118 protein-coding genes, 1 other RNA gene, 2 pseudogenes, 2 riboswitches and 1 other annotated feature (2 of these 124 running past the window's edge) are annotated in these 115,343 nt (G+C 37.0%); of the genes and pseudogenes, 31 read left to right on the top strand and 90 right to left on the bottom strand.

Annotated features, from left to right (window positions below):
• The 4 genes in view from AC4G3O_RS07735 to AC4G3O_RS07720 are tightly spaced (at most 22 nt apart) and all read right to left on the bottom strand, a layout consistent with a single transcriptional unit that may run on beyond the window.
• Positions 1–155: the beginning of an ABC transporter permease subunit gene (locus AC4G3O_RS07735; RefSeq protein WP_066101245.1), read on the bottom strand. 613 nt of this gene lie to the left of the window's left edge; the window shows 155 of its 768 coding nt (coding positions 1–155); its start codon is at positions 153–155; the stop codon falls past the left edge of the window.
• Between the two features lie 15 nt (positions 156–170).
• The gene (locus AC4G3O_RS07730) at positions 171–1,145 is read right to left on the bottom strand and encodes an aliphatic sulfonate ABC transporter substrate-binding protein (protein WP_491136029.1); all 975 of its coding nucleotides are present in this window, start codon (positions 1,143–1,145) and stop codon (positions 171–173) included.
• Between the two features lie 22 nt (positions 1,146–1,167).
• Positions 1,168–1,977, bottom strand: coding sequence for a VOC family protein (locus AC4G3O_RS07725; RefSeq protein ID WP_491136028.1), 810 nt, complete (start codon positions 1,975–1,977; stop codon positions 1,168–1,170).
• A gap of 11 nt (positions 1,978–1,988) precedes the next feature.
• Positions 1,989–3,167, bottom strand: coding sequence for a M20 metallopeptidase family protein (locus AC4G3O_RS07720; protein WP_066101254.1), 1,179 nt, complete (start codon positions 3,165–3,167; stop codon positions 1,989–1,991).
• Between the two features lie 240 nt (positions 3,168–3,407).
• Here AC4G3O_RS07720 and AC4G3O_RS07715 point away from each other — a divergent pair, with 240 nt between their 5' ends.
• A complete protein-coding gene (locus AC4G3O_RS07715; RefSeq protein WP_491136027.1) occupies positions 3,408–4,676 on the top strand; it encodes a hypothetical protein in 1,269 nt (422 codons plus the stop codon).
• Between the two features lie 220 nt (positions 4,677–4,896).
• Here the strand turns inward: AC4G3O_RS07715 and AC4G3O_RS07710 are convergent, their stop codons facing one another.
• Positions 4,897–5,412: a CueP family metal-binding protein gene (locus AC4G3O_RS07710; protein ID WP_148629480.1), complete on the bottom strand. Its 516-nt coding sequence runs from the start codon at positions 5,410–5,412 to the stop codon at positions 4,897–4,899.
• A 553-nt stretch (positions 5,413–5,965) separates the two neighbouring features.
• Between AC4G3O_RS07710 and AC4G3O_RS07705 the strand changes: the two genes are divergently transcribed.
• A complete protein-coding gene (locus AC4G3O_RS07705) occupies positions 5,966–6,541 on the top strand; it encodes a hypothetical protein (RefSeq protein WP_139891399.1) in 576 nt (191 codons plus the stop codon).
• A 141-nt stretch (positions 6,542–6,682) separates the two neighbouring features.
• Here the strand turns inward: AC4G3O_RS07705 and AC4G3O_RS07700 are convergent, their stop codons facing one another.
• The 3 genes from AC4G3O_RS07700 to AC4G3O_RS07690 all read right to left on the bottom strand — a co-directional run bounded on the left by AC4G3O_RS07700 (position 6,683) and on the right by AC4G3O_RS07690 (position 9,664).
• A complete protein-coding gene (locus AC4G3O_RS07700; protein ID WP_066101268.1) occupies positions 6,683–8,332 on the bottom strand; it encodes a catalase in 1,650 nt (549 codons plus the stop codon).
• Between the two features lie 559 nt (positions 8,333–8,891).
• A complete protein-coding gene (locus tag AC4G3O_RS07695; protein WP_066101271.1) occupies positions 8,892–9,431 on the bottom strand; it encodes a PadR family transcriptional regulator in 540 nt (179 codons plus the stop codon).
• Positions 9,432–9,472: 41 nt separating this feature from the next.
• Positions 9,473–9,664, bottom strand: a complete 192-nt coding sequence (locus AC4G3O_RS07690; RefSeq protein WP_066101273.1) for a hypothetical protein — start codon at positions 9,662–9,664, stop codon at positions 9,473–9,475.
• Positions 9,665–9,756: 92 nt separating this feature from the next.
• Here AC4G3O_RS07690 and AC4G3O_RS07685 point away from each other — a divergent pair, with 92 nt between their 5' ends.
• The gene (locus AC4G3O_RS07685) at positions 9,757–11,298 is read left to right on the top strand and encodes a multicopper oxidase family protein (protein ID WP_140461173.1); all 1,542 of its coding nucleotides are present in this window, start codon (positions 9,757–9,759) and stop codon (positions 11,296–11,298) included.
• 93 nt (positions 11,299–11,391) lie between these two features.
• Here the strand turns inward: AC4G3O_RS07685 and sdaAA are convergent, their stop codons facing one another.
• The 6 genes from sdaAA to AC4G3O_RS07655 form a co-directional block, all read right to left on the bottom strand.
• On the bottom strand, positions 11,392–12,297 hold the full coding sequence (gene sdaAA / locus AC4G3O_RS07680; RefSeq protein ID WP_066101277.1) for an L-serine ammonia-lyase, iron-sulfur-dependent, subunit alpha: 906 nt from the start codon (positions 12,295–12,297) through the stop codon (positions 11,392–11,394).
• Positions 12,298–12,330: 33 nt separating this feature from the next.
• A complete protein-coding gene (gene sdaAB, locus AC4G3O_RS07675) occupies positions 12,331–12,990 on the bottom strand; it encodes an L-serine ammonia-lyase, iron-sulfur-dependent subunit beta (RefSeq protein WP_066101280.1) in 660 nt (219 codons plus the stop codon).
• Between the two features lie 143 nt (positions 12,991–13,133).
• Entirely contained in the window at positions 13,134–13,805 is a 672-nt protein-coding gene (locus AC4G3O_RS07670; RefSeq protein ID WP_066101283.1) for a helix-turn-helix transcriptional regulator, read from the bottom strand.
• Positions 13,806–14,112: 307 nt separating this feature from the next.
• Positions 14,113–15,096 (bottom strand): ring-cleaving dioxygenase, encoded by a 984-nt coding sequence (locus AC4G3O_RS07665; protein ID WP_140461655.1) that lies wholly within the window; start codon positions 15,094–15,096, stop codon positions 14,113–14,115.
• Between the two features lie 135 nt (positions 15,097–15,231).
• Positions 15,232–15,759 carry a YceI family protein gene (locus AC4G3O_RS07660; RefSeq protein ID WP_066101287.1) on the bottom strand — a complete coding sequence of 176 codons (528 nt, stop codon included), beginning with the start codon at positions 15,757–15,759 and terminating at the stop codon, positions 15,232–15,234.
• Between the two features lie 268 nt (positions 15,760–16,027).
• Positions 16,028–16,261, bottom strand: a complete 234-nt coding sequence (locus tag AC4G3O_RS07655; RefSeq protein ID WP_066101290.1) for a DUF3953 domain-containing protein — start codon at positions 16,259–16,261, stop codon at positions 16,028–16,030.
• Positions 16,262–17,411: 1,150 nt separating this feature from the next.
• Between AC4G3O_RS07655 and AC4G3O_RS07650 the strand changes: the two genes are divergently transcribed.
• Positions 17,412–18,803, top strand: coding sequence for a DHA2 family efflux MFS transporter permease subunit (locus AC4G3O_RS07650; RefSeq protein ID WP_139891403.1), 1,392 nt, complete (start codon positions 17,412–17,414; stop codon positions 18,801–18,803).
• A gap of 140 nt (positions 18,804–18,943) precedes the next feature.
• Here AC4G3O_RS07650 and AC4G3O_RS07645 read toward each other — a convergent pair whose 3' ends face one another.
• The gene (locus tag AC4G3O_RS07645) at positions 18,944–19,360 is read right to left on the bottom strand and encodes a GNAT family N-acetyltransferase (protein ID WP_491136026.1); all 417 of its coding nucleotides are present in this window, start codon (positions 19,358–19,360) and stop codon (positions 18,944–18,946) included.
• Between the two features lie 191 nt (positions 19,361–19,551).
• A complete protein-coding gene (locus tag AC4G3O_RS07640; RefSeq protein WP_491136025.1) occupies positions 19,552–19,941 on the bottom strand; it encodes a PepSY domain-containing protein in 390 nt (129 codons plus the stop codon).
• A 319-nt stretch (positions 19,942–20,260) separates the two neighbouring features.
• On the opposite strand from AC4G3O_RS07640, the gene AC4G3O_RS07635 reads away from it, so the two are divergent.
• Together AC4G3O_RS07635 and AC4G3O_RS07630 are read left to right on the top strand one after the other, a co-directional pair.
• A complete protein-coding gene (locus AC4G3O_RS07635) occupies positions 20,261–20,935 on the top strand; it encodes a response regulator transcription factor (RefSeq protein WP_139891405.1) in 675 nt (224 codons plus the stop codon).
• Positions 20,932–22,293: a sensor histidine kinase gene (locus AC4G3O_RS07630; RefSeq protein WP_491136024.1), complete on the top strand. Its 1,362-nt coding sequence runs from the start codon at positions 20,932–20,934 to the stop codon at positions 22,291–22,293. The genes AC4G3O_RS07635 and AC4G3O_RS07630 overlap by 4 nt, the downstream gene beginning before the upstream one ends.
• A 100-nt stretch (positions 22,294–22,393) precedes the next feature.
• Here the strand turns inward: AC4G3O_RS07630 and AC4G3O_RS07625 are convergent.
• Positions 22,394–22,965 (bottom strand): annotated as a pseudogene (locus AC4G3O_RS07625) (YdhK family protein).
• A 365-nt stretch (positions 22,966–23,330) separates the two neighbouring features.
• On the opposite strand from AC4G3O_RS07625, the gene AC4G3O_RS07620 reads away from it, so the two are divergent.
• Positions 23,331–23,684, top strand: coding sequence for a hypothetical protein (locus tag AC4G3O_RS07620; RefSeq protein WP_066101300.1), 354 nt, complete (start codon positions 23,331–23,333; stop codon positions 23,682–23,684).
• Positions 23,685–23,726: 42 nt separating this feature from the next.
• Here AC4G3O_RS07620 and AC4G3O_RS07615 read toward each other — a convergent pair whose 3' ends face one another.
• The 6 genes from AC4G3O_RS07615 to AC4G3O_RS07590 all read right to left on the bottom strand — a co-directional run bounded on the left by AC4G3O_RS07615 (position 23,727) and on the right by AC4G3O_RS07590 (position 30,291).
• Positions 23,727–24,119: a hypothetical protein gene (locus tag AC4G3O_RS07615; protein ID WP_491136023.1), complete on the bottom strand. Its 393-nt coding sequence runs from the start codon at positions 24,117–24,119 to the stop codon at positions 23,727–23,729.
• 193 nt (positions 24,120–24,312) lie between these two features.
• Positions 24,313–25,440, bottom strand: coding sequence for a carboxynorspermidine decarboxylase (nspC, locus tag AC4G3O_RS07610; RefSeq protein WP_066101306.1), 1,128 nt, complete (start codon positions 25,438–25,440; stop codon positions 24,313–24,315).
• Position 25,441: 1 nt separating this feature from the next.
• On the bottom strand, positions 25,442–26,641 hold the full coding sequence (locus AC4G3O_RS07605; RefSeq protein WP_066101309.1) for a saccharopine dehydrogenase family protein: 1,200 nt from the start codon (positions 26,639–26,641) through the stop codon (positions 25,442–25,444).
• 73 nt (positions 26,642–26,714) lie between these two features.
• On the bottom strand, positions 26,715–27,575 hold the full coding sequence (gene speE / locus AC4G3O_RS07600; RefSeq protein WP_066101312.1) for a polyamine aminopropyltransferase: 861 nt from the start codon (positions 27,573–27,575) through the stop codon (positions 26,715–26,717).
• Between the two features lie 4 nt (positions 27,576–27,579).
• Positions 27,580–29,052, bottom strand: a complete 1,473-nt coding sequence (locus AC4G3O_RS07595) for an aminotransferase class I/II-fold pyridoxal phosphate-dependent enzyme (RefSeq protein ID WP_066101315.1) — start codon at positions 29,050–29,052, stop codon at positions 27,580–27,582.
• 762 nt (positions 29,053–29,814) lie between these two features.
• Complete coding sequence (locus AC4G3O_RS07590) at positions 29,815–30,291, bottom strand: hypothetical protein (RefSeq protein WP_066101318.1); 477 nt, start codon at positions 30,289–30,291, stop codon at positions 29,815–29,817.
• Between the two features lie 319 nt (positions 30,292–30,610).
• On the opposite strand from AC4G3O_RS07590, the gene AC4G3O_RS07585 reads away from it, so the two are divergent.
• Together AC4G3O_RS07585 and AC4G3O_RS07580 are read left to right on the top strand one after the other, a co-directional pair.
• The gene (locus tag AC4G3O_RS07585) at positions 30,611–31,810 is read left to right on the top strand and encodes a dicarboxylate/amino acid:cation symporter (protein WP_140461166.1); all 1,200 of its coding nucleotides are present in this window, start codon (positions 30,611–30,613) and stop codon (positions 31,808–31,810) included.
• A gap of 442 nt (positions 31,811–32,252) precedes the next feature.
• On the top strand, positions 32,253–33,875 hold the full coding sequence (locus AC4G3O_RS07580) for an SH3 domain-containing protein (RefSeq protein ID WP_066101322.1): 1,623 nt from the start codon (positions 32,253–32,255) through the stop codon (positions 33,873–33,875).
• Between the two features lie 234 nt (positions 33,876–34,109).
• On the opposite strand, the gene AC4G3O_RS07575 is transcribed toward AC4G3O_RS07580, so the two are convergent.
• The 5 genes from AC4G3O_RS07575 to AC4G3O_RS07555 form a co-directional block, all read right to left on the bottom strand.
• On the bottom strand, positions 34,110–34,484 hold the full coding sequence (locus AC4G3O_RS07575; protein ID WP_491136022.1) for a hypothetical protein: 375 nt from the start codon (positions 34,482–34,484) through the stop codon (positions 34,110–34,112).
• Positions 34,485–34,715: 231 nt separating this feature from the next.
• A non-coding RNA gene (gene ssrS, locus AC4G3O_RS07570) (6S RNA) lies at positions 34,716–34,912 on the bottom strand.
• Positions 34,913–35,041: 129 nt separating this feature from the next.
• A complete protein-coding gene (locus tag AC4G3O_RS07565; protein WP_491136021.1) occupies positions 35,042–35,929 on the bottom strand; it encodes a TIGR01777 family oxidoreductase in 888 nt (295 codons plus the stop codon).
• Between the two features lie 83 nt (positions 35,930–36,012).
• Positions 36,013–36,873 carry an ATP-grasp domain-containing protein gene (locus AC4G3O_RS07560; RefSeq protein ID WP_491136020.1) on the bottom strand — a complete coding sequence of 287 codons (861 nt, stop codon included), beginning with the start codon at positions 36,871–36,873 and terminating at the stop codon, positions 36,013–36,015.
• A 1-nt stretch (position 36,874) separates the two neighbouring features.
• On the bottom strand, positions 36,875–37,768 hold the full coding sequence (locus AC4G3O_RS07555; RefSeq protein ID WP_066101330.1) for an ATP-grasp domain-containing protein: 894 nt from the start codon (positions 37,766–37,768) through the stop codon (positions 36,875–36,877).
• Positions 37,769–37,939: 171 nt separating this feature from the next.
• On the opposite strand from AC4G3O_RS07555, the gene AC4G3O_RS07550 reads away from it, so the two are divergent.
• Positions 37,940–38,704, top strand: coding sequence for a YqcI/YcgG family protein (locus AC4G3O_RS07550; protein WP_491136019.1), 765 nt, complete (start codon positions 37,940–37,942; stop codon positions 38,702–38,704).
• A 63-nt stretch (positions 38,705–38,767) separates the two neighbouring features.
• On the opposite strand, the pseudogene AC4G3O_RS07545 reads toward AC4G3O_RS07550, so the two are convergent.
• From AC4G3O_RS07545 to AC4G3O_RS07535, 3 genes and pseudogenes are all read right to left on the bottom strand, one after another.
• Positions 38,768–38,950: pseudogene (locus AC4G3O_RS07545) on the bottom strand (KGG domain-containing protein); the annotation flags it as partial.
• 553 nt (positions 38,951–39,503) lie between these two features.
• Positions 39,504–40,178 carry an SOS response-associated peptidase gene (locus AC4G3O_RS07540; RefSeq protein WP_066101340.1) on the bottom strand — a complete coding sequence of 225 codons (675 nt, stop codon included), beginning with the start codon at positions 40,176–40,178 and terminating at the stop codon, positions 39,504–39,506.
• Between the two features lie 74 nt (positions 40,179–40,252).
• Complete coding sequence (locus tag AC4G3O_RS07535; RefSeq protein WP_225983664.1) at positions 40,253–40,732, bottom strand: spore coat protein; 480 nt, start codon at positions 40,730–40,732, stop codon at positions 40,253–40,255.
• A gap of 227 nt (positions 40,733–40,959) precedes the next feature.
• Between AC4G3O_RS07535 and AC4G3O_RS07530 the strand changes: the two genes are divergently transcribed.
• Complete coding sequence (locus AC4G3O_RS07530) at positions 40,960–41,175, top strand: hypothetical protein (RefSeq protein ID WP_491136018.1); 216 nt, start codon at positions 40,960–40,962, stop codon at positions 41,173–41,175.
• A 29-nt stretch (positions 41,176–41,204) separates the two neighbouring features.
• Here AC4G3O_RS07530 and AC4G3O_RS07525 read toward each other — a convergent pair whose 3' ends face one another.
• Complete coding sequence (locus tag AC4G3O_RS07525; RefSeq protein WP_077247956.1) at positions 41,205–41,765, bottom strand: phosphatidylglycerophosphatase A family protein; 561 nt, start codon at positions 41,763–41,765, stop codon at positions 41,205–41,207.
• Positions 41,766–41,900: 135 nt separating this feature from the next.
• On the opposite strand from AC4G3O_RS07525, the gene AC4G3O_RS07520 reads away from it, so the two are divergent.
• The 3 genes from AC4G3O_RS07520 (at position 41,901) to AC4G3O_RS07510 (ending at position 43,657) form a co-directional block, all read left to right on the top strand.
• On the top strand, positions 41,901–42,632 hold the full coding sequence (locus AC4G3O_RS07520; RefSeq protein ID WP_139891416.1) for an alpha/beta hydrolase: 732 nt from the start codon (positions 41,901–41,903) through the stop codon (positions 42,630–42,632).
• 78 nt (positions 42,633–42,710) lie between these two features.
• Complete coding sequence (locus AC4G3O_RS07515) at positions 42,711–43,226, top strand: 2'-5' RNA ligase family protein (protein ID WP_066101354.1); 516 nt, start codon at positions 42,711–42,713, stop codon at positions 43,224–43,226.
• Between the two features lie 5 nt (positions 43,227–43,231).
• On the top strand, positions 43,232–43,657 hold the full coding sequence (locus tag AC4G3O_RS07510; protein ID WP_066101357.1) for a GNAT family N-acetyltransferase: 426 nt from the start codon (positions 43,232–43,234) through the stop codon (positions 43,655–43,657).
• Between the two features lie 110 nt (positions 43,658–43,767).
• On the opposite strand, the gene AC4G3O_RS07505 is transcribed toward AC4G3O_RS07510, so the two are convergent.
• Entirely contained in the window at positions 43,768–44,055 is a 288-nt protein-coding gene (locus AC4G3O_RS07505) for a hypothetical protein (protein ID WP_066101360.1), read from the bottom strand.
• Between the two features lie 155 nt (positions 44,056–44,210).
• On the opposite strand from AC4G3O_RS07505, the gene AC4G3O_RS07500 reads away from it, so the two are divergent.
• Complete coding sequence (locus tag AC4G3O_RS07500) at positions 44,211–46,523, top strand: UvrD-helicase domain-containing protein (protein WP_148630894.1); 2,313 nt, start codon at positions 44,211–44,213, stop codon at positions 46,521–46,523.
• A 68-nt stretch (positions 46,524–46,591) separates the two neighbouring features.
• On the opposite strand, the gene spoVIF is transcribed toward AC4G3O_RS07500, so the two are convergent.
• Together spoVIF and AC4G3O_RS07490 are read right to left on the bottom strand one after the other, a co-directional pair.
• Positions 46,592–46,849: a sporulation-specific transcription regulator SpoVIF gene (spoVIF, locus tag AC4G3O_RS07495; RefSeq protein WP_066101365.1), complete on the bottom strand. Its 258-nt coding sequence runs from the start codon at positions 46,847–46,849 to the stop codon at positions 46,592–46,594.
• A gap of 188 nt (positions 46,850–47,037) precedes the next feature.
• Positions 47,038–47,196 (bottom strand): YjcZ family sporulation protein, encoded by a 159-nt coding sequence (locus tag AC4G3O_RS07490; RefSeq protein WP_066101369.1) that lies wholly within the window; start codon positions 47,194–47,196, stop codon positions 47,038–47,040.
• A gap of 170 nt (positions 47,197–47,366) precedes the next feature.
• Here AC4G3O_RS07490 and AC4G3O_RS07485 point away from each other — a divergent pair, with 170 nt between their 5' ends.
• Positions 47,367–48,053: a GNAT family N-acetyltransferase gene (locus tag AC4G3O_RS07485; RefSeq protein ID WP_148630892.1), complete on the top strand. Its 687-nt coding sequence runs from the start codon at positions 47,367–47,369 to the stop codon at positions 48,051–48,053.
• Positions 48,054–48,463: 410 nt separating this feature from the next.
• Here AC4G3O_RS07485 and AC4G3O_RS07480 read toward each other — a convergent pair whose 3' ends face one another.
• The 13 genes from AC4G3O_RS07480 to mgtE form a co-directional block, all read right to left on the bottom strand.
• The gene (locus AC4G3O_RS07480; RefSeq protein ID WP_491136017.1) at positions 48,464–52,216 is read right to left on the bottom strand and encodes an AAA domain-containing protein; all 3,753 of its coding nucleotides are present in this window, start codon (positions 52,214–52,216) and stop codon (positions 48,464–48,466) included.
• 305 nt (positions 52,217–52,521) lie between these two features.
• A complete protein-coding gene (gene spoVAE, locus AC4G3O_RS07475) occupies positions 52,522–52,878 on the bottom strand; it encodes a stage V sporulation protein AE (protein ID WP_066101378.1) in 357 nt (118 codons plus the stop codon).
• A gap of 22 nt (positions 52,879–52,900) precedes the next feature.
• Positions 52,901–53,917, bottom strand: a complete 1,017-nt coding sequence (spoVAD, locus tag AC4G3O_RS07470) for a stage V sporulation protein AD (RefSeq protein WP_066101379.1) — start codon at positions 53,915–53,917, stop codon at positions 52,901–52,903.
• A gap of 1 nt (position 53,918) precedes the next feature.
• Complete coding sequence (gene spoVAC, locus AC4G3O_RS07465; protein ID WP_066101382.1) at positions 53,919–54,398, bottom strand: stage V sporulation protein AC; 480 nt, start codon at positions 54,396–54,398, stop codon at positions 53,919–53,921.
• Positions 54,399–54,410: 12 nt separating this feature from the next.
• Positions 54,411–54,881 carry a hypothetical protein gene (locus tag AC4G3O_RS07460; RefSeq protein ID WP_066101385.1) on the bottom strand — a complete coding sequence of 157 codons (471 nt, stop codon included), beginning with the start codon at positions 54,879–54,881 and terminating at the stop codon, positions 54,411–54,413.
• 364 nt (positions 54,882–55,245) lie between these two features.
• Entirely contained in the window at positions 55,246–55,824 is a 579-nt protein-coding gene (locus AC4G3O_RS07455) for a hypothetical protein (RefSeq protein WP_066101388.1), read from the bottom strand.
• Positions 55,825–56,017: 193 nt separating this feature from the next.
• The gene (gene nikC / locus AC4G3O_RS07450; protein ID WP_066102359.1) at positions 56,018–56,875 is read right to left on the bottom strand and encodes a nickel transporter permease; all 858 of its coding nucleotides are present in this window, start codon (positions 56,873–56,875) and stop codon (positions 56,018–56,020) included.
• Positions 56,876–56,932: 57 nt separating this feature from the next.
• The gene (locus AC4G3O_RS07445) at positions 56,933–57,940 is read right to left on the bottom strand and encodes an ABC transporter permease (protein ID WP_066101395.1); all 1,008 of its coding nucleotides are present in this window, start codon (positions 57,938–57,940) and stop codon (positions 56,933–56,935) included.
• 75 nt (positions 57,941–58,015) lie between these two features.
• Positions 58,016–59,614: an ABC transporter substrate-binding protein gene (locus tag AC4G3O_RS07440; protein WP_490558869.1), complete on the bottom strand. Its 1,599-nt coding sequence runs from the start codon at positions 59,612–59,614 to the stop codon at positions 58,016–58,018.
• Between the two features lie 13 nt (positions 59,615–59,627).
• Positions 59,628–60,623, bottom strand: a complete 996-nt coding sequence (locus tag AC4G3O_RS07435) for an ABC transporter ATP-binding protein (RefSeq protein WP_490558868.1) — start codon at positions 60,621–60,623, stop codon at positions 59,628–59,630.
• Complete coding sequence (locus AC4G3O_RS07430) at positions 60,601–61,620, bottom strand: ABC transporter ATP-binding protein (RefSeq protein WP_373925457.1); 1,020 nt, start codon at positions 61,618–61,620, stop codon at positions 60,601–60,603. The genes AC4G3O_RS07435 and AC4G3O_RS07430 overlap by 23 nt, the downstream gene beginning before the upstream one ends.
• A gap of 287 nt (positions 61,621–61,907) precedes the next feature.
• The gene (gene fabI, locus AC4G3O_RS07425; RefSeq protein ID WP_066101403.1) at positions 61,908–62,687 is read right to left on the bottom strand and encodes an enoyl-ACP reductase FabI; all 780 of its coding nucleotides are present in this window, start codon (positions 62,685–62,687) and stop codon (positions 61,908–61,910) included.
• A gap of 108 nt (positions 62,688–62,795) precedes the next feature.
• On the bottom strand, positions 62,796–64,157 hold the full coding sequence (gene mgtE / locus AC4G3O_RS07420) for a magnesium transporter (RefSeq protein WP_066101407.1): 1,362 nt from the start codon (positions 64,155–64,157) through the stop codon (positions 62,796–62,798).
• Between the two features lie 132 nt (positions 64,158–64,289).
• Between mgtE and prpE the strand changes: the two genes are divergently transcribed.
• Complete coding sequence (gene prpE / locus AC4G3O_RS07415) at positions 64,290–65,036, top strand: bis(5'-nucleosyl)-tetraphosphatase PrpE (RefSeq protein WP_066101410.1); 747 nt, start codon at positions 64,290–64,292, stop codon at positions 65,034–65,036.
• 90 nt (positions 65,037–65,126) lie between these two features.
• Here prpE and AC4G3O_RS07410 read toward each other — a convergent pair whose 3' ends face one another.
• The 4 genes from AC4G3O_RS07410 to yjbM form a co-directional block, all read right to left on the bottom strand.
• Positions 65,127–65,450 carry a hypothetical protein gene (locus AC4G3O_RS07410; RefSeq protein WP_491090311.1) on the bottom strand — a complete coding sequence of 108 codons (324 nt, stop codon included), beginning with the start codon at positions 65,448–65,450 and terminating at the stop codon, positions 65,127–65,129.
• 98 nt (positions 65,451–65,548) lie between these two features.
• Positions 65,549–66,436: an RluA family pseudouridine synthase gene (locus AC4G3O_RS07405; RefSeq protein WP_066101416.1), complete on the bottom strand. Its 888-nt coding sequence runs from the start codon at positions 66,434–66,436 to the stop codon at positions 65,549–65,551.
• 120 nt (positions 66,437–66,556) lie between these two features.
• The gene (locus AC4G3O_RS07400) at positions 66,557–67,351 is read right to left on the bottom strand and encodes an NAD kinase (protein ID WP_066102367.1); all 795 of its coding nucleotides are present in this window, start codon (positions 67,349–67,351) and stop codon (positions 66,557–66,559) included.
• A 22-nt stretch (positions 67,352–67,373) separates the two neighbouring features.
• Positions 67,374–67,997, bottom strand: a complete 624-nt coding sequence (gene yjbM, locus AC4G3O_RS07395; protein ID WP_139891424.1) for a GTP diphosphokinase — start codon at positions 67,995–67,997, stop codon at positions 67,374–67,376.
• 269 nt (positions 67,998–68,266) lie between these two features.
• On the opposite strand from yjbM, the gene AC4G3O_RS07390 reads away from it, so the two are divergent.
• The 5 genes from AC4G3O_RS07390 (at position 68,267) to AC4G3O_RS07370 (ending at position 71,517) form a co-directional block, all read left to right on the top strand.
• Positions 68,267–68,863 carry a CYTH domain-containing protein gene (locus tag AC4G3O_RS07390; RefSeq protein WP_140461160.1) on the top strand — a complete coding sequence of 199 codons (597 nt, stop codon included), beginning with the start codon at positions 68,267–68,269 and terminating at the stop codon, positions 68,861–68,863.
• A 5-nt stretch (positions 68,864–68,868) separates the two neighbouring features.
• Positions 68,869–69,540, top strand: a complete 672-nt coding sequence (locus tag AC4G3O_RS07385) for a lytic transglycosylase domain-containing protein (RefSeq protein WP_066101424.1) — start codon at positions 68,869–68,871, stop codon at positions 69,538–69,540.
• A gap of 216 nt (positions 69,541–69,756) precedes the next feature.
• Entirely contained in the window at positions 69,757–70,161 is a 405-nt protein-coding gene (locus AC4G3O_RS07380) for a globin domain-containing protein (protein ID WP_139891425.1), read from the top strand.
• The gene (locus AC4G3O_RS07375; protein ID WP_066101430.1) at positions 70,154–71,035 is read left to right on the top strand and encodes a ClpXP adapter SpxH family protein; all 882 of its coding nucleotides are present in this window, start codon (positions 70,154–70,156) and stop codon (positions 71,033–71,035) included. The genes AC4G3O_RS07380 and AC4G3O_RS07375 overlap by 8 nt, the downstream gene beginning before the upstream one ends.
• A 299-nt stretch (positions 71,036–71,334) precedes the next feature.
• The gene (locus AC4G3O_RS07370) at positions 71,335–71,517 is read left to right on the top strand and encodes a hypothetical protein (RefSeq protein WP_490558863.1); all 183 of its coding nucleotides are present in this window, start codon (positions 71,335–71,337) and stop codon (positions 71,515–71,517) included.
• A 105-nt stretch (positions 71,518–71,622) separates the two neighbouring features.
• Here the strand turns inward: AC4G3O_RS07370 and AC4G3O_RS07365 are convergent, their stop codons facing one another.
• From AC4G3O_RS07365 to AC4G3O_RS07335, 7 genes are all read right to left on the bottom strand, one after another.
• Positions 71,623–72,105, bottom strand: coding sequence for a GyrI-like domain-containing protein (locus tag AC4G3O_RS07365; RefSeq protein WP_066101433.1), 483 nt, complete (start codon positions 72,103–72,105; stop codon positions 71,623–71,625).
• A 146-nt stretch (positions 72,106–72,251) separates the two neighbouring features.
• On the bottom strand, positions 72,252–74,063 hold the full coding sequence (gene pepF, locus AC4G3O_RS07360) for an oligoendopeptidase F (protein WP_066101435.1): 1,812 nt from the start codon (positions 74,061–74,063) through the stop codon (positions 72,252–72,254).
• Positions 74,064–74,113: 50 nt separating this feature from the next.
• The gene (locus AC4G3O_RS07355) at positions 74,114–75,259 is read right to left on the bottom strand and encodes a competence protein CoiA (protein WP_066101438.1); all 1,146 of its coding nucleotides are present in this window, start codon (positions 75,257–75,259) and stop codon (positions 74,114–74,116) included.
• A 122-nt stretch (positions 75,260–75,381) separates the two neighbouring features.
• The gene (gene cls, locus AC4G3O_RS07350) at positions 75,382–76,899 is read right to left on the bottom strand and encodes a cardiolipin synthase (protein WP_066101441.1); all 1,518 of its coding nucleotides are present in this window, start codon (positions 76,897–76,899) and stop codon (positions 75,382–75,384) included.
• 193 nt (positions 76,900–77,092) lie between these two features.
• The gene (gene mecA, locus AC4G3O_RS07345) at positions 77,093–77,752 is read right to left on the bottom strand and encodes an adaptor protein MecA (protein WP_491136016.1); all 660 of its coding nucleotides are present in this window, start codon (positions 77,750–77,752) and stop codon (positions 77,093–77,095) included.
• A gap of 259 nt (positions 77,753–78,011) precedes the next feature.
• A complete protein-coding gene (gene spxA, locus AC4G3O_RS07340) occupies positions 78,012–78,407 on the bottom strand; it encodes a transcriptional regulator SpxA (protein ID WP_066101447.1) in 396 nt (131 codons plus the stop codon).
• 355 nt (positions 78,408–78,762) lie between these two features.
• The gene (locus AC4G3O_RS07335; protein WP_066101450.1) at positions 78,763–79,344 is read right to left on the bottom strand and encodes an acetyltransferase; all 582 of its coding nucleotides are present in this window, start codon (positions 79,342–79,344) and stop codon (positions 78,763–78,765) included.
• Positions 79,345–79,637: 293 nt separating this feature from the next.
• On the opposite strand from AC4G3O_RS07335, the gene AC4G3O_RS07330 reads away from it, so the two are divergent.
• Positions 79,638–79,826, top strand: coding sequence for a hypothetical protein (locus AC4G3O_RS07330; RefSeq protein ID WP_066101454.1), 189 nt, complete (start codon positions 79,638–79,640; stop codon positions 79,824–79,826).
• 253 nt (positions 79,827–80,079) lie between these two features.
• Here AC4G3O_RS07330 and AC4G3O_RS07325 read toward each other — a convergent pair whose 3' ends face one another.
• From AC4G3O_RS07325 to AC4G3O_RS07300, 6 genes are all read right to left on the bottom strand, one after another.
• Entirely contained in the window at positions 80,080–81,267 is a 1,188-nt protein-coding gene (locus tag AC4G3O_RS07325; protein ID WP_375138407.1) for a putative glycoside hydrolase, read from the bottom strand.
• Positions 81,268–81,450: 183 nt separating this feature from the next.
• Positions 81,451–82,398 (bottom strand): ABC transporter ATP-binding protein, encoded by a 948-nt coding sequence (locus AC4G3O_RS07320; RefSeq protein ID WP_066101457.1) that lies wholly within the window; start codon positions 82,396–82,398, stop codon positions 81,451–81,453.
• Between the two features lies 1 nt (position 82,399).
• Positions 82,400–83,470: an ABC transporter ATP-binding protein gene (locus AC4G3O_RS07315; protein ID WP_066101460.1), complete on the bottom strand. Its 1,071-nt coding sequence runs from the start codon at positions 83,468–83,470 to the stop codon at positions 82,400–82,402.
• 18 nt (positions 83,471–83,488) lie between these two features.
• A complete protein-coding gene (gene opp3C, locus AC4G3O_RS07310; RefSeq protein WP_066101462.1) occupies positions 83,489–84,517 on the bottom strand; it encodes an oligopeptide ABC transporter permease in 1,029 nt (342 codons plus the stop codon).
• Positions 84,517–85,446 (bottom strand): oligopeptide ABC transporter permease, encoded by a 930-nt coding sequence (opp3b, locus tag AC4G3O_RS07305; protein ID WP_066101463.1) that lies wholly within the window; start codon positions 85,444–85,446, stop codon positions 84,517–84,519. The genes opp3C and opp3b overlap by 1 nt, the downstream gene beginning before the upstream one ends.
• Positions 85,447–85,571: 125 nt before the next feature.
• Positions 85,572–87,227 (bottom strand): peptide ABC transporter substrate-binding protein, encoded by a 1,656-nt coding sequence (locus AC4G3O_RS07300; RefSeq protein ID WP_066101466.1) that lies wholly within the window; start codon positions 87,225–87,227, stop codon positions 85,572–85,574.
• A gap of 359 nt (positions 87,228–87,586) precedes the next feature.
• Between AC4G3O_RS07300 and AC4G3O_RS07295 the strand changes: the two genes are divergently transcribed.
• Positions 87,587–87,967: a DUF3899 domain-containing protein gene (locus AC4G3O_RS07295; RefSeq protein WP_077247957.1), complete on the top strand. Its 381-nt coding sequence runs from the start codon at positions 87,587–87,589 to the stop codon at positions 87,965–87,967.
• 47 nt (positions 87,968–88,014) lie between these two features.
• Positions 88,015–88,253: a binding site (T-box leader), on the top strand.
• Positions 88,254–88,299: 46 nt separating this feature from the next.
• Positions 88,300–89,289 (top strand): tryptophan--tRNA ligase, encoded by a 990-nt coding sequence (trpS, locus tag AC4G3O_RS07290; protein ID WP_066101468.1) that lies wholly within the window; start codon positions 88,300–88,302, stop codon positions 89,287–89,289.
• 468 nt (positions 89,290–89,757) lie between these two features.
• On the opposite strand, the gene AC4G3O_RS07285 is transcribed toward trpS, so the two are convergent.
• From AC4G3O_RS07285 to AC4G3O_RS07270, 4 genes are all read right to left on the bottom strand, one after another.
• The gene (locus AC4G3O_RS07285; protein WP_066101471.1) at positions 89,758–90,519 is read right to left on the bottom strand and encodes a YjbA family protein; all 762 of its coding nucleotides are present in this window, start codon (positions 90,517–90,519) and stop codon (positions 89,758–89,760) included.
• A gap of 105 nt (positions 90,520–90,624) precedes the next feature.
• Positions 90,625–91,395 (bottom strand): DUF2268 domain-containing putative Zn-dependent protease, encoded by a 771-nt coding sequence (locus AC4G3O_RS07280; RefSeq protein ID WP_491136015.1) that lies wholly within the window; start codon positions 91,393–91,395, stop codon positions 90,625–90,627.
• 121 nt (positions 91,396–91,516) lie between these two features.
• Complete coding sequence (gene fabF / locus AC4G3O_RS07275; protein WP_139891431.1) at positions 91,517–92,758, bottom strand: beta-ketoacyl-ACP synthase II; 1,242 nt, start codon at positions 92,756–92,758, stop codon at positions 91,517–91,519.
• Positions 92,759–92,791: 33 nt separating this feature from the next.
• Complete coding sequence (locus AC4G3O_RS07270) at positions 92,792–93,727, bottom strand: beta-ketoacyl-ACP synthase III (protein ID WP_066101479.1); 936 nt, start codon at positions 93,725–93,727, stop codon at positions 92,792–92,794.
• Positions 93,728–93,912: 185 nt separating this feature from the next.
• Here AC4G3O_RS07270 and AC4G3O_RS07265 point away from each other — a divergent pair, with 185 nt between their 5' ends.
• Positions 93,913–94,158, top strand: a complete 246-nt coding sequence (locus tag AC4G3O_RS07265; RefSeq protein ID WP_139063793.1) for a hypothetical protein — start codon at positions 93,913–93,915, stop codon at positions 94,156–94,158.
• 7 nt (positions 94,159–94,165) lie between these two features.
• On the opposite strand, the gene AC4G3O_RS07260 is transcribed toward AC4G3O_RS07265, so the two are convergent.
• The 3 genes from AC4G3O_RS07260 to AC4G3O_RS07250 all read right to left on the bottom strand — a co-directional run bounded on the left by AC4G3O_RS07260 (position 94,166) and on the right by AC4G3O_RS07250 (position 95,965).
• On the bottom strand, positions 94,166–94,354 hold the full coding sequence (locus tag AC4G3O_RS07260; protein ID WP_066101485.1) for a ComZ family protein: 189 nt from the start codon (positions 94,352–94,354) through the stop codon (positions 94,166–94,168).
• A 76-nt stretch (positions 94,355–94,430) separates the two neighbouring features.
• Complete coding sequence (locus AC4G3O_RS07255) at positions 94,431–95,183, bottom strand: hypothetical protein (protein WP_491136014.1); 753 nt, start codon at positions 95,181–95,183, stop codon at positions 94,431–94,433.
• A gap of 59 nt (positions 95,184–95,242) precedes the next feature.
• Positions 95,243–95,965, bottom strand: a complete 723-nt coding sequence (locus tag AC4G3O_RS07250; RefSeq protein ID WP_077247958.1) for an alpha/beta fold hydrolase — start codon at positions 95,963–95,965, stop codon at positions 95,243–95,245.
• Positions 95,966–96,229: 264 nt separating this feature from the next.
• Here AC4G3O_RS07250 and AC4G3O_RS07245 point away from each other — a divergent pair, with 264 nt between their 5' ends.
• Positions 96,230–96,421 carry a YjzD family protein gene (locus AC4G3O_RS07245; protein ID WP_066101490.1) on the top strand — a complete coding sequence of 64 codons (192 nt, stop codon included), beginning with the start codon at positions 96,230–96,232 and terminating at the stop codon, positions 96,419–96,421.
• Positions 96,422–96,446: 25 nt separating this feature from the next.
• On the opposite strand, the gene AC4G3O_RS07240 is transcribed toward AC4G3O_RS07245, so the two are convergent.
• From AC4G3O_RS07240 to AC4G3O_RS07210, 7 genes are all read right to left on the bottom strand, one after another.
• Positions 96,447–96,632, bottom strand: coding sequence for a YjzC family protein (locus AC4G3O_RS07240; RefSeq protein WP_066101493.1), 186 nt, complete (start codon positions 96,630–96,632; stop codon positions 96,447–96,449).
• Between the two features lie 46 nt (positions 96,633–96,678).
• Positions 96,679–97,641 (bottom strand): ornithine carbamoyltransferase, encoded by a 963-nt coding sequence (gene argF, locus AC4G3O_RS07235; protein WP_140461155.1) that lies wholly within the window; start codon positions 97,639–97,641, stop codon positions 96,679–96,681.
• Between the two features lie 57 nt (positions 97,642–97,698).
• On the bottom strand, positions 97,699–98,862 hold the full coding sequence (gene argD / locus AC4G3O_RS07230; protein ID WP_066101497.1) for an acetylornithine transaminase: 1,164 nt from the start codon (positions 98,860–98,862) through the stop codon (positions 97,699–97,701).
• Complete coding sequence (gene argB / locus AC4G3O_RS07225) at positions 98,862–99,632, bottom strand: acetylglutamate kinase (protein ID WP_491136013.1); 771 nt, start codon at positions 99,630–99,632, stop codon at positions 98,862–98,864. The genes argD and argB overlap by 1 nt, the downstream gene beginning before the upstream one ends.
• A 14-nt stretch (positions 99,633–99,646) precedes the next feature.
• A complete protein-coding gene (gene argJ, locus AC4G3O_RS07220; protein WP_066101503.1) occupies positions 99,647–100,873 on the bottom strand; it encodes a bifunctional ornithine acetyltransferase/N-acetylglutamate synthase in 1,227 nt (408 codons plus the stop codon).
• 25 nt (positions 100,874–100,898) lie between these two features.
• The gene (gene argC / locus AC4G3O_RS07215) at positions 100,899–101,936 is read right to left on the bottom strand and encodes an N-acetyl-gamma-glutamyl-phosphate reductase (RefSeq protein ID WP_491136012.1); all 1,038 of its coding nucleotides are present in this window, start codon (positions 101,934–101,936) and stop codon (positions 100,899–100,901) included.
• Positions 101,937–102,471: 535 nt separating this feature from the next.
• Positions 102,472–102,678, bottom strand: a complete 207-nt coding sequence (locus AC4G3O_RS07210) for a twin-arginine translocase TatA/TatE family subunit (RefSeq protein WP_066101510.1) — start codon at positions 102,676–102,678, stop codon at positions 102,472–102,474.
• A 238-nt stretch (positions 102,679–102,916) separates the two neighbouring features.
• Here AC4G3O_RS07210 and AC4G3O_RS07205 point away from each other — a divergent pair, with 238 nt between their 5' ends.
• Positions 102,917–103,567 (top strand): MOSC domain-containing protein, encoded by a 651-nt coding sequence (locus AC4G3O_RS07205; RefSeq protein WP_491136011.1) that lies wholly within the window; start codon positions 102,917–102,919, stop codon positions 103,565–103,567.
• A 117-nt stretch (positions 103,568–103,684) separates the two neighbouring features.
• Here AC4G3O_RS07205 and AC4G3O_RS07200 read toward each other — a convergent pair whose 3' ends face one another.
• The 4 genes from AC4G3O_RS07200 to AC4G3O_RS07185 all read right to left on the bottom strand — a co-directional run bounded on the left by AC4G3O_RS07200 (position 103,685) and on the right by AC4G3O_RS07185 (position 106,260).
• Entirely contained in the window at positions 103,685–104,155 is a 471-nt protein-coding gene (locus tag AC4G3O_RS07200) for a GNAT family N-acetyltransferase (RefSeq protein WP_254654683.1), read from the bottom strand.
• Positions 104,156–104,338: 183 nt separating this feature from the next.
• Positions 104,339–104,473 (bottom strand): hypothetical protein, encoded by a 135-nt coding sequence (locus AC4G3O_RS07195; RefSeq protein ID WP_257468970.1) that lies wholly within the window; start codon positions 104,471–104,473, stop codon positions 104,339–104,341.
• Positions 104,474–104,695: 222 nt separating this feature from the next.
• Positions 104,696–104,798, bottom strand: a riboswitch (TPP riboswitch).
• Positions 104,799–104,863: 65 nt separating this feature from the next.
• Positions 104,864–104,965, bottom strand: a riboswitch (TPP riboswitch).
• 150 nt (positions 104,966–105,115) lie between these two features.
• On the bottom strand, positions 105,116–105,424 hold the full coding sequence (locus AC4G3O_RS07190; protein WP_066101520.1) for a metal-sulfur cluster assembly factor: 309 nt from the start codon (positions 105,422–105,424) through the stop codon (positions 105,116–105,118).
• Positions 105,425–105,495: 71 nt separating this feature from the next.
• On the bottom strand, positions 105,496–106,260 hold the full coding sequence (locus tag AC4G3O_RS07185; protein WP_491136010.1) for a prolyl oligopeptidase family serine peptidase: 765 nt from the start codon (positions 106,258–106,260) through the stop codon (positions 105,496–105,498).
• Between the two features lie 130 nt (positions 106,261–106,390).
• Between AC4G3O_RS07185 and AC4G3O_RS07180 the strand changes: the two genes are divergently transcribed.
• The 3 genes from AC4G3O_RS07180 to AC4G3O_RS07170 all read left to right on the top strand — a co-directional run bounded on the left by AC4G3O_RS07180 (position 106,391) and on the right by AC4G3O_RS07170 (position 107,622).
• Entirely contained in the window at positions 106,391–107,209 is an 819-nt protein-coding gene (locus tag AC4G3O_RS07180) for a Cof-type HAD-IIB family hydrolase (protein WP_066101526.1), read from the top strand.
• 77 nt (positions 107,210–107,286) lie between these two features.
• Positions 107,287–107,427, top strand: coding sequence for a competence protein (locus tag AC4G3O_RS07175; protein ID WP_066101530.1), 141 nt, complete (start codon positions 107,287–107,289; stop codon positions 107,425–107,427).
• Positions 107,428–107,622 (top strand): DUF3813 domain-containing protein, encoded by a 195-nt coding sequence (locus tag AC4G3O_RS07170; protein ID WP_066101532.1) that lies wholly within the window; start codon positions 107,428–107,430, stop codon positions 107,620–107,622.
• Between the two features lie 42 nt (positions 107,623–107,664).
• Here the strand turns inward: AC4G3O_RS07170 and AC4G3O_RS07165 are convergent, their stop codons facing one another.
• The 7 genes from AC4G3O_RS07165 to AC4G3O_RS07135 all read right to left on the bottom strand — a co-directional run.
• Positions 107,665–108,810 (bottom strand): glycosyltransferase family 4 protein, encoded by a 1,146-nt coding sequence (locus AC4G3O_RS07165; RefSeq protein ID WP_139891440.1) that lies wholly within the window; start codon positions 108,808–108,810, stop codon positions 107,665–107,667.
• 27 nt (positions 108,811–108,837) lie between these two features.
• Positions 108,838–110,001, bottom strand: coding sequence for an NAD(P)-dependent oxidoreductase (locus AC4G3O_RS07160; RefSeq protein ID WP_066101538.1), 1,164 nt, complete (start codon positions 109,999–110,001; stop codon positions 108,838–108,840).
• A complete protein-coding gene (locus AC4G3O_RS07155) occupies positions 109,998–111,434 on the bottom strand; it encodes an O-antigen ligase family protein (RefSeq protein WP_066101539.1) in 1,437 nt (478 codons plus the stop codon). Before AC4G3O_RS07155 ends, AC4G3O_RS07160 begins: the two co-directional genes overlap by 4 nt.
• A gap of 45 nt (positions 111,435–111,479) precedes the next feature.
• Positions 111,480–113,141 carry a right-handed parallel beta-helix repeat-containing protein gene (locus tag AC4G3O_RS07150; protein ID WP_140461152.1) on the bottom strand — a complete coding sequence of 554 codons (1,662 nt, stop codon included), beginning with the start codon at positions 113,139–113,141 and terminating at the stop codon, positions 111,480–111,482.
• Between the two features lie 59 nt (positions 113,142–113,200).
• Positions 113,201–113,845: a CatB-related O-acetyltransferase gene (locus tag AC4G3O_RS07145; protein ID WP_066101544.1), complete on the bottom strand. Its 645-nt coding sequence runs from the start codon at positions 113,843–113,845 to the stop codon at positions 113,201–113,203.
• Between the two features lie 66 nt (positions 113,846–113,911).
• Positions 113,912–114,829, bottom strand: a complete 918-nt coding sequence (locus AC4G3O_RS07140) for a glycosyltransferase family 2 protein (protein ID WP_066101547.1) — start codon at positions 114,827–114,829, stop codon at positions 113,912–113,914.
• 13 nt (positions 114,830–114,842) lie between these two features.
• Positions 114,843–115,343, bottom strand: partial view of a WecB/TagA/CpsF family glycosyltransferase gene (locus AC4G3O_RS07135; RefSeq protein ID WP_140461151.1) — the 3' portion only. It continues 258 nt past the right edge of the window; the window shows 501 of its 759 coding nt (coding positions 259–759); the start codon falls outside the window, past its right edge; it ends in the stop codon at positions 114,843–114,845.

The following is a 115,343-nucleotide window of genomic DNA, read 5'->3' as shown; positions in this document are numbered from 1 at the left end:
CTCGCGAGTAACTCCCAACCACTAATTAATACACTGATAGGGGCAGGAAAAAGGGAAGCATTAACAATTTCTAATCTGGCGACGACTTCCCAGACAATCAGGATGATAACTGGAATAATCCAGGGCTCAATATTCCTAACTATTTTATGATTCATTGTCTTCATTCCTTTTTAGTTGATTGGCATATCTTTAGAAACATCGAGTTCTTTCGGTATCAAACCAATTTCAAAATATTTATCAGCTTGTTTTTGCTGTGTATCCACAATCTCCTGAGTTAATTTCGTTGCTCCGAATGTTCGACGATCCAACTGCTTTTTCACGATCTTTTCGTCAATCCCCAATGCCTTGGACATAATCTTGACTACTTCATCTTTATTTTCATTTGCCCATTGGTCTGATTTATCTGTAGTTTCTAAAATAAGATCAACTAAATCTGAATGCTCTTTCGCAAAGTCTGGCGTTGCATAGTAGAACGTACGATTGGGATATTGATAATCCACGTTTTCTGTAAATGTGATCGTATCTAATTCAACTTCAGCAGCAGCAAAGAATGGGTCATAGGATGCCAAAGCATCCACTTTTTTCGTTTCAAAAATGGATCTTCCCTGCGCAGCATCCTCCGGATATACCCACTCCACATCATCAACCGACAGACCGGCCTTTTCAATTGCCAGTACCGCTAAATAATGATGATTACCACCTTTTAAAACCCCTATCTTTTTTCCTTTTAACTTGTCAATCGAAGTAATCCCTGATTCCTTTAAAACCATCAATCCAACACCTTCAGGATTTGGTGCATCTGCCCCTACATATACAAGTGGTTTACCGGAGGCTTGAGCAAAGATTCCGGATCCGTCAGCAGCGTGTCCATAGTCAATGGCACCGGCATATAATCCTTCTAACAATGTTCCGCCATGTGTAAATATTTCCCATTTCACTTTGTACCCTTTTTCTTTCAAGGTATCTTCCAGATAGCCAGATTCTTTTAAAATATGTAGTGTATTCCCTTTTTGATAGCCAATCGTAATCTCTTTATCTCCATTTTTTGAAGCGTTACTTGAACTTTCTTTTCCGCATCCAGTGATGAATAATACACCAACCAGTAATAGAATTCCGATTAAGTAGTTTGATGTACGCTTTTTCATAGGTCCCCACCCTTATCTTCATTTATTTTGAAAATCTATAGATTGCTTTTGAAATTTGGACCTCTTCATCCTGTCCGGCACCGCTAAATTGGACTAAAAATGGCTTTTCTCCTCTTTTATTTAAAATGTCGGATACACGGCCTTCTCCATTCGGGCTAAATAAAACAATATCTCCACCCATTACATGCAGCCTTTTTCCAGTAGCATTCAATGAAGAATCGATAAAGGTTTCTCCTTCCTGCAAATCTAAATATTCAGCCCATTTTTTCGCTGTTTCATCATGCTTTTGAACAGCAAATCCTACGTATGATAAATGAATGTCACCTTTTTCATGCTTTGCGATGACAGATCGATCTTTTAAATCCTGTTTGCGTTCTTCGTCTTTTTGATCCCATTCAATAAAGAATGGTAAATCTAGTTTTGCTCCCTGTTTCCCTGCGTATAATAGCTTCCAGCTGACCACACTTCCATCGGGTCTTTTTCGACTCATCGGGTGCGGCCCATATACATCCATTCCATGTTGACGAAACCTCTCCGCAACACTTTCTAAATCATTGGAACGCAGCGCGATCCTTGATAATCCTTCTACGAATTGATCGTTCTTCAATGTTTCCCTTAAGCTATATTTCATACCGGAGGAAGATACTACTGCCTCTTTGTCATAAACACCGATCAATTCTATGTAACTTAAATCAAAATAACTAAGAGAATTATATGTACCTAAACTCTCATGCTTACCGCCTTCAACAGCGTGTAAGCCAACATCGCGAAACTGCTCTATTGCCTCTACTGGGCTATTAACAAAGTGAACAAGATGGTCAAATTGAAACATAAATCTTCCCCCTAGTCTGTTACTAAATAATGATTAGCTAATTGTAGAAAAATACGGCTTAACTGCAGCAATGCCTTTTCATCAAAATCAAATCGCGGATGATGGTGAGGGAACTGTGTTTCTGCCTGTTCATTATGTGCTCCAACATGGAAGTATGCCCCTGGTCTCTCTTCCAGATAATAAGCAAAATCCTCAGCTCCAAGGACGATGTCTTTTTCAACAAAGGCATCCAAAGAAATCGTTTCTTTTACTAATTTTTCAATTAATAAGGCTTCCTCTTTATGATTGACCAGGACTGGATATCCGTGGATATACTCTAATGAATACTCAATTCTATCAGCAACCTTCATCCCATCCAGAATGGCACGAATTTCGAACTCGATTTGTTGACGAACATTCGAGTTCATAGCGCGAACAGTTCCTTCCAAAACGGCCGAATCTGCAATAATATTAAAGGCATTTCCAGCATGGAAGCTTCCAACCGTTACAACAGCCGGTTCAACTGGATCAACACGGCGGCTGACTATCTCCTGCAGATTAGTAACCAACCTGCTCCCAATTGCTACAGTATCAATGGTTTGATGCGGTCTTGCACCATGCCCTCCTACCCCCTGCAAGGTGATTTTAAATGCGTCAACAGATGCCATGACAGGACCCGGTCTTGTTGCTATCTTCCCCACAGGCAAATCAGTCGCAAGATGCCCACTAAAGATGAAATCCACACCATCCAAAGCACCCTCTTCTATCATAAATTTTGCACCGCCTGGTGGCTTCTCCTCCGCATGTTGAAATAATAAAACTACTTTCCCCTTTAATTGATTGCGATGATTGTTTAATACTTTCGCTACCGCAAGTAAAGCCGATGTATGTCCATCGTGACCGCAAGCGTGCATGACTCCGTCAACACTTGATTTATACTCAACGTTCTTTTCATCATGGATTGGTAAAGCATCAAAATCAGCTCGGAAAGCAATGGTTTTTCCCGGATGATTGCCCTCAATAACACCGATCACTCCATTTCCTCCAACCTGCTCCTTCACGTTGATCCCAAAGCTTCGCAGCTTATCTGCAATGAATTTAGCAGTGTTGGACTCTTGAAATGACAATTCCGGATTTTGATGTAAATATCTCCTCCAGGAAACCATTTCCTCAAAATCTTTACTTAATTGGTCATAAAATCGTTCTGTCATTTGAACACCTCAAATACTGCTTAAATTTTTTAAATCCGAGCTATCAAATTAATGATTAAGAATAATCTTACAATTTATCCAAACATTACGTCAATAGTCAATTCCAACTAATTAGCTATGTTTTGTATGAATTACTGTTATTACTAATAATCGAAGAATTAATAATTTATAACCTAAAGCTCACTCTTCTGTATAATTAAGGTAATATGCGTTCTGATTATAAAGGGGTAGGTGCAAAATATGAATATAAAAATAAACGAATTAATTGATTCTACCAGAGCTAAATTTGGTTTGGATAATTATTATTTGAAACGACATTCATTATCTCGCAAGTTAAATATCTTAAATGAGACGGTATATTTTCTTGAAATGGAGTGGTTTCCTAATCATGTGGAGGAACAAGAGGAAGAAGAACTTAACCCTGAGGGCACAGCAGTTATTAAATTAGATATTAATAGCCTAAGATATGAGAGAGTAATTTTTGTAGGTGACATTTCTTATGCAAACGGCTTTAGATTTACTGAAGTTAATAGAGACACCGTTGTAAACTGGATTGAACAAGAAACTGGTTTGTCATATGGGAAGCACTTTAAATTGCATAAAGAAGAAAATGGGGAATTTAACTTTGAAGCATGCTTTGAAGATATATATTTTTCTCCCTCGGGTCATATTAAAGTGATTGTAGATCATAATGGTAACCTCACCCTCTACTCTAAACACGGTCTATTTCCACCCAATGAAATGATAAAGAAAGAAGTATACACACTATCTCTTGAATCAATAGAACACCTTGCATGGAAACAATTAAAGTTACTCAATTTCCCATCCTTTGAATCGGAACAACTCATCCCCGTTTATGGCGTGGAGGAAATTTATGTTACAAATGAACAGAAATCTGTAATCCCATTAGATTTCAACAAAGATATGAGACCCTTAGAAATAAATAAACCCATATATTGGGATGAACCCAACCTCAAACCATTTGAAAGACAGGAACTTAAATTGAGTTGGGATGTAACAATCGAGCAAGCAATATCCAATGAGCAGAGCCCGGATTCATTCCCAATTAGTAAAGCTGAGGAAGAAAAATGTATAGTAGGGGTCACTGAATTTTTGCGCCAGGTATACTCAAATGAAACAGGAAATTGGACACTGAAAACTCTACACCGTGATCAAGGATACATCCACGCAATATTACGATTAAATCAAGAAGACACTAAATGTGTTTTTCATAGAAAGCTTATGATTATTTTTGATGCGAAGAGTTTGCAAGCTATTAATTACATGGATAATCAGCCTTTTATTGATCAATTTGGTCATTTTTCTTGCTCAGAAGAAGTTTTGGTCAATAAAAACGAAGCTTATCAAAAAATTAAAGATCATTTTGAGCTGACACCTCGTTATGTCTTTGATTCTCAGCAAAATAAATATATATTATGCGGACTATTAGATTGTCATTATGGAGTACGCGCCTCGAGCGGGGATATTATCTCGTTAAATGATTTGTAAGCACAGTAACCAAATAGATAAATCATTGATATAAAAAATCCGCCCATCGTTTAAATTGGCGGATTTTACTTTTGCTTATGGGGTGGAATCTTTGTAGATTTTTTTTGAATTTTTGTTGTAATTCCCAATTTATTTCCTTTAGTTCACTCTCTACTTTTATATTTGTATAGATAAAAAAATCAGCGGATAGTTAATCTCAAACATATTTCTGAATAGACACCTATATTAATTGCATTGTAGTAATGCAGGTATTGTCGTCCTTAAAGGTAGAAATCGTCGTTTCAGATGTTTTTTCTCCATAGTTAATTCTTACCTGATATGTTTTCTCCCGTGGTAACCATATATCTATAAACCCATTTTCCAAGGAAGTCATGGTTTCATCAACAATGACCTTGCCATCTTCATCTTGAATATATACATTGAAATCCTTATTAACCAGTTCCCCCTGGCAGCCTGTTAAACTGTGGATTTCACATGGATGAGTCTCTTTAACATAGGGTGCAATGGAAACAAAAAACTCTTCCGCAGGAAGATCATAAGACTTCTCCTTATCATCCTTCACAATTAACTTATGTGATGTAATGGACGCAGAGACATTATCAAAACTCCCCGTACTATAATCTTGAACCATTTCCCTTATATCCTGTCCTTCTTCTTTACTTTCCTCTTCCGAATTACATCCCATCAACAAAAAAATGGACCATAAACTGATCATGATAAATAAAGCTTTTTTCATCTTTTCAACTCCTGTACACTAATTCTATACAGGAATATTTTAACATACTAATAGATTTATATTTCTGTAATTGTTAACATTTATAGTCATTTAAAAAATGAAAGAGCCCTCACAAGGTTTTGCAAGCCAGCGTATACCAACAATTCTTTTACAATTTTATAATGCTATCTATTTTAGTTAAATATTTTCCATAATATTGATTGATTTTCGTAGATTCTCTTTATCTTTGATTTCTCAGATGTCATAATATTACATATATTAACAAATGAGAATACAAATCTTAGCAATCTTGCTCTGCTAGACTGTACTCCTTGAGGATCTTACATAAGTTTGCCAATCAATTTAAAATACAATACTACATCACTAAAAAAGTCATTCCTTCCTATCCCATGAAATGACGTTTATTTCGGTTAGATTTTAGCTTTTTAAAGATGAGCTAGAGATAAACACCTCAGTAGTTTTAATTTGTTGCCAAACACATGTTCAATATTTTCTATGATTAGCACGCTGGAAAAAGGGATAAACGAACAAATTACAAAGGAGTGGAAGGCTAATGAAAAGAGCGATGATTAAAACTGGGCAAGGAAATTCTGTTAGTGGAAAACTGGCTGAAGAGATCAGTTATGAAGATCTAGTAAGCTATGGGAAAAGAGCTAAGCAAACATATTTTCATTTTGAGGAAGTACCCGATTTTCCCTTTCCAGGATTATCACCTACCCTGTATCCAATCTGGGAAGAAGGTGAAGGAGACGGTTGTTTAGTACTCTATGCTGATTATAATTTCCTTCCGCAAGCTGCCCTCTATTTAAGCGTCAATATTGATTATTTAATGGAGGAAATGGAAAAAGTGGCAGAACAAGCTAATAATGATGCTGGTCACCAAATGTTTGAAATCGCTTATGCTGCAGAAGAAGATTATGATTATATGATTTCAACAGGGGTGGCTATAGATCCCGAAGAGGCCAGTAATCTCAATGATTATCTAGAATTTATCAGCCTCACTTATATTTATCCTCTATTTGTATCTTCTTTGCGTTTTGCTGCATTAAGACATCAGGAAGACTTGAAGCAATTGATTGAAGATATGAACGAAATCATGTATGAAGATTCTGAAAACCAAAGTTCCTAATTATCATATTGGGAAGGCGATTTAATAAAGGGAATTCTCTCTTTCTATCATTTATCTCTAACTACTTCTATTGCTTCAATAACAAATCGTCATTAAAAAACTGCCAGTCAAATTGACTGGCAGTTCCTTTTAGTTCATCTATTAATATGGATCAGCCTCATGGCTTTTCTTCACAGCATCTTTTGTTGCTTCCATTGCTGCTGCCGTACCTTGACCGAATCTGGATTTACCTGCTTCACGGCCTGGTACTGCAGATTCTTCCTTCATTTCTGCTAATTCTTTCATTTTCATTTCAATGCCTTCTCTTACACGGCGTCCATATTCTTCATCTGCTTGAGTGAAGTATTCCACCATGGCATCTTGAATACGTTTATCACAAATTGCAAGAGCATTGGATAGGTTGTTAATTAACTCATCACGTTCCCAATCCTCAAAACTGCGATATGTTTCACCTGCTTGACCAAAGTTGTTAGGACGGTCAATTGGTTCACTCATGACTGCAGCATTGTATGTTGGACGGTGTTGCGGACGTTCTTCTTTACTTGCTTCCTGGAATCCGCCAACCATAGATGGCTCATAGTTAATATGCGGATTATCTCCGGATTCTTTTGGATCGCGAACATCCATTTGGCCGCGATGCTGATTAGTGCGAACTGGCACTTTTGGTGCATTCACTGGCAATTTAAGATAGTTCGGTCCTACACGATAACGTTGTGTATCAGAGTAGGAGAATGTACGTCCTTGCAGCATTTTATCGTCTGAGAAATCCATACCATCTACAAGAACTCCAGTACCAAAGGCAGCTTGTTCAATTTCAGCATGATAATCGACCGGATTACGATCTAATACCATTTTACCAACTGGCAACCATGGGAATTTGTCCTCTGGCCATAGTTTAGTATCATCAAGAGGATCAAAATCAAGTTCAGGATGATAATCATCCTCCATAATTTGTACATATAACTCCCATTCAGGGTATTCTCCACGTTCAATCGCTTCATATAAATCCTGTGTTGCATGGGCAGTTGTTTTAGCCTGGATAGAATCTGCATCCTCTTGAGTCAAGTTACGAATTCCTTGTTTTGGCTCCCAGTGATATTTAACCAACACTGCTTCGCCTTTATCATTTACCCATTTATACGTGTTTACACCAGATCCCTGCATGTGGCGGTATGTTGCTGGAATACCCCATGGAGAGAATAGGAATGTAATCATATGTGTTGCTTCAGGTGTGCGGGAAACAAAATCAAACATCCTTCTAGGATCTGCCACGTTTGAAGCTGGATCTACTTTAAATGCATGAATCATATCAGGGAATTTCATTGCATCACGGATAAAGAAAATTTTAAGGTTGTTCCCAACCAAATCCCAGTTACCGTCTTCTGTATACATTTTAACAGCAAATCCACGTGGATCACGTGCTGTTTCAGATGAATCTTTTGCACCTGCCACTGTAGAGAAACGAACCATTAATGGGGTACGTTTTCCAGCACCGGAAAATACTTTTGCACGAGTATATTTTTCTACTGGCTCATCGCCAACTTTTCCATATGTTTCGAAATATCCAAATGCTCCTGCACCACGAGCATGAACGACACGCTCAGGTACTTCCTCACGGTCAAAGTGGGAAATCTTTTCAATAAAGTGATAGTTCTCAAGTGTTGCCGGTCCACGATTTCCAACTGTGCGGATATTTTGGTTATCCGTTACTGGATGGCCCTGACGAGTTGTCAAAGTCTCGCGTTTCATTTCTTCTTTCTTTGAACCATTATGATCTTTGTTCTCTGCCATACTGAAAACCTCCTCTTTTAATAGCTCTCCTTATAACCCCCTGTATGATGAATATACAGTATTAAGGAGTACCATCTTTGGAATTAATTTCAATCTATAATAATTATAAACAACTTCTATTATTACTATAAATTACAGGTTAAAAAGATTGCAAATGATATGGTATTTCTAAGTTTTAAACCTCTTTTTTCAAAAAAAACACATGAAATTTATCCTATATTTCTACCAGAATTTTAAATAACAGCAGTTATCTAATGTTGTATGGTGAATGATAATTCTGTGAAGTAGATAAAAGAACCATAAATATATGTACCTTTATAAATGAGAAAATCTTTGTGTCCAATTCTAGTAGAAATAAAATATAGGAGTTTATTGGTGAGAAGCTGACCAATCTATATTTCATTTTTATAGAACACCTCTCCTTCTAGATAGGTATCGCCAACACTTTATTAGGCAGCATATAAAAGGCACCACAATTGTTAGTAGACTCTAACATTTGTGGTGCCTTAAAATCTCCAAATCTTTTGTAATTTTTCAAAAAAATATAGTTCCTGTTAATTTATATTTTCCTCTGTTTGATCTGTTTGATTAACTCTTCCAACCAGTAAATAGTATGATCTACTCTAGCAGTCACATACTCCCCTATAAACTCTACAAGGTTCTTGTTTTCCTCGTCTACTTCAACCTTTTTTTCAAAATCTTTAATATGCATCCATTGAGCACGGATATGCTCTGATTTCTTGTTAAGAATAGTTAGAACCCGATCACGATCGACATACCTGATATTAGCAATACCTACTACCATATCACTGATATCCTCGGCATTTTCCAACAGTTTGTATATTTTCTTAGGAAGCTCTTCACGTCCCTTATCCGTAATCGCAAAAACTTGTTTATCTGGACGATGTTCCTCTTTTATAACTTCAACTTGTTCAACCAATCCCTGTTTAGCCAACGATTCAAAGTGATAGTACAGTTTGCTTTCTGTTAATCCACCTAATTGATCCAATGGAATTGGCTCTGAAAGCTGCTTTTTTAATTTATAAGGATAATTATTATCCTCCATTAGTTTGCTTAATATAAAGATTTGGATAGCCATTTCTAAGCTCCTTCAGCATAATTATCTTTATTTTAGCAAAATTAAGCAGGCATTTCAGCAGTCTTCTCATTTTCGGTTTCATTTATTGCTTCATCATTCTCAACTGGAACTGATTTGTGGAAGGTACTCAAATAAATAGATTCAGGGAACTTCAGCCAGTCTGTTGTTCCCTTTTTTATTGCTAAAAATTTTAATGCATTTTCTTTAAACAATCGCCGCTCCGCTATTCTCACTAATTTATCTCTCTTTACTAGTCCAAATGACCACTTCAAACCATCCTGTTCATCATAGTCTAATGTATATTGTGAAAAAGGAGACCGACAACATGAGTCCAAAACTGGAAAAGTTCGTGGATCCACTCCAAATTATGAAAACCCTGAATCCCAAGGAGAATGGTCGAGGCGGAACATATTATGAAGTAAGAATGCAGGAGTTTCAACAAAAGCTACACCGAGATTTACCGCCAACTCGCTTATGGGGTTATAACAGCCAATATCCCGGGCCTACTATAGAAGCCAAGCAGGGGGAGGTTGTAAAGGTTAAATGGAAGAATAATCTTCCTGACAAGCATTTTCTCCCTGTCGATAAAACATTCCATCATCTAGAACATATGCCGGAGGTTCGAACAGTTACACATTTACATGGCAGCGAAACCCGTCCCGATAGTGATGGATACCCGGATGCCTGGTTTACAAATAATTTCAAGGAAGTTGGCGAAGCTTTCACAAGAAAAGTATATGAATATCCAAACAATCAGCGTGGAGCTACCCTCTGGTATCATGATCACGCCATGGGCATTACCAGACTGAATGTATATGCCGGTCTTGCCGGAATGTATATTATTCGGGATGAACAGGAAAAATCGCTGAAACTGCCAAGCGGTTCTTTTGAAATTCCCCTATTGATACAGGACCGGACATTCAACGATGACGGCTCTTTATTTTATCCAAGCCAGCCGGATAATCCCGCAGAAGGTTTACCAAACCCTTCCATCAGACCGTTCTTTCTTGGAGATACTATTCTTGTAAATGGGAAGGTATGGCCGTTTTTAGAAGTGGAGCCACGCAAATATCGTTTTCGTATTTTGAATGGTTCGAATACACGCGGTTACCAAATGGAACTTGATTCCGGACAATCTTTTTATCAAATTGGATCTGATGGCGGTTTATTGCCAAAAACAGTAATGATGGACAGCATTCTAATTGAACCTGCAGAAAGAATGGATGTCATCGTCGATTTTAGCCAATATGAAGGCAAAACCATCACGCTAAAAAATAATCTTGGAACTAATACAGACCCAGCTGATCAAACAGGTGATATCCTTCAATTCAGGGTAAATCAGCCACTTTCCAGCCAGGACAATAGCCATATTCCCAACAGATTATCCTATGTACCCTCTTTAAAACACAACAATATATCGGCCATTCGCAACCTCAAATTAGTAAGTACAACCGACCAATACAGCCGTACTCTGCTTTTACTCGATAATAAAATGTGGATGGATCCAGTGACAGAAAAACCACGATTAGATACGACTGAGATTTGGAGCTTAATGAATCTTACAAACGTTACTCATCCAATTCATATCCATTTAATCCAATTCCAAATACTCGATCGCCGGCCATTTGATTTGGATCGTTATAACGAGGATCGAACCATTATCTTTACTGGACCTGCACAGCCTCCAAAGCCAAATGAATACGGTTGGAAAGACACAGTTGCTGTCCCTCCTGGAGAGATTACCCGCTTGATCATGCGCTTCTCTCCATATAGCGGCTCGTATGTTTGGCATTGTCACGTTCTGGAACATGAAGATTATGACATGATGAGGCCTTACATGATTATAGATCCACATAAAGAAGATTAATGGTTTCCTTCCCATTAAATTTCAGGACCACACTCACAACCATTTAAAAAGCGCCTGCCTGCATCTTAACTTGATGCGGACAGACGCTTCTTATTATTTTGCCAACAAGTAATCTACTAATTTAGCTTTTGGTTTTCCGAAGATTTCTTCTTCCAATCTGCGGCCTGTTGGAGTGGCTGCAAGTCCGCCTTCTGCTGTTTCCCGTAATGCAGATGGCATGGACTTTCCGATTTCATACATCGCACTGATTACTTCATCACATGGGATACGGCTTGTTACACCTGCCAACGCCATGTCAGCTGCTGTTATTGCATTTGAAGCTCCCATCGCATTTCGTTTAACACACGGAACTTCCACAAGCCCGGCGACTGGGTCACATACAAGCCCAAGCATATTTTTCATAGTAATTGCAAAAGCTTCTGCGGATTGCTGCGGTGTTCCACCAGCCATCTCCACTATGGCAGCTGCCGCCATGGCACTAGCTGATCCAACTTCTGCCTGGCAACCCCCAGCTGCACCAGAGATGGATGCATTATTTGCTACTACAAAACCGAACGCTGCTGTCGTAAATAAGAATTCAATCATTTCCATTCTAGTCGGATTCAACTGTTCTTTAACGGCAAATAATGTACCAGGAACAACGCCGGCTGAACCTGCTGTTGGTGTGGCACAAATAACTCCCATTGCTGCATTTACTTCATTGGTTGCCACTGCTTTGCTGACAGCATCTAATAAAAGTTTACCAGATAGAGATTTACCTGAATTAATATAGTTTTGTAATAACACCGCATCTCCTCCGGTTAATCCCGAATGAGATTTAACACCATTAAGACCTCTCTCTACCGCCCGTTCCATAACTGCGAGGTTCTCATCCATTTGAGCAATAATATCTTCTCTTGATCGCTCGGACACTTCCATTTCCTGCCTAATCATAATTTCGGAAATTTTAACATTATTGGATTGTGCCAGCTCTACAAGCTCGGCCACATTTCGAAACATATTCTTTCCTCCTCTTGCTGTCAGTATTTAATTTTACATACGGATTACATGGTTTACGTTTGGCAATGAACTAAGCTCTTCTATGATTTCTTCTCCGAGCTTTTGATCCATTTCAATTACCATAATTGCGATGTCTCCCCGTTCTTTACGCGAAACCTCCATATGGCTGATATTAATCTCATTTTTAGCTAATACACTTGTAACGGATGATATCAGCCCAAATTGATCCCTGTGAATAACCAATATAGCTGGCTGCCCACCTGACAGCTTTAATTTAAACGAATTTATTTCAGTTATCTCAATCGTTCCACCACCAATGGAAATGCCGACTAATTCTAACTTTTTATCTCCATCATCAAACAAATTTATTTTAACCGTATTAGGATGTTCAACTACAGCCTCTTCAACCAGAAATTGAACTTCCATTCCTGCCTGTTCAGCGAATTTATATGCATCTGGAATACGCTCATCAAAGGTATCAAAATCCAGTAAACCAGCAATTAAGGCTAAGTCTGTTCCATGACCTTTATAGGTTTTTGCAAAAGAACCGTATAACGAAATGATTGCTCGCTTTGGTTGTTTGCTAAATATAGTTCTGGCTGCTCTTCCTATTTTGGCAGCTCCTGCTGTATGTGAACTGGATGGGCCAATCATAACCGGACCAATTATATCAAATGCTGATCGATACTTCATTATGTTTTTCTCCTTTTTTCAATCTGCTTTTTAGATAGCTTACTTTTCTTCAGATACTTCCAGCCAAAGCCCCATCGCTTTCATTCTATTAGAAGCTTAGCTAAATAGTGCAAAAATCCTTAATCGACAAGTAATAGATTCCTTTATTTCACCTGATATTCTAATTGGTAATCTATTTGTGTGCGTATTTTTTGCAAATAATTATAGATTGTAAACTTCGATACTCCTAAAACGGATGCTAAATAGTCTGTTGAACCTTTAATTAGGAAAGCACCTTTTTCCTGTAATAATCTTACACATTCTATTTTCTCTTCTAGACTCAACATGGATGGCGGTTTCTTAAAACCGGATAAAACTTGATCAACCATATCTTGAATGACTTCCTGTACGGTCGAATAAAAGTTTTCAGACTTCTCTTCTGTTTCAGTAAAAGAAATGAAATCCTGAATTTCTGCCTCGTATTGAATCATCATTGAAATATCATAATTAATGCAAATAGCCCCAATAACATGATTTTCCACATCCCGCAGAAAAATGGTCGATGATTTCATTGTGATTCCATTTATCAATCTGGTTTTATAGTTTGGAATATCCTCTATGTCAGATACAGGTTTAGTCAATTCGTTTAATACTAAATCCGTACATGGACTACCTATTTCTCTTCCTGTAACATTGCCGGCTAAATAGACAAGAGATTTTTTTAAATCTGCAAAATCATGTACCGCCACTTCACAGCGCGGCCCAAACATTTTAACGATCATATCTGCTGTGCGTATCGCCATATTAAAAATCGGTGCATTCGGATCTATCGCCATACTCTCACTCCCTAAACGCAAACGGTTTCAAATCATTCTAAAATAAATAAAATTTAATCAAAAATGGCTTTATTTGTTAACTCAGATATCATAACATGAATTTGGTATAATTTAAATAAAATTGTAATAGTTACAAAAATATTGTAACAATTTTCAAATAATCTATCTTCCTTATATAGAAAACTAGATTCACTATTAAAGATAAAAGGGCTAATCGAAATTTACGATTAGCCCTGAAATAGTATCTTAGTTTTCAATCTCATCTTAGTTGCTTATAATGAATTGCCGATTATGTTGTTCTTACTCTTTACAAGTATTCTTTTTCAAACGTTAAGGTACTGCGAACCGTATTAATGGATCGAACTATACTTTCAATTTGTTCTCGTTTTTCTTCTAAAAATGGCGGCAAGGATAATTTTTCTCCAAGAGTTTCGTATGGTTCATCCTCCATAAATCCAGGACCGTCCGTTGCAAATTCAAATAAAATATGCGGTGCCAATCTTGCATAGAGTGAACCAAAATAATAACGTTCTACATAACCTGAATTGGGTATATTAAATGCCTGCAAACGTTTTTGCCAATCCTTCAGCTCTGAGCGGTCATTCACGCGAAATGCCACATGGTGAACTGTACCAAAGCCTTGCTGTGCCTGTGGAAGAGTTGTATTGTGTTCTACAATAACCTGTGCTCCATTGCCTCCTTCGCCCATTTCAAACAAATGATAAGATTCATGGCTGTCTAACACTCTAAACAACAAAACCTCTTCCATAAGTTTTTTTAAATAATCGAAATTAGAGGTACGAATAAATATTGGACCCAATCCTGTAATAGCATATTCCAATGGGACAGGCCCCTTTTGCCAAGGCGTTCCGGAAGCTACTCCCTCATTACTCTGATCAGAAATTAGTTGATATGACTGATCATCAAAATCAGTAAAGGACACTGTTTTTTTGCCGAACCATTCTTGAATTCCTGTATGTTTAACTTCGTATTTATCAAACCGTTTAATCCAATAGTCTAGAGCTGCGTCACTTGGAACTCGGAAAGATGTTTTCGAAATTTCATTGTTCCCGTGAATTCCCTTTGAAATACTAGGGAAATCAAAGAAAGTCATATCTGTACCCGGGGAGCCGACATCATCTGAAAAAAATAAATGATACGTTTTAATATCATCCTGGTTGACGGTTTTCTTCACTAAGCGTATACCAAGAACCCCTGTAAAGAATTCATAAATTTTTTCTGCACTGCTCGTAATGGCAGTCACATGGTGCAATCCTTTTAATTCATTCAATATCATATCTATACCCCCGTTAACTATTTATCTCGAATTCGAGATATTGGATAAAAAAAGAGCGGAATCACTCATAAATTACCCTCTTTAGAAGACATTATCCTTCTTTATTTCCCCTTAGAAGAACGATTAAACTTATGCTGCCGGGTTAATCTCTAATTCTATTTCTATTTTAATATCTTTACCAATTAAAACGCCGCCCGTTTCAAGTGCTGCATTATAAGTAAGACCAAAATCTTCTCGGTTAATCTTCGCGTCCCCTTCAAAACCGTATACTTCAACTCCCCAAGGATTTTTGCCTTTTCCGCCAAATTCGACATCGAATGTAACTGACTTTGTTACATCCTTAATAGTCAGATCACCAGTTACTTTATAGTCATCCCCAGATCTTGTAATGCTTGTAGATTTAAATTCGATTGTAGGATATGCTTCCACATCAAAAAATTCAGCAGATTTCAAGTGTGTATCACGATCTTCTGAAAAAGTGTTAATACTTGCTGGATCAAATTGAAATGCAATTTGAGCTGTTGTCAAATCTGTTAAATCCGCGGCTTCAATATCTGCTGTATACGTATCAAATTTTCCTTTTACCTTTGATACCATCATATGTTTCACTGCAAAGCCAATTGTTGAATGAGACTGGTCAACTATCCATTTTGCCATTGTTATTCCTCCAATACTTTTATTTCGAATTCGAGACTTTATGTAAAATGCAATATATCTCGAATTCAAAATTTTTTAATTAAGGATAAATTTAACACGAGTACATTTTCTTGTCAATTTATTCAGGATTTTTTACCAATGTGGATATGGATCAGTTTATGCCAGATCTCTAAACAATATGATTACTCACAATGTAATCTGAAATGTAAGATGTGATCACATATTGATCATAAATCTGAAAGCGCCAAAAAGATCCTACTGCAGATTGTTAATTCAGTATAAAACCTTCAATTGCTACATACATGGCAAACAAAAATCCACCTAGACTCACCCAACTAAAAAGTTTTCGTCCTTTTTGATATTCTTCTAATCCGATGATTAACATCATTAACCCTAAGAAAAAAATCATAAATGGTTGGTACGCAAAGCTTCTTGTAATAAATCCGTATAATACAAATATTAAAACTACCGTTGAAAAAACATAGCGTAAAATTTTCAGCATGATTCCATACTCCTTATATCCTAGTAACAACCTATTACTATAGCTTTTCGACTCCTAATGCCGTTAATCCTTTTTTATTCTATACAGTTCTTAAAGATGTAAAACTTTATTTAATCAGAAAGCAGAACCTTTTCATTTTCAAATATTTCACATCTTAAATAATTATGTATCACAGGATGATTTTATTTACTATTTTCTTGGTGGCCAGTAGTGAAATAGGTATTCAGAGGATAATAAATCGGGAACTGCCTATCAATGAATATTTATCAATAGTTGAATTTAGATAGAATAAACTACCCCGCTGTATGAAACCATCACTAATAACCAGTTAATCTAACCACCGCTTATATTATTTTGAAATAATAAAATTCGGTATATGAATTACTAAAAAAATACAATCCACTTCCCAATTTAGTGCATGTTTACCCTGCTATAAATGTAAGGGGATACATTTTTAATAGATTTATATACTGATTCATCCTTGATATAGTAAGGTTTCATTTTTACCCCCATGCATAAAACTCCTAATACATAAAAAGATCAATTATAAAAATATTGTCACAAAAAAAACAAATTACTTACACAAGAAGAAATATTTTGTTATAGTGAAAAACAGACTGACTGGTTAGTATGGTGGAGGTGTACTAACAGGAGGGATACAAAATTGCTGATTATTTACGAATGCAATGGACTATCCCGCCAAAAGGATATACAGGTGTTGGATCCTACGAAACAAGCATAAAAATAGCAAAGTTTCGTTCTCTCACCATTTGAAAGAAGTATGATTCTACTTGCGAATACTGGATTTATCTCAAATTATCAATAATTAATGCCCAAGTGGAATGATTAAAAACGAATCAATGACTAAAAAAACATAGAGACAATGACTTGCTTTACAGTTAGCAAATATAGGTGAGTGAAAATTCGCCCTAATGTAGTTTTAGTATGTATGTTTACAAGAGTCTGATTTTAATTGAGAAAATTTTATAATCAAAGGTTTTATCGAATCTTTTTTCGGAAGATTCTGTATTCTTCTATTTCTTTAGTGATTAGGCTTCCAATGAAGATGGATTTTTGCTCTACAAATGCGTTTCTCCCTGAGAGCAATCTCGAATTTACAAATAATTTATTTTTAGAGGAGTTATAACAAGTGAATAAACAAATACAAATCAAAACGGGACCGATAATGGCTGCCCTCTTGGTAGCAGGATTTGTCGGGCTTTTTAGTGAAACAGCTTTAAATATAGCATTAGGACAATTAAGCCAAATTTTTAGTGTGGATGCAACAACCATTCAGTGGTTGGCAACAGGCTACTTTTTAACACTTGGTATTTTAGTACCAGTTACAGGTATTTTAATGCAAAAATTCACGACACGCCAAATGTTCATGGCAGCTTTATTTTTCTCTCTTATAGGGACAGTTTTAGCTGCTTTAGCACCCACATTTAGCGTACTTTTAACAGCACGTATTATTCAAGCAGCTGGGTTGGCTATCATTTTACCTTTAACACAAAGTGTTATTTTCACGATTTTCCCGCCAAATAAACGTGGAGCTGCAATGGGAACAATGGGATTAGTTATTTTAGCTGGACCAGCTTTTGGACCAACCTTAGCAGGCATGATTTTAGACACCTTATCTTGGCATTGGATTTTCTGGTTCACCATTCCATTCTTATTAATTTCACTAATCATTGGCTATATCTATATACCGAATGTTAATGAAATCCGTAATGTCTCAATTGATATTTTATCTGTAGTATTATCTACAATTGGTTTTGGTGGTGTTGTATACGGTGTAAGTGTCGGTGGAGAGCTTGGCTGGACAAATGCAACCGTATTAGGAACAATTATTATCGGCTTAATCGCATTACTATTCTTCTGTATCCGTCAAAATAAGATGGAACACCCAATGTTAAACTTAAAAGCATTTAGATACCCAATGTTCGTTTTAGGTCTTGCTATGAATATTATTACCTTCCTCAACATGCTTTCCATGCTTGTTGTTTTACCAATGTATATGCAAATGGCCCTTATCGTTTCAGCATTTGTAACAGGATTAATGATGCTTCCGGGGAGTTTAATCAACTGTGTACTTGCGCCGATAATTGGTAAATTATTTGACAAATATGGACCACGTGCCGTGATTACTCCAGGTACAATTCTTGTTGTCATTGGATATGGACTTTATGCATCATACGGAACAGATACCGCTCTTTGGATTATGGTATTGACACATATCGTGATGATGTTAGGTGTTGGTATGGTCTTAGCATCCGTACAAACAAATACACTGAATGCATTACCTAGACAATATTATCCAGATGGTATTGCAATTACACAAACGTCTCAGCAAGTAGCCGGAGCTATAGGTATTGCGGTAATGGTATCTCTATTCTCTATGAAACAAGCTGATTACTTATCCGGTGCAGCCAATGATTTAACTGCAGCTGCAGCTACTGGTTCAGCATTTGTATTTAAGATCAGTTTAATTTTAGCTATCATAAATGTCGTTCTTTCATTCTTCTTGAAAAAAACACAGTAAACTGGGAAGATTGAGAGAAAACGAAACCAAATAGAGTGAAATAAATAAAGCTAACACCCTAAATCCTCTGCGATTCTAGTTGGTGTTAGCTTTGTTTTTATTTATCTATGCCCCTCTTTACGGGCTTGTATATATCCATATTAGACGCACGTTCCATTTTGGGACAAGTCTTTGACTTCAAATCCGCACTTTTCATAGAAACTGAAATTATCAGCGGACGTATGCGCGAACCAATCTCCATGAGGAAGCTTTTGTACACATAGTTCAACTAATTTTTTACCGATCCCCTTTCCTCGATATTCGGTTAAAACGACTAAATCCATTATAGTAGCGGCCATTATTTTGTCTGAAATAACCCGAACCATTCCAATCATTCGGCTAGAATCCCATACAGTATAAGCCCAGGTGGAGTTTTCAAATATTAATGAAAACTTTTCTTTCTGCCAATCTGGTGTGTTTCTCGCCCATCCTGCATCTGTAAAAAGAGTTTCTACACTTTCAGCTGGAACTCCTTCTGTCCCTTCCCGGATGACTAAGCCGTTAAAATATTGGTACATATCGTCTCCTCCTTGTATCCAGATATCTTTTATATCATAATACCAGAATTTAACTTATCCATATCCATAAAAAAGAGACTCCCAAAAAAAGATAAATCTTTTGGCGGAGTCTCCTGATTATTAAATCCATTTAATTCAATTAGACATGTTCTTCCTCTTATGTTGGTTGTACTTAAGAAATTTTCATGAATTTAATTTTTACCATCAAATTCGGAACGGGAAATATGATCATCGTCAAAATCATCATCTATTTCTATAGTGCCTGTTCTACCTTTTACAGTGATTGTTTTCAAAAGATTTTCTGAAGTTTTAATTTCAACACCGTATTCGAATTCAGAACGGGAAATACGGTCATCCTCCAAATTGAATTCTTTTTGAACACTGATAACTTCTCCATCAATTTGCTTCAAAGCTATTTCTTTAATTTGTGCTTCTGTATAGTTGTCATTCTTATTTGCATAGTAATAACCCATTCCAACATAACCGCCTACAATGGCGATCCCAAGAACAATTATGGCAATAAAGCCACCGATTATTTTCTTTTTATTTTCTACTACCATGTTTTTGTATTTTGTTAACATAGCTATCTCTCCTTTTTATCGTTTATATACAATTTCCTTTTCTAGTTAATCTTCAAACTGGTCTAATTGGTCAATAAAATTGATTAGAATTTTTAATTTACGAAGAACATAAGACCATTTGACCAGAACAGGAACCAATTATCATTCCATTAATTTTGACGCCTCTCCTCCTGTCTTTTATTCTTTTCCTTGATCTTGACTTCATCATAATGGGTAAACATTAAAGGAACATTAATGAATAAAAATGATTTTCTCATCTTTTTTTAATAAACGTGAATTATAGTAAAATATATTAAATAAGAAGAAAAGGAGACTAAACATGCGGATTCTCATAGTCGAAGATGAAAAAGATTTACAAAACGTTCTTGCAAACCGTTTAAAAGTGGAAAATTACAGTGTGGACGCATGTGGAAATGGGTCTGATGCACTCGATTATATTTCCATGGCTTCTTATGATTTGATTGTGTTAGATATAATGATTCCAGAAGTAAATGGACTGGAAGTTTTGCAGCATATAAGAGAAGAAGGGAATCGTACTCCTGTTTTATTGTTAACCGCAAAAGATACGATTGAAGATCGGGTCAAAGGACTGGATTTAGGCGCAGATGATTATTTAATCAAACCATTTGCCTTCGATGAACTACTGGCCAGGATACGGGTGTTAATGCGCCGGCAATCAGGTAACACATCCAACGTTTATGAAATAGGCGATTTAGTAGTGGACTGTAATACCCATAAGGTAACGCGACAGGGTAAAAATATTGACCTTTCCAGCAAGGAGTTTGCAATTTTGGAATATATGATTCGCAATAAAGATATTGTATTGTCTCGAGATAATATTGAACAGCATGTTTGGAATTATGATTATGAAGGCGGCTCAAATATCGTTGATGTTTATATTCGTTATCTAAGAAAGAAGATAGACAATGATTTTGAAATCAAGCTTATCCATACCATAAGAGGATCTGGCTACGTATTGAGGATAGAGTCATGAAAAAATTATCTATTAAAATGAAGATCACTCTCTGGTATACGGGCCTGATTGTGATTATTATGGCTATGGTATTAAGTATTATTTTGGCCTCTTCCGATAAAATTCTTCTGTTAAATATCCAGGACCAACTCGAGGAATCAGTAAAAGAAGGTTTTAGAGATATAGATTATAAAAATGGACATTTAGAGGTAGATAATGATTTTGAGTATTATGATGATGGGGTCACTCTTTTAATTTACGATAAAAATGGTGCTTTACTGGAAGGCAATGTTCCATCTGGATTTAACGGAGACACACCAATGAATAAGGATGGACTTCAAACCATTGAACAGAATGGACAGGAATGGCTATTATATGATCACCCATATAAAAAATTTAATGATGAGATATGGATTCGAGGCGTTTATCAATTAAATCAATTATCGTCAGCCATGAACACCATTTTACTTGTGACGCTAATTGCTTTTCCATTCCTTATTATTGTAGCAGCTACCGGCGGATATTCTATTACAAAAAGAGCGTTTCGTCCCGTACAAAAAATGATTGATACAGTCAGCGAAATTAACGACGGACAAGATTTATCAAAACGTATTAACCTTAAGGGATCAAATGATGAAATTCATGCTTTGGCACAGACCTTTGATCGAATGTTCGATAGATTACAATCTTCATTTGAGAATGAAAAACAATTTACTTCTGATGCCTCTCATGAATTAAGGACACCTACTTCTGTCATCATCTCTCAATCTGAATACGCCTTATCTCAAATTGATGATTCAAAAGAAGTAAAGGAATCCCTTGAGGTCATTCTAAAACAATCCCAAAAAATGTCCTCTCTCATTTCGCAATTACTTTTACTGGCCAGAGTTGATCAGCAGAATATGGACCATTTTCTATTTGAAAGGCTTAATATTAGTGAGTTAACAGAAATGATAGCAGAAGAATTAACCTATATGGCTGATAAAGCTGATATTGAGATAATTACAGACCTAGAGGATAATCTTTTTATAAAAGCAGATCAAACGTTAATCATGAGATTACTTATGAACCTGATTACGAATGCGGTTGCTTATGGAAGGCCTGGCGGATATGTAAAGATTAAATTATATCAGCAGGGTAATCATGTGATAGGTGAGATTTCGGATAATGGAATTGGCATTAGTGCAGAACATATAAATAAAATATGGGATCGTTTTTATCGCGTCGATCCTTCTCGTACCTCAACTGCTAACGGCAATACAGGTCTTGGCTTGTCGATCGTAAAATGGATTGTCAGTCTGCACGGCGGCACCATTGATGTATCAAGTGAATTAGATAAAGGAAGTACCTTTAAGTTTCGTTTACCTATAGGCTATTAAAGAGTTTAATTAGAGGATATTATTCTAGGCACCTACACCAGTATGATAGGTGCCTTTTAAGGTTTAACAAACAAAACGAATGGCACGGCAATGCGAGTAATTATTCAACAGGCATCAACTCGTCATCTGTCATCCATTTGTGATTAGTTACTTCTTCCCCACCTGTTGTTGGTTTGTAATCAATCATATAAACAGTCGTTTCTTGAGCTGATTCAATTTTTACAGTGGTCCCCTTCATTCCATCCATATGAGAGGCAGTCGTAATTGCTTCTGCACCTGGCTGTAAAGATTCCTCTCCACTATCCTTTATTTCTTCATGAATAATCCACTTATGATTTTTCACCCTTTCGCCACCTGTAGCCGGATTGTAAGAAATGCTGTATGCCGTTGTGTCATAAGCTCCGATGATGGTAGCTTCAGCACTTTTCATACCTTCCAAAGGATTGCACCGCTCCCTACTTCAAAAGTAGGATTTTCAGCCACTTTTAAATCTTCCGGAACCTCACCAGAACCTGAATGATTCATTCCCTCCATATCATGAGATTGTGTATCATGTTGCAATTCTTTATTATTAGTATCCTCAGTTTGGTCTTCCTCAGTTGTTTGAGAGCAAGCACCCAGCACAAGAATACATACCGTTAGCAGAGATAAGAGAGAAAGTCTTTTTAACATATCTTGTCCTCCTTTTATGATAAACAGCAATTGTGTTCTTTATTGCATTACCCTTTTGTTGTATGGTCTACCATATTTTTGTATTTACCTTTACCTCTTCTATCATATTATCTGCTAATTTTTATGGTTTAAATGACTAATAGATTCATAAATCTGCTCATACATTTAGAAGACTGTTTAAAAATAAACAAATTAACCCTCTATTTTTTCTCGTATCTTAATTGAATTTTTATATAAAACGTTAACCAACTATAATGGTTGTCACATCCCCTATATCATTCACAATTTTTTCATTTTTAAAGGAGATTATTACGGGAATTTAAATAATGAAGCACCTTAGACTAATACGGAGGAGTTGAGCCAGCATGAATACCATACAACATTACTTCCTGATCTTTCGACTTATTCTTTTTTCCCCGTTTTATTGGATTGCTGCAGGAATTACACGTATCCTTTCATGGATCTGTCAATTCATTGCCTATTTCCCCATGATATATATTGTATTAATATGGCTCATTACTATTATTGGTGCAATTTATGAACGTTCATTTTCTATTGAAATGTTAATGGAAGGTATTTTAATATCAGCAATCGTCTACTTCATTCTTAGTATATTCAGTGGCTTGATTAATATAGTGCTGAATGCATTCTTTACCGTTTTCTTATCTATTAGTAACATTTTTGCGAAGTTAAGCGGTCGGACAATAGAGACTATATAACTTATTCAACCTTGCTCAAACTCCTGACTGGGTTTGAGCTTTTCATTCTTTTAGATTGTCTATACTCAACATGCTCCTTTGCTCATTCCGTTTCAGTATTTCAGCCATTACAAAAGCTCCTATTCCAAGGATGCTAAACAAAATTGCTAATGTAAAATACGCTGTAGCCATTCCGACATTCACCGATAAATTCTGCACATCATATAAATTATATGCATTAACAGCCTTCTCCTCATTGAATATTTCTTCATATCCTTGGTCTATCATTTCCTCTTTACTATAGGGACTTTCATACACATATAATTTATACAACCCTGCACCTAAAGTAATAACGGTAAATAATAGTGCAATAATCACAACAATCTTTAATATAAATGGAAAATTCATTTTACTATTACTTCGTTCCTCAATCATGATAACCTCATTTTTTTCCATTTCGTCTCACCCCTTACTAGTTTTCAGTTGTTCTTCATTCAAAGTAATTCTACAAAAGTATTAAAAACACCTTTAACAATCAGAGATATCCGTCTTTAATCAAATCGTAGAAAACTTAATATACGAGTTTCTTCTATATATAATACCTATCTATAGAAGAAAGCCAGATTCACATTGGAATCTGGCTTTTTCATTAAGATAGTCTATTTTTAAAATCCATATAATTAAATTTATGCAAAATGCGGCATTCACCATTCTTGTCCTGTACAGCAATTGTCGGCAGGGCCATTCCGTTAAATGTATTGTTTTTAACCATCGAATAAATCGCCATATCCCCAAAAACCAATCGGTCATTACTTTTTAACGGCTGATCGAATGAATAATCTCCAATAATATCCCCTGTTAAGCAGGTTGGACCGCCTAATCTGTACGTATGGGCCTTTTCACCGGGTTCACCACTACCAAGAAGCGGAGGGCGATATGGCATTTCCAACACATCCGGCATATGACAGGAAGCAGAAGTATCGAGGATAGCAATTTCCACATCATTCTTTAATGTATCAAGAACCGTTGTCACAAGAAATCCGGCATTAAGAGCAATTGCTTCACCCGGCTCAAGATAAACCTCCAAATCATATGTCTTCTGAATACGGGTAATACAGTCCTCCAGCAGGCCTATATTATACCCATCTCTTGTAATATGGTGGCCACCGCCAAAATTAATCCATTTCATTTGCGGCAGCCATTTTCCAAATTTCTCTTCGACAGCATTGAGGGTTTGTGCCAAGGCATCCGAATCCTGTTCACAAAGCGTATGGAAATGTAATCCCGATACACCTTCCAGCAAATCTGGACGAAATTCATCAGCCGTTATACCAAATCTTGATCCTCTAGTGCATGGATCATAGATTTCATGGCCCTCTTGAGTCGAACATTCTGGATTAATACGGAGGCCTATGCTTTTACCTGCCTGGAGTACTTTATCCCCAAATCTCTCAAGCTGTGAAAAAGAATTGAAGATAATATGATCACAAATAGAGATAATTTCATCTATCTCATCTTCGCGGTAGGCTGGGGAAAACACATGATTTTCCTTTCCCATCTCCTCATAGCCAAGCTTAGCTTCATACAATCCGCTCGCAGCAGTCCCACTCAAATACTGACCGATTAACGGATACATTGCATGCATAGAAAATGCTTTTTGTGCCAGGATAATTTTACATCCGGTTCGACCCATTACACCCTTTAAAATTTTTAGGTTTTTCTCGAGTAGACCTTCATCTACCACATAAGATGGTGTTGGTAATTGATCAAAGCGCATCTTAGTCTACTAACTCCGGATCAAAGCTTTCTTTCCAAGGAAGTCCCCATTTATTCAATGCTTCCATGAACGGATCTGGATCAAATTCCTCAATATTGTAAACACCAGGCTTGTTCCAATTTCCGTTCATAACCATCATCGCACCAATCATTGCAGGAACCCCTGTTGTATAAGCAACCGCCTGTGATCCCACTTCTTTGTAACACGCTTCATGATCACAAACATTGTATACATAATAAGTTTTATCTTTTCCATCTTTTTTACCGCGGAAAATACAGCCAATATTCGTTTTTCCTTTTGTACGCGGACCAAGTGAAGAAGGGTCTGGAAGTACTGCTTTTAAAAATTGAAGAGGTATGATTTCTTTCCCTTCAAATTCGATTGGCTCAATAGATGTCATCCCAACATTTTCTAGACATTTTAAATGAGTGAGATAACTTTGCCCAAATGTCATAAAGAAACGAATCCGCTTAATGCCAGGAATATTCAAAGCAAGTGATTCAATTTCTTCATGATGTAATAGATACATATCTTTGTCACCGATCTCAGGGAAATTGTACGTACGTTTAATTTCCATTGGCTCTGTTTCTACCCATTGGCCATTTTCCCAATAGGAGCCATTTGCTGTTACTTCACGGATATTTATTTCAGGATTAAAGTTTGTTGCAAAAGGATAACCATGGTCACCTGCATTACAGTCTAAAATATCAATGTATTCAATTTCATCAAAATGATGTTTTAAGGCATGGGCTGAGAATACTCCTGTAACGCCAGGATCAAATCCGCTTCCTAATAATGCAGTAATACCCACTTCTTCAAAGCGCTCACGGTAATCCCATTGCCATTTATATTCAAACTTCGCTGTATCTTCAGGCTCATAATTAGCTGTATCCATATAATGAGTTTTAGTTGCAAGACAGGCATCCATAATCGTTAAATCCTGATATGGTAAGGCAAGGTTCATGACTATATCTGGTTTCACTTCTTCTATTAAAGCAATTAGCTCATCCACATTGTTTGCATCCACCTGAGCCGTTGTAATTTTTGTCTTACCGCCGTCAAGCTTAGCTTTTAAATCATCACATTTGGACTTAGTACGACTTGCAATACAAATCTCTTCAAATACCTCACTGTTTTGTACACATTTGTTTATTGCCACAGAGGCTACTCCGCCACAACCAATAATCAGTGCTTTTCCCATTTTTCATATCTCCAATCCATTATTTATTTATCTAACAAACTTCTTTCTGCTTGTTTTAAACACTAGAAGATTTTCATGGAATATCTTCCACGTCCCTCAGCAGCTCCTCCACATACGTTGGCAAAGCAAAGGAACCACGGTGTAAATTAGGATTGTAATAGCGTGTTTTAATACCTAACTGTTTCCAAGCCTCTTGATTTAAATCTGCAAGAGGTTGATATTTTTTGGATGCAAATCCAAACAACCAGTGGCCGGACGGGTAGGATGGAATATGTGCCTGATATACCCTGCTAATTGGGAAACAGTCGATAATCCGTTGGTGCGCCCTCTGCATCGCTGCCCTGTCTTCTGCATAAAACGGACTCTCATGCTGATTTACCATAATTCCATCTTCATGTAAGGCCTTGTAGCAATTACCGTAAAATTCTTTCGTAAACAAGCCTTCACCCGGTCCGAATGGGTCGGTTGAATCCACGATGATCAAATCATATTGATTTTCACAGGAGCGAACAAATTTCAGCCCATCCTCATAATGAATATGAACCCGTTCGTCATCAAGCTTGGAAGCTGTTAACGGCAAATAATTCTTACAGGCTTCAACTACCTTTTCGTCAATTTCCACCATGTCAATATGTTCAATCTGTTGATAACGGGTTAGCTCACGTACAACACCGCCATCCCCTGCACCAATAACCAAAACCTTCCGTGGATTTGGATGAACAGCCATAGGTACATGGGTAATCATCTCATGATAAATAAACTCATCTTTTTCAGTCATCATCATATAGCCATCCAGGGTCAAAAATCTCCCAAACTCGTTCGATTCAAAGATATCAATCCTCTGAAATTCGCTCTGTTCACTGTATAAATGCTTGTCCACCTTGATGGAAAGCTTTACTTCTGCCGTGCTACGTTCATGAAACCACAACTCCATGCTGTCACACTCCCTTTAGTACATTCAGACGTTCAATAGCAAGGTCTTCCGGTCCTGTCATGGAACAGCCTTTTGCTTTTGCATAGTCAATATACTCAATGATTTCTTTCGTGATTCTTTCACCTGGTGCGAGGATTGGAATTCCAGGAGGATAGCACATCACAAACTCACTGCACACTCGACCCTCTGTATCTCGCAGACTCAATGATTCTTTATCTGCATAGAATGCCTCCTGCGGTGTAATCACAACCTCCGGGTCAATATATTCTTGTGTAATCAGACCTGATTTATCAGTCGAATAACGACGACGTATTTCTGATAGGGCACTGATCAGACGTTCGACATCTCTTTTACGATCACCAACAGATACATAGGCCAAAATATTGCCTATATCTCCAAATTCAATTTGGATATCATACTCATCTCGCAATAAGTCATATACCTCAATTCCCGCTAGTCCAATATCTAATGTATGTACCGAGAGCTTAGTTACATCAAAATCAAATATGCTATCTCCATTCACCAATTCTCTTGAAAAGGCATAATAGTTACCAATTTGATTGATTTCGTTCCGAACATATTCTGCAAGATTAATAACATCATCGAAAATCCGCTCTCCATTTAACGCTAGATTTCTTCGAGAAAGATCTAAGCTTGAAAGCAGCAAATACGATCCGCTTGTCGTTTGTGTCAGATTAACAATTTGCCTTGCATAACCGACATTCACAGAAGGTCCCATTAACATAAATGAGCTTTGCGTTAAACTCCCCCCGGATTTATGCATGCTGACTGAAGCCATATCTGCACCAGCAGCCATGGCAGTCACGGGAAGGTTTTTTCCAAAGTATAAATGTGCTCCGTGTGCTTCATCTGCAAGAACAAGCATATTATGCTGATGGGCAAGTTTCACAATCCCTCGTAAATCTGAGCAGATTCCGTAATAGGTTGGATTATTGACCAAAATGGCTTTAGCCTCTGGGTTTTCTTTAATCGCTTTTTCCACCTGGTTGAGAGACATACCAAGCGCAATTCCTAGATTTTTATCCATTTCCGGATTTACATATACCGGCACGGCACCACATAGAACAAGTGCGTTAATGACACTGCGATGAACATTTCGGGGAAGAATAATTTTATCTCCCGCTTTACAAGCTGTCAGGACCATCCCCTGTACGGCAGATGTCGTTCCATTCACCATAAAAAATGCATGTGCAGCACCAAATGCCTCAGCTGCTAATTCTTCTGCTTCTTTAATGACGGATACCGGATGACAGAGATTATCTAGCGGCTTCATCGAGTTAACATCCACACTAACCGCTTGCTCACCCAAAAAAGCTGTCAATTCAGGATTACCTCTCCCGCGTTTATGGCCGGGTACATCAAAAGGAACAATTCGTTTTTTCTTGAACTCTTCCAAAGCTTCATAAATAGGAGCCCGCCCCTGCGAAAGACGAAATAATCTTTCTTGTTCAATCATCACAAAACTTCCTCTCGCTGAAAATTCTCCCACTTCCCTTTCCATCTGGTTTAAATCGTAAGAATTTATGGGGTGATTTTTATTAATTGATAAAGTTAAAAGACAACAAAAAAGCAAGTGTACGCGCATTTCATTGCACATCACTTGCTTGTAGATATTATTATCCTATTAAAAAGCATATACAAATACAGACATATTGCCACGCATAAAATCAAATGAATTTTATGTCTGAAAAGCTTTTTAATATTCAACATACCTAAAAAGGAGATCAGAGTCTATATAGCAAATAAATACTTTTACCACTCTTATTGACCGTTTCACAAGTTTTGCACGATTTATGTCGTACTGGTTATAAAGTAACCAACTTATAAAATTTGAGCTTCTAACTCAATCAATAGGGCAACTAATGTTGCCTGTCGGCATTTGACCCGGCTGTCCGTATGGCCTTAACTTCCCGTGGGCAAGTGGTCAATTTTTATCTGCTTGGAAAGACTCTAACTATTTGAATATTTGCTTTCCAAAATAACAACGTCCTAATATTATCAGTTTATGGAAAAATTAGCAATAGATACATTTACTTTTTATACCTTTAAAACCTAAATAAACCATTCTATCTATGTATAATTATTTATTTTTATCAAAAATATTCATGATTCTCTATGGGTCATTGGAATGATTTTACACAAAAAACGACCATTTATCATTTAATAAGAGGAGATCGTGAGGGATGGAATATCATGATTAGATCAAACTGTTGAGGATCTAGACGATGAAGTAAACTAAATTGATGAGAAAAAAAGTTACAGCCCCTATTAAATATGGTTTTCCCAATATATCAAATTCTTTATTGTCGAGTGTCCAGTATAACTCTTGTCTAACCCAATAATTATTAGTGGTTGGTTCAGTATATTCCTTTGGGCCCACTCCTATCATTAAGAAAAAACACAAAACAAAGATACTGAATATAAAACTAAATTCGTTAATCTCTACTTTAAAATAACCCGACAGATAATAAACCAAGATATACTCAATTAAAATAGTAATGATAGCTAAAACTGCGCCATAAGCCATTCTCTTAATAAGAGAAATTTTCATATCTTCAGAGGTAATCGCATTTCCTTTTAGGCTTTCAACATACTCGGCTTGCTTTGTAAAAAGGACCACAAAACAAAAAATCCCAATAATAATGAAGATATTAACTATAATCTTGCTTAACTGAAACTCCAGAATTCCTAGCATATATCTCCTCCATTCATACACACAATCACTCATTATTTAAAGTCAGTAAACAGAAGAATAAATAGAGAATGATTATATATCTCCAATCAATTATATCATTATATGGAAATATATTGAATTTAAAACATTTTCTCTGCTCCCCTATAGCTTTTTCATTTATATGATTTAACCAATATGTATATCCCAAATTTAAGAGATTTAACTTCAACCACCAACCAAAAATATTATTTTATTCTTTTTAAGCAGAAAGGTTACTTTTTAATTCATTTTTCTGTATAATCCACATATAGAGTACAACTGTATTTATAAGGAGGACACCATGAAACAATTCGGTATATTACCCAAAATTATATTCGCTATTATTCTCGGTATTGGTATAGGAATGATTGCTCCAGCCTGGATGCTTCGTATTTTCACTACTTTCAACGGGCTTTTTAGCAGCTTTTTAGAATTTATCATTCCCTTTATTATCATTGGTTTTATTGCTTCAGGAATTGGAATGATGGGCAAAGGTGCCGGTAAAATGCTCGGTATCACAACTGGCTTAGCGTATGCTTCTACAATAATGGCTGGCTTAATTGCTTTTTTCGTTGCCAAAGCATTGTATCCAATTATATTAAAAAACCAGACTGCTCAAAGCTTTGCAAATCCTGAGGAAGCTTTACTCTCTCCATATTTTACAATTGAGATGCCTGCTGTAATGGGTGTTATGACGGCTTTGCTTGTAGCCTTCACAATTGGTGTAGGGATGGCGTCTATCAAAGGAGAAGCACTTCTTAATGTAATGGAAGAATTCAAAGAGATTGTCGTGAAGGTAATTAATACGATTATTATCCCTCTTTTACCATTTCACATCTTTGGTATATTCGCAAACATGACTCAGGGCGGTCAAATTGCGTCTATCTTAAGCGTATTTGCTAAAGTATTTGTGATGATCATTGCTTTACATTTGTTTATGTTAGTCATACAGTATACAGTTGCGGGTGCAGCTTCTAAGAAAAATCCATTTAAAATGCTTAAGACTATGTTACCAGCGTATTTTACAGCTTTAGGAACTCAGTCTTCCGCATCAACGATTCCTGTTACTGTGGATCGGACTAAAAAAATGGGTGTGAAAGAAAAGATAGCAAACTTCACTGTTCCACTATTAGCAACTATCCATTTATCTGGAAGTACAATTACCCTCGTCAGCTGTACGATGGCAGTTATGCTGTTACAGGGTACGGATGCTAGCATCACACAAATGCTACCATTTATTTTAATGCTTGGTGTCACAATGATCGCCGCGCCAGGAGTTCCAGGAGGAGCTGTTATGGCTGCACTTGGTTTATTAGAATCCATGCTCGGTTTCTCTGATAACATGCTTTCCCTCATGATCGCATTATACCTAGCTCAGGATAGCTTCGGAACAGCATGCAATGTAACAGGCGATGGCGCTATCTCAGCACTTACGGAGCGATTTGTTCCTAAAACCAGCAAAGAAATAATTCAAAATAAACAAATAGAAAATTTAATTTAAATACAAAAATAAGATAGATATACAAAAATGGTGTCCGTATAGAGATTTCAGTCAAAAAACAATAAATCAAAAAGGGAGACATGTTGTTAACTCAACATGTCTCCCTTTTTTGATTAAATATAACCAGTTCAACAAGGACCTATGTGTCAGTCCATATCTTGTTATTTTCACAGAAAAATATCTGCAAACCTCATACTTTTTTCACTTTAGTTCAATGATTTTAATAAACAACTCACCTTATCTAAAAAAACACAAATACATCCTCATTTATAATTTACTTCTGTCCTTATTAAGAATCCTTTATTTATTCCTTATTAATTATATAAAAATAATAAAATAGCTAATTTTTTGTTTATTTCTATAAGTAAATATATTAATATTTTTATATTATTATAACTACCACAACAAATTATTTATCACAAATATTAGGAGAAAGTCTTGCATGAGAAACTCATTGACACAAAAAATCGTATTAATTTTTATTACATTTGGTTTGGTTTTATTTGGAACAACTGATTTATACACAAAAGTAGACGCAGCAACCGTTTCTTCTTCCACACTCTATCAAACGACAGCTAATGTCAATTTAAGAGCCGGTTCGTCCAATAAGCATAAAGTAATCCTAACCATTCCGAAAGGGAAAAATGTGACCTATCTCTCCAAATCCGGAAGTTGGTTTAAGGTTAAATACGCTAATAAGACAGGCTTTGTGAGCTCTTCTTATTTAAAGAAGCTAACAGCTAATTCTCAGACTAGTACCCAAGCTACCGTTACATATCAAACAACGGCTAATATCAATTTAAGGACTGGTGCTTCTAATAAGCATAAAGTAATCCTAACCATTCCGAAAGGGAAAAATGTGACCTATCTCTCCAAATCCGGAAGTTGGTTTAAGGTTAAATATGCTAATAAGACAGGCTTTGTGAGCTCTTCTTATTTAAAGAAACCAACTGCTAATTCACAGGCTAGTACCCAGGCTACCGTTACATATCAAACAACGGCTAATGTCAATTTAAGGACTGGTGCTTCTAATAAGCATAAAGTAATCCTAACCATTCCGAAAGGAAAAAATGTGACTTATCTCTCCAAATCTGGAAGTTGGTTTAAGGTTAAATATGCTAATAAGACAGGCTTTGTGAGCTCTTCTTATTTAAAGAAACCAACAGCTAATTCCCAGACTAATTCACAGGCTACCGTTACATATCAAACAACGGCTAATGTCAATTTAAGGACTGGTGCTTCTAATAAACATAAAGTAATCCTAACCATTCCGAAAGGGAAAAATGTGACCTATCTCTCCAAATCCGGAAGTTGGTTTAAAGTTAAATATGCTAATAAGACAGGCTTTGTCAACTCGACATACATGAAGAAGTCTGTCATCAAAGAGACAGTACCTAATTATAAAAATGTAAGATATTATAATACGAATATTCATATCTATACAAGTAATCCTAATGCTAATTTAACAGTTTCCAAAGGAAAACCTAATGTTCTTGAACCATTGTCATCTATTAAGCTACCAAATGAACTAGCAAAGATAAACTTAGGCTTTTTTAACTCAAAAATGGAACATGGTGGTTTATTTATGGTAAATGGACAAGTAACCAGTAACCATAATCCTAAATACGTAATTATGGAATATAAAAAGACAGGGAAAATAGATATTCGTAGTATCGCAACACCATTAATAAATCTTCAAGAATTAGAAGATATGAAGGAAAATAATTATTTTGCTGTTGGTACTTCATATTCTTTAGTACAGAACGGCAAAATAAATTTAGCGCATAGTGAGTATTTCTCACACAGTAAAAGCAGGAACCCTCGAACATTGTTTGGTCAGACTAAAGATGGACGGTTTATCATGGCAGTTACAGATGGCCGAATTAATGGGAGTAGTGGTTTAACAGCAAGCCAAAGCGCTGATGTTATGATGAAATTAGGGGCAGTTGAAGCTGTAAATTTAGATGGCGGAGGATCCAGCACCCTATATATCAATGGTAATTTAATTAATAAATTAGGCGAAAGCCCAAGAAAAATTGGCAGTGCTCTCTTTATTACAAAGTAAATAGAATATACAATTATAAGATAAACTCCTAATTGAAAAATTGGGAGTTTATTTTCAACATGCTGCACACTCCCATCTATCCGTATATTAAGGATTTTAAAAGGATGTATACAAAATAAAGACTTCTATCTCTTAAACAGATAGAAGTCTTTATTTTTCTCTTTTATAGTCATTGGTGTTAAACAAGTTCAGCCTAGGTAATTTAAATTACAACAGAACTGCATTCTATCACGGTTATCTCTTTAAACGTAAAGCCATAAATATAAATCCTGTAAATATAATAAAAATCCCAAAAGGATATAAGCTACTAATAACATGTTCGCTAGTCTGAGAAATTTCTTCAACAACCATACCCTTCCCTGTTAAACACTTACTTGGTACTATACGACCAATAATATCTTCGGAAGTAATAGGGTCGAATACTTGTATTGTTGAATCAATATTATTTGAGGTTTTAGAAAGTGAATTATGTGCAAACTGCACCTTATCCATTTCACTAGTCATCCCTAAATTAGCAGAAGCAACAGCGATTGTCTGTTTTTTTAATTCTGGTATCAAAGAAATAACTAAAGAAAATATGATTGCTAATATAAATAACCTGGAATTCATTAAAATCACCCAAATACTCTAAATAATATTTCCCGTTCCATCTGTTTTATTTTTATAAAATAAAAAAACTAATAGTAATTTCAATTTCAAATATTAAGATAAGTTATATTAATATTTTAATAAATACAAAATAAACAATCAACAACTGATTTCATTTTAGCCTTTGTATTTATTACTGTCTGTCATTTTTTATGGGTAAATATAAAAAACCAATTCCGAAATGGAATTGGTTTATAAGCCACTTTTGCCGTTACATATAAGAAAGTTTTAAACCACCACTTCTCCAAGTGGGTGTTCGCAAAAGCTTTCCTGCTTGTCCTCCAGGTCATATAGACAGAGGCTTGTCATTCCAGCCTTTATAATAAAACTCCCTATTACAGCTTAAAGGTTAAAACTTAAATTATGCATCACGTACAATGTAGCTCGTATTAAATATAATACTCCTCTAATCATTTAAATGCAATGGAGATGACTTCCATAATAAATATATAATTTCCATTAAAACGGAAGTTTATCAAGAGGACCAACACAAAATACAGAGGGTTAATCAAACTATCTCATTTAAATATATCTTTTAAAGCATCTTTCAAATTTTTATATTTAAACGTATATCCCGCTTGTTCAAGCCTTTCAGGGAGTACCCAGCGACTTTTTAAAACAAGCTCCGGCTCAGTTCTGATTAGAATTGCACCTGCCTTAAGCATCCACGCTGGTGTGGGGAGGCCAATTTTTCTGTTCATACTGTTACGAAGGTGAGTCATTAATTCACGATTGGTGAGTGGATGGGGTGAGGAGCAATTAAATACCCCCTCCAAGTCTTCTCTGTTCTTAAGAAAGAGAACAATTTGAAATAAATCTTCAATATGTATCCAGCTAAACATTTGTCGTCCAGATCCCTGATAACCTCCAAGGCCAAACGTAACGAGATTTTTATACGGAGTCATTACTCCGCCGCTTTCCCCTAATACAATTGCAATTCTTAAGGCAACTTTTCTTGTATGCGGTAATTCAAAGTTAAAAAATGTTTCTTCCCACGCTTTAGCAACATCAACTGAAAAGCCGCTTCCGATCTCACCCTTTTTCTCTGTCATAGGTCGATCTTCCGCATGTCTGTATATTGTGGCAGTACTTGAATTAATCCACAGAGGCGGTGGAGTCGTGCACTCAAGGAGAGCACTACCCAATATAGCTGTTGTTTCAGTTCTAGACATGACAATTTCCTGCTTATTACTGGTATTATAGCGGCAATTTACCGATTTTCCAGCCAAATTAACCAATAACTCGGCCCCTTCAAGCGCTTTCCTTATTTCACCATTATTATCCCAGTTAATATGTTCGTTACTTCTGGAAATGATAAGCACATCATATCCCATTGAATGAAACTGCTTCTCAAAATACTGACCAATAAAACCTGTCCCCCCAGCAATCACGACCTTCTTTCTCATCCACTCATCCCTTTACCTCTCATATTTGTGAAGTATATCACTATTATTTTATCAAATATTTTACATTTTTTTAAATGAAAGGATTATTTTGCGCACATATCAACCATTTGTTTATTAATATATTTCAGATACATATGTACAACATCAAAGTCATATTGTTGGTAAAGTGTACGGGTACCTACTGCATCTTCTATTTCGTTGAACAGGAATTCTCCGTCCTGGCCGATGAGAAAATCGATACCTACAAAGTCAAAATTAAATATCATACTTATTTTATTTACTAAATTCTCTTGGTTCTCAGATAAAGTATAACGCTCTGCCTTTCCGCCAAGTGAAAAATTGGACTTAAAGCTGTTGCTGGAATAACGTTTAACAGCTCCAATTATCTCCTTACCCAGTACGAAGACTCTCACATCAACACCTGGATTATCACACATTTCCTGTAGGATAACATCCCCCTTATTAAGCTCCCCCATCTGCTTAGTTAATTCTGTTTTGCAATCTACTTTAAAAACATCCGTCCCACCATGGCCGCTGTTGGTCTTCAAAATAAGTGGATAATTTAATAGCGACTGTCCCTCAGTGAATGAGATTGCCGTCTTCACAGATTTTATTCCATGGCTGTTAATCATTTGATGTGTTTTAGCTTTATGATTACAAATATCCGTCACTTGAGAATTGTTAAAAACTCTGCACCCCATTAATTCAAAATGAAGGCTTATTTGACTGTCTCGGGTGCGGTTAATGACGAAATCCGGTTGAAGTGAATTCCCCTCCTCCATATAAACGGACAATTTTCCATTATCAATTATTAAACTCAATTCCTCGGCAAATACAAGCTGGATATTTAGATTGTGCTGATTACTATTATTAATAAACTGATTGGCAAACCATTTATTTTTGACATAATCCTCGCGCTTATAGATCAGTAAGCCTTTAAACATGTCACACCATCCGCAAAATATAATCGAAGATATGCTCAGTTACATCAATACCTGTACAATCATAGATATTTTTTATATGAGCATTTGAATTTACTTCACAAAGAATCGGTTCTTCCTCTTCGCCAAACAAAAGATCCACTCCACTAAAATCAGCTCCGATAATCTTACTTGCCTTAATTGCCAGTTCTTCAAATTCTTTCGGAAGAACATATTCATGCATGACCCCACCATTTGTCACGTTTGCTCTAAAATCTGTTTCGGAAGTTCGCAGCATAGACGCCACCACTTTGTCACCTACCACATGAACTCTGACGTCTCTGCCTTTACTGTTTTTAATGAATTCCTGATAAAGATGTGGGATTTGAAGTAGTTCTTTTCTCTTTTTCTCCAATTCTTCACGGGTTTGTACCAGATACACCTGCTCACCAAAAGATCCGTAGGCCTCTTTAATAACAATCGGATAGGATAATTCCCTTTCAATAAACTCAATAAATGAATGATCCTTTTCCAATGTATTTGTAAAAGTCAGCGGGGAAAATATAGTTTTCGGTAATTTAATTGAATGATCAGCCAGTGCCTGGAATGTCATGATTTTGCTATCACACACTTCAATCACGGAAGCCTTGTTAAACAGTCGATAACCCATCTGTTCCAACTGATTTGCCAGACGAATATCCTTATCCAAGAACAAAATAAAATCCGGCCGTGCATGCTGTCTTTCACTTTTAATAATGGTTTGATTTCCTTCAATAACAGAGAATAATTCTGTATTTTTAACTAAGTCGAGAATGATTCCTTTTTTTGAAGCTGACTCTTTATACCAATCATGGATTTCCATAAATTTTGGAGACAGCAAACTCCCATTATAGATTAACCATCCATACTTTCTTTCCATATTGAGGATGCTCCTTACTATTTATTCGTTTGTTTTATTATATCAAACCAGTGAGAGCTGAAGAATTTCATCATTAATCTAATCGAACAAAGCAACCATTCCAATCATTTTCATATGATGAAATTATCCCTAATTGTCCCGTACGTAAAAATACGTCAAGGAGTTTAATTTATGAACCATTTACTGATTAAATCTGACTTTAAAAAGGGGAATCTTCTTCCGAGGTGGCTGAATGAGGCCTATAACTATTGGAGTTCTACTGTCAGTGACAATCAATTCCCATGTCACTTTGGCATGAAAGCAGAGCGAGATGGCCTCCTCCGCTATACGTATTGTGAGAATCATAATTTTTCTGCGCTTCCACATACACTTAGCGAATTTCTCAAACTTTCAAGGAAGAATCCATCTATTCGGTATGCATTGGTTCTTTTCGTAGAGCCCGAACTTAATTATCAGCACCTTGATTATGATTATTATAATGCCAATTTTTGGAGTATTTTATCCTATTTGCACGAACAGGATGATAAAGAATGGTCCAATGATATTCCCCTTGATCCAGATGATCCCCATTGGGAATTTGTTTTCAACGGGGAACCTATCTTTGTATCTGGCAATGCTCCTTTTTACCAAAATCGTATTACCCGAAATCTAGGTGATTGCCTAATCATGATTTTTCAGCCAAGAAGAATTTTTGCTGATACGTCTTATACTACTCCACATGGCAGAAAAGCAATTGAGGTTATTAGAAAAAAAGTTGAGAAGATTGAAAACATGCCGTATCATCCAGATTTAGGCAGCTATGAGGATTTATCCAAGAGAGAATGGAAACAGTATTTAATTACGGATGATTGCAATCCAATTAAAGGAACTTGTCCAATGAGGAATACTCTATTATCATCTGGTAAAGGTAATCAGAAAAAGGAAAAACCATGCTAAGTCAGCATGGTTTTTCCTTGATTGCTTATAGTATTTTTTTTAATTTCTGAAGAAGGTTTAATCGTTGTTTGCGCGGGCTTTACCGCCTTTTTCACCAATCTCTTTATAGAAGTCTTTATCATGATTTTTCTTGGTGGCTTCTCCACCCTTTTCGCCAATTTCTTGGTAGAAGTCCTTATCATGATTTTTAGCTGTAGCTTCTCCGCCTTTGCGTCCTGCTTCTTCTCTAGACATTTTGTCTGCCATAAATAATCGCTCCTTTTTAAGAAATTATTTTGTTGCTTACACTACTATATTTATCCTCTTTTAAAAGATAAAAACATAATTACACGCATTTAACCTTTTTGTTATTCTCTTGTTATTCGAACTTAATGTTTAAATTCGAAATAATAGTTTCAGTCGTTGAAATCATACTAGCATTTCATAGTATCTCTCTTACTACCATTTTGTAATCAATATGTTGCCTTTCCTACTTCTCATATTCTAATTTTTACCATACAGTAGTATGATTGTACTGTAGTTTACTATATTGAATGAAAAAGTTAATCAACCTATTTGAAGGAGGTCAGGGAAACATGATAGTAGTCATTATTCTTTTTTTATTTTTACTAATGTTGTTAATTGAAAAATCGAAGTATGAAAATAGCACCTATTAACAAGAAACGAATAACTCCTTTTTAAAAGTAAGGTTTAATACGGGATTATACGGCGAATACCTAATCGTCAGAGTTTTAGATAATCTGAAGGATTTCCACAGAAAACGAAAATTTCCGTTAATAAATGCCGAGAAAAATAATAATCAACATATTCTTTGAATTACGTGTTCCGAATTATTTTTGGGTGAATTCACATCAGCACTTACTTCAAAAGCTTCCATTAATTCAGGATTAAACGGACGTAAATATTGTTTTAGTAAATGCGAATCATGAATCTTTGGATTCAGCCACTTTTGTTCATCTTCCGGGTTAAGAATAACTGGCATCCGGTCATGTATGGAAGACATCAATTCATTGGAGGACGTTGTAATAATGGTACACGTGCATACGGCCTGTCCTTCTGGTGAATTCCATGATTCCCATAAACCTGCCAATCCAAATGGTTCTCCGCTTTTCAATTTAATCCGCATCGGTATTTTTCTTTCAGGCGTTTGCTTCCATTCATAATAGGAATCAGCCACAATTAAACAGCGTTTATTTTGGTATGCCTTCCGAAAACTTGGTTTTTCCGCAAGCGTTTCTGATCGAGCATTGATCAGCTTATATCCTATTTTTTCATCCTTTGCCCACGATGGAATCAATCCCCACCTCAAATAACCTAAGCGATTTTTGGATCCATCATTAATAACGGCAACAATTCTCTGAGACGGTGCAATATTATAACTAACTTGATAATCTGCCTCATCAAAGGCTGCTTCTATATGAAATCGTTCAATAATCGTTTCAAACGTTGAAAATAACGTAAATCTACCACACATATGTATCACCTCATGGCCATTATAACAGTTTTATTTCAGGAACCAAAAAGGCACCCATCTAGGTGCCAGAGCCTTCAATATTTTTTTGCAATTGCTCTATTAGCGTTGTTTACATCGTTTTTAATCAAAGCACTTAAATCATATGCGGGATACATATTATTCTTATACATATAGTTAAATACCTGGCTATGCAAATCAATCATTCCGTTTAGTTGGTTTGTTAATGTCTTTTTCAAAACAGGAGTAGCCGTTTCAGTGATGGCTATCGAATAATTCCGGATTAATGTTTTTGTTAATCCCAATAAATTCCCTGCAAAAAAGCTGGCGTCCGGTTGTTCTCTTTCATCCTCTTCCCTTTGCGGTGCTCTTGGAAAGTATTGTAGCAACTCTTTAATATATCTTTCCAAAACTTTAATTGTAGTCAAATATAGATTTTTCAACTCCTGATTTGGTACATCTCTGACCTTCATTTTCAAGCCTACTAATGCATTTGATGCAAATGCTACTAATTCATGCAATTCCAGTGTTTCATGATATGCAAGTGTATTAGCCAAACAACTTCCCCTCCTTCATTCCTTCACAAAGAGTATATGATTGCTAGGCTTGTCTCTTTCCTTCTTTTTATCTTGGTAAATATCTTCTACTATCAAGGTTCATTAAACGGATGATTATTTAATGATGATTAACAACTTCAACAAAAACAAACATCGAACATACGTTTCTTTTTTTGTTGAATAAGAAACGTATGTTCGTATATAATGAAAATAGGAGGTGAAGATAAGTGAATGATTTACTTAAGAGCATGAGAGAACGAATTCCTGTCGATATCATCTATGTCTCCAATAAGAATATTTTTACAAAACGCCGTATTCTAGTTAAATCAATGGGTGATCAACTGATTCGCGCCTATTGTTTTAACCGCAAACTCTATCGAACATTTAAGAAGGAACAAATCTTATCTACCCAACTCGTTTATCGATCTAAGCGGTCATCATAAAAAGAAAAAGAAGAGGTTCCCCCCTTCCCTTAGCCAATCATTTCTTCATGATCTATATCTTCAATTTCATCCTCAGACAGGGATTCCTCTTTATCACGCAGACGATGAGCTAATCTGGAAGCAGCACTTGCTGCAATTGCAGCGACCAAATCATCAAGGAATGTATTTACGCCTCTTCCCTCTTTCTTCGTATCTAAATATCGGATAATCCCCAATTTATTCTTATCCAGGTGACCAAATGTTGTCACACCAATACTTCCATAACCGAGCACAGCTCCTAAGGCAATGGTTTCATCCACACCAAATAAGGACTCATCAGACTCAACAATAGACTGCAATGGCTCTGACAGCATGCCCTTTTCAGCTAATCGATCTAATTCAATACCTACAAGAAGGGCATGCTGAATTTCACGTTTCATCAGGACACGTTCTATACTATATATGCATTCATCCAGAGTTAAATTATCATTATAAGGAAATTGCATTTCATAAACAATTTCAGCGATTGCTTCAAGTGTAACACCTCGACTTTGCAAGGCAAGTTTAGCAGCATTTGTCACTGTTTTACTATGTACACGTTTTTTAATCATATCTCTATTACTCCTTTTTACACTTTCATCCATTATACCATCAGAATCTTCATAATATCACAAATCTCCTGATTATTATATACAAGTTAGAGTATGCTAAAATATACCTGAAAAGAATAACAGGGGGTGAGCTCATTGGCATTAAAAGCCGGAACAATTAAGGGTATATCTTTTAACAGCAAGGAATTAAATGAGGAAATCGAACTCCTTGTATATTTACCTTCAGCCTTTTCCCATCTGTATAAGTATTCCGTCCTGATTGCACAGGATGGTAAAGATTATTTCCAATTAGGCAAAATTGGACGAGCTGCAGATGAGCTTTTAGAAAGGCAAGAAATAGAAAATATAATCATTATAGGTGTCCCTTATAAAAATGTTGAAGATCGCTGGAATAAATATCATCCTGACGGCCTGAAGCATACTGCCTATAAAAGGTTTCTTGCACATGAACTTGTTCCATATATTGATGCCGAATATCCGACCTACCAAATGGGGCTGAGCCGCGCCCTAATCGGAGACTCCCTGGCAGCTACTGTTTCATTAATGGCAGCTATGGATTATCCCAATACATTCGGCAAGATTGCATTGCATTCCCCACTTGTAAACGAGTCCGTACTATCAGCAGTGGAGTCTTTTCAGTTCCCGCATTTAACGCAAATCTACCATACGATTGGAAAGAATGAAACAACAGTACAAACATCTAAAGATGGGATCATAGATTTTGTACAACCTAATCAGGAACTTAACTCGATTATTGAAAGCAAAGGCTTTCCGGTCTTTTACGAAGAGATTGATGGAGACCATACCTGGAGGGCATGGCAGTCAGATATGAAGAGGACACTTACCTGGCTCTTTCACAGGACATAATTAGCAAGGAAATTTTTTTGAATATTTGCTATAATGAAGTAATATCTAATTTTACAAAATAAGTCAGGGGGTTCTTACATGAATTTTGGAATTGCTATTTTCCCTTCAAAAAATTTGCAAGACATTGTAAACTCATATAGAAAGCGTTATGACTCACATTACTCTCGTATATCTCCTCATGTTACATTAAAATCTGAATTCACAGCCACAGATGAGCAAATCAAGGAAATTTCAGCTAAACTCGAGGAGATTGCAAACCAACACCAGCCTTTTACATTAAAGGTCTTAAAAGTTAGCACCTTCCAACCAGTCAATAATGTGATTTATTTAAAAATTGACCCTACTGCCGAATTAAGTGCACTTCACGAAGATTTCCATAATGATATTCTGGGCAAAGATAAAAAATACAAATTTGTTCCACATATTACTATTGGTCAAGATTTATCTGACAAGGAACATAACGATATTCTCGGACAACTGCGTCTCATGAAATTCGAACACGAAGAAGTAGTTGATCACTTCCATTTACTCTATCAAACTGAAAATGGGGCATGGAAAGTATATGAAACATACCAATTAAGAAAGGACAACTGATCACGATGAACATCAAGATTGTATCAGAAAAAGAAGAATTGGATCAGGTATTTTCGGTACGTACTAAAGTTTTTGTAGATGAACAAAATGTACCTGAAGAAGAAGAAATTGATCATTTAGAAGAGGAATCTACACATTTTCTCGTAATAGATGAGGAAAGTAATCCAATAGGTGCCGGACGCTTCAGGGTGGTTGATAGCTATGGAAAAGTCGAAAGGATTTGTATCTTACCAGATTTCCGCTCAAAAGGGGTGGGCAAAGATTTAATGAATGCCATAGAACAATATGCCCTATCTAAACAAATTGAGATCCTTAAATTAAACGCTCAAAACCAGGCGATCCCTTTTTATGAAAAACTCGGTTACTCAGTTATATCCGATGAATTTTTAGATGCCGGCATCCCTCATCACACTATGAAGAAACATATTTAAGACTGCAGCCGACTGCAGTCTTAAGTGTTTATACTCATAAACATTAAAGGAAAGCAGCGTATTAAAATACGCTGCTTTCCATATGTATAGAGTGATTTTAAATGTATGGTTTAAATACTTTCATTAATAAATTGACCGACCCCAGTCATTTCAGTAGCGGTTTTTTTGACTATTTCTGTCGGCACATAATTTTTGTAAATGCGATTAGATGAACCTCTAAAATCGTCTGAATTGATTTCCCTGTCAAATGAATCCCGTTCTTCATTCTTGCGATGGAATCTGATTGGCTGTACAGGCTGAAAGCACGAGATCATATTTTTAGTCAGCTTCTCCGCTGCAATCGTTCTGTTCGTGTACTGTATGTATTCGTATTGCGTGATTGGACTTATGTACCCCATTCCTTTTCCACCTCACTTTTTTATCCTTTTTTTACTTTTATTACCCGCTTTTTAAGGGAATAAAACTACTATCCTCTTTTGTAATATATGATTCGATTTGATAAGATGATATTTGTCTGTCGTTTTTAAAATTTTTTATATAAATGAGGAATATGATGAAAACAGCTAATTGGAAAAACGAATCTATCTCTTTACTCACATGGCCCAAGGAGGCATTTGCTCGTATTCATGAAGCTGGAAAAAATGGTGAACTTCAATGTAATCATTGTGGTCAACCTGTTTATATGTATCTTGGAATCCATGAAGAACCATATTTTATTCATCGTGATTCTTCACGTCCTCCTTGTGTGGACAAAACTGAGAAAACGAATCCGGCAGTGAATGAAGCTTCAGTGGAATACGGAGGATTTCGCTTACCGCAATCCAGGTCCATTACCAATTGCTCTGATGAAACTATCTGGCAAGGACCAAAGTCCATTACAAGTCTGCCATCCTATAATGAAAAACATCTGCCTGGGGTGAATAGCAATCATCCATTCATTGACATTCTGAGTGCCCACGGCTGGTTATTGGACGATCAACAAGCAAATGCTGTCGTAACTGATGCAAGACATTTACTCGTTCTTGCAGGAGCAGGCAGTGGAAAAACCCGTGTTTTGACTGCTCGGACAGCCTTTTTACTATTAGAAAAACAAACGGATCCTAAATCGGTGATGCTCGTTACGTTTACATCTAAAGCAGCTGCTGAGATGAAAAGCAGGCTACAGCAAATGCCCGGTGTAACTCCCTTTATGCTGCAGCATGTATTTACCGGTACCTTCCATTCCATTTTTTATCGAATTCTTTTACAACATGAACCTCAAAAATGGCATTCAAGTAAATTGATAAAATTTGATGGGGAGAAAGAATATGTCCTAAAAATAGCAGCTTCAGAATTAGGAATCGATGAACGGGAATTTGCATTTGATCAAGCCTTACAGCAAATCAGCAGATGGAAAAACGATTTATTATCTCCTCAGGATATTCATCCTGCTGACGATTGGGAAGTCAATTGCCGGGAGCTTTATAAAAAATACGAATCATATAAAGAAATAAATAATAAATTCGATTTTGATGATATGCAAACAGGCTGTTATCAACTTTTAAAAGAGAATGAACAGATTCTTAATTTTTATCGAAACCGGTTCAAACACTTTCTAATCGATGAGTTTCAAGATATTAATAAGGTACAATATGAGATTGTTAGACTGCTTGCTTCAAATGCAGAATCTGCATGTTTTGTAGGCGACGATGATCAGGCCATTTATTCATTCCGTGGCAGTGATTCTGCCTTTTTACAAAACCTGAAGCTTGACTACGATTATCTCGAAACCATAATCTTGTCAGCTAATTACCGTTCTGGGCATAAAATCATTCAAACAGCCAACAAGATTGTTTCTCAAAATAAAACAAGAACACCAAAAAAAATGGTGGCTACACATGATCAATCACCTTCTCCGGTTTTATTTTATCCATTTGATGAAGAATCTGAGGCAATCATGATTATGACCGACATAACCGAAAAAATAAGGCATGGAGCAAACCCAGAGGATTTTGCGATTCTTTATCGTACCAATACAATGAGCCGTGCTATTTTTGAAAAGCTTGCATCTTCAAGTCTTCCATTTCGGGTGGATTCTGACTATGATTCCTTTTATACAAGAAAGACTGTGCGCAGTATTTTGGCCTTTATGAAAGCAAGTATAAATCCAGATGATCCGGGAATGCTACAGGATTTATTACCGCCGCTATATTTGAAAAAGTCGGCAGTCCAGGATGCTAAAGCTCTATCCATCCTGAATGATTGCACTTTGCTCGAGGCACTTCGATTCCTCAATAATTTAAAACCGTTCCAAATGCGAGCAATAGATAAAGCTGTCTCTGTCATCCATTCACTTAAGGATTTGTCTCCATCAACTGCTATCGAGATGATAGAAAAAGAACTCGGTTTTGGGGCCTACCTCAAAAAGCGGGGGAATGAAGGCAATAAAATGGACAAAGGGTCGGACGATATCAAGGATGTGAAAATTGCTGCAAGACGCTTTGATACAGTGCTGGAATTTATTCTTCATGCGGATCATATGACAGCCATGTCAAAAGAGATTAAATCAATGTCTAAAAAAACAATAAATGCTATTCAGCTGAGCACCATCCATCGTTCAAAAGGACTTGAATATAAATATGTTTATATTCTTGGCTGCGTAGACGGAAACATGCCTCATGATTATGCTCTGGAATCTTGGCGTGACGGTGACAGGAAACCTATGGAGGAAGAAAGACGGTTATTATATGTAGCGGTAACACGCGCATGCTCGGGATTATATATTTCCATACCGGAAAATAGACGTTCAAAACGGGCAAGATCTTCCCGTTTCTTAACGATTTTAAAAGGGGAGCCCTCTTACAAAGAAGAACTGATTACCAAATAACCGAGTAATACAGATCGGCAGTTTGAGTCAAATCAAATGTTCTTCATATGTAAAGGTGGCTCCTTTACTCATTTTTTATTATTCATCATATTGGCAATTGTATTAAAATCTAATGATTTCCCATCCTTAATGATTGATTGTACCAACTGGTCCTCTACATCCTTCGGTACAGGCTTGTTTGCAATTTGCGAAACCCTCTTAATGACGTTGCGGACTGTTTTTTCATCTTTAAAATTTGCATTTTGTAAGGAATTAGCCAGCTCCATTACATCTTTCATATTTACGCCTGTTTTCTTTTCCATATTTTTAAAGAATCCATTATCCATAATTCAGCCTCCTTATCGTTACTGCTATCATATGAAAGAAAATAGGAAAGGTGAGACTCATTTCTCCATGCAAAAAAGGGATTCAGTATAGACTGAAATCCCTTTCTTTCATTTACTAATTGTAAATACTTAATTAACAGTAGGGCATAGAAGAGGTTTTAGGTCTCTTCTATGCATTTCAATTATTATTAGCAGAAGCTAGCGCCAACAATAATTAACAAGATAAATAGTACAACGATTAGTACGAAAGTAGAACCGTAGCCACCGCCGTAGCTACCACCACCGCCGTATCCATAGCCGCCACCGCAGCTGCTTCCGCCGCCGCCGTATCCATAACAACCAAACATGTAAGTCACCTCGCTTTCGCTTAGTACACTCATAACATATGTTAAAAGTGTTTCCTCGGTTTGGGCTAATCTCCATATAAGAATACCCAAATATTAAAATCGGCAATAATACCTTGAATTACTGTAAATATATCTTTTACACTAAAAGAAAACAGTAAGGAGTCATACACATGGCTATAGAGTGGAAAGAAGTAACAGAATTAGAGGATGAACTATTAAGGAAAGCATTATCTTTATATCATGATTGTTTTCCTGAATACGTGCGTGAAGATGAATGCGTATTTTACGAGTCCATCAGACAACGTGAGAAAAACACACCAAATAATTTCCATTTTTTAGTTGGAATCGTAGACGATAAAGTAATCTGTTTCTCAACTGCCCATTATTTAGCTCAAGTAAATAGCGGTTATATTGTTTATATAGCAGCCGATCCGAAAGAACGCGGGAAAGGCTTAGGGAAACAAACACTTTTAAAAATGGAGAAACTACTTAAAGAAGATGCCGTACATGCTGGGTACCCATCCTTAAAGGGAATCTTCCTCGAAACTGAAAGAGAAATTGATGCGCAAAACGAAGAAGAATACAAAGAAACCATAAATCGCCTTCAATTCTTTAACCATCTTGGCTTTTCACCTATAAAAGGATACCAGTATGTCCAACCACCACTATATACTGGACAAACTCCGGTGCCTTTATATCTCGCATTTAAAAAGTTAACTCGCGGAGAAGATATTAATTATGATCAAGTTGTTACAGCAATCTATCATGAAAAATATCATAAAATGAATAAAATTTCCTTAGCTGTACTTGATGAATGCATAACGTCTCAGAGGAATATTTCGGAAACCATCCAATAGCGGAAACAAAAAAGGGTTCTTTGGGGGCATAGGTGCCTGAAAAGTGGTCGGTAGGTGTTTGATAGTAGAACTTTCCTCGGAACTTCACCTATCTTTCACCCGCCTATCCCCCGGTATAGCCCGGGCATAGGTGCCTCATAGGTGGGGTATAGCTGCTTTTCCCAGGACTTCACCTACCTTTCACCCACCTATCCCCCGGTATAGCCCGGGCATAGGTGCCTCATAGGTGGTGGGGCATAGCTGCTTTCTCCTGGACTTCACACACCTATCGCACACCTTTGGAGCACCTTTGGCGCATACACAAATACCCCGGCTATCGCCGGGGTATTGCTATTCAATATTTAACTCATTAATGCCAGCCTTTTCATCTGTTATCAATGATTCGCAGCAAAATAAGCAACCTGGATTAATCAGATTGCATTAACTTTCTTTTTTAATTCTTCGTTTCTTAATAGTTCTTTCACCTTTTGATCCATTCTTTCGATTTCTTGAGCAGGGGTTTTCCACCAGTTTCTACTCCAGATTCTTTCGATTGTCCATCCTCGGCTTTCAAGGAATCTTTGACGATAGATATCCCGTTCTTTTGCATTGGCCGAGCTATGGTACATCGCTCCATCACATTCAATCCCTAAAATATATTTGGAAGAATCATTAGGATGGACGATGGCCATATCGATTCTGTACCCGGACATTCCTACTTGTGTGTGGACTTCATACCCTAAATTTCTTAATTGAGTATAGACCTGTTCTTCAAAGGGGGAATCAAAATGCAGTGCCAGTTCTTGTACATGTGTATTTACATTATCATTAATTTCCTGGACAACCGACTGTATTTCCTCCCTGTTAGTACGTGAAACAGCTCTTACATATTTTAAATATGATTTAAGAAGCTTTGGTCCAATTTGTGCTGTGCCCGCAACATTCAGTTCTTCCGGCTCGATACTAGATACTACAATAATACGTTCCTTGGCTCTTGATACGGCTACATTCAATCTATTTTCTCCACCATATTGGTTAAGCATTCCGAAGCGATTATAGACCTTTCCTTCTTCATTTTTAGCATATCCTATGGAGAAAATAATGATATCTCGTTCATCACCCTGAACATTTTCAATATTTTTTACAAATACTCTTTCATCCAGTTCTTTTGCCATCACTTGATTATAAGCAACATTGAATTCTTGATCGCTTGCAGCTGATTTTTCAATGATATCCAGTATTTTTGTTTGCTGTTTGGCATTAAAAGTTATAATACCAACAGTTTTATCGGGCTGCTTAATCAATGTTTCTTTTAATAGTCTATAGACCTCAAGTGCTTCTACTTCGTTTGATTGATTGATCCATCTGCCATTCACTTTTTTCCATTGGATAGCTGGAGGATCTTTTAAAGGCTCGACATTGGGAGCAATCTGAACATGTCCATTATAAAAAGCATGATTAGAAAAGTTAATGAGTTCCTCAAATTTCGAACGATAGTGCCACTGAAGAATTTTTTCTGGGAACCTTCTTTTCGCTAGATTTAATAAACTTTGCGATTCATCAACATCATATTCTTCTTCATCATCTTCATTTACAAAAGATGACTGGAACATATTAAATGGCGGCAATTGCTTTTCGTCTCCAGCGACAATTAATTGTTTTGCTCTAAAAACTGCTGGTAGACCGCTCTCCACTGTACATTGAGAAGCTTCATCGAAAATCACCAAATCAAATAAATCATCATTTAACGGGAAAATCGAAGAAACTATTTCGGGTGATGCCAACCAAACCGGCATTAAATCCACAAGACCCTTCTCAGCAAATTCATTCACCAATTTGCGCAGTGGCCAAATCATTCTCTTTTTCCCTGCCTGGTGTTTAAGATCTCTTATTTCCCTCGGGTAAGCTTTCTTAAGCTCCTCGACTGATTGTGTCAATTGATGAATTAAATATTGGTTAGCAACCTCTCTTTTTCGGTCAACCAGTTGACTAAACTTTTCCCGTATCCTTGAAAATTCGTTTGTTGAAATCTTCTTAACCTCGGGATATTTATTTTCCGTTTCATCAATCCAATGAATATATGCCGAGTTTTTAAATAAATGGACCCAGTACTCCGGTAGAGCTTGTTCAGAAGCAGGACTTTTCACGCTGAGTTCTTGAATGATTTTCTTCGTGACCTCTGAACACTCTTCCCAATATGAATCCATTTGCTGTAAGTCCTCAAAATCTTGATGAATATACTCTAATAATTGATCTAATTCCTGTAATGGAATATCTCCATCCGCAATTCTGCTTTGATAATTTTCGATCATTTTCTCATCGAAATATTTTTTTAGCTGGTTGATTTCATTAGACATTTTCTTTGTTTCTTTACCTAATTGATTCATGATTATAAGGGCTTGCTTAATTTTGACCCAGTCCGCAGAACTTGTTCCTTTAAATTTTCCGCCCTCTAATAACTCCTCGATAATTGCTTTACCTGAAAAAGAGGTCCACCACCATATTCTCAAGCCTTGTAGTGTCTTTTTACCAGTACCCTCTAAATCAGGATAGATACTATCTAACTTGCCACCTACTAGCCATGTATACGCAGGTGTAATTTTTTTGTAATCTAAGGAATCCAAATAATCAGAGGCGTTCTTCGCTTTCACAATTAAATCATTCAGAAGTTCTACTAGGTTAAGCTTATCTTTAATGGAAAATCGAGCAAATGATTTACGCTTTTTCAATTCGTAAGACTCGCTGCCGAATCGCTCGTACCATTCTGCATAACTGTATATTTTTCCGCTGATCTCATCTAATATATCTTTATTTAACTCACTTAAGACAGGTTTTAAATTTAGCATTTTGCTCATATTATCTAATGGTGTTGCTTTTCCGTATAAATCATACAAACGATACCCAAAATCCTGGTACTCATAAAGCCCTTTAGCAATATCATTTAATAGCTTTTCATGAGTAAACAAGCTATTTGATGTAGATTTTAAATCTTCAAGTGACCGATCAAATAATACTCTATTAGTCTCAAGAACAGCACTAATTTTATTATAAAGCGGCTTTCGATCTGTTTTTTCATCATGCACCAAAGCTATATGATTGGATAATCTCAGCCCGTCTAAGCGTTGGTATACTACATCTAGAGCAGCCCTTTTCTGACAAACTACTAATATTTTCTTTCCCTGACTAAGTGCGTCTGTAATTAAATTAACTATAACCTGGGATTTTCCTGTTCCTGGCGGTCCGTGAACAACAATCCCTTTCTTATATCTCGCTTCTTTTAATATTTCCTCCTGTGACCCATCCGTAACAAGCAAATTCATTATATCCGGTTCTTCATTAGTCTGATTATCTTCATTGTTTATATCTTCTGCTGACTCAAACTCTTGTGGTTCTATCAATTCACTGACTAACGATGATAGATTAGATTCTTCTGAAAGGTCTATCAAGGCATCAAAGTCTTTAACTAGTGAAGAACCCCCTTGTGGAAAGTTCCCGATAATCGCATTTTCCAATAGTACAATTCCAGTGGATTCAGGAATTTCATCCCTCTTATATTCTTTTAACTTTGTGAGTCCTTCATTAGAAAATGAAAGATTAATATCATGCGCCCTGAAGAAAGTATCCCATTTTTCCCTCTCATAAGACTTAGCGATTTCTGCAGCCTCTTCGAAAAATTCTTCGGTAAACTGGACACTATTTAATTTCTTAAACGCCAAAAATAAAGTTCGATTGATTTGCGGACCACCTTCTTCCACACGAATGATCCATCTCTGTGTATTTACCTTACTTTTTTCTAAACGAAGTGGATATAAGAATAGGGGAGCCTGAAAAAAAGTCCCATCAGAGAGGCTTCCTGATATAAAGGGGTAGCCTAAATAAAAGTCGTGAATACCTGTTTCTTCTTCAATTCCTTTTATATTTCGCAATAAATCTGTGAGTTTTTTCGAAATGACCATTGAATCTTCATTCTCTATTGTTGGCTTAAGTAACGTAATTTCACCTTTAGACTGCATGACGATTTTCTTTACAATAGCTTCACTGATTTTTTCATTATTGTTTGATAACTTATCTAGTTCAGTTAAATCAAAACTCCATTTATTGTAGATTTTCAATAATCGAATAGAGCGATTACGACGACTAATATCATTCAATTTATCTCTCATATGAATTAGTTTTTCTTTCACCGTTTTACCTTCTTTCCAGATAAAAAATTCTACACCTCAAAAAGGAAGAGCATGCGCCCTCCCCATAACTTATTGTTTAATACAGAATATATTCAACGGAATTGGAGTGTTAGATCTTCTAAACAGGTATCAATTATCGGCTTTTTCAATTTTATAATACCATGAAAATGGAATTTTTCTTCCAAGTTACACAAATTACCAATCATACATTCCACATGCTGTTACTAGCCCTCTCCAGCCCTCTTACAACCGCTTTTGCATCCATCCATTTAAATTTTAGAATACAATTAATGGGTTCTCTTTCATTAACCTTTTGGTTTAAAAATCAAGGCTGCGATAAATCCAAAGACTATCGCTGCCGTTATGCCTGATGATGTAATTTTAAACATTCCGGTTAACACGCCAACGATGCCATGCTTCTCTGCTTCCTCTAAAGCACCGTTTACAAGCGAATTCCCAAAGCTTACTATCGGAATAGATGCCCCAGCACCTGCAAAATCCAATAATGGTTCATACCATCCAAAACCACCCAATATAGCGCCAATGACAACAAATGTCGAAAGAGTATGGGCAGGCGTTAATTTTGCTACATCAAATAGAAGCTGTCCAATCACACAAATAATGCCTCCTACAACAAAGGCCCAAAAAAACATTGCCAGCATATATGCTCCTCACCTTTCAACGCTATAGTCTTTCAATAGCAACTGCGTGTGCTATACATGGAATGGACTCCCCTTGCTGGAAGGTCAGCGGAGAAAGAAGCGCTCCGGTTGCTGCCAGTAAGATGCGTTTATATGTACCCTTTCTCATTTCATTAAGTAAATGGCCATATAGAACAGTCGCGGAGCATCCTGCACCGCTTCCACCTGATCTTACTGGTTGATCGTCTTTATAAATCATTAAACCGCAATCCCTAAATTTTTCTTTATTTAGCTTTAAGCCCTTCTGCTCCAGTAAGTCAATCGCAGTGTCATGACCAATTTTCCCAAGGTCACCTGTAACAACAAGGTCATAATAGTCCTCGTCAAGGTTTAAATCCCTGAAGTGATGATAAATCGTATCTGCTGCAGCAGGTGCCATCGCGCCTCCCATATTAAATGGATCCTTCAATCCCATATCAACAACTTTACCGATGGTTGCACTGGTTACAACGAGCTTACTTTCAGATGAGTTATCATTCTTCTCCACCAAGGCAACTCCCGCCCCCGTTACGGTCCATTGGGCAGTTGGCGGTTTTTGACCGCCATATTCTGTTGGATACCTGAATTGCTTTTCTACGGTTGTATTATGGCTTGAGGCACCAGTCAATATCTTGTTGGCACCGTCATAATTAATAATAAAGGATGCCAGTGCAAGGCCTTCCATAGATGTTGAGCATGCACCAAACAGCCCAAAATATGGGATGGCCAATGTCCGGGCTGCAAAGCTAGTAGGTGTGATTTGGTTAATTAAATCTCCCGCAAAGAAAAATTGAATATCACGAGTTTGCAATTTCTTTTTATCCAAAGCTTTTTGAACCGCTTCCTCAATTAATACACGGTTCGCTTTCTCATATGTTTTCTGATTTAGCCAAAGATCATCATGAATAATATCAAAATCATCAGCCAAACGGCCATTGCCTTCAAAAGGACCGACAGCTACGCCTGTAGAGGAAATGACAGGATGATTATGCAGCACCCAGGTTTGTTTACCAGTTAGCATATTAACCTCCTATAACCATTAGATAGATTTGCTTTACTAATGCAACGACAAATGCTGAAAAAACACCATATAGGATTACAGTTCCAGCCAATTTAAATATATTTCCTCCTACCCCAAGCACAAATCCTTCTGTTCTATGCTCAATCGCTGCTGAAATGACGGAATTACCAAATCCCGTAACCGGAACAGCACTTCCCGCTCCAGCAAATTGGCCAATTCGATCGTAAACCCCAAAGCCTGTTAATAACATAGCTAAAAATATCATCGTTGCTACAGTTGGGTTACTGGCTGTTTGCTCAGTGAAATTAAAATAAAATATATACATATACGTAATAACTTGTCCTAGTAGACAAAATAGCCCACCTACAAAGAATGCCTTAATACAATTCTTTACAACAGGACGTTTTGCTTCATATTTTTGTTCCAGCTCTTTATATTTTTGTTGTTCAGGGGTTAGTTTTTCATTCTTTTTATTTGCCATATGTACACCTGCCTATGCCATATCCTTCTGTAGTTTCATTATTTTATCAAACCATTTTCCAGCTTTTTTCTTAGAGTAACCTTTATCCTTCACATTCACGATTAACTCGACTGTTTCAAGAAATATTTTCATATCACTTGATACAGTAAAATCAAAGGATTTAAAGCTTTTCTTTAACTCCTTATCTAATTTACTTTCGATACTTTTCATTCGAAAGCGTTGCATATGCTTAACCTTGTACGCAACCAAAATATCTTTATTCTTTTGGACAACAGCCACATCGTAGATTTCTTTATGGGAAGCTACTTTCTCTTTTATTTTCTCTAATGGTGCCTTTGAATGATCACCAAGATAAACGGGATCTTGATCCACGGATTGAATAAGTGACATCTTGGCTTCTTTACTGCTTGAGTCACCGGAACATCCGCTTACTATTGTGAAAAACATAGCTATAATTAAAAATACAGAAATCCTTTTATTCATAGCACCTTCACCCCCTCATTACAAATTGAAATTATTATCCTGTATTGTTTGTTAAACACAGCATTTTATCCAATTTATTTGGAATAACATTAGATGTAGCTTAATTGCTGCATAACAACCTAAAATAAAAAAAACTGCTGACTAAACAGCAGGTTATGGTTGTAAACGACCTTTTTTATTATTTTTTGTACATCCACAGTTTTTTTTCTTTTGCTTGGAAGGCGTTCTCTTGATTTGGCTTGCTTTTTGTTTTGGTATCTTCATAAAAGGGGTCCTCCTTCCCTGATTAGGACTCATACAGTATAAGTATGTAGGAAGGTTTGGTTTGTCTAATACAGATAACCAGATCCGATACAGAAGTATTTTAAAAACGAACTATTTTTATTTCTTTTATTTGCCGCAATGTATATTTAATCCATTTCTTCCCAAACGCAACTTTAATATAGACATAATCCCCCTTTACTTTTTCAATCGTTCCCCTCAGCCGCTTCCCATCTTCCACTATAAAATCGCAGACCGGGCTCGACATGAGCAACGGCATTTTTGAGAGATAGGTGACTAATTCCTCCTTCGTCATATCCTCTATACGTTTACGCTTTGTTTTTCCATTCGCTTCACTTACATCCAATAAATCAGGCTCCCGTTCTTTCAGCAAATCAGTATATTGTTTCTTTTCTATCTCAAAGCTTAATAATGGGGGCTGCTGCTGCAAACTATCATCACTATTTCCCTCTTCAAGTCCTTCACGCGAATTATCTTTATCAGCAATATGTTGTTCCCATTCCTGTTGCTGATTAATTTTATGCATCAATTCTTTAGTCGCAGCATTTGTAAAAAAGTCATCTATTTCCACAATTTCTTCTTCACGCAATCGTCTCATTATTTGCTCCTTATCAAGCCAAGCATTTGCTGGCAGTGCACTATTAATCTCATTATGGCTCATATAGTTACCTCCTTAGCTTCTATCTGCTATATATATGTGCAAAAGACTGTAGATATATCTGAGCTCCCCTCTCTGCTGAAAGCGTTAATTATGGTTTATCATGACATTGCCTGCCCATAGCCAATTTTTCACACAAAAAAACCGCTCTCTAACAATTGCAGAGGAGCGGTTCATAATATTTTTATTTTCTTATTTAACGCTGTTTCATTTTTGGATCAAGGGCATCTCTCAGTCCATCACCCAATAAATTAAATCCAAGGACAGTTAACATGATAGCCAATCCTGGGAAAAAGAGCGTTCCGGGAGCCTGTACTAAAAAACCCTTCGAATCCGCCAGCATTTTTCCCCATTCAGGTGTCGGTGCCTGTGCTCCCAAACCGAGGAATCCAAGCGCCGCTGCTTCTATAATTGCTGTTGCAATCGCCAATGTTGCCTGAACAATAATTGGTGTCATACTGTTTGGAAGGATATGACGAAAGAGAATTCTTGAATCCTTCATACCAATTGCGTTGGCTGCCATAATATATTCCTCTTGTTTAACACTCAGTACTCTAGACCTTATGAGGCGGCCAAAATTCGGAATATTTATAATGGCGATTGCGATCAGGGCATTTTGCAGAGATGGCCCTAAAATAGAAATAATCGCGATTGCCAATAAGATACTTGGAAAGGCAAGAAGGATGTCAAAAAAACGTGAAATAATTGTATCAATCCATCCGCCATAATATCCAGCTACAAGCCCCATTATTGAACCTACTATAACAGAACCCAGTACAGAGAAAAATCCAACGGATAAGGATATACGCGCACCATATAATATTCGTGAAAGAATATCCCTCCCAAAGTCATCTGTTCCAAACCAATGTTCAGCAGATGGCGGTTTTAAACGGTCTGTCAAACTAACCTCCTTATATCCATAAGGAGCAATAATCGGAGCTAATAATGCCAATAATATAAAGAATAAGACGATACCAAGGCCCACCATTGCCAAACGATTACGTTTAAAGGCAGCCCATGATTCCCCCCATGGAGAAACCACTTTTTCATCCATTACCAATGGTGTCTCTTCTGTATTTCGTACTAATTCCCCCAATGTCTACACCACCCTTTATTTGGAGTATTTAATTCGTGGATCGACCAATGCATAAAGGAGGTCGACAACTAAGTTAATGAATACAAAAGCAGCCGCAATCAGTAAAATACCAGATTGAATAACCGGATAGTCACGATAGCCGATTGCTTCATATAAATAACGCCCTATGCCCGGCCAAGCAAAAATAGTTTCTGTCAGAATAGCCCCTCCAAGAAGTAATCCTGTTTGCAGCCCTATGACAGTTAAAACCGGAATAAATGCATTTTTCAAAGAGTGCTTGTACACCACCCAAAACATACTGACACCTTTTGCACGTGCTGTACGAATAAAATCTGATTTCATAACTTCAAGCATAGTCGATCTTGTCATCCTAGCAATAATGGCCATTGGAATAGTTGCTAAAGCGATACTTGGCATAATCAAATGCTTAACCGCCACAAAAAATTGATCGAAATCACCTTGCAGCAACGTATCCACCAAATACAAATTAGTTATCGCATTGATTGGATCTCTGATATCTTCACGTCCCGTTGTCGGTAACCAACCCAGCTGAAGGGAAAAAGCCCATTGCTCCATTAACCCCAGCCAAAAAATAGGCATGGATACTCCAATTAAGGCTAAGATCATAGCTAAATAATCAAACCAGGAATTTGAAAACCACGCACTGATGATGCCGGCATTTACACCAATAACGATGGCAATAATCATCGCAACTAGCGTTAATTCTAGCGTAGCAGCAATATATGGCCATATCTCACTAGTAATCTCTGCATTCGTTCTAATGGATGTACCCAAATCACCGGTAAACAAATTCTTAATATAATCTATGTATTGAACATACCAGGCTTTGTCCAATCCAAGCTCTTGAGTTAAAACTGCAATGGACTCTTTTGTTGCCCTTTGCCCTAAAATAACCTGTGCCGGATCTCCAGGAATGGCTCTGACAATGGCAAATACAATCAGCGTCATTCCAAACAGAACCGGTATAACAGACAGAATCCTTTTCATTGTATAAGAAAACATCTGTATGCACCTCCATAATAAACAGGCGCCCCTATATGAATCATCCATGTAAAGGCGCCCTTACTTAACACAGTTTTACTTGAATTCTACATTCTTTAAAATATCTGATCCGGTCGGATGCGGTACAAGTCCTGTTAAATCAGCTGATGCTGCCAACAAAGGCGTTGAGTGAACGAGCGGAATCCACGGTGCATCTTCATGGATAATTTCTTGAGCCTGTTTATATAGCTCATTCCGTTTGTCTTGATCAACAATTGTTTGCGCTTCAATTAAAATGTCGTGGAGCTTATCATTCGCGTAATAGGAATAGTTGTTAGATCCGATTGAATCTTTATCAAGCAATGTATAGATAAAGTTATCAGGGTCTCCATTATCACCTGTCCAGCCCAGCATATAGGCCGGGAACTCGCCAGCTGCTGCCTTTTCAAGGTATGTAGCCCATTCTACAGTTTGAATTTCTGCCTTAACTCCAATTTTTTCAAAATTTGCCTGAATCGCTTCTGCAATTTTCTTTCCTTCTGGTATATATGGACGCGGAACTGGCATAGCCCAAAGATCCATTTTAAATCCATCCGGATAACCAGCTTCTTTTAATAATTCTTTTGCTTTATCTAAATCAAATTCATAATCCTGAATTTCATCGTTATAGCCTTCCACTGAATCCGGCAGAGGATTTTTCGCTGGTTTTGCCATTCCTAAATAGAAAGCATCAATGATAGCTTGCTTATCAACGGCATGGCTTAAAGCCTGACGGACTTTTGGATTATCAAATGGTTTTTTCGTTACATTAAAGCCAAGATACCCAACGTTCATGGAAGGACGTTCAATAGCCTGTAAATTTGCATCTCCTTTAATTGTTTCAAGGTCTGATGGGTTTACACCGTCCATCACATCAATCTCACCGATCTTTAATGAATTCAAACGTGCCGAGTTATCAGGAATCGTACGGAAAATAATTGTTTTTAATTTTGGCTCTCCGTCTACATAATAATCTTCATTCTTTTCAATAACGATTTTGTCATTTGCTTTTTCTTTAAATTTATACGGACCGGTACCAACTGGATTTTCCCGGAACTTATCACCATCTTTTTCAACTGCAGTAGGGCTGGCTATTCCAAAACAGCTCATTGCAATATTTTTAAGGAAGGTCGCCTGAGGTCTTTTCAAGGTAAATTGAACAGTCGATTCATCAACCGCTTTTACTTCCTTAATGACATGCCCTTCATCTTTTTTATAGCCGCCAAACATGCTGTAATATGGAAACTGATCAGCATCGCCATTCATCCATCTGTTAAAGTTGAATACTACTGCTTCTGCGTTAAAATCAGTACCATCATGAAACTTAACGCCTTTTTTCAATGTAAATGTATATGAAAGACCATCATCAGAAGCCTCCCATTTTTCAGCCAATCCAGGTTGCAGCGTCGTATCCTGTTTACCGTAAGTTAGCAGTGTATCAAAAATATTAATCGTGACTTTAAATGACTCTCCTTCGGTTGTCGTGATTGGATCTAACGAAGTGGAATCACCGCCACGCCCAAAAACAAGTGTATCCTTTGTATTTCCTTTCTCTTCACTGCCTCCGCCTTCAGTCTCCTTGTCGCCAGAATTACATGCTGCCAGTACAACGCTTAGCATTAGAATACTGACCATAACCAATAAAAGCTTTTTCATATGAAACCCCCTCTTATATTTGTTTATTATCATTGCTGTGATGTTCACCATGGAGATGACATGCAGCATAATGATCCCCTTTTATTTCTTGGTATACTGGATTAATAGTCTTACAAACTTCCATTGCATGCTGACATCTAGTATGGAATGCACAACCACTCGGTGGATTGGATGCGCTTGGGATGTCTCCAGTTAAGATGATGGATTCCCGTTTAATATCAGGGTCTGGTATTGGTACTGAAGATAATAAAGCTTGTGTGTACGGGTGAAGAGGGTGTTCGTATAACTCTTCGCTGCCCGACAATTCTACCATTCTCCCCAAATACATGACTCCAACGCGATCACTAATATGCCTGACAACCCCCAGATCATGTGCTATAAAAATATAAGTAAGTCCAAATTCTTTTTGGATATCCTTTAACAGGTTTAGTACCTGGGCCTGTATGGATACATCAAGCGCAGAAACAGGCTCATCTGCAATAATTAATTTAGGTTTTGTCATTAGGGCTCGGGCAATACCGATCCGCTGACGCTGACCGCCACTGAATTGATGGGGATAACGTTTTAAATGATAGGAACTGAGTCCCACAACATCTATCATTTCTGCTACCCTATTTGCCCGCTCCTTCTTATTGCCAATGCCATGAACAATTAAAGGTTCTTCTAATATTTGTTGGACGGAATGCCTCGGATTTAATGACGCATAAGGATCCTGAAAAACCATTTGAATATCACGTCGCACTTGTCTAAGCTGCTTTTTTGACATAGACATGATTTCCTTATCTTCGAAGACAATACTTCCTTCTGTTGGGTCAATCAATCTCATTAATAATCTGCCGGTTGTTGACTTTCCACAGCCACTTTCCCCAACAATCCCAAGAGTTTCCCCTTTTTTCACATGAAAGGATATATCATTAACGGCTTTTACTTCACCAATCTTCCTGCTCAAAACTCCTCCATTGATAGGGAAAAATTTCTTCAGGCCTTCAACTTTTAATAGCTCCGTCATGATGGATGCCTCCTTCCTGTCCCTGATATAATAGGCACCTTACCCATTGATATTGGGGAGACACCTTTTGTAATTCCGGAGTCATTGTGGCACAGGCAGGCATGGCATATTCACAACGCGGAGCAAATACACAGCCATTTTGAATCATTCCTGGTTTCGGAACATTACCTGGAATGGAATATAATTTACTATCTTTCTGCCGGATGTCGGGTACAGATTTCAGTAATCCTTTTGTGTATGGATGTTTAGGATTTTTAAATATATCCCTGACCGTTCCTTTCTCAACAATTTTTCCTGCGTACATAACAAGAACGCGATCGCATATTTCAGCCACCACTCCAAGATCATGAGTAATGAGAATGATTGATGTTTCAGTTTGATTATTTAAATCTTTCATCAGCTTAAGAATTTGGGCTTGAATGGTAACATCAAGTGCCGTAGTCGGTTCATCTGCAATCAATATGTTTGGTTTGCAAACCATGGCCATCGCAATCATAACTCTCTGTCTCATACCGCCTGATAACTCATGTGGATAATTTTTCATTAAATCAGCAGCCCGAGGCAGCCCTACCTGCTTTAACATTTCCATACATTCAGTACGCGCCTTAACTTTATTACTGTTTCTATGCAGCCTATATGCTTCAATCATTTGTTGGCCGATTGTAAACAAAGGATTAAGAGAAGTCATCGGTTCCTGAAAGATCATAGATATCCGATCCCCGCGAATTTTCCTCATTTTTGATTCGGATTTTTTTAATAAATTGTCTCCCTCAAAATTAATGACTGCCTGGGGATCAACAATAGCCGGCGGTTGTGGAAGCAGTCCCATAATGGATAAAGAGGTCAAACTCTTCCCACTTCCTGATTCACCAACAATACCAAGAATTTCTCCTTTATGAAGTTGGAAATCGATATTCTCAACTGCAGGAACCAATTTTCCATCATCCATAAAAGAAACGGTTAAATGGTTTACATCTAAAACCACAGTGTCATCCAAGCCATTCCCTCCTGCGTAATATTATTATGTAATTTATTAAAATATTTAAAATATTATGATTTATTATGTCACAGCTTTTCCCAATTGACTATCATTTTATTAGAAATTTATAACATTTTTATTGTATAGGAGAATAATATTGGATCTTAACACAATAATGAAGGGGGAACAGTTCCACTTTATTTAGGTGATTGATTGACTGATTTACACAGTAACACTTTTCATAAAAAAACTCTCTATTTCAAAAGCGGTTATCAAAGCCACCTTGCAATAGAGAGTCATTTTATTTATAAGCTTAAGATGTGATACCCTGAATCCACATGGATATTTTCCCCCGTAATTCCCCGGGACAATGGACTGAACAGGAATAGGGCTGTGTCTCCCACTTCCTCCTGGGTTACTTGTCTGCGCAAAGGTGCACGCTCTTCAAATACTTTTCGAATTTCATTAAAATCGCCGACTCCTTTGGCCGACAAGGTTCTGATTGCTCCTGCTGAAATAGAATTTACTCTTACGCCGTTAGGCCCAAGATCATTAGCCAAATATTTCACACTTGCTTCAAGTGAGGCCTTGGCCACACCCATGACATTATAGTTTTGGACTACTCGTTCACCGCCAAGATAAGTAAGAGTAACGATACTAGCCCCTTCATTCAGGATTTCTTTTGCTGCTTTTGCAACAGCTGTTAATGAATAAGAGCTAATATTTTGGGCCAATAGGAACCCGTCCCTCGTCGTGTTCATATACTCACCTTTAAGCTCTTCCTTATTGGCAAAAGCAATACAGTGCGCAATCCCGTCTATCTTTCCATATTTTTCTCTAATCGTAGCAAAACATCCTTCGATTTCATCATCTTTTGTAACATCACATGGCAGGACGAAGGTCTCTTCTCCACCCTCTAAGCTGTTTACAAGGTCATAAACACTCTTTTCCATTCGTTCCCCTGCATATGTAAAAATTAATCTAGCACCAGCCTGGTAAAGTGAATTAGCTATACCCCAAGCTATACTTCTTTTATTTGCCACACCCATTACAACAATGGTTTTCCCATCCATACTTAAGTTCATAGGAAGGATTCCTCCTTAAATAATTAACACAAGTTATTAGTACCTACTACTAATTTAAACTAAGTAAAGAAGAATCGCAACCATTTTCTGTTTTTTCAGCTAAATATATCATGTGAGATAACCCATAAAGAGAGTAGCCATTCCAAAGTAAATAAGAATACTTATTAAGTCATTAATGGTCGTAATAAATGGTCCTGAGGCTACAGCAGGATCAATATTCATCTTATGCATCAATAAAGGCACAAGGCTACCCGCTAATGTGGCGACAATTAATGTTACCAGTATGGAAATACCAACGAGGGCAGCAAGAATTAGTTCACCTTTCCAAACATAAACGATAATGGTAACCACGATTCCACATGATATTCCGGTTATAAGTCCTGTTCCCGCTTCACGCCAAAGGAGCTTTAGCTTATTTTCATCCTCAATTTGCCCTGTAGCAATTCCTCTCACTATAACAGCCAAGCTTTGTGTACCTGTATTCCCAGCCATCCCTGCAATTAAGGGGATGAACACCGCCAGAATTGCCTTTTTCGATAAAGTTTCTTCAAATTGACCGATTAAATTAGCGGTAATCATGCCTAGAAATAATAATATAATCAACCACGGGAGTCTTTTACGGGCAGATGAAAAAGGACTTTTATCTATGTATTCCATATCGGATACCCCTGCTAATTTGGAATAATCATCGGAAGCTATTTCATACATAACATCAATCATATCGTCAAATGTTATAATGCCGACCAGATGATGCTGAAAATCAACAACCGGCATCGCAACGAAATCATAGTCTCTCATTTTTCGAGCTATTTCTTCCTGATCATCGCTTACTTTCACCGAATAGACCTGTTTGTTCATTAATTCAAAGACCATTGTATCATCATCTGCCACAATCAAATCACGCAGGGATAGTACCCCTGTTAATTTTTGCTTTTCATCCATAACATAAATATAATAAATTAATTCAGCATCCTGTGCTTCCTTCCTCACTAGTTTCATGGCAGATCCTACTGTTTGATTCTCTGCAATGCTTATAAATTCAGTCGTCATGATACTTCCTGCAGTTGATTCCTCATAGTGAAGCAAATGCATGATATTTTGCGATTGTTCTTCATCCATTAAAGACAAATAACTGATTATTTGTTCCTTATCCAAATTACTGAGCAAATCAACAGCATCATCCGGATGCATTTCAGCTAAAATAGAGGCGGCATATCGAGGATCCATTTCTGCTAAAATTCTCTCTACAATCTCTTCTTCATATTCATAAGCAAGATTCCCTATTAGCTCTGCCATTTCATCCGGTGAGAGAAAGTGATGAACAGTTGCCCGTTCTTTTTCTTCTAAATTCGCATAAAACTTTGCCTGATCATAGGGGTGAATATCTAAAAATATAATCCGAAACTGTTGGAGGTTCTCTTCTTTTAATAAACGCAGTAAATCTCTTTGCTTGCTTTCCTGAATTTCCATTTTAGAGGTCACCATACCTTTTTTTATGTCGTTTAAGGCGTATCTATCATACCCTTTACAATTTCCTAAATAGATATAATTGAAACCCTTTAAAAAAGGGTAATATAGAGGTAATAGAAGGAAGTGATGCAAATGATCTATGATTGTATAGGCGATGTACATGGTTGTTATGGGGAATGTATCGAATTATTCCACAAACTGGGTTATCAATTTAATGAGGATAATATTCCTGTCCATCCAAACGGAAATACCCCTGTCTTTATAGGCGATATTACTGATCGAGGACCTAATTCTATAGAGATGATTAACCTTGTATGGTCATTAACCATACAACGGAAAACTGCCTTATATATACCGGGTAATCATTGCAATAAACTATATCGTTATTTCCTAGGCAATAAAGTAAAGGCTGTACATGGCTTAGAGACAACGATTGCTGAACTTGAGGCTTTATCTAAACCAGTAAGAAAGAAGGTGCGCGACCATTTTATGCAATTATACGAGTCAGCTCCTCTTTATCTTGTCTTAGATCAAGGTAAGCTTGTCCTTGCACATGCCGGTATCAAAAAAGAATTTATAGGAGCAACACATAAGGGTGTTAAAACATTTGTTTTATATGGGGATATAACCGGAAAAACACTGCCGGATGGAAGACCAGAACGAAGGGACTGGGCACTTCGACATCCAGGTGATCCGATTATTGTCTATGGGCATACGCCTGTCCGCGAACCAAGAATTAAAAATAATACGTACAATATCGATACAGGAGCTGTATTTGGAGGAAAATTAACTGCTTTGCGTTACCCAGATATGGCCCTTTTCTCAGTAACCTCCTCTCAACAGCTTGTTCCAGAAAAATTTCATACGTATGAACATTAATTCTAATGATTAAAGGTGTCTGATTGTCCTATTATGCGACATTCAGCACCTTTTTATTTTCCAAGAAAACTTTTGGTTAAAAAAATCGAATTATCCTCGATCCAGAAGTAACTCATTACATAGATCAACACATACTCCTTGTGAAAGGTATTGATTGAGCATTGTCTCCAAATCAATTGATATGTCATTGTCTATCAGGATTTTCTCAAGTTGTTGGTATGTTATTTTTGGAGTTATTTCAGCTCTTTTATCAGGAAACATGGTCCTGATCGCCTCATTCATAGCTGTCTTTTTATGTTGGAGATGCCTTACTGTAGAAGCAAAGGTAAGGATTGTTTCAATAAAACCAACTTCGGTTGGATTCAAATGATTATCAGCAATCCATTCATCTATTGTTTTGATGTTATTTACCATTATTTTCACTCCTTTTAAAATACTTATTTGCAAAACTTTATTTATCCTCAGTTTATTTATTTTAAAAATAGATATATCTGCTCAAATACTCATAAGCCCTATATTAATTGCATCATATCTTCTGGTAATTCACTCTCAAACGAAAGTTCTTTCCCCGTTATTGGATGAAGAAATTTCAACGAATAACAATGTAATGCCTGCCGCTTAATCAGTTGTCTGCTTTCCCCATATAAATCATCACCTATTAGCGGATGCCCCAAATGTGCCATATGTACTCGTATTTGATGCGTTCTTCCGGTTTGCAGCTTTAATTCCACAAGTGAATACCGTTCAAATAATTGCAGCGTTTTATATTCCGTGCATGCATATTGGCCATCTTCCCGTACCTCACGTTTAATAATGCTGGTATCCATACGGCCAATAGGTTCTTCCACTGTTCCAGCCAAGGGTGTAATCACACCGGTGACGATTGCTTTATATTTTCTCTCCACCGTTTTTATAGATTTAGACAAACTTAATAAATGGTGTATATGGCGATGCTTGGCTATTAAGACCAAGCCAGACGTATCCCGGTCCAATCTTGTGACAATATGAACGGTCGCTGAATGGCCAATTTGTTCATAATGGCCAATGATTGCATTGGCTAAGCTACCGGCTGGATGCTCTCTAGATGGAATTGTAGACATGCCGGCCGGTTTTTCGACGACCATTACATAGTTATCCTCATAGATAATAGAAAGAGGTATCTTCTCACCTATCAGCTGCTCACTTCCCACCTCTTTCGGGAAGATTACGGTAACCTGATCACCAGTTTTTAATATGTATCGCACCGTCACTTCTTGCTGATTAACAAAAATATAACCACCCTTAAATTTAATATCTGCCAACGCTGATTTTGATATTTTTTTATCCGCCAAATATTCTCTCAAAACTTTATTGCTTTCCTGATTTTCTACTGTCCACTCTAATGTAAATGGCTTCACCATGGAGACCTTCCTTTCATTATTCATATTTATAGCTTTTTAAGCTAAAGGATTATTTATTCAGTAAAAAAGGTGACCAAAAGACAATTGCATTCTTTTAGGTCACCTACTATAACTTTCTTTTTATTCTGTAACAAAAGAATCACGAACTCTTTTCCAAAATGGGAAAGGTCTAAAACGAGCAAAACGAATTCGTTCATCTGCCACTCTGAATTGAATCGATTTTACCTCTTTATGCAAAAGACTTAAATGGTCAATTGTAATTTGAAAATCATCATTTGTTACTGGTTTCATCATACAGGTATGATGACCTGGCAGTATTAGAGGAGATCCAATTGTACGGAACACTCTATTATTGATTGAAGCCATTTCCGTCAATTGCACAGCAGGGATGGAAGGATGAATAATAGCACCACCAAGGGCTTTATTATAAGCAGTACTGCCTGAAGGAGTAGATACGCACAAACCATCTCCTCTAAACCTCTCAAAGGATTGCCCTCTAATTTCTACGTCCATCACCAATGTACTCCCCACACTTTTAACAGTTGATTCATTCAAGGCTAAATATTTTGACTCTCTGCCACCGTGACTGTATCGAACAGTAACCTCCAGCAGTGGGTACTCAACAGTTTGGTAAGGCGTCTTAGCTATAGCATTAGCTAGCTTTGTAATCTCTTCAGGTCTCCAGTCAGCGTAAAAACCTAAATGACCCGTATGTACACCTATAAATGCTGTTTTATCAAGACGTGAGCTATAACGATGAAAGGCATATAACAATGTTCCATCACCGCCGACAGATATAACAACATCAGGTTGATCCTCATCATAAATAACACCCAGACTATCCAATTGATCCTTCACTTGCTCCATAAAATGATTGGATTTGGTATCTCCTTTAGACGTAACTGCATATTTCATCATAATCCCCACCTGTAAAGTGTTATTTCCCCCTCTTCTTAAAGACATATTGCTGCGCTTCCTGGATTTCCATTTTGATCTGTGTCATTTCTTCATCCATATGGAAAGCTGCTTCAGCTAATCTCTCTAAGCGATTGCGTAATGTTTCCGGGAACTGTCCGTTATACTTATAATTAAGTGAATGCTCTATCGTAGCCCAGAAATTCATGGCAAGGGTACGAATTTGTATTTCCGCTAATATTTTTTTCTCTCCGTGAATCGTTTGAACCGGATATTCAATAACTACATGATACGAACGGTATCCACTTGCTTTTTTATTTGTAATATAGTCTCTTTCTTCAATAATTACAAAGTCAGTTCTTTGTCGTAACAGCATAACTACCTGTTTTATATCATCCACAAATTGGCACATAATTCGAAGACCGGCTATATCCTGTAATTCCATTTCAAGTCTTTCCTCAGGAATTTGCTTTTGGTAAGCCTTATCCAGGATACTCGCGATCGGTTTAACGCGACCTGTAACAAACTCTATTGGTGAATGTTCTTTTTCTAAGTCACATTGGGTTCTTATACCCCTTAATTTGATCTTTAACTCATCAACCGCCTGTTTATAGGGGGCTAAAAATTCATCCCATTTTCTACTCATGGATTCCACCACCTGAAATACTTTTCAATATTCTTGTTATTGAGAGCAAGGGAAAACTCAGAATCGAAGACATTATCATGTATTAGTATGTATTTTATGAATTAATCGTCTTTATTCAACCATGCTAATGAATACATTTAGTACTAATTATTACCCTAAATTGCTCAAACCCATTTTAACACAAAGATTATACGGATATCTAAGATTGATGTTATCTATTCAAAAAGTCATAATAGTTATACATAAGTTTATCATGGAGGAATGTACATATGAGCGAACAAATCGAAATTGAATTCAAAAATTTGCTGACATTTGAGGAATTTAACCACCTCATGCAACGTTTTAAAATAAAGCCAGAACATTTTACAGTACAAAAAAATCATTACTTTGACACAGTTACATTTGACTTAAAAAAATATACCTCAGCTTTACGTATACGTGAAAAAAATTCATCCTATGAGATGACCCTTAAACAGCCTCTTGAAAATCAAAAAGGCTTATTGGAAACTAACTGGGATATAGACTCTGATACAGCTAATAAAATCATAAAAGATGGTGGTATCCCTGATAGCAAAATCTCTGAAAGAATTAAAAATCTAAAAATCAACCCACAAGAAATTCGTTATTTTGGTACCTTGACAACGAAACGGGTTGAGCTTCCTTATAAGAGCGGCCTGCTCGTTTTAGATAATAGCTCCTATTTCCAAATAGAGGATTATGAGGTAGAATTTGAAGTGGACAACTTTGATCAAGGAAAGAAAGAATTTGACCTGCTTTTATCAGAATCTGGCATTCCGTTTCGTCCAACTGAAAATAAAGTTCAACGTTTTTATAATCAAATGATACTATACCTTACTAAGGAGTGAACATAATGAACGTAGGAGACATCAATACGATTATTCAGCTTCAAGCTCTCGGATCCCTGAGGCCAACAGATAGTAATTCTGTAACTCAGGCACCTTCTTCTGCCAATTTATTTCAGGCTCTGCTGAATGAAGTTCTTTCATCCGTCAGCCATCCTACGAATAATGCACTTGCTGCCAATCCGGGATTAGGTACATTGGCTACTATAATCAACAGCAGCATTCCGTCTTCTCCGTCCATTGCGTACAATCCAGTCCCAATTACTAATCAATCAACTACTGGTACAGCAATTATGAATCAGAATACAGAATACGATGACATTATAAAAGAAGCTTCCAATAAATATCACGTCCCTGAAAAATTAATCAGATCCGTCATACAGCAGGAAAGCGGCTATAATTCAAATGCCATTAGCTCAGCCGGGGCATCAGGCTTAATGCAGCTAATGCCCAAAACGGCTTCATCTCTTGGCGTAAACAATATCATGGACCCCTATGATAATATTATGGGTGGAACCAAGTATCTTAAATCCATGATGACTAAATATAATGGAAATATCGAATTGACCTTAGCTTCTTATAATGCAGGTCCAGGAAATGTTGATAAATACGGTGGTGTACCGCCTTTTAAAGAAACGCAAAACTATGTAAATAAAGTCATGACTTCCTATTACGCATAAAATAACCAAACCTGCAAAACTGTTCATAAAATGAACAGTTTTTTATTTCCCCTTATATATGCAAATTGAAGAACTATCAATAACCTTCTACTAAGCTTCTCTGCTAGCATCTACCCTTCAAAATCTTATAAAATCAGGAAAAAAAGCAGTATATTGGATAATTCAAGTCTTGCTTGTTAAAATTATTCTTATCAACTCATGGAGGGAGAATAATGTATGGCAGAAAATCCAACTCCATATGATGCATTAGGGAAAGAGCGGTTATCTGAATTAATAGATGCATTTTATGATCATGTGGGTTCGCATCCGCTGCTAGCTCCTATTTTTCCAGATGATCTTACAGAGACAGCTCGTAAACAGAAACAATTTCTTACTCAGTTTCTTGGTGGACCTTCTTTGTATACTAAGGAACATGGTCATCCCATGCTGAGAGCAAGACATCTTGCTTTTGAAATTACACCTATGCGTGCAAAAGCCTGGCTGAGCTGTATGGAGAAGGCTATGGATAGTATTCAGTTAGATTCTCCTTTAAGAGAGTATCTGCTGGGCAGACTTACCTTAACAGCTGAGCATATGATAAATACAAACGATATCCAGCAAAAAGGTGATAGTTATGAATAAGCATGACTCTTCAATTCCAAAATGGCAGGATTGGCTGTCTGTCCATCAATATTTTAAACCGTTGGAAAAACCATTAGAAATCTATTTATTTATAGATCCTACTTGTTCAATTTGCTTTGAGCTGGAACGAATTATAAAACGACTGAAATTAGAATATGGACATTACTTTGCTTTAAAGTATGTGTTTAGCAAAAAAGTGGAAAGAAAGCATACAAATGCTAAGCACCCATTTCCATCATTCCTTTCAGCTGCAAACAGGTCGGGTATTTCCTGTGATGATAATATCTGGATCAACAATCCTGAAAGCTCGTTATATATCACCCCTATCGCGATTAAAGCTGCAGAAATGCAAGGAAAGAAGGCTGGATATCGTTTTTTTAAGAAAATTCAGGAGGCTTTATTTCTTGATCAAAAAAGTGTATCGAATTGGCATACATTGTTAGCCTGCGCTCATAAAGCCAAGATAGATTGTGATGAGTTTTCACGTGATATCAATTCAGAAAGTGCCATAAAAGCTTTTCAATGTGATTTAAAAATCTCATCAGAAATGGATGTCACTGACCTGCCTAGCCTGGTCTTCTTTAATCAAAAGATGGAAGATGAAGGTATAAAGGTAACAGGGGCTTACCCTTATGAAGTTTATGTTCAAATACTTGAGGAGATGTTAGGATTTCCGCCTAAAGCACAATCACTCCCCTCTTTAGAGGACTGTATTAAGGATTTTCAAATTATTAATACTCATGAGATTACATTTATTTACCGAATGGATAAGCAAGAAGTTGAAAGGGAAATGAAAAAATTACTCTTGAAGCGTACGGTTGAGAGGATACCATCATCTAACATAACGTATTGGAGATATGCAGAAAACGATTAAAAACCGTCATTATAATTATTATCCTAGAATATTTTTCCGTATAAATAAGAATAAGACTCTGTAATCGGACAGAGTCTTATTCTTCATACGAACAAAGGGGATGGGAGAAATTTTTCACGGTCAAACAAAGGGGTAAATGTTTGCTAGTGATCAACTTCACAATAGTAATATAACAAATTCTCTTCACATATGCAAGCACTTTGTTCATTAATTCACATTTCTGACATTTTTACTGCATACTTGGTTATCCTCTGCCATATTCTTTAGAAATCAGTACAAATTATCTTATGTAATAAAGGATGATTTCTATGAAAAAAATTTATATTTGCAGTTTAATCCTATTAGTTTTATTTTCTATTCCCCTGCAGCTGTTTGGGATTATGCGGATCATTCCTCTCTATGTATCGTCACCTATTTTGTTTCTCTCTTTTTTCATCTTTATCTATAGTCTTGGTTATCAAAAAAAATTCAAGGGATTCTAAAAGCCTTAAGTTGGCCTAAAACTACCGGTTATAGTTATAAATTAAAGTGAGAGCTCGCAGAAAATTGGCGAGTTCTCTTGATTGGCCTGCACTTACTTTTAGAGTTTAAGATTCTGTAATAGTATCCAATAACTCAATAATTAGATTATCTTTATTATTCCAACTATGATACCTCTCTAAATGCCATTTATCTAATTGTCTTTCATATCCGTTTTTTTCAATCCAAGCGTGTAATCTTGCATATGTATCTCTAATACTATAATTAGCTCCATTATGTTTGCCTACAGCATATCTTTGAGGCGGAATCGTTAAGTAAACCATATCATCCGGTATATCCTCGTACTCGTTAACTTGAACACATATCCAATAACCATCTTCAGTTTCTGAATAGTTATCAACAACAAATGCCCCATATTGTACAGATGAATTGGTAACCTGTTGAATTTCATTCATACGTTCATTAAGAAGTTGTGCTGCTTTTGGAATTTCATTTAGATATTGTTCGCTATCGCATAAAACTCGAAAACCTACTAATTTAGTTTCACTAAGATCCTCAATTTTTGGATTGTGTAAAACTTTTTCCTCCAAGGGTTATTTCCCTCCTCTAGAGTTACTAGTACTGGAATCATTAAGTTTAATTTCAGCATTTAATTCCATTTTAAAAAAACCGCCCCTTAAAAGTTAAATTGGTGTCTAACTTCTAAGGGGTGGTTTAAAAAATCCTCGAATTATTTTTATTTATCTAAAAGAGCTTCCAGCTCATTTAATTTATCCTCAAAAACTTTACAAGCTTCTTCAACCGGATTCGGTGAAGTCATGTCTACACCTGCTTTTTTAAGAACCTCAATTGGGAAATCACTTGAGCCTGCTTTTAGGAATTCAATATAGCGCGTAACAGCCGGCTGCCCTTCCTCTAAAATCTGTTTACTTAACGCTGCTGCTGCACTGAATCCAGTTGCATATTGGTATACATAATAATTGTAGTAGAAATGAGGGATTCTTGACCATTCCAAACCAATCTCCTCATCAATAACAATATCATCACCAAAGTATTTTTTATTAAGCTCATAATATTTTTGTGTTAGGCTTTCAGCAGTCAGAGCTTCTCCATCCTGTGCCATCTTATGAATAATGTGTTCATACTCCGCAAACATCGTCTGACGGAATACTGTTCCTCTAAAACCTTCAAGATAATGATTTAATAAATAAATTTTCTTGCTCTCATCATCTATTGTTTTAAGCAAATAATCATTCAACAGGGCTTCGTTTGTAGTAGATGCTACTTCAGCTACGAAAATCGAATAATTACCATATGGATATGGCTGATTTTTGCGTGTGTAAAAACTGTGTACAGAATGGCCGAATTCATGAGCTAATGTGAAAAGATTATTCACATTATCCTGCCAGTTCATTAGAATATATGGATTAGTTCCATATGAACCTGAGGAGTATGCGCCGCTTCGTTTACCGCGATTTTCGTGAACATCTACCCAACGGTTTTCGAACCCTTCTTTTAATACATTGATGTATTCCTCACCTAAAGGCTCAAGCCCTTTTAGAATATATTCTTTAGCCTCATCATAGGAAATATCCATCTTCACGTCTTTCACTAAAGGTGTATATAAATCATACATATGCAATTCATCCACACCTAAAAGTTTTTTACGAAGCTTCACATAACGGTGTAGTAAATGCAGATTGTTGTGAATGGAATTGATTAGATTTTCGTATACGGTTTCCGGAATATTATTATTGCTTAAAGCTGCATGTCTTGCAGAATCATAATGACGTACCTTTGCATAGAAATTATCTTTCTTCACTGTCCCGGATAATGTACTTGCGAACGTATTTCGGTACTGTCCATATGTCTTATACATCGCTTTAAAGGCTTCCTCACGAACTCTACGATCACTGCTCTCCAAAAATCTGCTGTACCTTCCATGAGTCAGTTCAACCTCTTCCCCGTTCTCATCTTTAATTGTAGGAAAACGAAGGTCGGCATTATTTAACATGCCAAAAGTATTGGATGCAGTTCCCATCACTTCTGATGCCTGAGCCAATAAAGCCTCTGCCTCTGCTGATAGAACGTGGGGTCTTTGCAGATTGATCTCTTTTAAAGTTTGTTCATATAAGGAAAGCTCCTTTTTCTCTTGCATGAACCGATTAATTGTTTCTTCTTTAATTGCAAGGATTTCAGGTAAAATATACGAAAAAGCACTGGCAGCCTGAGAATATAAATTCCGGGCGCGGTCGTCCATTCCCTGATAAAATGTATTACCGGTATCCTGGTCATATCTCATGTGAGAATATGTATATAAACGTCCAAGTCTTTCAGTAATCATATCCTGAAATTGCAAAGCCTGCCATAAGGTATCAGCACTCTCATCTAATTTCCCTCTATATTGATCGCCTTTTGGCAATTCAGCCAAAATGCCCTTGAACTCCTTCTCCCATGCTTCATCGCTTGGGAAGATATCCTCCAGTCTCCAAGTATCTTCTACAGGTATATCTTTTCTTTCAGGTAATTGTTTAATATCTGCAGCCATGCAGTTCCCTCCAATCATTTGCTTCTTTCATAAAGTTCTTCATAATACCTTTAATTCCCTTCATAAAAATCGAATAACCTCAATTTGATTATCTCTTCAAAATGATCGTCTAAAATGAAGTCTTCTCTTATTATATAATGATTTACATCTATTTTTTCCAAATAATCAATTTTTTCAAGGAATCTCAGATATTCTTTCAATGCGGTAAATATATCCTGGCTCATTAAAGGGCATTGATTTAAAATTATATCCTTCTTCTTTATTCTTTCCAAAAATCTTGACCGAATCCATGCTTCACTGATTCTTCCATGCAGGTTAAAGCAATTCAGTAAATCGATATAGATTAATCCTTGCCAGACAGTCGCCGGCATTCCATACATACAGCCGCTTAACAATGGAACACCAACAAATTCAGGGATTTTAAACGGAGATATCCCAACCTGATATAATTCTTTAATCAGCTTACTTTGCAAGCCTTTAAAACGGATTTCATTCATAAGTTGCAGAGTACGTTTTTTAAACCAATCGTTTAAATAAGGGATTTCTTGCTTGGGTGGAGATAAGATACTTTCCAGATCCATTCCCTCAGATAACAATACCATCTGACCGAAGCATTGTTCTATTGAGACAGGTATAATATTCACAAATGCCAGTATGGAATTTGCTTGCTTGGGGTTGTGAAAGAGGAGAAAAGGTGATGAAGATTTTCTAAGAGCAGATTTAAGGAGTGAATTTAGCCTCCACAGATAAACTCCGTTTCTTTTAATGAAGTGGCTGTGAAAAATCCAGATAGGCACAACATCTGCATCCAAGTATCCTTTTGTTCTTTTCAAAAATAACTCTTCATGAATAGATGAACATTGATATTCGATTGCATAATATTGATTTTTCCTCTTTACATAAATGTCAGGTCTTTGCTTTATGATAGCTATATATTTCTCCAGTTCAACATCCAACTGACAGCTTCTTAACCAACGGTATAAATTATTTTTCCCTGATAGATGATCTGCTGTTTCAGATTCAGTTGCTGCTTGGCAATTCCCCTTTGTTTGATGAGCAAAATGGGGAATCGTCCGCGGGCCGGAACGGTATATCACACGTTTCCGGCAAGCAGGACAGCGATACTCTTCCTCGTGTCTCTTTATAATTTGGTTGGCATGAATTTGTTTATCTTCTTTATTAATTGCAACCAGCATGTACAGGCTCCTTTTCCTATAGGATACCTATCAAATTCTCGTTATCTATTTAATAAACCTTCATTCTAAATGAACTCTATATGTCCATCTGTTGAACTTTTCAACTAGGCGGAGCTTTTTCATCATAGCATCGGTGATAGTAGTCTAAATAATGATTCCATCATTCTCATACCGAAATGTCTACCTTTAAATACCTCAATATGCAGCTCATTCGAAACTAATAAGTCATGTAGATAATCATTTACTAATGTTTGTACACTATCGGTCTTATAGAGAAACGCATTGACTTCAAAGTTCAAGTGAAAGCTTCTCATATCCATATTTGAGGTACCTATAGATGCAAGTTCTCCATCTACAATGATGATTTTTGAATGCAAGAAACCCTCACGATATTCATAGACTTTAACTCCTGTCTCCAATAAATCAGGATAATAGGACCTCGAAGCATGGAAGACAATTCTCTTATCCGGATTACTAGGTACTAATAAGCGAACATCAATACCACTTAGAGCAGCAATTTTCAAGGCAGAAAATATGTCTTCATCTGGGATAAAATAAGGGGAGGCAATCCAAACTGATTTTTTTGCAGAAACAATCATAGAAAAGAATATATTTTTAATGGTACTGTATTCATTATCAGGCCCACCTGCAATTATTTGTACTCCCCCATGATGCCCTTTTTCATGATCTGTTGTTACAGGAGCAAGATACTCATCTGTTAAGAAACTGTGATTGGTCATGTAATACCAATCCTGCAAAAAGATTAATTGTAAACTGCGGACTCCTTCTCCATTTAACCTCAAATGGGTATCACGCCAAAATCCAAAGTTCTCATCTTTACCCAAATATTCATTACCGATATTTAAACCACCAACAAAGCCAATATCTCCGTCCACTACAACAATTTTTCGATGGTTTCTAAAGTTAAATTTATTATTTAAAAAGGGGAGCTTAACAGGGCCAAACGCCACTACCTCAATCCCCCATTTTCTCATTTCCTTAATATATTCCCCTGAAAGAGTCCATGATCCGACTGCATCATAAAGAAATCTAACTTTCACCCCGTTTTTCGCTTTATTAATAAGTATGTCTTTAATTTCATTCCCCAAGGTATCATGGCGAACAATATAATATTCCATATGTATGTGATGTTTTGCTTGCAATAAAGCTTCTTTAATAGAATTAAATGTTTCTTTTCCATTTGTAAGAACTTTAGTCTCCGTAGATAAAGAGATAGGGGTGTTGGCAATCTGATCAGCTAGATTAAACAATTGGCTATAATCATGATTCTCATTATCTAATCTTAATAATCTTTTCTCACTTTCCCCTGTAATATCCATATACTTTTGCTTATCTAAAAAATATTTTTTCTTAAATATCTTTTCTTTTCTAAAATTCCTTCCAAATAACAAATAAAACAAGAATCCAACTACCGGAAAAGCACCCAAAACGATTAACCATGCTAGTGTCTGGGCAGGATGACGATTTTCCAGGAATATAATAAATCCAATAAAAACAACAGTTATTGTAAATAATATACTTCCATATTGAATATAATCCCCATCGAAATTTTTCTGATATATAAATCCCACAATCCCTAAAATTGCGATAAATAAAAGAACATTAATAAAATTCTTCATAATCCTCACCTTATCCATTTTTCATTGAAAACTTTCATTATCTATACCCCAATATGGTCTGAATGACGCAAACCCTCGATTAGTTTTTCAATCACACTTTCTAAATAGGGGGTCCTCAATGTGGTGATTCCAGACCAATTTAAGAACTAAAAAGCCGACTTCCAAGTGGAAATCAGCTTTCAATTAATGAGTATTAAGAAAAGTATTGGCTTACAGTCGAGAATACATCTTTAGGTATAACGACTTTTCCATATTCTTCAAGACGATGGATTGTAACAGGAGATTCATCAGCATATTCAAGTATAATTGATAGCTTATTATCAATCTCTTCTTCCACAAACTCTCCATCTGGAAATTCTACATACAAATAATATATATTTTCAAAGGAGTATAACTTGGTCACAACTCCTTGAATTCCGTTCGTTTTACTTAATGCAATGACATCTTCAAAGTCTTTAAATGAAAGGACAAATTCCAATGTATCATCCTCTGTTATTTGCTCATCTATTGCTTGGTTAGTTTGAAAATGCTCTTCAAGCATAGACTCTATCTTCACATCAACGGAATTGGCGGGATCATCAATTGGCAAATCGAATTTATGGCCATCCTTGGATAGATGCGCTCGAGTAACTAAAATCTCCAACCCTTTTTCAAGTGCTTGGATTTGAATCCAAAGTGGGCCTTCAACAGTAAAATCCTCTTCTTCATGCACTTCATCCATCATTTCCCAGAAAAGTTCCTCACTTCGATCACGATTATACCAGATCTCTTCTCGATCGAAGCCTCGCTTTTCAATATCCCCATATGAAATGTAGAATTTTACAGTATTCTCATTAATACGTTCGATTTCCATGATTCACTCTCTCCCTTCTGGTTTGAGGTAATTGAAGGGATATACCCCCAAACTAGGTTGTTATATCTTTTCCCTGTTTTTAAAAATGTTAATCATGGATGTTCTTTTTATAAAGCAGGTGGTAGTTATATTTTATGATAAATAGTAAATAGTGGGAAACAAAAAGCCTATATTTCATAAAATAATTATGTCTAATAATTTAAGATACACCAAAACCCCCTTCGCTGTCCAGGAAGGGGGTTTATGAACAATATAAAAATTAATTAACTAAGCGCTGTGCTTCTCGAAGTTGAAATGTTCTTACTTTACGAGGTAAAAATCGTCTGATTTCATCTTCGTTGTAACCAACTTGCAGACGTTTTTCATCAATGATAATTGGTCTTCTTAATAATCCGGGATTCTGTTGGATGATATTAAACAATTCCTGTAAAGGTAAATTATCAAGATTTACATTTAACTTTTGAAAAGTTTTCGAGCGTGTTGAAATGATTTCATCGGTACCATCTTCAGTCATACGTAAAATCTCTTTTATTTCATCAAGACTTAATGATTCAGAAAAAATATTACGTTCTTTATATGGAATATCATGTTCTTCTAACCAAGCTTTTGCTTTTCTACATGACGTACAGCTAGGTGATGTGTAAAGTGTAACCATTCCCTGTCACTCTCCCTATTCTTTAAGTTCCCTTATCCCGTTAGAGCTATATATTTAACATTTCACAATGCTTATGATACTATCTAAATTAAAATAATTATAATTAAGGAACATATAAAATTATTATACATGATTAATAATGGAATGTGTAGAGATTTTTTAGAAAATGTTTCCGGGTTTACTAAACATTAACCTTACTATCATATTATTGAAATAATTGTTATATTACTCCATTCCTTTGCCCTATTTCATTTGGCCTGTGTCTCTTTTTTTAAATAATTTCTATTATTTATATACCCTAGAGCGAAGCCGTTAAACATTTGAGGTAAAAAGAAAACAAGCTGAAGTTAAATCTTCAGCTTGTTATTTCATCTAAAATATCAGATTTATTTTCTTTTATTTTCAAGGCTTTCTCAGTTGGCCGGTATTTCCCTCCATATAATTCTTCATCCTTATAAGTATGCAAATCACGATAGATTTCTTTCATTCCATCTAATACCTCTTGATCCATATGCTTATCTGCTTCCGGACTCCAATAAAGAATCTCCAATTCTACATCTTTATTTGTAGCGAGTGAATTTTTAATATAGGAGACGGTATTCGCATGCTTAAAACCCTCTCGTTTATAAAATCGTAATCTTTTCTCTGAATCCTCTTCCGACTCATTTATCGGCTCTACTTCTAAAAAGATTGGTTTTCCCTTCAATTTCAGTTTGTCCAAAACCTTTTTTCCTGTACCATTTCCTCTTGCATTACCCATCACATATAAGTAATCAACAAAGATAAAGTTCTCTTTCTCTGCATATAATAAAATATGATTTTTCCCATTATCAAGGAAGTAGTCCTTTTGGCCATGATTTAACAGCATGTTTATATGTTCTTCTGATTTCATTTCCTCTTCCGGAAAATATTCACGCAATCTTTTATACCAACTCATCTGATGTATCTGCTCCTTTGTTTATCTAGTTCGTATCTAGTAATTTTGATTTTACATTCATACATATTCTTATAGGTTGTTAAATGATAGGTGTTACCTATCTCATGGATTAATAGTTTAGAACAAGCATCCTGCCTATTCGCATGATTTTTTCTATCTTCTAAGGTGATATATTTTATTAAATGTATAAAATTTAGCAACCAAGTTACCTTTTCCCTTTTCTCCCACTTCTTAATCTATTACAATAAAAATGTAAAGAAATTTACACAGTCGAAATATAAAAGGAGGAACGAATGAGCGAATATATCCTTGATTTTATATTGGTATCCTTTTTAATTATTGGTCTAACTGCTTTTATGGGTCCATTAACAAATGGTATTGGAAATCTGATTTTCGGCAGGCACAAGCGTTCTGAGTTTGTGATACAAACGAACAGATCAACAACCGGATTTAATAAGGTTGGCGGCAAGAAAAACAAATAACCATTTCAATTTCTTAACCTTCCTAACAGAGCTGTATTCGCGTAGCGAAATAAACTGCATAATCATCACTGGCTTTAAACATTATTATAAATGGCGGATGCAGCCAGTATTCTACTTCTTAAGAACCTGTTGATAAAATTCCCCAAATTATACATTACTAATAAAAATTCTCACCCGATTGGAGTATGAAATAAGCTAAAGAAAAGGATTGGCTTTTTTTAGCCAATCCTTTGTTTCAGCTTATATGATTTTATTATTGTTTATAGTCTACTCCGGAGGTATAACGGTTTCCTGAGTTCCATAATAAATACTCATTGATTCCTTCTTCTTTTAACGCTCTAATTTGATCTTCTACTTCTTTTTTTCCGTATTGCTTATAATTTCCTTTACCTAGCCATGGTGCCGTAAAATCCTGAATCCAAGGCCTGGAGATTGGCGGACTCTCTAAACTGCTCAATTTTTTATTCTCTAGTTTTGCGTATTCTTTTACAAGTTTATATGGTTCTAAATCTGGCTTGGCAATTCCAAAATAGGATGTCCAATGACTCGGATAGATCATAGAAGAAATGACATCAACATGCTCAGATATCTTAGAGAAGTTTTGTCCTATCCCAGGCGCTTCTGGAAGAGTAGCAGAGTAGCCAAAAATATCAACTGATACCTTTACTCCATATGGCTCTAATTCACTCTTAGCATACTCTACAAAGTCTGTAACAGCATTTACTCGATGCTGAACATTATCTACAGCTTTATCTCCGTAATTACCCACTGAGTATTTCAATTCTTTATCGCGATTCTCAAATCCTTCGGGAAAGCGAACATAATCAAATTGAATTTCCTGAAAACCCATTTCAGCTGCTTCTTTTGCAATCTCAACGTTATATTCCCATACATCTTTTACAAATGGGTTAACAAATGATTCTCCTCTGCCATTTTTCCATACTTCTTTTCCATCTAAAAATGACCATTCAGGTTTTTTATTTGCCAAATAACTATCCTTAAAAACCGTCACTCTGGCAATCGGATAGATTTCTCTTTTTTCCATATCCTTTAATAATTTATCTGGATCTTTAATTAGATTTGTTCCAGCTTCAGCATATGGCTTAGATGCATCTGGTTTATAGGTTAATTTACCGAAGTCATCTTTTATATCAATCACCATCGCATTCAAATCTGTTGTATCCACTAATTTTGCCAGTTCTTTATATTTACTGCCCCCTGCAGAATTTCCTGTCACATAAATGCCTCTTACTGCATCAGGATATGTAAATGAATATTTCGATTCTTTTATAAATCGTTGCATCCCCTCAGGAAGTTCCTTGTTTTCTAGAACAATACTCTGTCCACTATGTAGTAAAAACTCTTTTTCAGCCTCTGTAGCAGCATATGATACCTCTGTAAACAGTGTCCCTATCATTAGGATTGACATTAACACTGCCATTTTTTTAACCAATTTCATCCCCCACATCACTCCTTCATGTCACTATTATTATACCTCCTATAAATATGAAAAAACATCTCACTTCCCTCTTTTTCCAAAAATACATCAAAAAGGCTATCCACAGAAGGATAACCTTTTTGCTACATATTCCAAATAAGACTCGTGAACCACAAACGGTTCATACTAATTTTTTTTGATATATGTTTTTTTATATTGCTCAAATTCATTTAATGAACACAATACATGATGTCCTGGTGCAATCTCACGCATTTCTAGTTGTTCATTTTCATCATAACCATGAACGTCCGGATTATACGGTTTTCTTCTACGCGTGCGTTCACTTTCCGGATCCGGCAGAGGAATCGCAGAAAGTAGAGATTGTGTATATGGATGCATTGGGTTTTTATATAGATCTTCACTGTCTGCAACTTCTACCAATTTACCATAATACATAACACCAATACGGTCACTGATGTATTTCACCATTGACAAGTCATGCGCGATGAACAAATATGTTAACCCTTTTTCTTTTTGAAGCTTTTTCAGAAGGTTAACAACCTGTGCCTGAATGGAAACATCAAGCGCTGAGATTGGCTCATCGGCAATAATAAATTCAGGATCCACTGCGAGTGCACGGGCAATCCCAATCCTTTGACGCTGACCACCAGAGAATTCATGCGGATAACGACTCGCATGCTCACGGTTAAGTCCAACCGTTTCAAGAAGATCGTATACGCGTTTCATACGTTCTTCCTTATTTTTCGCTAATCCGTGTATATCAATGCCTTCAGCAATAATATCGCCCACAGTCATACGAGGATTTAATGAAGCATAAGGATCCTGAAAGATCATTTGCATACCTCGGTTAAATTGCTTTAGATCCTTACCTGATTTTCTGCCATGGACTTCTTTCCCTTTAAAAATGACTTCTCCGCCACTCAAATCATATAAACGGATAATGGATCGCCCTGTTGTAGATTTGCCACATCCAGATTCTCCCACCAGACCGAATGTTTCACCTTTATAGATTTCAAAAGATACATCGTCCACCGCTTTAACCATATTCGGTTTACCAACATTAAAATATTGTTTAAGTCCTTTGACTTCGATAATTTTTTCTTTTGTAGCCATATTAGTTAACCCCTCCTACTTGTACAGGTTTTTCAAAATTGGAGGCCATATGGCGAATACGCTGTTGGACTAGCTCCGGTGGATTTACTTTTGGTGCATCAGGATGTAGGAGCCAAGTTTTTGCAAAATGAGTATCTGAAATCTGGAACATAGGCGGTTCCTTTTCATAATCAATTGCTAAAGCATAGGGATTCCTTGGTGCAAATGGACACCCCTTCGGTGGATGAATCAAATCCGGAGGAGTACCAGGAATCGCTGTAAGCTCAACATCCCCACTATTATCTAGGCTAGGCATTGAGGATAATAGCCCCCATGTATACGGATGGCGCGGATCATAGAAAATTTCATCTACCGTTCCAGTCTCAACAATTTGTCCTCCGTACATAACCGCTACACGATCAGCTACGTTCGCAACAACTCCTAAATCATGTGTAATAAAGATAATGGATGTATCAATTTTATTTTGTAAATCCTTCATTAATTCTAGTATTTGGGCCTGAATGGTAACATCCAAGGCTGTTGTTGGTTCGTCTGCAATCAGCACTTTTGGATTGCATGAAAGAGCAATCGCTACAACTACACGCTGTCTCATTCCGCCTGAGAATTGGTGAGGATATTGGTTCATACGAATTTCAGGCTGGGCAATCCCTACTAATCTTAAAAGCTCGATAGCTCGCTCACGGGCAGCTGCTTTGCTTAAATTTTGATGCTTGATTAACCCTTCCATAATTTGCTTACCGACTTTCATGGTTGGGTTTAAAGAAGTCATCGGATCCTGGAATATCATTGACATTTCTTTACCGCGAATTCGTTGCATTTCTCTTTCAGTCATTTTAACAAGGTCACGATTTTCTCCAAAAAGTATTTGTCCCTCTTTTATACGTCCTGGAGGATTCGGAATTAATCTCATTAATGCCTTTGTTGTAACGGATTTTCCGGAACCGGATTCTCCAACAATTGCCAATGTTTCTCCTTTGAACAAGTCAAAACTAACTCCACGTACAGCTTTAACCTCACCACCATAGGTATCGAAGGAGACATGCAAATTTTTTACTTCAAGTAATTTCTCCATTATAATTCTCCTTCCCTATTATTTTCGCATTTTTGGATCAAGCGCATCACGGAGACCATCAGCCAATAAGTTAAAGCTTAAGATTAGTATACTGATAGCTAAGGATGGAATGATCAATAAATATGGATATGATTTTATATATCTAAAACCGTCATTTACTAAAGAACCCAAAGAAGCTTCAGGTGCAGCAATTCCCAGACCAATAAAGCTTAGGAATGCCTCGGTGAATATGGCTCCCGGAATTGTAAACATCGATGTAACAATAATGGGTCCTAATACATTTGGTAGTAAATGCTTGAATATTAAGCTTCTATTTGAAGCACCTAGCGTTTTCGAAGCCAAAACATACTCCTGATCTCTTAATTTCAGGAATTGCCCCCTAACCATCCGAGCCATTCCTATCCAACCGGTTATAACCATGGCGAGTGTAATCGAAATTACCCCAGGTTTTTCGAAAATTAGGATCATTAAAATAACAACAATTAGATATGGAATACCGACGAGCACTTCAATAATACGCTGCATGACAGCGTCAATTCTGCCTCCAAAGAAACCGGATATCCCTCCATAGGTTACACCAATGAAAAACTCAATTACGGCTGCCAATATAGCGATATACAAGGAAATCCTTGCGCCGTACCAAACCCTTGTCCATTGGTCACGCCCTAAATCATCTGTACCAAACCAGTGATATCTGTCTTCAATACCATTTTTTTCATAGACATTCACACCATTTTTATCTGTACCATCAAATGGAAGCCAGCTGATATTTTCCAACCCCTGAACACGAGGCGGCAATTTAGAATTTGCTATGTCCTGTTGCTTATATGTGTAACCAGACGTCATTGGTGCAAAGATTGCTAAAAGACCGAAGATCACAACCATGACAAGTCCAAAAATTGCACCTTTATTTTTAAGTAAATGTCTCCATGCATCCTGCCAAAATGTTAGGCTGGGGCGAACGATTTTCTCTGCTTCATGAGATTCTTGCCCTACAACCTTAAATAATTCTGGAGAAAGGTTTTCTGTCTTTAGATTATTTTCCATTATTTTTTCCCCCCAGCAAGGCGGATACGAGGATCAACAATTCCATACATGATGTCCACCAAGAAGATTACAAGAATAAATAGTGCACTATAAAAAATCGTAGTACCCATAATGGTTGGATAATCATTCATATTAATAGAGTTAACAAATTGTTCCCCTAATCCAGGAATAGCAAAGATTCGTTCAATTATTAGTGTTCCAGTCATAATATTGACAGCCATTGGTCCAAGAATCGTAATAATTGGAATCAATGCATTTCTTATACCATGCTTAAATACTACAGCTACACCAGATAAACCCTTTGCTTTTGCAAGAGTAATATAATCCGATCCCATAACTTCTAGCATTTCAGACCTCATAAAACGAGCGATGCTTGCTATAACCCCAGCGGAAAGCGCCAGTGTTGGCAAAATCGTATATTCGAATCCATCCCAGAAAGCAACCGGGAAGATTTGATTTTCAACGGCTAAGAAATACTGTAAAAATCCTGCAAAAACGAAGGATGGGATCGAAACACCCAGGACAGCAATAACAGTGGCACCATAATCTATCCATGTATTATGACGCAGTGCAGCAGCTATTCCTAACATTAGGCCAACAATCGTTCCAAACAGCAAAGCTTGAAAACCCAGATGGGCAGAATTTGGAATCCGTGTAGCAATTAATTCTGTAACCGGTCTGTTGTCATATTGGAAAGAAGTACCTAAGTCCCCTTTAACTAAATTTGTCATATAAGTGACATACTGCTTCGGCACTGGGTCATTCAGTCCATATTTTTCATAAATAATCTCTTTTTGTTCAGCAGTAAGCTTTTCCTGATTTTTCAGCGGAGATCCCGGCAGCATTTTCATCAAGAAAAAGGTAGCAGTTGTAATAACAAATAAAGTAATAATCATATAGAATATCCGTTGTAATGTATATCGCAGCATTATTAGCCCCCCTTTTTCAGTTTTTGGCAATTGTTTTTCTATTCTGAATTTTCTCCTATAACTAGGGAAAAGGAGAGCACATGGCCATTTCAGGCATGCACTCTCCCATTCAGGCACACGAGCTATTATTCCTCGATTGATACCCACTTGTAACTGTAATCTCCGCCAAAGGCGTGGTTGTATAGATTTTTAACTTTATCCTTCGATAGGAATGAAAGTCCGCGTTGATAAAGTGGGCTGATGGCCGCATCTTCTTCAATTAGGATTTTTTCTGCTTTTTGAAGAGCTTCCCAACGTGCTGGCAAATCACTTAATAATGTAGATCCAGCTTCTTCGACCAATTTGTCATACTCAGGATTTGAGTATCCCATTTGGTTATGAGCTCCATCAGTTACGAACATATCGATGAAAGTCATAGGATCTTGATAATCTGGACCCCAACCAGCATAAGAGAAGTCATAATCACCTTTAGATTCTAATTCAAGTTTTTGCTTGAATGGTTGTTGCTTAAGGCCAACTGTAAGTCCTGGAAGAGTAGTTTCAAGCTGTTCTTTGATATACTCACCAGTTTTCTTAGCAGAGTCACCATCATAATTCAGCAATTCGAGCTCAACTTTGGATTCGCCGATTTCTTTCAAGCCTTGTTCCCAAAGCTTTTTAGCTTCATCTTTATTTGTAACGTTCATATCTCCGTTAGCTTCACGGAAATCTTTTCCGTCCGGACCTTTAACAAAATCACTTGGTACCAAGTAGTATGCAGGTACAGATCCATTATTTAAGATTGTTTTTACAAAAGCATCTTTGTCATAAGCCATATCAATTGCTTTACGGATATTAACATTTGCTAATGCTTTGTTCTTTTGGTTATAACGAAGGAAGTATACAGAAGTATCTTTTTCCGTACCGAATTCTTCGCTATCTTTGTAGTTATCAACGTTTTCAGCAGTCAATCCTACACGATCAATTTTACCTGTTTCATATAAGTTTACGGCTGTGTTAGTATCTTTTACGATTTTAAAATTGATTGTTTCGAGCTTTACAGTATCTTTATCCCAGTATTGATCATTTTTAGAAAGTGTGAAACTTTCTTCATGTTTCCACTCAGACATCGTGAATGGTCCATTATAAAGTGTTGTATCTGCTTCAAGACCAAATTTTTCGCCTTGTTCTTCAACAAATTTTTGATTTTGTGGCATGAATGTTCCGAAAGAAAGTAGAGATTGGAAATAAGGGATAGCATTTGTTAGTTTAATTTCAAGAGTGTAATCATCAAGCGCTTTAGCACCTAACTCTTCCACTTTCTTTTTACCAGTGTTGATTTCTTCAGCATTTTCAATTACATACATCATGTATGCATATTCAGCAGCAGTATCAGGATTTACAGCTTTTTGCCAAGCATAAATGAAATCGTGAGCTGTTACAGGATCACCATTTGACCATTTAGCATCTTGGCGCAGTTTGATAGTGAAAGTTTTTCCATCTTCACTTACTGTTGGATCTCCCTCAGCAACACCTGCAACAACTTTATCTCCCTCACCTAAACGGTAAAGACCTTCCATCGTATTGTTCATAACGTTGAAAGAAACAGAGTCAGTAGCCATTACAGTGTCCATAGACGGAATTTCAGAAGTTTCCACTAAGTTAAGTACTTGTTCAACGTCTTTCTTGCCTTCACCTTTATCATTGCTACCTGTCTCTTCGTCTCCGCCGGAACAAGCTGCAAGGAAAGTGCTCAAAGCAAGAATCATTACAAGAAATAATGAGATTTTTTTTGCTTTCATACTAGTAAATGACCTCCCTATTTTTTACTCTTCTAATTTTCAGAAGATTTCGTAACCAATCATAAAACGTTTCAGAATTTTTTGCAATCATTTTTTTACATTTTGTTTACGAACATATGTCATTTCGAATACAAGAATTAACAACAAACCTTGATACACCAATGTCTGGGTAAAATATCCTATAAAAACAAAAAAATTATATTTTTCAGATAATTCCAACCAGAAAAGCATATTTAATTAAAATGAAACGTTATGAATATAATAAAATTTTATAAATAAACTTGCAACTTTTAATTTTTAAATTATTGGTATAAAATTTAAATACACTTTATAAAACAACTTATATTCGGAGGAAACCCATGAAGTCTTCACAAAAAAAATTTCTTTTATTAAACGGTATCAGCCTTCTAATTTCAATTATCTATTCAATTAATATAAAAAGTCCCTTTCTGCTTTCATTGATTGATAGCTATTTTATGATAGGCCTCTTTTATGTTTGTGCCGGCGCTCTCCTATATGTAATAGGAGGAGGTTTCTTTTCTTTCTTTTCCTACTCGTTTAAAAAATTCTGGAAAATCAATTCAAAAAAAGAAGAATATATATCTGAACTAGAAGGCGATTCTAAAGATAAAGGCCCGAATATGGAGGTACTTACCTTTTCCTGGACTAGCCCTTTACTTTATGCAGGTATCTTTTCATGCGTCATTACCTTTATTTGCTCAATTATTTTCTTTGGATAGTTGCTTTTCTAATCAGGTTTAAGTAGAATATCATTACTTAATATTTATTATAGGCTATGACAAAGAGTAGTAAGGTAGTACAAGGTTTTCAGAGAGTTTGTGGTTGCTGCGAACAAACAGCCCGTATACCTGAATGGACTTTTAAGCCTCCTGTAGGAAAAATGACAGTATGACAGGACGTTTGCCCGCGTTACTGGGCAAGAATATCTTTTTGGATATTCCTGAGTGGTTTATGTATAGAACGTAAACAATTAGGGTGGTACCGCGAATCCCATTCGTCCCTTTTAATAGTGGAGACGAATGGGATTTTTTATATTGAAAGGAGAATGAAAATGAGTATTATTTTTTCTGGCATTCAGCCAACCGGTCTGGTGACCCTTGGTAATTATATAGGAGCATTACGGCAGTTCGTAGAATTGCAAAATGATTCCCATTGTTACTTTTGCATAGTTGATCACCATGCGATTACGGTTCCGCAGGATCGCCTCGAACTAAGAAAGAACATTCGAAATCTTGCAGCCCTTTATCTGGCTGTTGGGATTGATCCTGAGAAAGCGACAATTTTTATCCAATCTGAGGTTCCCGCTCATACAGAAGCCGGATGGATTATGCAATGTAATACTTCTATTGGTGAACTTGAGCGAATGACTCAATATAAAGATAAATCTAAATCACAGGTATCTGTTTCAGCCGGTCTTCTGACTTATCCTCCATTGATGGCTGCTGATATCCTTTTATATCAAACCAACATTGTTCCAGTAGGCGATGATCAAAAACAGCATGTTGAATTGACACGTGATATTGCTGAACGCTTCAATAAAAAATATGGAGATGTCTTTACAATCCCTGATATCCAACTACCTGCTTCAGGGGCGCGAATCATGGCTTTACAGGAGCCAACCAAAAAAATGAGCAAATCCGATCCAAATAAAAAATCAACTATTTCTTTATTAGATGATCTAAAGCAGGTTGAGAAGAAAATCAAGAGTGCGGTTACGGATTCAGAAGGAATCGTGAAATTCGACAAGGAAAATAAACCAGGTATTTCAAACCTTCTATCCATTCACTCTGCACTAAGCGGTGAAAGCATAGAATCCATTGAAAAACGCTTTGTAGGTAAGGGATATGGAGATTTTAAAGCAGAGGTTGCCAATGTAGTGGTTGAAACACTACGACCTATTCAGGAACGTCATCAGGAATTACTGAATTCCCCTGAATTGGATGAAATCCTCGACAAAGGAGCTCTCGAGGCAAATAAAGCTGCTAATAAAACATTACGAAAAATGAAAAACGCAATTGGTTTAGGTCGTAAAAGAAGATAAAGATTGTTCTAAATTAAAGTGCTGAAGCTAGATTTGTATTGAATCTAGCTTCAGCACTTTTTTATTATATTCGACTTCAGGGCCTAGGAACTCGAGTCATAAGCAAATACTCTGCGGAGGCCAACAGCATGTTGGTCACAAAGACGTTGCCACACGATGTGGCGCTTTTAGTTTTCGTTCCTTAAGTTAGTTTCAGGATTTTATTCAATCTAGCTTCGGCTCCTAGCTCCTCGAGGTCATAAGTGTAGCCACTACGGGAGGAAAGAGCGCCTCCCTACGTGCCTCCTCTTATGCTTGTCGGAGCTGAACAGTCGCCTCAGCTTTTTACTTAATCTAGCTTCGGCTCCTAGGAGCTTGAGTCATAAGCAAATACTCTGCGGGAGGGAAAAGCACCTCCCTCCGAGTATTCGTCTTATGCTCTTCGCTCCTGGGCAGTCGCCTCAGCTTTTTATATAAAAAAACCATCCATTACAGCATGGATGGTCGATCTCCTACTTCTATTTCCCAGAGCTTTTCGAAAAATGGTTGGCCTTTTATTAAACGTTCACATAACATGGCGTGTTTTTCTGACCAGCCTATCTTCATTTCCGAGTATAGCTTGTGCCATATTTCATCAAAATCCATTTTTAAAACTGTGGAATATTGTTCAGGCGCCCATTCTGTATACCAATAACGAATTTCAGCTGTATTGCTTGAACTTTTTAATTGATCAAGTACCATGAACAATAATTGCTTTAATTGACGTTCCTTGCGTGTTAACCCCAGCATAAAATCAGGAGATGGGGAAAGGATATGATACTCTTTCTTCTGATAATCTGTAATCATTGACTGATAGTCATACTGATGCGCATCCACATTACGTACCATATCATAAGCCAATTGCTCCTGCCTTGGAATTAATCTACTCTTTCGGATTGGTATGGTGTATCCTATCGTATCAATAGCAATGATGCCTGTCCCATCTGTAGCAACAAAACAATAATCCATCGGAAGTCTTTCATGATTCTTCCGAATATACGCCTTCTTATAAACATCCTGTAGAAGACTTGAAGGCAATTCCAATAAATCATTTTCAATGTAGTGAAAAAGAACCGGCTCCAACTTCAAAAGCGGAACCTGGTCAAGTAACTCAACCGTATCCTCTTTCCTCCACTCGTGAAAGCTGCAAATGTTATAACTGTTTTCTTCACCTTCAAACCAATTTACCCAAACATCATGGAGATACAACATTCCCGAATATCCCTCACTTCTATCCTATTTGTCAATCATTATAGGCAAGTTTCCTGTAAAATATTCCTTGTATGAGTGGCAAATTGATTTTCTTTGCATAGTGAATTATCCATTGATTATTTTATCAGTAGAAAGACCAATCATATCCCTAGTCTTCATGGAATGAAGATCTGCATAATCCTTTACAAGTTTGTAACCTGCCGCATATCCGGCCATTTTTGGCATTGTACCATGCCCAAATAACAACTTATCATGAAGGGGATCAGATCGCTTCATATCAAAGTTCGGTTTGAATTTTTCTGTAATCAGTTCTTCGATTTCCTTCGTTTGATAATTGGTTATCCAAGGCGCCAAATACGATTCACCGCAATATTCTGATACCGCAAATTCTGCAAGACCCTCCATAATAATAGAGTCTGCCAATCTATGCTTAACCTGCCCCCCCAGGGATTCCAATCTCGTTGTATGATGATATTCATGGACAAATAGAGCTTCCAGCTCTTTATCCTTCACCTTCTCCGATATAAATAAAAACAATTTATCAATGAAAGCAATCCCTGATTTATGTTTATTGGGAGAGCGAAATAAGCTGAACACTTCACTTGCCATCGGAAATAGGAAAATAGGAATATCCGGACCATCCCATGCTTTTTTATATTTTTTATGATAAAGTACGATTCTATGCCACGCCTTCCGTTCCTTCATATTTTGATATGTCTTGTTTGTTTTTAGGTTGGGCTGGTATAGGCCAATTCTATTTAAAACTTCTATTAGAACATGTTCTCGCATATTTACTGTGTCTAAAATATTCTCTTCTATTTTTAACCGATCATTAAAGGACTCCTCCAACCATTTATCCGTTCTGATAACTCCCATCCCATTCACCTATCCTGTTTATATTTGAATAGAGCATTATATGAAAGGATATATTTTATGGGAATCAAAATAGCCTCTCTTTTTGGTAGATGAACCAAAAAGAGAGGCTGCTTAAAGTTTTTTATCCGTTATATTTTTTAAAAACGATTGTGGCATTGTGGCCGCCAAATCCAAGTGAATTACTCATCGCACAGTCAACTTGGCGTTTTCTTGCTTCACCCGGGACATAATCAAGATCACACACGGGATCCGGTGTTTCAAGATTAATAGTCGGTGGAATGATACCATTCTTGATTGCCAAAACCGTATAGACTGCTTCAACGCCACCTGCTGCTCCCAATAAATGACCGGTCATCGATTTTGTTGAACTTACTGCCAGTTTATAAGCGTGATCACCAAAGACTGTTTTAATGGCCATCGTTTCATAGGAATCATTGTATTCTGTGCTTGTTCCATGAGCATTAATATAATCAATCTGTTCCGGATCAAGACCTGCATCATCAATAGCCATTTTCATCGCTCTTGCGCCACCTTCTCCTTCAGGGGCTGGAGCGGTTATATGATGGGCATCCCCTGTTGATCCATATCCGACAATTTCAGCATATATCGGCGCATTTCTCGCAATTGCATGTGATAATTCCTCGAGTACGAGAATGCCTGAACCTTCTCCAATAACAAATCCATCTCGATTTTTATCAAATGGACGGCTTGATGTTTTAGGATCTGGGTTAGAGGATAAAGCAGTATTCGCACAGAAACCAGCTACAGACATTTTCGTGATAGGGGCTTCCGCACCTCCTGTAATCATCACATCCGCATCACCGCGCTGGATAACTTTAAACGCATCTCCGATTGAATTCGTTCCTGTAGCACATGCTGTCACCGTACAGGAATTTACCCCTTTAGCTCCGAGAAGTATGGATACTTGCCCTGCAGCCATGTCCGGAATAAGCATCGGCACAAAAAATGGACTGACCCTACGATAGCCTCTTTTTTGAAATGTTTCATATTGCTGTTCGAATGTCTCCATGCCGCCAATTCCGGAACCAATCCATACACCAACACGATTTGCGTTCTCAGGAGTAATCTCCAATTTAGCATCCTCAACTGCCATTTTTGATGCTGCAATCGCATAATGGGTGAACCGGTCCATTTTTCTAGCTTCTTTCCGATCAATAATATCTGTTATCTCAAAGTTTTTTACTTCCCCCGCTGTCTTAGCAGGGTACTCATCCGCATTAACTCTGGTTAATGGCCCGATTCCTGAAACTCCGGCCACTAAGTTTTCCCAGTTCTCCCGGATAGTATTGCCTAAAGGTGATATGGTCCCCATACCTGTCACAACTACACGTTTACTCTCCATTACAATCTCTCCTTGAGTTAATCTCGGCTTTTCTTATTTGCCCCATCGCATCGCAACTGCTCCCCATGTTAAACCGGCTCCAAAACCAACTAATACTAGCAAATCACCGTCTTTTATTTTTCCTGCTTCCACTTCTTCAGCAAGCGCAATCGGAATAGTAGATGACGATGTGTTGCCATATTTATGAATCGTTTTGGACATCTTTTCAATTGGAAGCTCCAATCTTTGTCTCGCAGCTTCCATAATTCGTATATTTGCTTGATGCGGAATTAAAAAGTCTACATCCTCTTTTGTCAAACCTGCTTTATTTAAAACATTGATGGATGATTCACCCATTTGTCTAACTGCAAACTTATACACTTCCCGGCCATTCATCGTGAGATAATCTTGCTTTTTCTCTAAATGAATGCCACCAGAACCGTCCGCTCCAAGCTCGAAAGATAGAATGCCCTTTCCATCACTGACAGGACCCAATACTGCTGCTCCTGCTCCGTCTCCGAATAGTACAGCCGTATTACGGTCATTCCAGTCCGTAATTTTTGAAAGCTTTTCCACACCTACTACCAAGATTGTGCGATAGCTGCCTGTCCTAATAAATTGACTTGCAGTTACAATTCCATAGGTAAATCCTGCACAGGCTGCACTAATATCCATAGCTGCTGCATTAACTGCGCCCAATCTTTCTTGAATCATACAGGAAACTGTAGGAAAGGATTGGTCCGGTGTGACAGTTGCCACTAGAATTAATTCAATTTCCTCAGCAGTCACTCCAGCATTCTCCATCGCCCTGACTGCTGCCTCGTAGGCCATATGTGAAGAATCAACGGTATCATCGGCAATTCTTCTTTCTTCTATTCCAGTGCGTGTTCGGATCCATTCATCTGACGTATCAATCTTTTTTTCCAAATCAAAGTTTGTTACCACGTTTTCAGGAAGATATTTGCCAATTCCGATTATGCCAGCATTCATCCTTACACCCCTCTTGCTATATTCATCTGATTATATTATTTGATATTATGACTTGGTACTAATTCTAAAAGAAATCAATCCTTATTGCAACAAATTTTCCGAAAAAGATGAATGAATGTCCATACAAGCCAGCAATATCAACATACATTAATTAGTAAGAATATGTGAAAAACGAGGTGAATGTCTTGAACAATGATCATAGAAACAGGTCAGACAATCAGGAGGCTTTTAATCGATTTATGTTTGGTGATCGTCATACGAAAAATCAGGCGAAGGAAGATCCTCCCCCTGAAGAACAGCAAGCATCCAATATTGATTTCACTAGACTGATGGAACAATCTGATGTTCTAATGTCCACTATCAGCGAATTGAGTCCTTATTTCAAAAAGATTCCATCCCTTATAAGTAAATTTACAAATTTAATCAAGTGAAGGACTTTCACTCACCTTTTTTTAAACGACCATCTTTATATCCTTTTTCATAAGCCTCATCCATAACCGTAAAGAAAATGTCCATAAATGGCTGTAATTGTTGACGATCTATATCTAAGCCCGCTTCACTTAATTTCTTTTTGATTTCTGAATAGTGTTTCATGCCCATTGCCATATATTCAAGCTTCCTCTTCATGTTAACCACCGCCTTTCCAAATAATTGTAAAAACCCCTTAATCATGGTAGAAAGGGGCGATTATATAAAAAGTATTCTAATAGCTCATGAGGTTCCTAATCCTTATATGCTGCTTAACTAAATTGATCCCCACATGCGGGGATATTTTTGTTACCGCTAAATATTCCCTAATGTTCAGCTTTTGAAGGTCAGGAATTCGCTTTTCACCAGTTTCTGCGATAATCCGATAACCAAGCTCTTTTAATAAAAGGTGCCAATGTTCTTTTATATCAGATTGAACCTGGTAGATTCCATGCTCAAATTTTGATATTTCAAAAATAGCTGTAATGGCATCGCTTATATAGATAGCATCTCTTTTGTTTTCTAAATCATATAGCTCAAAAGGAAATTGAGATTGACTAAGACAATTGTAAAAGACGGTATTTTCCGGCTGCCATGGACCGTATACGGTTGGCAATATGATAGTGGTATCCACTCGATTAGGAATATCCTTGTTAACCAATCCCTCTTTATCCATACCTACATAAATAAACGTATCCTCAATTTTTTTAGGGATTTTTTCTACATATTCAAGCCATTTTTCACACTCATTATCCATATCAGTAATATAAAAAAAATAGCCATCCTTTATTTCATTAATAACCTGATCATGTTTCTTTACTTTGAAATTTGAATTTCTACCTAAAAATAATTCTTTTTCTTCCTTTTCTTTTGGATCGACCAAAACAGGTAGATCCACCCCAATAACCTCTACACCCTCTTCCATTAACCTATTGCATATCTCAAATCCAACAAAGGAATACGGAGACAGAACAATATGTTCAGGCATATAAAAACCCCCTGTCGGTTTATATAAATGTATTAAACCAACCCGAGGGTTATTCAGATTTATAAATCTTTTTCATGGTTTTTAAAAAAGGAATTGATTTGATAAGGAATAATATATCTTTTTTCCGGTGTAATATACTTAATTTCTGATGAAGGATGATTGTTAATGAATGAGCTATATTTAACCGGCAGGTTGCTTTCCAGCCTATCGAGGACGTGCACGATTAAGACCGGCATATCTTTTCCTAATGTCGTATCCGGCTTCTTCTCCATCCATTCTTTAAATGTATGATCATCCAAATGGTAGGCTTGGTACAATTCTTTTTTCATTTTCTTAAAGAAAAATTTATTTATTTCTTCTTTTTCATAGCTCTGTTTTACGGATAATATGGGATTTAGTAATACAACAGATCGTACTTTTTCTTTTAATTTATGACAAATTGTATCTAACACCAACGCGCCAGTTCCTTCCGCTATGATATGAATTCTTTCGTTTACGATTTCCTTGCGGATAAAAAATGCATACATTTCCATAGCTAAATCTGCAGCTTCAGCATTACCCCAATGCGCACCGGATAAATAAGAGCTAAAAACCGTATACCCTCTCTTCAACAGATACTCAAGCATTTGTTTTTTGCCTGGATGATCCAGCCAAAAATTAGCTTTTTCATTTATATAATGCTTATCTCCACCGAGTAACATAATGGCAAAGCCACTCGGTTGTTCCGGGTAAAAAATGGTTGTCCATTCTTTATTCAGTTGAAACGTTTTGTGATTTATCATAGCTTTCCCCTCAAATAACCTTAGTCCATGTTAATGTATGTCACTATAAATCAATTTGTCCGGGCTATTTATCTCTCTGATTGCTTAGAATAACCATTTATTTTTTAACTTGTATTCATAATCAATTGCATTTTGGGCTATGTTATGATAAAACCCAAAGTAATAAAGTACAAACCATATTTACCTAAATAATTTAAATTGTTTCCAGTGTTACGTATGGTATGATAAAATAATAACGGATTGTAGATGAACGGGGTGAGAAAATTGAAATATATTTTGACATTTATATGGACATTTGCATTAACACATATGGTGATTTATGTAACAAGCTCAATGGTTGAAGGCGGTAAATACGATTTCAATACAGCTTCCATTCTTAGTGTGGTCATTACCCTATTAATTTTAGTGGTTTCAGCTGTAATACCAAATGATCCGGTACAGGAATCCGGACATTAATTCATTTTCAAAAAAGGGCCGCTAATTAGCGGCCCTTTTTTGATACATATGTCCAATGACGATCATCATTGGTTGTCTCAGGAAAATACTCTCCTGCTTTCAGCTTAATCTTCTTTGGGTTAACGACATTGCTGCCAGTCTCCCCTATTTCGATATATTCACCATTATTTGGTGCCTTTTGTCCATGTTTAAAATGACGATTCTGTCCCAAAAAAATCCCTCCTTTTGTTCTAGAATCCCCAATTATTGTTCAACTATTAGTTAGGTTTGACCATTAAATCAACCAAAAGTGCTTTTTGAGCATGTAAACGATTTCCCGCCTGTTTAATGACAATGGAATTAGATGAGTCAATAATGGAAGATGTCACCTCTTCACCGCGATGTGCTGGTAAGCAGTGCATAAATAAATAATCGAGTTTGGCGCCAGCAGCCAATTGCTCATTTACCTGAAATTTTTTAAAATCTTCCAGCCTTTTTTCATTTTCTTTTTCTTGGCCCATGCTGGTCCAAACATCACAATAAATAACATCAGCTTCCTTAACAGCAGCCTCTGGATCGTGAAACAGTTCTATTTTCCCTCCATTGATTATTGCTTCAGTCATAGCTTTCTCGACCAAAAGAGGATCTGGTTCATAACCAGGAGGCGTTGCAATCGCAATTTGCATACCCGATTTAACAGCAGCCATCATCAAAGAATTGGCAACATTATTCCCATCACCGATATAAGCGAGCTTGATTCCCTGGAGAGTTCCTTTCTCTTCCTTAATCGTTAACAAGTCAGCCAATGCCTGGCATGGATGCTCAAGGTCAGTCAATCCGTTAATAACCGGCACACTGGAGCTTGTTGCCAATGTTTCCGCTCTATCATGGCCAGTAGTACGTATCATGATTGCATCCACATATTCTGATAACACTTGTGCTGTGTCTGAAATCGGTTCACCTCTGCCAAGCTGCGTGTCATTTCTACTTAAGAAAATGGCATGACCCCCTAGCTGAAGCATGCCTGCTTCGAAAGAAACCCGTGTCCTTGTTGAATTTTTTTCAAAGATCATCCCCAATATTTTCCCCTTTAATGGGGTATCCAAATATCCTTTATTTAGCCTTTCTTTTAAATCCATTGCGAGCTCCAATAATTCATTCAATTGCTGCGCCGTAATGGCTTCCATGGATAAAAAATCTTTTTGACTGATTATTCGTTTAGTTCCATACAGTAGTTTCATATCTGCCTTTCCTCTCACTTGAAATTTATAGACTATACGAACGAGGCATCAGATAACTTAGGCCTTCGTCATTGTTAGATTGGTTTTGCATACTTCCTTTAAAATGGCTAAAGCTAATAAAAGCTCATCTCGTGAAACAGTCAACGGAGGAAGCAAACGAATCACATGCGAGCCGGCTTGTAAGACAAATAATTGATGTTCAATTATTTGTTTAATATAGGGAGCTACTTCTTCCTTTAATTCAATCCCGATCATCAGACCCTCTCCCCTGATCTCTTTTATAACCGGGATATCCTCGGCTGCTATCTTCAGTTCACTAATAAACCACTCAGCTTTATCTCTGATTTCTGCTAAAAATTGAGGATTGCTTATTTGATTCAACACCACTTTGCTTGCCGCCAATGATACTGGATTTCCGCCAAAGGTAGAACCATGAACACCTTTGCCGAATGATTCTTTCAGCTCTTTTTTGGCTACCATCGCACCTATGGGCAGACCATTAGCAAGACCCTTAGCTGTGGTCACAATATCCGGTTTGATTCCCTTATACTTTAAATAAGCATAAGGATAGCCTGTTCTCCCATTTCCCGTTTGAACTTCATCAATAATCAGCAATATATTGTTCTCATTGCATAGTTGGTTAATACTCTTTAAAAAGCCCTCATCAATAAGAATAATCCCGCCTTCACCTTGAATGATCTCTACCATAATAGCCGCTACATCTTCATCTATAGCCTTATGGACTGCATCAATATCATTAAATGGAACATAAACAAAGCCTTCCAGTAATGGGCCAAATCCATCATGGATACTACTTTGTCCAGTAGCAGCCATTGCTCCAAATGTACGACCGTGAAAAGATTGTTGGAATGTAATGATTTTCGTTTTTCCAGTTGCTCTTCTGGCCAGCTTTAGTGCCGCTTCATTTGCTTCTGCACCGCTATTGCAAAAGAAAACACCATCCAATCCGGTAAGCTCGTTCAGCTTTAATGCCACTTCTTCCTGGATAGGAAGCTGAAACAAATTGGACGTATGCCAGAACAGTTCCATTTGTGCCTCGACAGATTTTTTGACTTCATCATTTTTATGCCCGAGATTAACCACACCAATACCGGATGTAAAATCAAGATATTTCTTTCCGCCCTCTGCTTCAATCCATGAGCCATCCGCTTTTATTGGTGTGATATCCCATTTTTTGTAGACCGGTAATAGCGCAGACATCACATCACCCTCTCCTCAGCTCCAAGGAATGTACCCTGCCATTTTTCATCAGCAAAGAATCTGGATACACCGCTTGTAATTAATATTGTTGACGCACCTTGCTTTTTAGCAGATAAAGCAGCCTGCACTTTTGGAATCATCCCACCATATATCGTTCCCTGATCAATCATTTGGGTGATTTCTGATTCTGTTATATGCTCAATGGTTTTTGTACCATTCCTTATTCCATTGACATCCGTTATAAAAATGCACATTTCAGCTCTTAGGGCTGCCGCAACAGCACCAGCAGCGGAATCTGCATTTACATTAAGCTTTCGTCCTTCTTTTGACATGGAAATCGGGGTGAGTACGGGATAGACCCCATTCGATAACAGACTCTCTAAAAGATGGCTGTTTACCTTTTTAATCATTCCTACCTCACCAAGCTCTGCTTTATTAATATAATCCGCCTCTAATATGAATCCGTCCGACCCATTTATTCCGATTGTTTGAAACCCTTTTGATTGTAATTTATGCACAAGCTGCCTATTCGTCTTCCCAGCAAGGACAAGCTCTGCTATCTCAAGGACCTTGACAGATGTTTTTCTTAAACCCTTTTCAAACTGAACAGGGATCTCAAATTTAGCGAGCATATCATTTATATCTGGTCCGCCCCCATGGACGAATACAAAGGAATATCCTTTATCCTCCAGTTCCCTTAAACTATTGAAAAAATGATCGGTTAATTGATCAATAATGCTTCCCCCGCATTTGACAACAATTATCTTCATCCAAACATCTCCCCTTAAGTTCGATAGCTTGCATTAATTTTTACATAATCATACGTAAGGTCGCATCCCCATGCAGTTCCGGTGCCGAGTCCATCTGTCAATTCGATTCTGATTTGGACTTCATTGCCTAGTAAATAATCACGAGCTTTTTCCTCATCAAAAATAATGGGTGCACCAAAATGGAGAACCTCCACCGGTCCGAAAAAAATGCTTACCCGGTCCTGATTAAAAGGGATATTGCTTCTCCCCATCGCTCCGACAATCCTACCCCAATTGGCATCGGCCCCATAAACAGCTGTTTTCACTAAATTTGATCCTATGACTGTTTTTGCAAGTGCTTGAGCCTCTTGGTCTGTTTCTGCTCCTTTTACAACCACTTCAACCAGCTTGGTGGCACCTTCACCATCACGCGCGATTTGTTTTGCCAACGATTCGGAAACCTCTTTTAATAAATATACAAAGCGATTCCACTCCGGATGCTTTTCAGAGAGCATTTGATTTTCTGCCATTCCATTTGCCATAACAACAACCATATCATTGGTTGAAGTATCTCCATCGACTGTAATTTGATTAAACGAAACATTTGTCACAGTTCTTAATGCTCTTTGCAAGGAACTCTGTTCCACATTTGCATCCGTTGTAATAAACCCAAGCATCGTTGCCATATTAGGATGAATCATGCCAGATCCCTTTGCCGCTCCTCCCATTGAAACGACAACCCCATCGATTATAGTTTGAAAAGCACAGCTCTTGGTCTTTGTATCCGTTGTCAGAATAGCCTCTTCAAAATGTTCAGCTCCCGCCTCCTGATCTGTCAAATGAATATTTTCAATTCCAGTGCATATCTTATCAATCTCTAAAAATTCACCAATCACTCCAGTAGAAGCAACCGCCACGTAGGACGGAGGTATGTGTAATTTATCCGCTACATGTGATCGCATACAATAGGCATCCTTCAATCCACGTTCTCCGGTACAAGCGTTAGCGCACGCACTATTTACTACGACTGCCTGCAGTTTTCCTTCTATTTTCAAACTTTCCTTAGTAACAAGGATTGGAGCTGCCTGGTAAGTGTTTAACGTATATACGGCTGCTGCATTCGCTGGAACAGTCGAATATAAAATAGCTAGATCATTACGCGCGTAGCGTAAGCCTGCATGGATTCCTTCTGCCTGATACCCTTTTGGTATAAGAATACCTCCTTTTACTGCCTTAATGTCCCCATTCATTAGCACCTTCATAGATTATCTCCACTCCCTTTGTTCCTTAAGGATAGACTGGATAAAAACGTAAACCTTCTGTTTCTTCAAGTCCCATCATAATATTTGCGTTGTGAATCGCTTGGCCTGCTGCTCCTTTGACGAGATTATCAATTACAGAAACGACGGTGACTCTTCCTGTCCTCTCATCCATTCTGAAACCTATATCGCAAAAATTGGAGCCATACACTTCCTTTGTCGATGAAAAGCTATTTTCACCCCTATAACGAATAAAGAATTCATTTTGGTAAGCTGTTAGAAAAGCATTATGAATATGTTCAGCTGTTACTTCAGGCTTTACCTTTGCATGCATCGTCACCATTATTCCACGTGTCATAGGAATGAGATGAGTAGTAAACATAATAGGCGCCAGCTCAGAGTCCCATTCTGATAATTGTTGCTCTATTTCAGGTATATGCTGATGTTGATGTACTTTATAGATTGATAGGTTATCATTTACATGGGCATAATGTTTCGAATCATTACTCTTTTTACCTGCTCCTGAAACACCTGATTTAGCATCAATAATAATGTCAGATGATTCAATTAATTCATTTGATAAAAGCGGAACCAATCCTAACAAAGTAGCTGTCGGGTAACAGCCAGGATTTCCGATTAAACGGCTCTCACGGATTGCTGCCCGATTCCATTCAGATAGTCCATACACACTATTTTGTAATAAATCGTTTGATGGCGGTGATCCTTTATACCACTTTTCATATAATTCTCCGCTTTTCAACCTATGATCTCCGGATAAATCTATAATTTTCAAGCCTTTCTTATACAGTTCCGGAACAAGTTCCTTTGATACGCCACTGGGCATTGCCAAAAATACAAGTTCACTTTGTTTAGCAATTAGCCCTGGATCCACTTCACTTAAAACATGGGGAATCAGTCCAAAATGCTGTCTATTTTCATGATCAAGTCGATTACCTGCACTCGAAGATGAATATACAGCCGTTAAATGGAATGTTGGATGACTCGAAAGTAAACGTATTAATTCCATTCCACTATATCCTGTAGCCCCTACAACAGATACATTCATGTTTCCACCCCATCCATTGATTGTATATTCTGTAATATCTATCTATTATAGTATGTATATTTATAAAATCAAATGTATTTTTATTTATTTTCAGAAAAATAGTCATCTGCCTAATGTATATAGTTCAAAATATATAACTTCATCATCATTAAACTATGTCAAAGGTAGTATTATGACCTTGATTACTTTTCCATAAATTTTTCAAACAATTACCCCTTACCTTTCATTTTATAGTCTACAAATGCTGTTATTCACTGCCAGACAGGTTAAATAATGACCTAATTATTTATTCGTCGCTTTAAAAGCTATTCATTTAACAAAAAAATAAAAACTCCATTTTGAAAAAAGATTCAAAATGGAGTTTCCTTTATACATAGTTATATAAAAAGATTGTCTTTTACTACTATATCCTCATTACCGTGTACTCTATATATTGCTGCATCTTTGGGCACTACTCTAGGAAGAAACTAAAAACCACCCCTGCCTGCAAAATAAAGGGTGGTTTATCATAGTACTTTTTAATTTTTATGAAACATTAAGGATTTGGCGTTTTCTCAATATTGACCTTATTGTTCTTTTTAACTTCATCATCATCTTCTATTATATCTTTTGTAGCATTTTTAAACTCTTTTAATGTTTTCCCAAATGCCCTTCCTATTTCAGGAAGCTTTGATGGCCCAAATATCATTAATGCGAGAACTAATATAAGAATAAGCCCAGGTACTCCAATATTTGAAAACATATTATTCTCTCCCATCTCAATCTATCTCTACTAAACATTAGCATGTTCACATAGCTATCCTACCATTCTCTTCATTGAAAAACAAATAATGGAATTTCCTTATTATTAGTTTGCCAGGTATACTTTTCCCTAAGGGTATGGCACTATTTTTAATTTTGTAATAAGTTGCGTCTATGCGGAATAGACTGTCTTTATTTTTGCTATTATTAAAGAAATAAAGATGAGAGAGGGGATTAGCTTGATCAGCGGAACAATCGAGTCAATACGTGTAGGAAAACCTGCATCTCTGCATTATAAGAGTAAAGTTGTACAATCTGCTATCTATAAAGATGAAGTCCACCATCCCATACATGTTTCAAAGACCAACTTAGAAGGTGATAAACAAAGTGACCTTAATCATCACGGAGGTCCTGATAAAGCAATATGTGTATATCCCTCAGAACATTACCCTTACTGGTCAGAGAAAATCGGACAATTATTTAAAGCAGGGGATTTTGGAGAAAATTTAACTATATTTGGATTAACGGAGGATAAGGTTAGGATTGGCGACATTCTTAAGGCAGATGGCTGCCTATTTCAAGTTACCCAACCACGGGAACCCTGTTATAAAATTGCCGCTCGGCATAATATAGACCAATTACCTTTTTGGATTAGAGCAAGTGGCTATTCGGGCTATTATTTACGAGTTTTGGAGGAGGGTATCCTTACTAAAGGTTCTGTCATTGAAATTATCGATCGAGCCCCACAGAGCATTACGATTGCATATGCCAATCAAATTATGCATCATGACTCCAGCAATAGAGAGGCCATCCAAAGTATCCTTTCCGTCGATGCTTTATCAGAAAGCTGGAAAGAGAAATTTAGTAGGGTCTTAGCTTCGGCTAAATAATATACATCTTTTATGGAGACTGGCCGTCACATTCATATGCCCAGTCTCTAATTCTTCATTTTATAGATAAACTGCAAATATGAAATCACTTCCCAAAATGATATGCGCTACTACCTACTACTTATTTAATTGAAGTTTTCTTTCTAAACGAATCATGTCCCGGCATAACATACCATTTTCATAGATTGGCTCAGGATAATTCCTACTAAAATAATCATGATCGATACCCATAATTCTAAAACCAACCTTTTGATAGAGTGCAAGTTGATAGATACTGGAATTTCCAGTACCTATTTCTGCGATGCGATACCCTTTGGCAGCTGAAAACGAACAAGCATACTCAATCAGTGCCTTCGCATATCCTCTGCCCCGCCATTTTTCATCTACGGATAGATTCATAATTTCTACTCGTTCCGTTGTTTTTGGAGTTACAATAATAATTCCTGCTATATCATCATCACTAAGAAGTTCAAAGGTATAGCCTGTATCGCTATATTTTTCGATTTGCTGTCTTGAAGGATCTGCCTCCATTAACAACCGCCAGTGTTTTTCGGTAATTTCCGTACATATGCGAATATTCCCTATCACTCTTCTCTATCCCTTCTTCTATCCTTCTCTTCTGTGCATGGTTTTAGGATTCATAAATACCTATATTAACTGTAAACCATCTATCTATAATCTTCCTATATTCTTGATCAATTCACCAAATCTTTTTTCTAATATGTAAAAAGGCGATTCATTGCTATATAGCTGATCGCCTTTTTACAGGAATTAAATGCTTTCCTCCTCATCATGATAAGCAATCAGAATAATATCTTGGCCTAATTGCTCGCTGAGTTTTTCCTGGTACTCATTTAATTGCCTTACCTGTTCTTCATTTAATTGGACTAGGTCATATTCACGCATGTTTGTTATGCCTCCTATCAAGAATAATAGCGGAAGAAATTCTCACTCTTTCACTTTTATCCTTCCCATAAACCCTAATTCATTTCATGATACTTAACATACAAACTGCTGCTTAAACGATTCGACCGCTTGAAGTGGATAATCACTTAAAGCAATAGCAGAAACAACAGCCACTCCATCTGCACCAGGTATTTCCTATACTAAAAAAGGGTCTCGCATCAACAAAGTGATGTTATCGCTCCCTACGTCAGTATTAACTGTACAGGTTCAAAGGGTCAGGTTTTAACCTTCTCAACTCGCAATTTGAGTCCCCCCGCAATCAACTATTTAATTGGAAACAAAAAAGCTCTTCTATACATCTTAAAAGAGCTTTTCGCACATATCGAGTAGACTTATGTACTTCATGCTCCCTGCGCCAGTATTAACTGACAGGTTCAAAGGGTCAGGTTTTAACCTTCTCAACTCGTAACAAGAGTCCCCCTGCAAATAATTTGATTATTTTAACTTTATCAGAAATAAAAACCAATTCCAATAGGACCAACCGATTCTATTAACCCAGTTGATATTTGAATATCTTAAAGATATTTTTTTTCATAAAAAAGAGAGCCTTAAACTCAGCTCTCCAAATATATTCAATCTTTATTATTGTATACCCAAGGCAATTTTCGCATAACGTGACATACGATCCTTTGTCCATGCCGGTGTCCAAACAATGTCTACTTCTACGTTTTTCACTTCAGGCAATTCCTTTAATGCATAACGTACTTGATCGACAATGGTACCTGCCAATGGACAGCCCATCGCGGTTAAGGTCATCGTTACTGTCACATCGCCTTCGTCGGTCATATCGACATTATAGACTAGGCCTAGGTTTACTATATCAATTCCCAATTCAGGGTCCAAAACTTCTTCCAATGCACTCATAAGGCTATCTTTCATATCTTGATCCATGTTAAATCTCCTTCCTCAACGTTCTTGTTTCAATCCTACCAAATTTCACTTAATCTGACCATTCTTAATCCTTATACAAGATTCTCTTCTATCCAGTTAACGGCCTGCAGTAATCCACTTCTAGTAACAGCATGACCGGCCGTCTTATCAGATATGTAAGTAATTCTGCCAGAATCTACTTTTTCCTGGAGGTTTTCAACAAACGCACGGCCACCTGCAATCGGTACAATAGGATCCTTTTCCCCATGCCAGAAGAAAAGAGGGCGATTATTTAGTTTATCGGGCTGCAAGGATAAATCAAGTTCTTCAAGAGTACTGAATACTTTCAATTTCTCTTCCTCCGTAAACCCTAAATCAATCCCCTGTTTTTCAAATTCCTCCACTTGATACTGCGCAAACTCTTTATATTCCGGGTTTCCCATCAGACTGACTCCCACACGAATCCAATCATATTGAGTTAGTGCGCCAAGTGTCGTGATTGCACCCATAGATGTACCGCCAAGACCAATACAATCATAAATCGCTAATCCATGCTCTGTAATATATTTTTTGATCATATGCAATTCTTTTATAGAGGAAATAACAATTTTCCAAAATGAACTCGATAAATCCTTCTTCATGTCCCGTTCCTTTCGTTCACCGTGCAAGTATGCTTCAGGCAAAAATACTCTAAACCCCTTTTCCGCCAGAAGATAAGCATAGTGCAGATTATGCTCTTTTGCACTGGTAAAACCGTGAAGAAAAATAAATCCGGGGAGAGGTACATTATTCATATCCTGCTTACCTACTATAAGCATTGGAATATGTTCAACATATACTTTCTCTACTTGTATCATTATTATTCCCCTTCTCTATATATTTTTTTACAAACCAAACGATACCATTAAACGGCTATACTTGTTATGATATATAAAATAGGAATCTAAATGGAATTAATTCAACTTATAATTTTAGAAGGAGAGCCATATGTCAGATAAACATTTAATTGTACTTGATCTAGATGGAACATTATTGAAAGATGATAAAACCATTTCTCCACGTACTAAAAAAGTATTGCAAACATTACAAAATAATGGTCATGAAGTGATGATTGCTACTGGGAGACCATACCGATCCAGTGAACCTTATTATCGTGAAATGCAATTTAAAACCCCGATTGTGAATTTTAATGGAGCTTTTATTCACCATCCCCTCCATACAGGCTGGGGCATGCATCATTCGCCGCTAGATATAAAAGTGGCAAAAGACATTGTGGAAGCTATGGACGATTATCGTTTACACAATATTATTGCCGAGGTAAAGGATGATGTGTATTTCCATTACCATGATGAAAAATTAATTGATATTTTGCATCACGGCAGCAGCAATATAACTACAGGTGATCTACGCCAATTTCTACAGGCTTCCCCTACTTCGATGCTTATTCATTCCGATGAAAATGATGTCGCCGGAATCAGGAAACACCTTTCGGATGTCCATGCTGAAGTCATTGATCACAGACGCTGGGCAGATCCATGGCATGTCATCGAAATCGTTAGAAATGGAATGAGCAAAGCAGTTGGTGTTGATTTGGTATCAAAAGATTTAGGAATTTCCAGAAAAAATATTATCGCATTTGGCGATGAAGATAATGATCTAGAAATGCTTGATTATGTAGGAACCGGCGTAGCCATGGGAAATGGTATTGAACAGCTGAAAAATGTTGCTAATCACATTACATTATCAAATGAGGAAGATGGAATTGCAGTCTTCCTTGAAGAGAAATTTAATATAAAATCTGCGTGACTAACATAATCTCCGTCTGGTTATGATAGATATGACTCTTCCTTTCGAGTCACACCTTGAATGCAGGAGGTACTTCCATGGGAAAAAGAAATAAATCAAAGCGCTTTGTTCAACAAGGTAAAACGGCTGTGTCTAAACATAGTGAGCGATTCCCATATCGTTTAACGATGGCTGAGGCTGAAGAGAATCAAGATTCTTCTACCTGTGGAGGACTGTAAATGCGCAATGAATTATTTAGTCGGGCTCAAAAAGCTGTGGAATTGGCACAGATAGAAAGCTCTAATCAACAGGAACTAATCACTAAAGCACGCAATGAGCTATCTTCTGCATTTGCGAATTCAACACTGGCTGAGCAGGCGCAACTCCATCAAATGCAAGATGTGCTTGACTCCCTAGAAAACAGCATTCAATAATAAAAAGAGAGGGCACCAAGGTACACTCCTTGCGCCCTCTCTTTATTTCACTTTGCTTGCCAATTTTGAATGGGTATCATTTGCCTCTTTATGAATAGATTCATACAAATCAATGAACCTTTCCACTACTGCTCCCCAAGAATTTTGCCTAGCCTTCTCTACTCCTGCCCGCCTGACTTTTTCCATATCTTTGTTGAATAAAACTTCCTTAACCTTTTGTTCAACAGAATCGACATCATCGAAAGACAACAAATAGCCATTCTTGCCATCCTGAATCATTTTTTCAAAGGAGGGGATATTGTTCAGCAATGCTACCCTTCCCGCTGCCATCGCCTCTAATGAAGATAACCCAAAACCTTCATATTCGGAAGCGGATATAAAATAGGACGCCTTGGCCATTTCCTCGAGGAGTTCCTCTTCAGATAATGCCTCACAAATAGCCACATGATTTCCAATTTCATATTCATCGATAAGTTTCTCTAACTCTCCCTTTAAGTTATCATAATCCCTTCCCACAATGGATAGGTGCACATCTGGGAATTCTACCTTCAGCTTCTTAATCAAAAGCAGAAGCTTGTCTATTCGTTTGTTCTTCGAGAATCTTCCAACAAAGATAAACCGATTCGGGTACCCATTTTCCTCTGCAATCGTATGATAATGGTCAAAGTTTATTCCGCATTCAATCAAATCTAGCCTCTCAGGACAGATTGGTCGAAATGATTTATAATCATTTTCACTGACAGCGACAATCCATTTCATATTCTTCAAACTATACTTCGTTACAGTATGGAAGTGAAGCTTTTTATAAAGGTAAAACTTCTTCGTGTGAAAGAACCCGCCATGTGTAGAGAGAATCATCGTTTTTTTATGAAATGGTTTTAATCCAGCTAAGTAATCGAGCAGGAAATCAACCCCATGGATATGAATTAAATCAAATTCAGAGATATAGTTGACAGCAGATAACGCAATCGGATATCTCCGCGAACCGAAATAAGGAATTCTCTTGATTTTAATCCCATTTATAATGGCAGAATCGGAAAATTTTTCACCATTTGAAAAATCTGCATTTAACGTTAATACTTCCGAATAAATCCCTCTTTCTTTTAGGTGGACGGCCAAGTTTTCCACATAATTTTCCATACCGCCAATAACTGGTTTGTATTGTCTGATGACATGGAGAACTCTCATGATGATTCACATCCTCTCATATATTCATTAAATTTCCTGCAATAATATGGACTGTTCTTTTATTTCCATCCATGCCCTATAGGCCAGACTATCGTCTATTTCAACATGTGAGAAGGTCAGTATTTCCCCTTCTTCTACAGGTTTTATAATCCTTACCGAATCTAAGAGTCCAATTGGTATATGGTTAGGCTCATCTTCAATCTTTAACGCTTTCCCTCTCACTTCAAAACTTCCAATGCCTCTATTGATGACAGTTCCAATATTCAGCTTCTTCTTAGCAATCGATCCCATGCTATAGGATGGAAAACAGCTATTATTTAATAATACTTCTTTCTTTTCAAAAACCCTTCTTATTGTTTTGACCACTTCAAGATGGCATAAATGAAAAGGCTGGATAATCGTATAATAAGGACCGTCCCCTAGCTTCATATATTGAAGTGCATTACGCTGCCCCTGCATATCCAAATGCTTAGCCGTAATAAATACCCCAGCAGGAGCCTTTGACGACAGAACATAATCGCTGATTGGATATCCTAATTGATCGGCTTCTAATGCGAGTGCATTAGCCCCCTCCTGTAAATCTTCCGCGCTTATTCCCATTATCCCTGATGGCAAAAACTTTGTATTAAGCCCATTTGCCACAAGTGTTTGTTCAAACTCCACTTTCGTTCCATCAGTAAACGAGGTAACCATCTCTAAGCTGATTTTATTTCTATTCGACCAATAAAGCATATCCTTGGGTGAAGGATTAGGATTTAAAAATCCTTTTATATTGCCAAAAACCATTGGTTCAAATCCCATCTGAAGAACATTTTCTCTTAAAGCCGCCAAACAACCAGGCTGGTCTCCTTCTGCTTCTGTAATGTAACCTCGTTTGGCAAAATAGGAGCCTGTTGTAACTTGCAGCTCCGTATTCATTGTCACGACAGGAATTCCTGCTTCCATCACCTTAGCAATCATATCGGTGCCAAACAAAACATCCCCTGTACACTCAACAATTACATCTGAATGCTCAATCACCTCATCGACTGAATGGGTCAGTAAATCAGGATATCGGTAATCTCCTCGAGTATCTACCCTACTTCTTGTTAATACCTTTGTCACTTCTATATCATTAAATAAATGTAGTGCATTTACTAAACCTTTCCCAATAAACCCGCTTCCGATAATGCCCACTCTTTGTTTCATCATCTATCCAATTCTCCCCCCGGTATGGTATTAAGTCTTCTCTTTTCTTTTCTTATGAGAAGGAAATAGCTTGCAATTAAAGCAGCATGAAACCACACGAATCCCATTCTAAATCCATTATTGAAATTGAAATCAACTAAGATAAAAATACTAGCTGCTAAAAAGCCAAGAGGTATGAAATTAGATTTATGATAAACAGACAGAATCATCCAGGCGGCCCTTCCAAGAATCAGCAGGAAAATAATCAGACCAATGATACCCGTATCAAACAATACGGTTAAAAAAATATTGGCATTCCCTTTCCCAGCGTTTAATTCCCCTCCATAAATATACTCCTGCCTAATATCATCTCTCATTGATAATTCCGACATTCCGCCGCTGCCATTGCCGACTAGCGGATGCTTCGGGATATAATCAAGCATCAGCTGGATTGATGCAAACCGGCTGTCTGCTGCTCCCTGGTCGGTTTCAAGACTTGTGCTTGGATTGAAGCGATCATATACCTTCATGAAAATGTCCTGGTTTATGATGAAGAGTACCATCGCCCCCACAATCATAATAATGGCTGAACTGGCAAGCAGTTTAATCGCTCTCATATTTTTTGTGATAATTAAAATAAAGAGTATTGCTACAATTAAGGATAGAATGCTTGCTCTGGCCATACTGATAAATACACCTACAAAACACATAAACATGCCAATCAAAATAAAGAGCTGTGAAAATAAACGGGAATCCTTTCTTAAATACATCACGACAAACCAGACAGCGGAATATCCGGCAAATAAGCCATACCAGTCAGGTTCATGGGCAAATGATGAAGGTCTAGGAATTCCTATCTCTTCATAATGGCTGAGCCCAAATTCAAATCCAAAAAAGAATCCAATCCATTGCAGGATTCCGACAAAAGTTACAATAACACCCGAAATAATGGTGTATTTCAAAATCTTGTCAAAGTAAGAAAGTCCTTTACTATAGATGCATTGCACAGAAATAAAATAGAATAGGTTCAAAAATAGTTGCCCAACGACAGATTCCCAGAAATCCCCCACACTGATTAAATGGCCAATACTAAAAAAATAGCTGAAGACCCATAAATTAATCAGGATAAATAAGGGGGCATGTACAATTTCCCGTCTAGAGAGCAAATATTCAATCGCAAACTTTAAAAATAATGCTAGAAACAATATTTGAAAGATCCGTATATATGATCCCTGAAAGGTAATAAACGATCGGTCAATAAAAATGGACAGGGCAATGAAGGTGAAAATTCTCTCAACTGATAATGGAAAGAAAAAAATGACCGCTATAATCAATATGATGATAGGTAAATAGACAAGCGGTAAGGCAGCAAAGACTCCAACGACCATCGCAAGAATGACCGCCATTGCTATTTGAATAAACTGCCGATTATTGGTGTTCATGAGCAAGCTGTTCACCGATCCCCCTCCTTTTAGGAACTCTACCGTTATGATTTCCAATGACTATTCTAAGTAATGGGCCGTACTATTTCTTAATCTTGGATTAGTACCAATGAAGTCCATATTTTCTTGACTGACTGTTGCTGTAGCTTCTGCTATCTGTAAATAATATTTCTGCGTCGGCAATTTTTGGTCATCTTCATATGTATTTTGATTGAGGTTGCCATTTCCAACATGAGAGAGAACGACTGCAGATCGGTTCTTCAGTTCCTCGGATTTTTTTCCATTATTTTTTAAATAATTCCCTTCAAGGAGAAAATCCTCCTGGCTATACATTTCAATCCCAGCCAGCCCATTTTCACTTATTTGATTTTTTCTTACTTCAAGACCAGAGCTCATTACGTTTAAATTTGCAATGAAGAGTCCCGTCGACTGGTTATGGCTGATTTCGTTATCAGAAATGCTGATTCCGTGCGCCTTATAACCTTGGATGTGGATTCCTTCCTTACGCCCATCAGCAATCCGATTACCCTGAACAGTAATGTCATTGAATTGCCTGATTCCATCTGGAAAATCTCCTGTCTGCTTTCCAATCTTGGATGCTTGAATGAATAAACCTTTCCCTCTGCTGGCGATGATTTCATTATTTTCAATGATTGTATTGTCCATTCCTGTCACGTAAATAGCATTGGCATCACCAGTGTTATATGTTTGCTCAACCCTATTATTCAAAACTTTGACATTTACGGACTTATTCTTCCAGCCTTCTACAAAGATGCCATCTCCACCGTATCCGCCTGTTTTTCCATAGCCTTTAATTGTATTGTTTTCAATTACCCCATCGCTGACTGTGCGAAAGGCAATCCCTGAATTCCGTGAGCCAGTCACTTCATTATTTCGAACAACAATATTTTCATGCTGCTCATGACCGTCTTCAACAAGATGCCCGACTTCAATCCCAAAATCACCGGCATCATCGACCTTATTTCCCTCAATGGTGATATTATGACTGGACTTTCCTTCCTGATAACTGATGAATATACCATTTTGATGATCGGTGTGGTTGATGATATTATTCATGATTTGGACATTTTCCGTACTCTGCAACCCGATTATTCCATTTGAGCCCCCATCAATGATTCTTGAATCTCTGACCTTTCCGTTTTTCGTATTAAAGAGCATGATAGAGGCACTAGGAGAACGAACAACTTCAACCTCGCTAATATCAAAGCCATCCACAAATTGCAAAACAACTGTATGAGAATATCCGTCATTAATTTGCTTTTCCCGTTTTTCCTTCTCCCCATTAAATGTTAAAGCACTGATTTTAATATTTTGAGCATTCGATTCTGATACGAGAATAGAAGAATCATCCGGTGTACCTTTACTCTTTTCTAGATTTAGCTTAAGAATGGTTTTTCCTATCCCTTCACCTTTTAAGTGGACATTTGACTTTAAAATAATTTTTGTATCGACTTCGTAAACGCCTTTAGGCACGTTAACAATCCCTCCCCCATTGGCACTCACCTGGTCGATCTCCTCTTGAAGGTCGATTGACTTGGCCACCTCATCAACTGATGATTCTGGCAATCCATCTGTCTTATCAGGGGGCTTGATTTGGACAGCTAGAAAAAAAAGAGCACTCATAACAATCAAGATAACTAACCAAAATTTCGTATCCTTCAATAGTGAAGTCAAACGAACTTGTATAAGTATGGGCATCATTTAGTCTACTCCCTTTTAGTGGATTGCCATTTAATAAATTCAGTCAAATCTTTGTATTCTTAAATTATTGATTTCGTCTTAGTGACTTCCTTATTTAGCAATTCTTCCGGTGTAATGGCACCGCATAAATTTTCCTTAAGCCATTCTTCACTTCTTTGGTATAATCGTAACTCTAGCAACTGTTCAATCGTATTGGCATCAAAGCGATATTTTAATACTTTTGCAGGTATTCCTCCCACTATGGAATAAGGTGGAACATCCTTTGTAATGACAGAACCTGCGGCACAAATCGCTCCTTCACCTATCTCGATATCATTCATAATAAAGACATTTGCCCCAATCCAGACGTTATCTCTAATATTCACTTTCTTAAATTCCACATGGTAATCCCGATCTACCCAATTGATATTATTAACCACTTTTGAGGTGGAATAAAAAATGGGAGATGTCGATATGAAGTCAGTCGGATGACTGCCGAGACCGATTTTACTGTCTGGACCTATCGAACAAAAGGAACCTATATTGGCATGCATGATACTACAGTTAGCAGAAAAATAGGTGTAATCACCAATAGTTGTCTTCGAAATACTTGTGTATAAATTTATTGCGCAATTTTTTCCGACCTTTGTTGTTGCCGGATCTATTTCAACATAAGGACCAATAAATACTGACTTATTATTCTTCTTAAATATATAGACTCTCAATCCCCTTTTCAGCGAATGGGGGATCAGACCATATAAAAATTTGATAATGAGCTCCTCCTTTATTTATTACATAAAAGGATATTCACGTTTTCCGCTTGCTGACGCAGCAAAATCGGAGAATGCTTTTTGGATGGCAAACGCAACCTTTTTAAATTGTTTGCCCCTTAAAATATACCAACAGTATTTAACAAAATTTTTGCCGATAAAGAACATTAAAAATAGAAGAAAATTTAACTTGTTGGCATAAATGGACATAAACAGCAAATTATTTCTTGTTCCGTAATAATTGGAGAGAGGTGAACGATAGCCGGTAGTTGCTGAGATTTTGTGAAAAACAAGTGAATCAGGGACATATCGTAATTTATATCCAGCCTTTCTTATTTCAAGACTATAGGCTGCATCCTCATAATAAAGAAAATAATCTTCATTCAAGTACCCAACTTTATCAAGAATGTCCACCGGAAATAAAAACACACAACCAGTTAGAAAATTCTCATCACTAGCTATTTTTCCATTCCTCTCCAATGTTTTATGCAGTACTCGTCCTGTTAACCACTTTATATCTCCGCCCCCATACCATGTTTTATTGCGTTTACTGTGGTAATTGATATGGGAACAACAAGCACCAACTTCTTTATCCTTCTCACATTCAGCTACAAGCGGTTCAAGAAAATAGGGATCAACTTCTGTATCATTGTTTAGTAAGAGAAAGTAGTCAATATCAGCAATATGGCTAAGCGCATAGTGAATCCCTTTGTTATTCCCAGCGGCGAATCCGTGATTCCCACCCAGTTCAAGAAAATGGAACCTGGACTCTTCTATAAATTCTTTTAAACTAGCATTCTCTTTTGAAGCATTATCTACGACAACTACTTCATGATTGGCATATGTTATATTGTTCAGTGATTTCAAACAAGCAATCGTATCTTGCGTACCATTAAAATTCACAATTATCGTACAAACCTTTGGCTTCATACGCACCATATTCCTTCCTCTATTAGCGTTGGATCTCCGCTTCCTGATTAACTAACAACTTATTTTTGACGGTGTAATAAAAAAACTGGAAATTGCCAATCAAATATCTCCTCCACATGCGTCTCGGTTCTAACATAAGACGGAACACCCATTCCATCTTCAAGGTCCTTATAAGCTTAGGAGCACGCGGGATCCGACCTGATGCAAAATCAATATAAGCGCCAACGCCAAGTATGACTCTAGCATCAAGTGCATCTTTATTCCGGTCAATCCATTTTTCTTGGATAGGCACTCCTCTGCCAACAATTAAGATATCTGGCGATACATCGTTAATCTGCTGAATAACTTCTTGATTCTCTTCATCACTAAAATATCCACTCCGATGTCCAACAATCTTAATATTCGGCATTACTGCCTGTATATTTTGTTTAGCTAGTTCAGCAACGCCAGGACCTGCTCCAAGCAAAAACACACTGTACTCTTTTTCGCTCGCTAATTGCAACAGCATTGGGATAAAATCAGT

The sequence above is a fragment of the Bacillus sp. z14 (2026) genome (genome assembly GCF_058313575.1).
Note: the sequence above shows the minus strand (reverse complement) of the source record. Positions and strands in the feature narration are given on the sequence as shown.

What these genes read in the sequence shown, in the direction of transcription:
- AC4G3O_RS07140 (WP_066101547.1), bottom strand. Translation starts at nt 114,829, where the DNA reads ATGGTGCGTATGAAGCCAAAGGTTTGTACGATAATTGTGAATTTTAAT.
- spoVAC (WP_066101382.1), bottom strand. Translation starts at nt 54,398, where the DNA reads ATGGCAAATAAAAAGAATGAAAAACTAACCCCTGAACAACAAAAATAT.
- mgtE (WP_066101407.1), bottom strand. Translation starts at nt 64,157, where the DNA reads ATGGAAATTCAGGAAAGCAAGCAAAGAGATTTACTGCGTTTATTAAAA.
- AC4G3O_RS07370 (WP_490558863.1), top strand. Translation starts at nt 71,335, where the DNA reads ATGATTTCTATGAAAAAAATTTATATTTGCAGTTTAATCCTATTAGTT.
- AC4G3O_RS07485 (WP_148630892.1), top strand. Translation starts at nt 47,367, where the DNA reads ATGGCTATAGAGTGGAAAGAAGTAACAGAATTAGAGGATGAACTATTA.
- AC4G3O_RS07525 (WP_077247956.1), bottom strand. Translation starts at nt 41,765, where the DNA reads ATGATTAAAAAACGTGTACATAGTAAAACAGTGACAAATGCTGCTAAA.
- argD (WP_066101497.1), bottom strand. Translation starts at nt 98,862, where the DNA reads ATGTCTGCGCTATTACCGGTCTACAAAAAATGGGATATCACACCAATA.
- AC4G3O_RS07730 (WP_491136029.1), bottom strand. Translation starts at nt 1,145, where the DNA reads ATGAAAAAGCGTACATCAAACTACTTAATCGGAATTCTATTACTGGTT.
- AC4G3O_RS07515 (WP_066101354.1), top strand. Translation starts at nt 42,711, where the DNA reads ATGAATTTTGGAATTGCTATTTTCCCTTCAAAAAATTTGCAAGACATT.
- AC4G3O_RS07455 (WP_066101388.1), bottom strand. Translation starts at nt 55,824, where the DNA reads ATGAGCCATAATGAGATTAATAGTGCACTGCCAGCAAATGCTTGGCTT.
- AC4G3O_RS07165 (WP_139891440.1), bottom strand. Translation starts at nt 108,810, where the DNA reads ATGAGAGTTCTCCATGTCATCAGACAATACAAACCAGTTATTGGCGGT.
- pepF (WP_066101435.1), bottom strand. Translation starts at nt 74,063, where the DNA reads ATGGCTGCAGATATTAAACAATTACCTGAAAGAAAAGATATACCTGTA.
- AC4G3O_RS07720 (WP_066101254.1), bottom strand. Translation starts at nt 3,167, where the DNA reads ATGACAGAACGATTTTATGACCAATTAAGTAAAGATTTTGAGGAAATG.
- AC4G3O_RS07160 (WP_066101538.1), bottom strand. Translation starts at nt 110,001, where the DNA reads ATGATGAAACAAAGAGTGGGCATTATCGGAAGCGGGTTTATTGGGAAA.
- AC4G3O_RS07250 (WP_077247958.1), bottom strand. Translation starts at nt 95,965, where the DNA reads ATGATAAATCACAAAACGTTTCAACTGAATAAAGAATGGACAACCATT.
- trpS (WP_066101468.1), top strand. Translation starts at nt 88,300, where the DNA reads ATGAGTATTATTTTTTCTGGCATTCAGCCAACCGGTCTGGTGACCCTT.
- AC4G3O_RS07510 (WP_066101357.1), top strand. Translation starts at nt 43,232, where the DNA reads ATGAACATCAAGATTGTATCAGAAAAAGAAGAATTGGATCAGGTATTT.
- AC4G3O_RS07375 (WP_066101430.1), top strand. Translation starts at nt 70,154, where the DNA reads ATGAATAAGCATGACTCTTCAATTCCAAAATGGCAGGATTGGCTGTCT.
- speE (WP_066101312.1), bottom strand. Translation starts at nt 27,575, where the DNA reads ATGGAGTTGTGGTTTCATGAACGTAGCACGGCAGAAGTAAAGCTTTCC.
- AC4G3O_RS07335 (WP_066101450.1), bottom strand. Translation starts at nt 79,344, where the DNA reads ATGAGTTGGTATAAAAGATTGCGTGAATATTTTCCGGAAGAGGAAATG.
- AC4G3O_RS07400 (WP_066102367.1), bottom strand. Translation starts at nt 67,351, where the DNA reads ATGAAATATGCAGTTACGTCTAAAGGAGATACCAAATCCAATCATTTT.
- AC4G3O_RS07540 (WP_066101340.1), bottom strand. Translation starts at nt 40,178, where the DNA reads ATGTGTGGTAGATTTACGTTATTTTCAACGTTTGAAACGATTATTGAA.
- AC4G3O_RS07260 (WP_066101485.1), bottom strand. Translation starts at nt 94,354, where the DNA reads ATGAAGAGGAAGCTTGAATATATGGCAATGGGCATGAAACACTATTCA.
- nikC (WP_066102359.1), bottom strand. Translation starts at nt 56,875, where the DNA reads ATGGATGAAAAAGTGGTTTCTCCATGGGGGGAATCATGGGCTGCCTTT.
- AC4G3O_RS07385 (WP_066101424.1), top strand. Translation starts at nt 68,869, where the DNA reads ATGAACGTAGGAGACATCAATACGATTATTCAGCTTCAAGCTCTCGGA.
- spoVAD (WP_066101379.1), bottom strand. Translation starts at nt 53,917, where the DNA reads ATGCTAACTGGTAAACAAACCTGGGTGCTGCATAATCATCCTGTCATT.
- AC4G3O_RS07435 (WP_490558868.1), bottom strand. Translation starts at nt 60,623, where the DNA reads ATGACGGAGCTATTAAAAGTTGAAGGCCTGAAGAAATTTTTCCCTATC.
- spxA (WP_066101447.1), bottom strand. Translation starts at nt 78,407, where the DNA reads ATGGTTACACTTTACACATCACCTAGCTGTACGTCATGTAGAAAAGCA.
- fabF (WP_139891431.1), bottom strand. Translation starts at nt 92,758, where the DNA reads ATGGAGAGTAAACGTGTAGTTGTGACAGGTATGGGGACCATATCACCT.
- AC4G3O_RS07560 (WP_491136020.1), bottom strand. Translation starts at nt 36,873, where the DNA reads ATGTTTAAAGGCTTACTGATCTATAAGCGCGAGGATTATGTCAAAAAT.
- AC4G3O_RS07190 (WP_066101520.1), bottom strand. Translation starts at nt 105,424, where the DNA reads ATGGATCAAGATATGAAAGATAGCCTTATGAGTGCATTGGAAGAAGTT.
- spoVIF (WP_066101365.1), bottom strand. Translation starts at nt 46,849, where the DNA reads ATGGATAATGGATTCTTTAAAAATATGGAAAAGAAAACAGGCGTAAAT.
- AC4G3O_RS07505 (WP_066101360.1), bottom strand. Translation starts at nt 44,055, where the DNA reads ATGGGGTACATAAGTCCAATCACGCAATACGAATACATACAGTACACG.
- AC4G3O_RS07255 (WP_491136014.1), bottom strand. Translation starts at nt 95,183, where the DNA reads ATGCCTGAACATATTGTTCTGTCTCCGTATTCCTTTGTTGGATTTGAG.
- AC4G3O_RS07640 (WP_491136025.1), bottom strand. Translation starts at nt 19,941, where the DNA reads ATGTTAACAAAATACAAAAACATGGTAGTAGAAAATAAAAAGAAAATA.
- AC4G3O_RS07315 (WP_066101460.1), bottom strand. Translation starts at nt 83,470, where the DNA reads ATGGAGAAATTACTTGAAGTAAAAAATTTGCATGTCTCCTTCGATACC.
- AC4G3O_RS07440 (WP_490558869.1), bottom strand. Translation starts at nt 59,614, where the DNA reads ATGAAAAAGCTTTTATTGGTTATGGTCAGTATTCTAATGCTAAGCGTT.
- AC4G3O_RS07630 (WP_491136024.1), top strand. Translation starts at nt 20,932, where the DNA reads ATGAAAAAATTATCTATTAAAATGAAGATCACTCTCTGGTATACGGGC.
- AC4G3O_RS07710 (WP_148629480.1), bottom strand. Translation starts at nt 5,412, where the DNA reads ATGAAAAAAGCTTTATTTATCATGATCAGTTTATGGTCCATTTTTTTG.
- AC4G3O_RS07280 (WP_491136015.1), bottom strand. Translation starts at nt 91,395, where the DNA reads ATGGGAGTTATCAGAACGGATAAATGGTTGGAGGAGTCCTTTAATGAT.
- AC4G3O_RS07185 (WP_491136010.1), bottom strand. Translation starts at nt 106,260, where the DNA reads ATGATACAAGTAGAGAAAGTATATGTTGAACATATTCCAATGCTTATA.
- AC4G3O_RS07405 (WP_066101416.1), bottom strand. Translation starts at nt 66,436, where the DNA reads ATGGTGAAGCCATTTACATTAGAGTGGACAGTAGAAAATCAGGAAAGC.
- AC4G3O_RS07580 (WP_066101322.1), top strand. Translation starts at nt 32,253, where the DNA reads ATGAGAAACTCATTGACACAAAAAATCGTATTAATTTTTATTACATTT.
- mecA (WP_491136016.1), bottom strand. Translation starts at nt 77,752, where the DNA reads ATGGAAATCGAACGTATTAATGAGAATACTGTAAAATTCTACATTTCA.
- AC4G3O_RS07285 (WP_066101471.1), bottom strand. Translation starts at nt 90,519, where the DNA reads ATGTTGTATCTCCATGATGTTTGGGTAAATTGGTTTGAAGGTGAAGAA.
- sdaAA (WP_066101277.1), bottom strand. Translation starts at nt 12,297, where the DNA reads ATGTTTCGAAATGTGGCCGAGCTTGTAGAGCTGGCACAATCCAATAAT.
- AC4G3O_RS07490 (WP_066101369.1), bottom strand. Translation starts at nt 47,196, where the DNA reads ATGTTTGGTTGTTATGGATACGGCGGCGGCGGAAGCAGCTGCGGTGGC.
- AC4G3O_RS07700 (WP_066101268.1), bottom strand. Translation starts at nt 8,332, where the DNA reads ATGGCAGAGAACAAAGATCATAATGGTTCAAAGAAAGAAGAAATGAAA.
- AC4G3O_RS07270 (WP_066101479.1), bottom strand. Translation starts at nt 93,727, where the DNA reads ATGAATGCTGGCATAATCGGAATTGGCAAATATCTTCCTGAAAACGTG.
- nspC (WP_066101306.1), bottom strand. Translation starts at nt 25,440, where the DNA reads ATGCGCTTTGATCAATTACCAACACCATCTTATGTGGTAGATGAAGGT.
- AC4G3O_RS07445 (WP_066101395.1), bottom strand. Translation starts at nt 57,940, where the DNA reads ATGTTTTCTTATACAATGAAAAGGATTCTGTCTGTTATACCGGTTCTG.
- AC4G3O_RS07585 (WP_140461166.1), top strand. Translation starts at nt 30,611, where the DNA reads ATGAAACAATTCGGTATATTACCCAAAATTATATTCGCTATTATTCTC.
- AC4G3O_RS07595 (WP_066101315.1), bottom strand. Translation starts at nt 29,052, where the DNA reads ATGATTGAACAAGAAAGATTATTTCGTCTTTCGCAGGGGCGGGCTCCT.
- AC4G3O_RS07180 (WP_066101526.1), top strand. Translation starts at nt 106,391, where the DNA reads ATGTCAGATAAACATTTAATTGTACTTGATCTAGATGGAACATTATTG.
- argC (WP_491136012.1), bottom strand. Translation starts at nt 101,936, where the DNA reads ATGAATGTATCTGTTGTAGGGGCTACAGGATATAGTGGAATGGAATTA.
- spoVAE (WP_066101378.1), bottom strand. Translation starts at nt 52,878, where the DNA reads ATGCTGGCAATGTTTTTTTGGGCCTTTGTTGTAGGAGGCATTATTTGT.
- AC4G3O_RS07355 (WP_066101438.1), bottom strand. Translation starts at nt 75,259, where the DNA reads ATGCTGGTTGCAATTAATAAAGAAGATAAACAAATTCATGCCAACCAA.
- AC4G3O_RS07300 (WP_066101466.1), bottom strand. Translation starts at nt 87,227, where the DNA reads ATGAAAGCAAAAAAAATCTCATTATTTCTTGTAATGATTCTTGCTTTG.
- AC4G3O_RS07645 (WP_491136026.1), bottom strand. Translation starts at nt 19,360, where the DNA reads ATGTACCAATATTTTAACGGCTTAGTCATCCGGGAAGGGACAGAAGGA.
- AC4G3O_RS07670 (WP_066101283.1), bottom strand. Translation starts at nt 13,805, where the DNA reads ATGGCGATAGATCCGAATGCACCGATTTTTAATATGGCGATACGCACA.
- fabI (WP_066101403.1), bottom strand. Translation starts at nt 62,687, where the DNA reads ATGAACTTAAGTATGGATGGGAAAACCATTGTTGTAATGGGTGTGGCA.
- sdaAB (WP_066101280.1), bottom strand. Translation starts at nt 12,990, where the DNA reads ATGAAGTATCGATCAGCATTTGATATAATTGGTCCGGTTATGATTGGC.
- argB (WP_491136013.1), bottom strand. Translation starts at nt 99,632, where the DNA reads ATGAAGATAATTGTTGTCAAATGCGGGGGAAGCATTATTGATCAATTA.
- AC4G3O_RS07380 (WP_139891425.1), top strand. Translation starts at nt 69,757, where the DNA reads ATGGCAGAAAATCCAACTCCATATGATGCATTAGGGAAAGAGCGGTTA.
- AC4G3O_RS07460 (WP_066101385.1), bottom strand. Translation starts at nt 54,881, where the DNA reads ATGAATAAAAGGATTTCTGTATTTTTAATTATAGCTATGTTTTTCACA.
- AC4G3O_RS07565 (WP_491136021.1), bottom strand. Translation starts at nt 35,929, where the DNA reads ATGAGAAAGAAGGTCGTGATTGCTGGGGGGACAGGTTTTATTGGTCAG.
- AC4G3O_RS07210 (WP_066101510.1), bottom strand. Translation starts at nt 102,678, where the DNA reads ATGTTTTCAAATATTGGAGTACCTGGGCTTATTCTTATATTAGTTCTC.
- argJ (WP_066101503.1), bottom strand. Translation starts at nt 100,873, where the DNA reads ATGAAGGTGCTAATGAATGGGGACATTAAGGCAGTAAAAGGAGGTATT.
- AC4G3O_RS07575 (WP_491136022.1), bottom strand. Translation starts at nt 34,484, where the DNA reads ATGAATTCCAGGTTATTTATATTAGCAATCATATTTTCTTTAGTTATT.
- AC4G3O_RS07550 (WP_491136019.1), top strand. Translation starts at nt 37,940, where the DNA reads ATGAACCATTTACTGATTAAATCTGACTTTAAAAAGGGGAATCTTCTT.
- opp3C (WP_066101462.1), bottom strand. Translation starts at nt 84,517, where the DNA reads ATGGAAAATAATCTAAAGACAGAAAACCTTTCTCCAGAATTATTTAAG.
- AC4G3O_RS07620 (WP_066101300.1), top strand. Translation starts at nt 23,331, where the DNA reads ATGAATACCATACAACATTACTTCCTGATCTTTCGACTTATTCTTTTT.
- AC4G3O_RS07150 (WP_140461152.1), bottom strand. Translation starts at nt 113,141, where the DNA reads ATGATGCCCATACTTATACAAGTTCGTTTGACTTCACTATTGAAGGAT.
- AC4G3O_RS07170 (WP_066101532.1), top strand. Translation starts at nt 107,428, where the DNA reads ATGCGCAATGAATTATTTAGTCGGGCTCAAAAAGCTGTGGAATTGGCA.
- argF (WP_140461155.1), bottom strand. Translation starts at nt 97,641, where the DNA reads ATGAAACTACTGTATGGAACTAAACGAATAATCAGTCAAAAAGATTTT.
- AC4G3O_RS07390 (WP_140461160.1), top strand. Translation starts at nt 68,267, where the DNA reads ATGAGCGAACAAATCGAAATTGAATTCAAAAATTTGCTGACATTTGAG.
- AC4G3O_RS07655 (WP_066101290.1), bottom strand. Translation starts at nt 16,261, where the DNA reads ATGCTGAAAATTTTACGCTATGTTTTTTCAACGGTAGTTTTAATATTT.
- AC4G3O_RS07500 (WP_148630894.1), top strand. Translation starts at nt 44,211, where the DNA reads ATGAAAACAGCTAATTGGAAAAACGAATCTATCTCTTTACTCACATGG.
- prpE (WP_066101410.1), top strand. Translation starts at nt 64,290, where the DNA reads ATGATCTATGATTGTATAGGCGATGTACATGGTTGTTATGGGGAATGT.
- AC4G3O_RS07325 (WP_375138407.1), bottom strand. Translation starts at nt 81,267, where the DNA reads ATGGCAGTGTTAATGTCAATCCTAATGATAGGGACACTGTTTACAGAG.
- AC4G3O_RS07195 (WP_257468970.1), bottom strand. Translation starts at nt 104,473, where the DNA reads ATGCGTGAATATGACCTAGTCCAATTAAATGAAGAACAGGTAAGGCAA.
- AC4G3O_RS07715 (WP_491136027.1), top strand. Translation starts at nt 3,408, where the DNA reads ATGAATATAAAAATAAACGAATTAATTGATTCTACCAGAGCTAAATTT.
- opp3b (WP_066101463.1), bottom strand. Translation starts at nt 85,446, where the DNA reads ATGCTGCGATATACATTACAACGGATATTCTATATGATTATTACTTTA.
- AC4G3O_RS07705 (WP_139891399.1), top strand. Translation starts at nt 5,966, where the DNA reads ATGAAAAGAGCGATGATTAAAACTGGGCAAGGAAATTCTGTTAGTGGA.
- AC4G3O_RS07660 (WP_066101287.1), bottom strand. Translation starts at nt 15,759, where the DNA reads ATGGCAAAATGGATAGTTGACCAGTCTCATTCAACAATTGGCTTTGCA.
- AC4G3O_RS07330 (WP_066101454.1), top strand. Translation starts at nt 79,638, where the DNA reads ATGAGCGAATATATCCTTGATTTTATATTGGTATCCTTTTTAATTATT.
- AC4G3O_RS07725 (WP_491136028.1), bottom strand. Translation starts at nt 1,977, where the DNA reads ATGTTTCAATTTGACCATCTTGTTCACTTTGTTAATAGCCCAGTAGAG.
- AC4G3O_RS07295 (WP_077247957.1), top strand. Translation starts at nt 87,587, where the DNA reads ATGAAGTCTTCACAAAAAAAATTTCTTTTATTAAACGGTATCAGCCTT.
- yjbM (WP_139891424.1), bottom strand. Translation starts at nt 67,997, where the DNA reads ATGAGTAGAAAATGGGATGAATTTTTAGCCCCCTATAAACAGGCGGTT.
- cls (WP_066101441.1), bottom strand. Translation starts at nt 76,899, where the DNA reads ATGAAGAATTTTATTAATGTTCTTTTATTTATCGCAATTTTAGGGATT.
- AC4G3O_RS07320 (WP_066101457.1), bottom strand. Translation starts at nt 82,398, where the DNA reads ATGGCTACAAAAGAAAAAATTATCGAAGTCAAAGGACTTAAACAATAT.
- AC4G3O_RS07615 (WP_491136023.1), bottom strand. Translation starts at nt 24,119, where the DNA reads ATGGAAAAAAATGAGGTTATCATGATTGAGGAACGAAGTAATAGTAAA.
- AC4G3O_RS07685 (WP_140461173.1), top strand. Translation starts at nt 9,757, where the DNA reads ATGAGTCCAAAACTGGAAAAGTTCGTGGATCCACTCCAAATTATGAAA.
- AC4G3O_RS07590 (WP_066101318.1), bottom strand. Translation starts at nt 30,291, where the DNA reads ATGCTAGGAATTCTGGAGTTTCAGTTAAGCAAGATTATAGTTAATATC.
- AC4G3O_RS07555 (WP_066101330.1), bottom strand. Translation starts at nt 37,768, where the DNA reads ATGGAAAGAAAGTATGGATGGTTAATCTATAATGGGAGTTTGCTGTCT.
- AC4G3O_RS07605 (WP_066101309.1), bottom strand. Translation starts at nt 26,641, where the DNA reads ATGGGAAAAGCACTGATTATTGGTTGTGGCGGAGTAGCCTCTGTGGCA.
- AC4G3O_RS07410 (WP_491090311.1), bottom strand. Translation starts at nt 65,450, where the DNA reads ATGGTAAATAACATCAAAACAATAGATGAATGGATTGCTGATAATCAT.
- AC4G3O_RS07635 (WP_139891405.1), top strand. Translation starts at nt 20,261, where the DNA reads ATGCGGATTCTCATAGTCGAAGATGAAAAAGATTTACAAAACGTTCTT.
- AC4G3O_RS07695 (WP_066101271.1), bottom strand. Translation starts at nt 9,431, where the DNA reads ATGGCTATCCAAATCTTTATATTAAGCAAACTAATGGAGGATAATAAT.
- AC4G3O_RS07175 (WP_066101530.1), top strand. Translation starts at nt 107,287, where the DNA reads ATGGGAAAAAGAAATAAATCAAAGCGCTTTGTTCAACAAGGTAAAACG.